This is a genomic window from Tritonibacter multivorans, assembly GCF_001458415.1.
Classification (GTDB): Bacteria; Pseudomonadota; Alphaproteobacteria; order Rhodobacterales; family Rhodobacteraceae; genus Epibacterium; species Epibacterium multivorans.
Map to the genome: position 1 here is coordinate 172,203 of NZ_CYSD01000037.1, position 114,922 is coordinate 287,124.

The following is a 114,922-nucleotide window of genomic DNA, read 5'->3' on the forward strand; positions in this document are numbered from 1 at the left end:
GTCTCGATGGGGTTCTGCCTCTTCGGCAATGCGGCGCTGGCAGCAAAACACGCGCTGGATCATCATGGGCTTTCGCGCGTGGCCGTCGTGGATTTCGATGTGCACCATGGCAATGGCACCCAGGACCTGTTGTGGGACGAAAAGCGCGCCCTGCTGATTACATCGCAACAAATGCCGCTTTGGCCGGGCACCGGGCGGCGCAGCGAAGACGGGGCGTTTGACAATGTTCTGAACCTGCCGCTTGACCCGGGCAGCACCGGTCTTGCCATGCGTCAGACCTATGTGGACGAGGTCTTTCCACGCCTGCGCGCCTTCAAACCCGAACTGCTGATTATCTCTGCCGGGTTCGACGCCCACGCCGATGACCCGCTGGCACAACTGAACTGGCAGACCGAAGATTTCCGGTGGCTGACAGGCGAGCTGTGCACTCTTGCCCAAGAGCTCTGTGATGGACGTATCGTCTCGACTTTGGAGGGCGGATATGATCTGAACGCGCTGGCACGGGCAACCCGCGCCCATGTGGAAGAACTGATAAAGGCTGCGACATGACCACCGAAACACCCGTCGAACAAATGAGCTTTGAACAGGCCATGCGCGAGCTGGAAACCGTCGTGGACCAGCTGGAGCGTGGCGATGTGGCGCTGGATGCCTCTATTGCCCTGTACGAACGCGGCGCGCTGCTGAAAAAGCGCTGCGAGGACGAGCTGAAGCGCGCCGAAGAAAAGGTTGCCGCAATCAAGCTCGACGGCAGTGGCGCCGCCATTGGGACGCAACCTCTGGACGCAGGCTGACCTAAAATGCCCGGTACAGACACGGTTACAGACACGGCGCAGTTTGCTGCCGCACTGAAATCTGCTCAAGCCAAAATCACCGCCCATGCCGAGCTGCGCCTCGGGGGCGAGGATCGTCTGCACGCCGCCATGCGTTATGCAATTGTTGGTGGCAAAATGCTGCGTGGTTTCTTGGTGCTGGAAAGCGCGCGTCTGCATGGCGTGGCCGAGGCCGCCGCCTTGGACGCTGCATTGGCGATTGAATGCGTGCATGCCTATTCCCTGGTGCATGACGATCTGCCTTGCATGGATGATGACGACCTGCGCCGTGGCCAGCCGACGATTCACCGCAAGTGGGACGAGGCCACCGCCGTGCTGGCAGGGGACAGCCTGCAAACGGTTGCGTTTGAACTGCTCGCACGTCCTGAGGTCGGCCCCCATGCCATCACGCTGGTTGCAACCCTCGCGCAGGCGGCAGGCAAGGACGGCATGGTATCCGGTCAGATGCTGGATATTGCAGCAGAAAGCGCTGACATGCCGCTGACGCTGGACCAGATCACCACGTTGCAGGAACGCAAGACCGGTTGCTTGTTCGAATGGTCTGCGATTGCTGGTGCGCTACAGGCAGGCGACAGCCCAGACGCCCTGCGCGCCTATGCCCGCGCGCTTGGTCTTGCCTTTCAGATCGCCGATGACATCTTGGATGTAGAAGGCGACGCCGTCAAAGTTGGCAAAGCCCTGCGCAAAGATGCCGACGCCGGCAAAGCCACCTTTGTTTCGCTTCTGGGCCTCGATCAGGCCAAAGCACAGGCCGAAGCCCTTTGTGATCAGGCGTGCGACGCACTTGCGCCCTACGGTGATGACGCTGAAACCTTGAAGCAGGCCGCGCGCTTCGTTATCTCGCGCGACAACTGATAAAACGCCAGCAGGAGCCCGCACACAATGTCGGATCGGCCCCATACCCCGCTTTTGGACCAGATCGCCTCTCCGGCGGATCTGAAACGTCTGTCCGATGCCCAGCTGGAACAGGTCGCGCAGGAACTGCGCCAAGAAACCATTTCCGCTGTATCCGTGACCGGTGGCCACCTTGGCGCGGGCCTTGGTGTGGTTGAGTTGACGGTGGCCTTGCATGCGATTTTTGACACCCCAAAGGACAAAGTCATCTGGGATGTGTCGCACCAGTGCTACCCGCATAAAATCCTGACTGGACGCCGCGACCGTATCCGCACCCTGCGCATGAAAGACGGGCTGTCCGGGTTCACCAAACGTTCGGAGAGCCCGTTTGACCCCTTTGGCGCGGCGCATAGCTCTACCTCAATCTCAGCTGCGCTTGGATTTTCCGTCGCGCGCGATCTGGGCGGCGTGGTGGACGAAGGTCTGGGGGACGCGATTGCTGTGATCGGCGATGGCTCCATGTCGGCTGGCATGGCGTTCGAGGCAATGAACAACGCAGGCCATCTGGGCAAGCGGATGATCGTGATCTTGAACGACAATGAAATGTCCATCGCCCCGCCGGTGGGCGCGCTGTCGTCTTATCTGTCCCGCCTTTATGCCGAAGAACCCTTCCAGGATCTGAAAGCCGCCGCAAAAGGCATGGCGTCAATGCTGCCGGAACCCTTCCGCGAAGGGGCGAAACGCGCCAAAGACATGCTGAAGGGCATGGCCGTTGGCGGCACCCTGTTTGAAAGCCTTGGCTTTTCCTACCTTGGCCCGATTGATGGCCACGACATGGACCAGCTGCTGCCGGTTCTGCGCACGGTAAAAGCACGCGCCACGGGGCCTGTGCTGATCCATGTGCTGACAAAAAAGGGCAAAGGCTACGCCCCGGCAGAAGCCGCCCGCGACAAAGGCCACGCCACGGCCAAGTTCGACATGGTCACCGGCGAACAGAAAAAGGCACCGTCCAACGCGCCCTCCTATACCTCAGTCTTTGGGAAGACGCTGGTGGATCTTGCGGCAACAGATTCAAAAATCTGCGCTGTGACGGCGGCCATGCCCGATGGCACCGGCCTGAACCTCATGGCCGAACGCTACCCCTCGCGCACCTTTGACGTCGGCATTGCCGAACAGCACGGCGTGACCTTTGCGGCCGCACTCGCCGCAGGCGGGATGAAGCCCTTCTGCGCGATGTATTCCACCTTCCTGCAGCGTGGCTACGATCAGGTTGTCCATGACGTGGCGATCCAGCGCCTGCCCGTGCGCTTTGCCATTGACCGCGCAGGTCTGGTGGGCGCCGATGGGGCGACCCATGCAGGCTCTTTCGATGTGGCCTATATGGCCAACCTGCCCGGCATGGTGGTCATGGCCGCCGCCGATGAGGCAGAGCTGGCCCATATGACCGCCACCGCCGCCGCCTATGACGACGGCCCCATTGCCTTCCGTTATCCGCGTGGCGAAGGCGAAGGTGTCGACATGCCCGAAGTGCCGGAAATTCTTGAAATCGGCAAAGGCCGCATGATCCAGACCGGCGCCCGCGTCGCGCTTTTGTCCTTTGGCACCCGTCTGGGCGAAGTGCGCAAAGCCGCCGAAGCCCTGGCCGCGAAGGGCATCACCCCGACCATTGCCGACGCCCGTTTTGCCAAACCGCTGGACCGCGATATGATCCTAGATCTGGCCGCCAATCACGAAGCGCTCATCACCATCGAGGAAGGCGCTGTAGGCGGTTTCGGATCCCACGTCGCGCAGCTCTTGGCGGATGAAGGCGTCTTTGACAGCGGCCTCAAGTACCGCTCCATGGTGCTGCCCGATACGTTTATCGATCAGGCGAGCCCCGCGGATATGTACGAAGTCGCTGCGATGAACGCACCGCAGATCGAAGCCAAAGTGCTCGAGGTGCTAGGTGTGGCGCAAATCGGCGAAAAACGCGCCTGATTAGGCCCTAATAAAGGGCATCACACCCCCGGCGGCGCGGCTGGGGGCACAAAGCTCGCCAGATCCTCGGCCTCCAGCACCGCCTGCAGGCCGCTGCGATACTCCGGATAACGCAGGTTCACACCCAGCTCGTCCTTGATGCGGTCATTGCGCACGCGTTTGTTCTCGCCATAGAAACTGCGCGCCATGGGGGTCATGCCGGCCTCATCAAAGGGCACTTCCGCAGGCACCGGCAGGCCCAGCAGTTCAGCGGCATGGCCCAGCACATCCTGTGGCGGCGCGGGGTAGTCATCGCAGACGTTATAAATCGCACCGGGATTGGGCCGCGCGACGGATGCCTCCAGCACGGTTGCGATGTCTTCCACATGAATGCGCGAAAACACCTGTCCCGGCTTCACAATCCGCCGCGCCTTGCCGGACATCAGCTTGGCAAAGGGGCCACGACCCGGGCCATAGATCCCGGCAAGGCGAAAAATCTGCAGCGGCAAATCAGGCACTGACTGCCACGATGCCTCTGCTGCGGCCCGCCAGTCTCCGCGGCGACTGGACGGTGTCACGGGCGTGGTTTCATCCACCCAGGCGCCGTCATGATCGCCGTAAACCGCCGTGGTCGACAAATAGCCGAACCACTCAAGGCCGGGCAGCGCTGCGATCTGCGCACCAAGCGCTTGGAACACCGGATCCCCGCTCTCTGTCGGTGAAATGGAATGCAGAATATGGGTCACCCCGTCCAAAGGCAGCTCCTGCCCCGGCCACTGATAGGCCTCGACGCCCTCCGCCTCGAACGGTTCTCGCGAGGTGCCGATCACCCGCCACCCCTGCGCCTGCAGGCGTGTGGCGAATTCACGAGCACTGTATCCGTACCCAAGGCAAAGAAGAGTTTTAGGGGCGTCTTTTGTCATATCCGATAGATGCGGCGCAAAAATGCCAGATGCAAGACCTGTGCCGAACCCCAAAGAGGGCCGAGGTCGAAAGACGCCAGAATTTTACGCAGCCATGCCTCAGCGGTCGATATGACCGAGATCCTGTTCAGGAGAGATCACATCGCGCAGCCGCGCCTTCAGCTCTTTGGCGTCGGGAAAGCCCCCATCGCGCTTGCGTTCCCACAGGACGGCTCCATCGACGGTCACCTCAAAGGTGCCGCCGATCTCGCCGGGCACAAGGGTCACACCGCCCAGCTGCTCCTGAAAGGTCGACAGGATCTCCTGCGCCATCCAGGACGCGCGCAACATCCAGTTGCAGCCGATGCAATAGGTGATGGTAACAACTGGCTTTGCCATGGGGGCGCTCCTTAGAAATGCTTCTCTAACAAGGAGGATTACACGCGTTTCCCATCGGCGTCGATCACCAGACCACCGTCTTCCTTAGCCCAGGGGCCTTTGGGCCAGGTTTCCAGCAGGTCCAAGACATCCTCGGACGGGCGGCACAGGCGCACACCGTTTTTGCAGGCCACGATCGGCCGGTTCACCAGAACCGGATGCACCAGCATCTGCGCAAGAATCTCCTCATCCGAGACCGACTCGTCCAGCAGGCCCAGCTCTTCTGCGGGTGATTTGGATGTGCGCAAAGCGGTACGCGGGGTCAGGTCGGCGGCGGCAAACAGCGCCAGCAGCTGCGGCCGGGTCCAGCCGGTGTCCAGATAATCGATGACGTCAGGCTCGTAACCGGCGTCGCGGATGATCTGCAGCACATTGCGCGACGTGCCGCAGGCGGGATTGTGATGAATAGCTATTTTCATGATCAGACAAATAGTCCTTCTTCATGACGCTGTTATGATGACGAACTAGAGCACTTGCACTCGCCTCGGCAATCATCAAAAGTAGGCCATGACAGACAAGACTTTCCCCAGTTGGCCCGACGTCGCCCCCCAATTAATTGAAGTCGCTGCAGGCCGCGCGCCCGCAGATACCGTCATCAAGGGCGGCAAATGGGTAAATGTTCACACCCGTGAGATCCTTGAAAACCATGACATCGCGATCAAGGCAGGCCGCATTGCTTATGTGGGCCCCGACGCCAGCTATTGCACCGGACCCGACACGCAGGTGATCGACGCCAAGAGGCGTTTCATGATCCCCGGCCTGTGTGACGGCCATATGCATATTGAGTCGGGCATGCTGACGCCTGCGGAATTTGCCCGCGCCGTCATCCCCCATGGCACCACCACCATGTTCACTGACCCGCACGAAATCGCCAATGTGCTGGGTCTGGAAGGTGTACGCCTGATGCACGACGAGGCGCTTTTGCAGCCTGTCAATGTTTACACCCAGATGCCGTCCTGCGCGCCGTCTGCTCCGGGTCTTGAGACCACCGGCTACGAGATTACCGCCGAAGACGTCGTCGAAGCCATGGACTGGCCCGGCATTATTGGCTTGGGCGAGATGATGAATTTCCCCGGCGTGGCAAATGCCGACCCCAAAATGCTGGCTGAAATCGCCGCGACTCAACGTGCGGGCAAAACCGTCGGCGGGCACTATGCCTCACCTGATTTGGGGCCCGATTTCGCAGCCTATGTGGCCGGTGGCCCTGCGGATGACCACGAAGGCACCTGCGAGGCGGATGCCATTGCCCGCGTGCGTCAGGGCATGCGGTCGATGATGCGGCTTGGTTCGGCCTGGTATGATGTGGAAACACAGATTACCGCCGTGACGGAAAAGGGGCTCGACCCGCGCAACTTTATCCTGTGCACCGATGACTGCCATTCGGGCACGCTGGTCAATGACGGCCATATGAACCGCGTGGTCCGCCATGCGATTGCCTGCGGTTGCGACCCGGTTGTGGCCTTGCAGATGGCAACGATCAACACAGCAACGCATTTTGGCCTTGAACGCGAGCTGGGCTCCATCACGCCGGGGCGTCGCGCCGATGTGATCCTGACCTCGGATCTGACCGAACTGCCGATCGAAGTTGTAATCGCGCGGGGTCAGATTGTCGCCGAAGAGGGCGCCATCAAAGTGGACTGCCCGCATTTGGACTGGCCCGACAGCGCCCGTGGCACCGTCCATCTGGGCCATGCGATGACTGGCAAAGATTTTGAGATCGAAGCCCCCGCTGGGGCCAATGCGGTTTCGGCCAATGTCATCGGCGTGGTGGAAAACCAGGCCCCGACCAAAGCGCTGAAAGCCGAGCTGCCGGTGCGGGATGGGCTGGTCGAAGCCGAAGGCGCGGTTTGCCAGATCGCCCTGGTGGAACGTCATCGCGCCACTGGCGGAGTGACCAATGCCTTTGTGTCGGGCTTTGGCTACACCGGCAAAATGGCCATGGCGTCGACCGTGGCCCATGACAGCCATCACATGATCGTCGTCGGCACCTGCCGCGAACAGATGGCGCTGGCCGCAAACCGACTGGCCGAGGTCGGCGGCGGCATCACCATCTTCCGCGACGGCGAAGAACTGGCGCTGGTCGAATTGCCGATTGCAGGCCTGATGTCCGACAGCCCCGCAACCGAGGTCGCCGCCAAGGCGCAACACATGGTCGACGCCATGGAAACCTGCGGCTGCACTCTCAACAACGCATATATGCAGCACTCGCTTCTGGCGCTGGTGGTGATCCCGGAACTGCGGATCTCGGACCTTGGCCTTGTCGACGTGCGTACTTTCCAGAAAATCCCAGTCATAGAGCCGCTTTCATGAGTGATATTCAAACCCCAGACCTGCCGCAGGCCGAAGTGTTCACCGACGCCAAAGCCGCCGTTGCGCGCCTGATCGAACTCTACAATGGTGCGACCAACTTCCTGTGCGACGCCTTTTTGTCCGCCATGGGCGAAGGCGAAGCACCGGCAATGCGCATTCGCGCTTTCTATCCGGAAATCCGGTTCTCCACGAACACCTATGCCCACGTTGATAGCCGTCTCAGCTATGGTCACGTGGCAGAGCCCGGCACCTATTCCACCACGATCAGCCGCCCCGATCTGTTCAAAAACTATCTGACCGATCAGATCGCACTGCTGATGAAAAACCACGGTCAGCCGGTGGAAATTGGCCTGTCCGACACCCCAATGCCCGTGCATTTCGCCGTCGCCTCGCGCCCCGGTCTGACCGTGCCGCAGGAAGGGGCCGCACGCTTCCCGCTGCGCGATGTCTTTGACGTGCCGGATCTGACCACCACCAATGACGACATCGTCAATGGTGTCCATGAATCGCAAAACGGCGAAGGTCCCTTGGCGCTGTTTACGGCACAGCGTATCGATTATTCGCTGGCCCGCCTGTCGCACTATACCGCGACCGACCCGGATCATTTTCAGAACCATGTGTTGTTCACCAACTACCAGTTCTACGTGACCGAATTCGAAGCCTACGCGCGCGCGATGCTGGCAGATCCAAATTCTGGCTACACAAGCTTTGTATCGACCGGCAACATCGAGATCACCGATGCCGAGGCGGAAATTCCGGCGGCAACAAAGATGCCGCAGATGCCGACCTACCACCTCAAGCGTGCCGACGGCAGTGGCATCACATTGGTGAACATTGGGGTTGGCCCGTCAAACGCCAAAACCGCCACCGACCACATCGCGGTTCTGCGTCCACATGCTTGGCTGATGGTTGGTCACTGCGCAGGTCTGCGCAACAGCCAGGCGCTGGGGGATTTTGTTCTGGCCCACGCCTACCTGCGCGAAGACCATGTGCTGGACGACGACCTGCCTGTCTGGGTCCCGATCCCGGCGCTGGCAGAAATTCAGGTCGCGCTCGAAGAAGCGGTGGCCGAGGAAACCGGCCTGTCGGGCTATGACCTCAAGCGGATCATGCGCACCGGCACCGTGGCGACGCATGACAACCGCAACTGGGAACTGCGCTCTGCCCCGGTGCAGCACCTCAGCCAGTCCCGCGCGGTTGCGCTGGATATGGAAAGCGCCACCATTGCCGCGAATGGATATCGCTTCCGGGTTCCCTATGGCACGCTTCTGTGTGTGTCGGACAAACCCCTGCATGGCGAATTGAAGCTTCCTGGCATGGCCTCGGACTTCTATCGCACCCAAGTTGCACGGCATTTGCAGATCGGGATCAAGGCCATGGAGCGCCTCCGCGAGATGCCGGTCGAGCGTCTTCACAGCCGGAAATTGCGGTCTTTCGACGAAACGGCCTTCCTATAAGGGTCCAAAAGTGGCGAAAACGCCGCAAAATAAGGGGTTTTCCACGAAAAACCGCCTATTGCGGGCTTGATCCGAACCGCAACGCGTTGTGTTGTCATACAACATAACGCTAATGTTGCGACCAGAGGCCCCAAGAAGCCGGGCAGTACTAAGGAGATTGAAATGTCCAAACCGATGACCAAAACCCAGCTTGTGGCAGCACTGGCCGAGGAAATGGACAGCGACAAGAAAACCGCAGGCGCAGCGCTGGACGCCGTTTGCAACCTGATCACCCGTGAAGTGTCCGGCGGCGGTGCCGTGACCCTTCCCGGCGTTGGCAAAATCTACTGCCGCGAGCGCCCCGAGCGCGAAGTGCGCAACCCGGCGACCGGCGAGAAGTTCATGAAAGAGGCCGACAAGGTCGTCAAAATGACCATCGCCAAAGCGCTGAAAGACAGCGTCAACGGCGAAGCCTAATCGGCACGCCTCCGGATTTCCGGAACAGGGCCGTCCCTTTGGGGGCGGCCTTTTTCTTTGCGCCTCACGCGAACGTTTGATTTTTCCGCACCCGCCCCCATGTTAGAGCCAAACGACCACAGAGGGAGATCAAGGTGACCCGCTACAAAAAGACCCCAGAGGCCCTGGCCGCCCTGTCGCCAGAAGAATTCTACGTCACCCAGGAATCCGGCACCGAACGCCCGGGCACAGGCCCGCTGCTGAACAACAAGGCCGTTGGCATCTACGTGGACATTGTGTCGGGCGAACCGCTGTTCGCCTCTGGCGACAAATACGAGTCGGGTTGCGGATGGCCCAGTTTCACCAAGCCAATCGAACCGCTGCACATCCAGGAAATCGAAGACCGCACCCACGGGATGATCCGCACAGAGGTCCGCTCCACCCATGGTGACAGCCATCTGGGGCATGTTTTCCCGGATGGCCCGCTGGATCGGGGGGGGCTACGCTACTGCATCAACTCTGCTTCCCTGCGCTTTATCGCGCTGGCCGACATGGAGGCAGAAGGCTACGGTGACTACATCAAACAAGTGGAGACAGGCCAATGACCGCATCCCGACCCGACCGCGCCGTTCTTGCTGGTGGCTGCTTCTGGGGCATGCAGGAACTGATCCGCACGCAACCCGGTGTCCTGGCCACGCGTGTTGGCTACACCGGCGGTGATGTGCCCAATGCCACCTACCGCGATCACGGCACCCATGCCGAAGGGATCGAGATCCTTTATGATCCGGAAAAAACCACCTACCGGGAGATCCTCGAATTCTTCTTCCAGATCCACGACCCGACCACCTTGAATCGGCAAGGCAATGACATCGGCGCCAGCTATCGCTCCGCTATCTATTTCGTGGATGACGCCCAAAAAGAATGTGCGCTCGACACCATTGCCGATGTCGAAGCCTCCGGCCTCTGGCCCGGCGCGGTGGTCACCGAGGTCGAACCGGTGGGCGATTTCTGGGAAGCTGAGGCGGAGCATCAGGACTATTTGCAGCGCCTGCCCAATGGCTACACCTGCCATTTCCCGCGGCCCGACTGGGTTCTCCCCAAACGCAGCTAAACGCGCCTTTGGGTTTCTTTTGGCCCCAAATACTCCCGCCGGAGGCACCGCCTGTTGTCCAATAACAGGCGGTTTTTCAATTGTGTGCGACCCGAGGGCGCCCGCTGGCTGTGACCGTCAACGTGGCTTCCACAAAGACGTCGCGCGCCTCAACCTGCGCGGTGCGAATATCGCGGGCAATATGCAGGTTGATATCAGCGGCCCCTGCCGCTTCGGCAGCGGCCCGCGCCTCAACGGTCAGGCGCTCTTCAAGACAACGAAGCGCTTCCGCACTGTCGGCAAAGTCCTGCGGACCTTCGTCCAGATGCACTCGATACTTGCCTTCAGACGGAGAGGTCACCGCGCCGCTGCGTCTTTGGGTAATCTGCCCCACCACCGCACCAATCGCATTGGCCACACCGCCGTGAGTGGGCAAAACCATATTGGCGTTCAGCCGTTCTCCGACCGCCGGGTAATAGCACGCGGCAGACGCACCCAGGCCGAGCACATCCACGTTGAGGCCTGCTTTGAATGACAGAATGCCGTCATGGCCTGCAAACCCACGTTGGGTCAGGACATGCCGCGCGAGCTCGGATGGCGGCAGTGGAAAATGCTCCGCTTCTTCGGCAAAAGCAGTCTCTAACAAAGCCAAAGCCGTTTGTTCGGTCAGCTGATCTACAATCATCTGTGCCATCTCCTCTGGCCCTGAGGCCAGCGGATTGCCAGTGCCAATGCGGCGACGCGCGAACAGCTGCAAGGCTTTTTCCGCAGCCTCCCGATCCCAGGCTGCCACCCGCCCCAGCACATGGCTCGCATCCGACGGCGTTACCCCCGCAACCTGCACCAAGCCCCGCTCGATCAGGCGTTTCAGGCTGCTTTGCTCCAGGCGAGTTTTCAGCACCTCTCCCAAAGGACGCAGGCCGGTTCCAATCCGCGCCAGCACAGCTGCATCGCGTTCGGGCAACCCCACCGACGGCATTCCAAGGACCGCGCGCACAAATCGCCCGTCGTATTCACCGGGCGTCACAGACCGCAGCTGTACATCCAGCGCAGCATGCACAATTTCAGGCGCCTCATGAGCCACCAGCGAAACCGGCAGTACCCGGCGCGGGCCCAGTGTAATGCCCCCCTCAAGGCCCGAGGCATTCAGATGCACCTGGCTATCGCCGCCAAGCCCCGTGGTGCGCATGGCGACAGCTTCGACCATGGTGCGGAAACCGCCAACTTCAGCCCCCGCCGGATCGATTTGAGGCAAGCCATCCCGGATCAGCGCAACGTCGGTGGTGGTGCCACCAATATCGCTGACCAGCGCGTTTTCCGCGCCTGTCATCCAGCGTGCGCCCACGATGGAGGCAGCAGGGCCTGACAGGATTGTCTCGATCGGGCGTTCACGGGCCTGTTCGGCCGACATCAACGCGCCATCCCCGCGCACCACCATCATTGGTGCCTCGACGCCAAGCGCAGCTAATGTGTCCGCCGCGCGGTTGATCAGACGGTCGATCATCCCAATCAGCCGCGCGTTCAGAACCGCGGTCACCGCGCGTTTCGGACCATTCAGTTTGGACGACAGCTCGTGCGAACAGGTCACGGGCGCGCCTGTGCGTTCGGTGATGATCCGCGCAACTTCCTGTTCATGGGCTGGATTGCGGGTCGCAAACAAAGACGCCACTGCAAAGCCGCTGACGCCCGCGGATTCGGTCTCTAAAAAGGCCAAAAGGGCGTCGCGATCCAAGGGGGCTGCCTCTGTTCCCGCATGGCTGTGACCGCCGGACAAGATCAGTGCCGGGTCGCCCTTGAGCGCTTCGGCAAGCCCATGACGCTCCAGATCCTCAGCCGCAAACCCGACATAGATCAGTGCGACACGCCCCCCCTGCCCTTCGACCAGCGCATTGGTGGCCAGCGTCGTCGACAGGGCTGCCATAGACACCTCAGTTGCGTTGACATCAGCTTCGGCCAGAACCGCCCGTACAGCGCCCCCCACACCAATGGCCAGATCCTGACGCGTGGTGAGCGATTTTGCAGAGGCGATCACCTGATCATCGCGGATCAGTGCTGCGTCTGTGTAGGTTCCGCCCGTATCTACGCCCAGCAATAGCGCCATATGCCTCTCTCCCCCGAAATTTCGCGTCCCACGGATTTAGCGGCTATTTTGGACAGGTCTACCCTATTTGCGTCATGCCAGCCGCTGCGCGGCCCATTGCGCTGCCTCAGCCACGGTTGGGTCCGGGTCGTCACACAGGGCTTGCGCCACGGGGCGCAAATCTGCCTGCGCCGAGTTCCCAATGGCATAAAGCACATTGCGCACAAACCGGTCGCGCCCAATCCGCTTGATCGGCGAGCCCGAGAATTTTTCGCGAAAACCTGCATCATCCAGCGCGGCAAGTTCAGCCAGAGGCGGCGCGATCAAGCCATCGCGCGCGGCGTAGCGAATATCGGACGAGGCCACGGCAAACTTGTTCCAGGGGCACGCCGCCAGACAGTCGTCACACCCATAGATCCGATTGCCAAGCTTTGCGCGCAGTTCCAGATCAATCGGGCCTTTGTGTTCAATCGTCAGATAGGAAATGCAACGCCGCGCATCGACCTGATAGGGGGCGGGGAAGGCATCTGTCGGACAGGCCGTCAAACAAGACCGACACGACCCACAGCGATCCGGCTCAGCCGTGTCCGCAGGCAGCTCCAAAGTGGTGAAAACAGAGCCTAAAAAGGCCCAGTTGCCCCAATCCCGGCTGACCAGATTGCTATGTTTCCCTTGCCAGCCCAGACCTGCCGCCTGCCCCAAGGCCTTTTCTGGAACCGGCGCAGTATCAACGAAAACTTTCACTTCGCCCTCCGCCTCGGCAATCAGCCAGCGGGCCAGACGCTTCAGGCGTTTCTTGACCAGATCGTGGTAGTCCTTGCCCCGCGCATAGACCGAAATCGCCGCGCGATCTGGCAGCCCCACAACATCCATCGGGTTCTCATCCGGAGTGTAGCTTTCGGCCAGCATCAATACGGAGCGTGCCTCGGGCCAAAGGGCGGCCGGGTTTTCGCGCCAGTTCACGCGTTCTTCCATCCAGCCCATTTGGCCGTGATATCCCGCCTCAAGGTAAGCGCGCAGCCGGTCAGGCACCTCGGGCACATCCCAAGGGCGACAGATACGAGCGGACACAAATCCCTCTGCCAGCGCCTGTTTGACAAGGCGCGCTTTCAGATCTTCAGGCTCTAACATGGGCAATGAGCCCCTTTACGCTCAGAAGTCGAGGTCGGTGTAATGCGCAGGTGGGCGGAAGCCCGGCACCTGATCGGCAAGGATGGAGCGGAACGCAGGGCGCGATTTGATCTTGGCGTACCAATCCTTCACCGCCGCCGATCGGTTCCAGTCCACATCGGAAATATAGTCCAGACAGGACAGATGTGCAGCGGCTGCGAAATCGGCAAGGGTCATCTGATCCCCAGCCAGCCAACGGCGGTGATCCAAAAGCCAGGACATATAGTCGATATGGTATTTAATCGCCTTGGCACCTGATTTCACATTGGTGCTGTCCGGGTAGCCTGCGCCAGTGATTTTCTTGTTCACCCGCTCGTAGACAAGTTTCGAGGTGACCTCATTGTGGAACTTGTCATCAAACCAGCTGACAATCCGGCGTACCTCCAGCCGTTCCTCGGGGGATTTGGGCATCAAAGGCGGATTGGGGCGGGTGTCTTCGATGTATTCGCAAATCGGCGCACTTTCGGCCATCAGCATGCCATCCAGACGCAACACCGGCAGCTTGCCCGCAGGGTTGCGGCGCAGGAAATCCGCTTCCTTTTCCCAATAGCGTTCCTCGACCAGCTCGACCTCGATCTTCTTCTCCGCCAGCGACAGGCGCACCTTGCGACAGAAAGGTGAGAGGGGGACGTGATACAGCCGGGCCGTGGACACTGGGGTTCTCCGATTTACTTGGGTCTTGTCCTCACATGCCCTGTGGGCACAAAAACATCAATGCTGGAAACAGGCCGCGCGTCCATCCCGTTCAATGGTCGCCGCGCCGTCAACAATATGAACCGCCCGCCGCCGTGTAAAACTGCCCGGTTCCGAGGCTGACCGCGCCTTGGGATTGGGCAGGATGGCCGCGACCAGCGCCGCCTCGCGGGCGGTCAGATCTGCCGGTGATTTGCCAAAATAGCGATAGGCCGCTGCCTCAATGCCAAAGACACCTTCGCCCATCTCGGCCACATTCAGATAAACTTCTACGATCCGCTTCTTGGTCCAGACTGCCTCGACCACGGGGGTCAGGAACGTTTCAAGCGCTTTGCGGAACCAGCTGCGCCCCTGCCAGAGAAAGACGTTTTTGACCACCTGTTGCGTCAGCGTGGAGGCCCCCCGCTGACCGCCGTCCTCGAGCGCGGTGCGGATGGCCTGAACGTCAAACCCCCAGTGTTCGCAGAACCGCGAATCTTCGGCGGCCACGACAGACCGGGCGACATAGGGCGACATCGCCTCGATCGGGACCCATTCGCGGTCGACCTCGCCCAAACGGCGGTATTCGGACCAGATCGTATGGGTGATCGGCGGGTTCACGACCGAAAACAGCAAAACCAGCAGCAGGAAAAACCCACAAAGCCCCAAGGCCACGCGGGCCAGCCAGCGCGTCAGCCATTTGCGCAGCCGTACCAAAGAGGGGCGCGGGTCGATCCGCTCCTTCAGGGTGGGTTTTGCCTGTTTCTTTTTTGCTGCTCGGGCCATGTCTTTCTATAGCGTCCTGCGCGCCTGCTCTCCAACCTCGAATTTTTGTCTCCGTGCAGGAGTTTGCGGAAGACCGCCAAAGAAAAAACCCCGCGCGCCCAAGGGCAACACGGGGTGAGTTCAGGAATAAGAGGTTATCTTATTCTCGGGGATTATCCCTTATTCGGCCGGAACGGCCGCCTGTTCGACAAAAACCGGGTGCGCCAGCTTGTCGAGCATCTCAATCGGGCAGACCTGCAGGAAGTTCGCCTTCTCGGTGTCCCAGTGCTGCAGGATCTCTGCGGCCTTGCGGCTGCCGGTTTCCTGCACATGGCGTTCGATCAGTTCGCGCAATTGCGTTTCCCAATGGTCGACCTGCAGACCGCCGGTCACCAGGCTTTCCATGTTCATCAGGTCCTGTGCGGTGCCTTCCGGGTCATAGATGTAGGCCATGCCACCGGTCATACCTGCGCCGAAGTTGGCACCGATAGAGCCGAGGATCACCGCAACACCGCCGGTCATGTATTCACAGCCGTTAGAGCCACAGCCTTCGACCACAACCTTCGCGCCCGAGTTCCGCACGCCAAAACGCTCGCCTGCGCGGCCTGCAGCAAACAGGTACCCGTCGGTTGCACCGTACAGGACAGTGTTGCCGATGATGGTGTTCTCCGACGCTTTGAGCGGCGAGGCCATGGACGGGCGCACCACAACGGTACCGCCAGACAGGCCTTTGCCGACATAGTCGTTCGCGTCACCAGAGACTTCGATCTTCAGACCCGGTGCAGCAAAGGCCCCCAGCGACTGACCGGCAGAACCCTGCAGTTTTACCGTCAGGTGATCGGGCTGCAGCGCATTGCGCATGCCAAAGTTCTGCACAATGTGGCTGGAGGTGCGGGTGCCCACGGTCCGGTGCGTGTTCTGCACCGCATAGGACAGCTGCATCTTTTCACCATCGCGCAGGAAGCGGGCTGCATCGCGCACGATTTCCGCATCCAGCGTATCCGGCACATCATTGCGCGGCTTGTCGCGGTTGTACACGATGTCATGTGCCCCATCGACAGTGATCAGCATCGGGTTCAGATCCAGATCATCCAGATGGGCAGAGCCACGAGAGACCTGCGTCAGCAGATCCGCCCGACCGATGACCTCGTCCAGCGACCGCGCACCGATGGACGCGAGGATCTCGCGCACTTCCTGTGCGTAGAAGGTGATGAGGTTCACAACCTTGTCGGCATTGCCGGTGAACTTGCCACGCAGCTCTTCGTCCTGGGTACAGACGCCCACCGGGCAGGTGTTCGACTGGCACTGACGCACCATGATACACCCCATTGCGATCAGCGCAGCGGTGCCGATGCCGTATTCTTCGGCACCCATCATCGCAGCCATAACAATGTCACGGCCAGTGCGCAGACCGCCATCGGTCCGCAGGGTTACGCGTTCACGCAGGTTGTTCATCGCCAGAACCTGATGCGCCTCGGTCAGACCCATCTCCCATGGCAGACCCGCGTATTTGATCGAGGTCGCAGGCGACGCACCGGTGCCACCATTGTGGCCCGAGATCAGGATCACATCCGCTTCGGCCTTGGCCACACCGGCAGCAATGGTGCCAACACCGGAGGACGCCACCAGCTTCACCGTCACTTTACAGCGCGGGTTGATCTGCTTCAGATCGTAGATCAGCTGTGCCAGATCTTCGATCGAATAGATGTCGTGGTGCGGCGGCGGAGAGATCAGGGTCACACCTTTGGTGGAGTGACGCAGGCGCGCAATCAGATCGGTGACCTTCATGCCCGGCAGCTGGCCGCCTTCACCGGGTTTTGCACCCTGGGCCACTTTGATCTCCAGCTCTTCACACTGGTTGAGGTATTCCGCAGTCACACCAAAACGGCCCGACGCCACCTGCTTGATCTTTGCCGATGGATTGTCGCCATTGGGTTCGGGCACGAAGTGTGCCGGATCTTCACCACCTTCACCGGAGTCGGATTTAGCACCGATGCGGTTCATCGCAACGTTCAGGGTCTTGTGCGCCTCGGGGCTCAGCGCGCCCAGGGACATACCCGGCGTGACAAAACGCTTGCGGATCGAGGTGATGCTTTCCACCTCTTCGATCGGCACCGGCTTGCCAAGGGGTTTGACGTCCAAAAGGTCACGCAGGTGGATCGGCGGGTTCGACTGCATCTTGGCCGAATACTGCTTCCACATCTCGAAAGAGGCGCGGTTACAGGCCATCTGCATCATGTGCATCGAGGTTGCTTCCCACGCGTGGGTCTCGCCAGACTTACGCGCCTTATAGAAGCCACCGATCGGCAGCACGCCTTCAACGGTTTCCCAACCTTTGGCGTGGATTTCTTCGGCCTTTTTCTGAATGCCCAGCACACCAATGCCGGAAATCCGCGAGGTCATGCCGGGGAAATATTCTGCAACCATGGCGCGGGACAGGCCCACCGCTTCAAAGTTCAGACCACCACGGTAAGACGAAATCACAGAGATCCCCATCTTCGCCATGATCTTCAGCAGACCCTGATCAATGGCTTCGCGGTAGCGCGCCACGTTTTCGGTCAGGGTGCCATCCAGAAGGCCACGTTCGATACGATCCGCCAGCGAATCTTCGGCCAGATAGGCGTTCACAACGGTTGCACCACAGCCGATCAGCACGGCGAAGTAATGCGGGTCGATACATTCTGCGGACCGTACGTTCAGCGAACAGAAAGTGCGCAGGCCCTGACGGGTCAGATGCGAATGCACGGCCGAGGTCGCAAGGATCATCGGCATGGCCACTTTGCCGCTGCCGGAATGCTGGTCGGTCAGCACAATGTGACCCGCGCCAGAGCGCACGGCCTCTTCGGCCTCCGCGCGAATGCGCGCCAGTGCTTGCAGCAGAGAGCCTTGGCCTGCTTCAAAGGTACAGTCGATTTCCGCCAGCGGAGAGCCAAAATTATCGACCAGCTTGTTCCACTGCGCATTGCCGACAAAGGGGCTTTCCAGAACGATGATCTCGGTCTGCGAGCCATCTTCGTCCAGCACGTTCTTAAGGTTACCAAAGCGCGTCTTCAGGCTCATCACGCGGAATTCGCGCAAGCTGTCGATCGGCGGGTTGGTCACCTGAGAGAAATTCTGGCGGAAGAAATGGCTCAGCGGGCGGTACATCTTGGACAGAACCGCGGACGGGGTGTCATCGCCCATAGAGGCCAGCGATTCCTTGGCGTCTTCGGCCATCGGCGCGAGGATCTGCTCCAGCTCTTCGATGGTATAGCCCGCAGCCACCTGACGGCGGCGCAGCTCTTCACCGGTGAACAGCGGCTCTTCGTTCAGGGAACCCAGCGTTTCATCCAGGTTGTTGATTTTCTGCACCCATTCACCGAACGGCAGTGCACGCGCCAGCTTGTCCTTGATTTCGGTGTCGTGGAACAGCTTGCCCTTTTTCATGTCAACAGCCAGCATCTGGCCCGGACCAAGCGCGCCTTTTTCCACAATGGTCGCCTCGTCAACGGGGACCATACCCGCCTCGGAACCGGCGATCACCAGACCGTCACCGGTCACGACATAGCGCATCGGGCGCAGGCCATTGCGGTCCAAACCCGCGCAGACCCAGCGGCCATCGGTCATTGCCAGTGCGGCGGGGCCATCCCAGGGCTCCATCACGGCATTGCAATAGGAATACATGTCGCGCCAGGCTTTGGGCAGCTCTTCGACCTGCTTGGACCAGCTTTCCGGCACCAGCATGGTTTTCGCCATCGGCGCCGAGCGGCCCGCGCGGACCAGCACTTCGAACACGGAATCCAGCGCCGCAGAGTCAGAGGACCCGCCCGCAATGATCGGCTTGATATCTTCTGCGTGGTCGCCAAAGGTCGCCGAGGCCATGCGGATCTCGTGGGACTTCATCCAGTTGATGTTGCCCTTCAGCGTGTTGATCTCACCGTTGTGCGCCAGCATGCGGAACGGCTGGGCCAGCCACCACTGCGGGAAGGTGTTGGTGGAATACCGCTGGTGGTAGATCGCAAAAGCGGACTCAAAACGCTCGTCCATCAAATCCGGGTAGAATACGGCGACCTGCTCGGCCAGCATCATACCTTTGTAGATGATCGAACGGCAGGACAGCGACGCGATGTACAGCTCGGGCACCTGCGCAGCCGCAGCCGCTTTTTCGATGCGGCGACGGATGACATAGAGTTCGCGTTCAAAGGTCTCTTCGTCCACGCCTTTGGAGTTCGAAATCAGGATCTGCTCGATCTCGGGGCGGGTCGCGTTGGCTTTGTCACCCAAGCAAGACACATCCACCGGCACATGGCGCCAGCCATAGATGTAATAGCCCATGCGCAGCACTTCGGATTCCACGATGGTCCGGCAGGTTTCCTGCGCACCAAAATCGGTGCGCGGCAGGAAAACCTGACCAACAGCCATCAGCTCGTCTTTGCGAGGCTTGTGGCCGGTGCGCTCTACTTGGTCGTAGAAGAAGTTGACCGGGATCTGGACGTGGATACCAGCGCCGTCACCGGTTTTGCCGTCTGCGTCCACCGCACCCCGGTGCCAGATCGCCTTCAGCGCGGTGATGCCGGCCTCGACCACTTTGCGGCTTTTCTTACCGTCGACGGAAACGACCAGACCCACACCACAGGACGAATGCTCTTCTTCCTCAGCATAGAGACCGTTTTCGGCCATCCACTTGCGCTTTGCTTCTTCGGCGCGGACCCAGTTTTCATCATAGTTGGTCATGTTTTCTCTCCTTGCCTGGCGGCGGCGCTGCGCCCTGAACACAGGGGGGCCTGCCGCTTGGGGAATGTCTGATTGCTTTACTCAGCTGCGACGGCAGCTTTGGCGTCGAATTTCTCGAGGATCGCTTCGGCGGTGTCGCGGCCGTCCTTGATGGCCCAAACCACCAGCGAAGCACCGCGCACGATGTCACCCACCGCATAGACGCCGTCCATGTCAGTCGCGCCGGTCTTGAACTCTGCCTTGATGGTGCCCCAGCGGGTCACCGGCAGGTCGGGCTGGTTCCAGAGCGTCGGCAGATCTTCGGGTTCAAAACCCAGCGCCTTGATCACCAGATCCGCGTCCTCGACGTAATCCGCACCCTCGATCACTTCGGGCGCCTGACGGCCAGAGGCATCGGGCTGACCCAGACGCATTTTCTGCACCATCACGCCAGCAACCTTGCCACCTTCCTCGGTGAAGCCTTTGGGCGCAGACAGCCATTCGAACACCACGCCTTCTTCTTCGGCGTTTTGTGTTTCGCGCTGCGAGCCCGGCATGTTTGCACGGTCACGGCGGTAGAGACATTTGACAGAGGTCGCGCCCTGACGGATTGAGGTACGAACACAGTCCATCGCGGTGTCACCACCGCCGATCACGACAACCTTTTTGCCATTGGCGTTCAGGGTGCCATTTTCGAACTCTTCGATGGTGTCGCCAAAGTTCGAGGCTTTGTTGGACACGGTCAGGAAATCGATCGCCTTCACAATGCCGGTCGCGCCAGAGCCCGGCATCGCCAGATCGCGGGATTTATACACGCCGGTTGCGATGATCACGGCGTCATGCTTCTCGCGGATGTCCTCGAAAGAGATATCCTCGCCGATGTTGCAGTTCATCACAAAGGTCACGCCACCGTCGGACAGCAGCTGATTGCGGCGCATAACCACGTCTTTTTCCAGCTTGAAGCCGGGGATGCCATAGGTCAGCAACCCGCCCGCGCGGTCGTAGCGGTCATAAACAGTGACCTGCACGCCCGCTTTGCGCAGCATGTCCGCTGCGGCCAGACCACCGGGGCCTGCGCCGATGATGCCCACAGATTCGGACCGTTCGGCCAGCGGGGTGTTTGCCTTCACCCAGCCTTTTTCCCAAGCGGTGTCGGTGATGTATTTCTCAACCGCACCAATGGTCACGGTGCCGTGGCCGGACTGTTCGATCACACAGTTGCCTTCGCACAGACGGTCCTGCGGGCAAATGCGGCCGCAGATTTCCGGGAAGGTGTTGGTGGCCTGCGAGGTCGCATAGGCCTCTTCCAGACGGCCCGTCGCGGTCAGGCGCAGCCAATCGGGGATATTGTTGTGCAGCGGGCAGTGAGACTGACAGTACGGCACACCACATTGGCTGCAGCGGGACGCCTGTTCTTCTGCCTTTGCGGCTGCGAATTCTGCATAGATTTCGTCAAAGTCCTCGCGCCGCGTGTCAGCCGTGCGTTTCTCCGGCATATCGCGATCGATTTTCACGAATTTGAGCATCGGTTGCTTGGCCACGATGAAACTCCCTCTAGGCTGGCTGCGACTGTATTAAAACGTCCGGCCCAACAATAAAAGTCATAATATATGACCTAAATAAGGGCTGGAACTTTGTCTTTAGCGAAAAAGTGGGTGTTGTACAGAGGTTTTTGGGTCCGATTCGGACCCAAAACAATTCTTCCCTAAGAAAACAAAGGATTTATACAGTGGCGTGACGGGACGGAATTTTTCCACTTTCCCGCAAACAGCCGCCGAAAGTGATAGCCATGCCTTTGTTTCAATTGATCCTTGTGGCCCTTATTCAGGGCATTACAGAGTTTTTGCCGGTCTCATCTTCGGGGCATTTGATTCTCTTGCCGAACCTCACAGGCATGGAAGATCAGGGGCAGGCGATCGATGTCGCTGTACATGTAGGCACATTGGCTGCGGTGGTGCTTTATTTTTGGAAAGACGTCCGCGAAGGATTGGGCGGTTTGCTGACGCTGGCCTGCGGCCGCATGGACACGCCGGGGGCGAAACTGGCCCTGGGTTTGATCATTGCCACCATCCCCACGGTGATCTTTGGCGCCTTCCTGCATTTCACCGGCCTGTCCGACGCGCTGCGATCCATTGCGGTCATTGGCTGGACCATGCTTGGCTTTGGCATTGTGCTTTATTTTGCCGACCAATGGGGAAAGACGGCCAAGACAGTGGGGGACTGGGGCGTGCGCGATGCGTTGATTATGGGGCTGTGGCAGATGCTGGCGCTGATCCCCGGCACCTCGCGGTCGGGCATCACCATCACCGGTGCGCGTCAGCTGGGCTACAGCCGCGAAGACGGCGCGCGTATTGCCATGCTGATGTCGATCCCAACTATTATCGCTTCGGGCCTTTTGTTGGGAATGGATGTGGTCAAAGACGGCAACTCGGGCCTCATGCGCGATATGGTGATCGCCGCTGGCCTTGCGATGATCTCTGCACTTGGCGCGCTTTATCTGATGATGCGACTACTGCGCTCGGTCAGCTTCACACCCTATGTGATCTACCGTGTGGTCCTGGGCGTGATTTTGCTGGTGGTGGCCTACAGCTAAAACGAAAAAGGCGCGTCGGGTTTCCCCGCGCGCCTGCTTTCTTGGGACGTTGCGGCGATCAGATGTCGCCGCGCAGATTGCTCGCCGAGGCGGTCAGCTCGTCGTATTGACCGTTGGGACGGAACTTCCACAGGTAGTCCGGCAGCACAGCCCCCATTGCGACCGGGCGGATGCCCAGATCTGCCAGCGTTTTAGCCCCCTCGGCGACAACATTGTCCACCTTGAGGTTTTTCAGCTGATCACGGGTCAGCAGGGTGTTTTCAAACAGACCCAGGCTCAGCGTCTGCGCCATGTCGAACCCAAAGGCCATCAGGCCAGCAGCAAAGCCCGGCAGGGACACAACCAGACGACGGCGCAGGATCACGTCCAGCATCTGGTTCATCAGTTCGGCAAAGGTTTTAACCTCAGCCCCGCCCAATTCATAGACGCCAGCTTCAGCCTCGCCCAACACGCCTTTGACAGCAGCCTGCGCAACGTCATCGACATAAACAGGCTGGAACTTGGTCGCGCCTTTGGCGATCGGCAGAACCGGACCCAGACGGGTCATCGCAGCAAAGCGGTTGAAGAACTCGTCTTCGGCCCCGAAGATCACCGAAGGACGAAGGATCACAGCGCCGGGCATATGCTCCAACACGCCTGCCTCGCCCTTGGCCTTCGTGCGGGCGTATTCGCTGTCGGCGCCAGCGTCGGCACCAATCGCCGAGAGATGCACCATGCGGTCAATCCCGGCGGCCTTTGCCAGACGGGCAATACGTTCCGCACCTTCAGCCTGCACCGCAGAGAAGGTGTTCTTGCCAACCTGGTTCAGCACACCAACGCAGTTCACAACGGCATCCGCGCCCTGCATCACGGCCGCCACAGAGGCATCATCGCGGATATTGCAGAAGACAGGCTCGACCTGACCCGGCACGCCATAGGGTTTCACATGCATCGCCTCATTGGGGCGACGCACGGCCACGCGCACGCGCCAGCCTTCTTTGGCCATACGGCGGGCAATATAGCGCCCGACAAAACCTGACCCGCCATAGATGGTGACCAATTTGGACATGACTTGGCTCCTCTGCGTTAGCTGTTGGTTTCGATCTACCCCTGCAAGCCCTTTCAAACAAGGCGCAAAACATCGGGTATTCTCATGGTTGCACGGTTACCGCAGAGTATTTCGCAAAAATGTCAAAATTCCACTTGCAGCCCCCCGCGACTCCCCTTATACGCCGCTCTCACGACATCTAAGCCCAGATGGCGGAATTGGTAGACGCGCTAGCTTCAGGTGCTAGTGTCCGTATGGACGTGGAGGTTCGAGTCCTCTTCTGGGCACCACCCCCCCTATGAAAATCGAAGAAACATCAACGGCTTCTGGCCGATCCACGTGATGATTCCACCTGCGCGAGAGCGCTAACTTTTTTCTCTGAAGGGCTGGCATTTTCCACTTGCAGCCCCCCGCGATCCCCCGTATACGCCTCTCCACGACATCTAAAGCCCAGATGGCGGAATTGGTAGACGCGCTAGCTTCAGGTGCTAGTGTCCGTATGGACGTGGAGGTTCGAGTCCTCTTCTGGGCACCATCCCCCCTTTAAATCAAATCTAAAAAGGTGTGGATGCACTGGTTTTATGTCGGTGTTTAACAACAAAAAAGACGCCCCTTGGGGCGTCTTTTGTTATTTCGGTGACCCGGCCCTTAGGCGGCGGCTTTTTCCGGTTTTTTACCCAGGATGATCATCGACAACAGGTCGTCATCGGTCACATCGTCAATGTCCACCGTGCCAACCAACTGGCCGTTCTTCATGACCGAGGCACGGTCGCACAGCTCCATCACCGCATGAACATCATGGTCGATCAGGAAGATGCCGATACCGGCCGCTTTCAGCTGCTGGATCAACTCTGCCACCATCTGGGTCTCGTGCGGGCCCAGCGCGGCGGTAGGTTCATCCATGATCAGGATCTTGGCATTGAAGTAGACCGCCCGAGCAATCGCCACCGACTGCCGCTGACCGCCCGACAGTGCCGAAACCGGCACGTTGAACTTGCGGAAGTTCGGATTGAGGCGCCCCATGATTTTGCGGCACTCTGCCTCCATCGCGGCGTCATTCACCAGCCCCATAGGCGTGACCAGCTCGCGCCCCAGAAACAGATTCGACGCCGCATCAAGGTTATCCGCCAGCGCCAGTGTCTGGTAGATCGTCTCGATATTGTGGGATCGCGCATCACGGGGGTTGGTGATCTCGACCTTGTTGCCGTTGATACGGATCTCGCCCGCGTCCATCTGATACGCGCCGGACAGCACCTTAATCAGGGTCGATTTACCGGCCCCATTGTGGCCCAAAAGGCCCACAACTTCGCCCGGATGCAGATCGACGGAGACGCCGTCGACCGCCTTGATGCCACCAAAGGAGATTGAGATGTCTTCCATCTCCACCAGCGGGGTTGCGCCTTGCGCGCGGAGTTCTTTGGGATCGGTCATTACTTTGCCCCCAGACGCTTGCGATAGACAATGTCGATAAAGACAGCTGCAACCAGCACAGAGCCGACGACAATGTTCTGGAACGGCGCATCAACGCCAACCATCGCCATGCCGGACTGAAGGCTCTGCATGATCAGCGCGCCCAGAATTGCGCCGTAGATGGTGCCAAAGCCGCCCGACAGCGCGGTGCCGCCGATCACAGCCGCCGCAATCACGCGCAGCTCGTCCAAGGTGCCGATGTCATTGGAGTGGTTGGCAAGACGAGCCGAAGCCACAACCGCAGACAACGCACAGAGGAACCCCATGAGGGCAAAGATCTTGACCGTCAGCTTGCGGGTGTTGATCCCCGACAGCTCTGCTGCGTCCGGGTTACCACCGGTGGCAAAGATATAGCGCCCCAGACGGGTGCGACGCGCCACAAGAGTCATCACCACAGCCACCGCGATCAGGATCAGCACCGAGATCGGCAGACCATAGCCCACGACAAGACCCTCGGGCATCACTTCGCCTTTGGCCTCAAACATGCGCTGCAGACGACGGGTCGGAATCGTGTAGCTGTTCAGGATCCAGACGAACCCCAGGATCGAGCCCGAGATCACCGCACCCATGACCGCTTCGGCCCAGAGGGGCTTCACCGGGAAGTCATGCGCCAACTTGGACCGACGGCTATTATAGAGTGCAAACAACGCAGCCCCCGCTGCCAAGAGCCCCAGAACCCAGCTGAATGTCGTGCCCAGCGTGCCATTGGTGCCGCCAAACATCATGAAGGTGCTGTCCAATGGGCCTTTGGTTTGGCCAGATGTCAGATACCACGCCACATTGCGCCAGACGAGAAAGCCACCGAGGGTCACAATAAAGGCCGGTATCGTCAGGTAACCGATCATCCAGCCATGAAAGGCCCCGATCAGCGTGCCAACGCCCAAACCCACAGCAACAGTGATGATCCAAGTCAGCGGATGGTTCAGACCCATCCCCAACATATCCGGCAGGATTTCGGTCTGCAGCATGGCCATCACCGCAGAACAGGTGGCCAACAATGCACCAACGCTCAGGTCAATATGGCGGGTGACAATCACAAACACCATGCCGGATGCCATGATGGCCACGGACACTGTTTGGATCGTCAGGTTGAAGATATTGCGCGGGGTGAGGAAACGCCCGTCGGTCAGGATATTGAACCCGATGCAAAGGATGATGAAGGCACCAATCATACCCAATAGACGCATATCCAGCTCAAGCTGCTGGAACAGGCCGCGTTTATTTTGGGAATCGATTGGCTGATGAGTGGTGGCGGTCATGTCCGGCTCCAGAGATCAGCAGAATAGGTGCAGCGTGCCCCGCAAGAGGGCGGGACACGCGCGGATTAGGTCTTAGTTACAGGGTGCCGGACCATTGGACACACCCTGACAGAGCGCGTCTTTGGTGATCCAACCCGCGTCAACAACCGCAGTCAGGTTGTCCTTGGTCACCGGAACCGGCGCCAAGAAACGCGCGGTCATGTTGGTGCCCGACGGAGAGGTCCAGGCGCCAGCACCCGCAACCGCTTCCATCGCGGTGCCACCGGCCAGTGCAACGGCGATTTCGCCTGCCGCGGCGCCGAGGTCACGTGCGTCTTTCCACACAGATACAGTCTGGGTGCCCTTGGCAACGCGGTTCAGCGCGGCGTGGTCACCGTCCTGACCGGAAACCGGGATACCTTCCATGCCCTGCGCGGTCAGCGCCGCCACAACACCGCCCGCGGTGCCATCGTTAGAAGCCACAACCGCATCCACCTTGTTGTCGGTGGCAGTCAGGATCTGCTCCATGTTGCGCTGTGCGTTCGCTGGCAACCAGCCATCGGTGTAAGCTTCGCCAACGATCTTGATGTCACCAGAAGACACAGCTGCATCAATGATCTCTTGCTGACCACCGCGCAGGAAGTCTGCGTTCGGATCCGTCGGAGAGCCTTTGATCATCACGTAGTTGCCTTTGGGCATTGCCTCAAAAACAGCCCGCGCCTGCATGCGGCCAACTTCAACATTGTCAAATGTCAGATAGAACGCGCGATCGTCTTCGATCAGGCGGTCATAGGCAACAACCGGGATCCCTTCATCCGCAGCAGCCTGAACCGCCGGACCAATTGCCTGCGCGTCTTGCGCCAGAATGATCAGCGCATCAACACCCTGAGCAATCAGGCTTTCAACGTCAGACAGCTGTTTGGACGACGAAGACTGCGCATCGGCCGAGATATACTTGGCACCCGCCGCATCCAGCGCACCAACAATGGCCGCTTCGTCGGTTTTCCAGCGTTCTTCCTGAAAGTTAGACCAGCTGACACCCACAGTGAGACCATCTGCAAATGCAGCGGAAGCAGCAAATGCACTGAGGGCGACAACGGAAATACCGTTCAATAGTTTCATGATTTTCCTCCCTATCGGCCCACCCCGATCCTTCCCCAATGGAGCGGTGCCGTGCCCTAGGTGTAGCAATATTTTTTTTGCATTTCAAATTAAATCGTGAGACCTTTGAAAACGGAGATGTTGTTGGACCCGCCACAAACTGGCATAAGACGCTACCCCGCCTTTAATTCTAGGGGGGACGCAGAAGGTGTCCAACTTCAGGAGGAGCACATTGTCCAGATCAGGAAAGCTCGCCTCTCAGGGTGAGCAACGTGAAAACGGACGGCAACAGATTCTCGATGTGATTCGTGCAAGCGAACACATCGCCCGGATCGATATTGCCAAGGCCACGGGCGTCAGCCCCGCAACCGTCACGGCGTTGACGTCCGAACTGCTGAACGCAGGTCTGATCTGTGAAGTCGCTCCTGAAGGCAACACCGAAGGCCGTCGCGGACGCCCGCGTGTGGGTCTTGCCATTCGCGGCGATGCCCACCGCATTGCCGGTATCAAAGTGGCCCGCCGCCTGATCTCGATTGTGATTACGGACTTTGCAGGCCACGAGATCGTCCACCATGAATTGGCTTTGGACACCGGCCGGATGCCCGCTCAGGTGCTCGCCCAAGAAATCCACCGCGCCTTGAAAGAGACCTGCAAACTGGGCGGATTCCCGATTGCGGACCTCTCGGGCGTGGGCCTTGGTCTGGCGGGCATGATCGATGCGCCGCGCAACTTTGTCTATTGGTCGTCCTCGCTGGAAGAGCGGAACATCCATTTCGCCGCGGTGCTGGAAGAAATCCTGCCCTGCCCGGTGTTTCTTGATAATGACGCGAACCTTGTGGCCAAGGCAGAGCATCTGTTCGGCGCCGGGCGCAACTGCGACAACTTCATTGTCATTACCATCGAACATGGCGTTGGCATGGGCGTGGTGATTGATGGCAAGATTTATCGCGGCACCAAAGGCTGCGGCACCGAGTTTGGCCATACCAAGGTGCAACTGGAGGGTGCGCTGTGCCAATGCGGACAACGCGGTTGCCTCGAGGCCTATGTCGGGGATTACGCCCTGCTGCGCGAGGCCAATATCTCCAGCGGCGGCGAACGCTATCAGACGCTGGCGTCGCTGTTCAGCGCCGCGCAGAAGGGCGACGCCATGGCGCAATCCGTACTGGACCGCGCGCGGCGCATGTTTGCGTTGGGTTTGGCCAATGTGGTCAATATCTTTGATCCCGGTAAAATCATCCTTGCCGGCGCGCGCCTGTCGTTTGATCACCTCTATTCGGATCGCGTGATCGACGAAATGCAACAATGGATCGTCGACGTCGACGCCCCGATGCCAGAGATTCTGGTCCACGACTGGGGCGATCTGATGTGGGCAAAGGGAGCCGCCGCCTATGCAATCGAAGAAGTCTCCGCCCTCACCGTCAAAAGACTGGCTGGGGCTGCGGGGTAGCCGCCTTTCCCTGTGCGCCGTTGCGGTCAGCTGTCTGACCGCTGCCGCGGTCGCCGAAACGCCCAGCGCATCCCCAGAATTTTTGCCCAAACCCTTTCCCCACCATGTCTATGACGGCGGGTGGGAACACTATGTCGGCGGTGGCGTCGCCAGCTTTGATTGCAATGGCGACGCCCTGCCCGAGCTTTACGCCGCAGGCGGTGCCAATGCAGCGCAACTGATGCTGAACCGCTCCGCCCCCGGTGGCGAACTGCGGTTTGAGACCGCCCCGACCGGACCCCAATCCCTGACCGATGTGACCGGCGCTTATGCGCTCGATATTGATGGCGACCAAATCCTCGACCTTGTTGTCCTGCGCGCGGGTCCCGACCAGCTGCTGCGCGGCTTGGGGAATTGCCAGTTCGCCCCCTTTGAGGGGCTGAACTTTCAGACAGGCCCCGCGTGGACCACGGCGTTTTCGGCCACTTGGGAAGGCGGTAATGCGCTTCCAACACTGGCCTTTGGCACCTATGTCGACCGCGCCAATCCCAATGGCCCCTTTGGCACATGTGATGACACGCTGCTGTATCGCCCCGAAGGGCCTCAAGGGAATACCTACGCCCCGCCACAACATCTCAGCCCCGGATACTGCGCCCTGTCTGCGCTGTTTTCCGACTGGAACCGCGATGGCCGCGCCGATCTGCGTCTGTCCAATGACCGCCATTACTATGTGCGTGGCGGCGAAGAGCAGATGTGGGCGATGGAGGGCGACCCGCGACTCTATTCAAGGGAAGACGGCTGGGAACCCTATGCGCTCTGGGGCATGGGGATTGCCGCGCGCGACATGGATGGCGACGGGCATCAGGATGTGTATCTGACCTCGATGGGGGATCAGAAGTTGCAGATGTTTGATGCAAAAACCGGCGGCCCTGTGTGGCGCGATGTGACCTATGCCTTCGGCACCACCGCGCACCGCCCCTACACCGGTGGAGATGGTCGCCCATCGACCGGCTGGCATGCTGCTTTTGGCGATGTGAACAACGACGGCCGCGACGATATCTTTGTCGCCAAGGGCAATGTGGAACAAATGCCTGACGCCGCCCAGAAGGACCCGAATAACCTGCTCCTCCAGCAGCCCAACGGCCGCTTTGTTGAGGGTGGAGACGCCGCAGGGATCGCCAGCCTGCATCGCGGACGCGGTGCCGCGCTGGTGGATCTAAATCTGGATGGGCAGCTCGATTTGGCAGTGGTCAACCGCCGCGCCAAGATGGAGCTGTGGCAGAACCAGGGCACAGGCGGCAATTGGTTGCTGGTGAACCTCGAAGGGCCTGCGCACAACAGCCGCGCAATCGGGGCCTTTGTCGAACTGGATCTGGGTGATCGCGCAGTATTTCGCGAAATCACTGTGGGCGGTGGGCATGCAGGGGGGCCTGCGGGCGACGAACACTTTGGCCTGGGGACGGTTGACCATCTGCGTCTGCGGGTGATCTGGCCTGACGGCCGTACAGGCGCGTGGCAAGAGGTTCAGAGCAACCGGCGTGTGACGGTGGCCTATTAACGGTCGACAGGCAGCCCGCTGGGCACGGCCTTTGGCACGCCAAGTCGCCCCGCAGCCGCCCCGTCATCCGTCAGCGCCCAAAGGAAGGCCACCAAAGCGGCAATCTGAGTATCATCCAAGTCTGGCCCTTTCGGCACCGCGGCCTGCACCAGACGCGCGCGCTCCTCGGCATCCTCCAGCATCCGGAAATCCTGACTGCCCTTCAGCGGCGGCAACACCGCTTGAGAGCGGTCGTAATCCGCAAGCCGCGCCGCAGGATCCAAGTGATGGCGCAGCACAGCCTCAAGCGTGGCATAGGCGCCCGAATGCCCATATGGCCCAGTCAGAGTCACATTTCGCAGCGATGGTGTCCGGAACGCATAGGCCTGATCCAATACACCGGTCACCCGAATGCGGCCCTCGTCGCGCGCATGGTTTTCAAACCGCGCAGCTTTACCCGGTCCGATCTGCGGAATGGCAAGCGCGTGGAAATCATGGTCTGTCTGAAACCACCCGGAATGGCAGCTGCTGCACTGCGCCGCGCCGTAGAACAGGTCCATCCCGCTCTGTTCCACGTGGGACAATTTCCCCATGCCCAGCATGTATCGGTCAAACGGGCTATTGTCGGCGCGCCATTCAAAACGGATGAAATCGGCAAGGATATTGCCAATCTCGGCAAAGGTCACCGGCACCTCTTCGCCCAGAACCACATCAAACCGCTGCCGGTATTCCGGAATGGCTTCGACCCGCGCGGCAATCCGGTCCCAGGCCCCGCCCGGCTGCGACAACTGCCCAAGCCGCACGGCCTGTGCCACCTCGTTTTCAGAATAATGCCCTGCCATCTCATCCGCGGACAACACCGGGAACATGGCTTGTGCGGCAAGCGCATCATCAAACCCCTGCACCATGTCTTCGCCCAAAGGCGTGCGAATACCACCGGGAAAATCCGGGTGGTCCTCGAGCCGGCCGTCATGGAACATGACCCGGAACTCTTCTGCGCCAAGATTCCACAGGGCGGGCGCATTGCGCGGCAAGCGCTGTTCGGGCAGGTTTTCAGGATCTGCGCGGCGGTCCGGGCCAAGGCCAATACCGCCCTCTCCAAGGCTCAGCGACACCCCATCCGAGGTGCCAAACCGTGGATGATGGCAGGTTGCGCATGAAATATTGCGGTTGCCTGACAGAATAGGGTCATAAAACAACAATTGGCCCAGCTCTACCGCGTCCATATCGGGAACTGGAAAGGCCGCGCGCGGGCCCAAATCCGGTCGATCGCTGGCAATTGACGCCCCTGCTGTGGCCAAGGCAAGAAAAGCCGCGATCATCCATCTCATGTCTGGTCAAACTCCAACCGAAGGATCTGGCGATAGGGGCGGTCCGGGGTCGCCAACACATCCGGAAAATTCGGGCAGTTCACCGCATTGGGAAAGCCCTGCGGTTCTATGCAGATGCCCTGAAAGGGGCCCAGCTGTTGACCGGGCAATCCCCCGGCCTGCGCGGCCATCCCCCCCGCAGTATAGACCTGCGCGCCGGGTTGATCTGAAAACACGCGCATCCGCAGCCCATCAGGTGCCGTCACTGTGGCAACACTCATTGAATTACCACGACCTATTGCGAAACACAGATTGTGATCCATTCCCAACCGAGAGGGATCGTTCTCTAAAAGGCTGCGCTCTGCGCCAAAGTCGAACCGGCCTCCTGCGACGGATTCTATATCACCAGAGGGCACATTGGTCCCATCCAGCATCAGCACGCGATCTGCGTCCATCTGCAAACGATGACCCCAGATCGTATCCGCCCCACCTGCAAGGTTGTAGTAATTGTGTTGCGCCAGGCTGATCGGTGTTTTTTGATCGACCTCGGCCTGCATGTCATAGGTGACGGCATTGTCCTCAAGGCGCACCGTTACCGTGAACTTGGCAGCGCCGGGATAGCCGTTTTCACCATCAGGCGAGGTATATGTCAGCTGGGCAGTGGCAGCATCCAGCAGATCAAGATCCCAGAACACATGGCTCAGACCCTGCCCGCCGCCGTGCAGATGGTTCTTGCCCTCATTGACGTCCAAGGCAATGATCTTGCCATCCAGCTCAAAACGAGCGCCTTTGGTTCGCCCAGCAAGACGCCCTGCAATAACACCCATATAGGCCGGGTTTTCCAAGTAATCAGCGGGGTTTTGATACCCCAAGATCAGGGGCCGATCGGCCCCCGATGCAATGTATCGCAGATCACGCGTTACGGCGCCAAAATTCAACAAAGACAGGGAAAGCCCAGCTGTTTCCAGCCGGGCCTCCTTGAGCATTTGGCCCTGAAAGAGCCCATGGTCGATGATCTGCGTGTGGGTCATTAAACGAAGCGATTGACGTAGTTTTCCAAGATTTCCTGACGGCCGGACTTCGGCTCAGGATTGATCCCTTCGTTTAGCACGCGGTCGGTGATCGAGGCCAGATCGCTTTCCAGCATGCCCTTTGCCTCTGCGCTTTCCCAACCGGCATAGCGGGCCTTCAGCGCCTCTTCCAGACCGCCATCTTCCAGCATCGCGGCCGCCGCTTTCAGACCACGGGCACAGACGTCCATACCACCGATATGGGACGCGATCAGATCCTCGGCGTCGATGGACTGACGGCGCACCTTGGCGTCAAAGTTGGTGCCGCCCGAATTCAGCCCCCCTGCTTTGAGGATGTGATAATAGGCCAGCGCCACTTCGGGCACATTGTTCGGGAACTGGTCGGTGTCCCAGCCAGACTGGTAATCATTGCGGTTCATATCGATCGACCCCAGCATGCCTTCAGAGGCGGCAACGGCGATCTCATGCTCAAAGCTGTGACCCGCAAGGATCGCGTGGCCCTGCTCCAGGTTCAGTTTGACCTCGTTCTCCAGACCATATTTGCGCAGGAAGCCGATGCAGGTCGCCGCGTCATAGTCGTACTGGTGCTTCGACGGCTCCTGCGGCTTAGGCTCGACCAGGATCGCGCCTTTGAAGCCGATCTTGTGTTTGTAGTCGACAACCATGTTCAGGAAACGGCCCATATGGTCCAGCTCGGATCCCATGTCGGTGTTCAGCAGGGTCTCGTAGCCTTCACGACCACCCCAGAGGACATAGTTCTCGCCGCCCAGTTTGTGGGTGGCATCCATGCAGGATTTCACTGTCGCCGCCGCAAAGGCAAAGACATCCGGGTCCGGGTTGGTCGACGCGCCACCCATCCAGCGACGGTGCGAGAACATGTTTGCGGTGCCCCAAAGCAGCTTGGTGCCCACGGCGTCCATCTTTTCGCCGATATAATCGGTGATCTCGTTCAGGGTGTTCAGATTGTCGGCAAAATTGCCCTGCTCGGGGCGAATGTCGGCGTCATGCCAGCAGAAGTACGGCGCGTTCAGAATGTCGAACATTTCAAACGCCACATCGGCCTTCATCTTGGCACGGCCCATGTCGTCCTGCGGGTGCCACGGGCGCACGAAGGTCTGGCCCCCAAACGGGTCGCCGCCTTCCCATGCGAAAGAGTGCCAGTAAGCCACGGCAAAACGCAAATGCTCGGCCATGGTTTTGCCCATGATAACCTCATCCGCATTGTAATGCTGGAACGCCATCGGATTGGTGCTGTCGGCACCTTCATATTTGATCTGGGCGATATCGCCAAAGAAGCCAGTGCTCATGTCATCAAAGCCTTCATGCTGGGGTAAAGCGCAGAGTAGCGGGCGTAGGCCTCATTGTAGGCCGGGACCAGCTCGCTGCGCGGGTCAATAGTGTGAGAGACAGGTGGCGCGGTCATGACGGTGGCCGCATCTGCGCCACAGGCCGTCATGGCCAGACGAGCCGCGCCCAGCGCGGCCCCGAATTCGCCCTTGTCAGGAATATCAAGCGGCACATTCAGAACGGTCGCAAGGGTTTCAACCCAGAACGGCGACTGGGTGCCACCCCCAACAGCCAGCAGGCGGTTCAGGTTGGTGCCGGTGCCTTTCAGCGCCTCAAGACAATCGCGCAGCGCAAAGGCCACACCCTCCATCGTCGCTTGGGTCATCTGCGCGGGCCCGTCGCCAATGTCGATGCCGGAGAATGTCGCGCGAATGCGGCTGTCATTGTGCGGTGTCCGCTCGCCCGACAGATAGGGCAAGAAAGTGATCGAAGACGGACCCGAAATACTGTCCGGCAAGTCGCCTGCCAATGTCGCCGGGGTCTGCCCCAATGTCCGCGACAGCCAGTTCAGACAGTCGGTTGCCGCCAGAATCACGCCCATCTGATACCAGGTTTCAGGCACCGCATGACAGAAGGTATGCACTGCAGAAGCCGGATCCGGCGCATAAGACTCCTTGGCCGCCAGCAGCACACCCGAGGTGCCAAGGCTGACAAAGCCTTCGCCTTCACGGAAACAGCCTGCACCGCAGGCCGCAACCGCGTTGTCCCCACCGCCACCAGCAATCACCACGGGGCCCTCAATGCCCCATTCCCGGCACAGCTCGCGGCGCAGCTCTCCACCCGGCGCGGCACCTTCAACCAGATCCGGCATCTGATCGCGACGCATACCTGATACGTCCAGCAGCTGATCGGACCAGTCGCGCGCGCCCGCATCCAGCCAGGATGTGCCCGCACTGTCGGACATATCTGAAATGAATTCACCGCTCAGCCAGTAGCGCAGGTAATCTTTGGGCAGCAGCACCTTGGCCACATTGTCAAAGACATCGGGTTCATTGGCTTTGACCCAGGCCAGCTTCGGCGCGGTGAAGCCGGGAAAGACAATATTGCCAGACAGCTCCCGGACATCCGGCGTCTGGTCAAGCTTTGCGGCCTCCACCGCAGAGCGGGTGTCGTTCCACAAAATGCAGGGGCGCAGGACCTCGCCTGCTTTGTCCAGCAAAGTCGCGCCGTGCATCTGGCCACTCAAACCGATCCCTTTGATCGCCGCGACCTCTGTCGGGTGTGCTTCGCGCAGCGCAGCCACGGCTTCGGAACAGGCCGCAATCCAGTCACCGGGCGTCTGTTCGCTCCAGCCTGTCGCAGGGTGCGATACGCCATAGCCTGCGTCGGCAACGCCAACAACGGCCCCGGCCTCATCGGCCAGAAGCGCCCGCAGCCCCGACGTTCCCACGTCAAGACCCAAGTACATGTTAAGTATCCTCCCAAGTGCCGTCTGCCGCGAACCACTGCTCTGCGGTAGATTTATTTTGGCACTTGAAATAAAGCAGATTCAAGGGATGCTGTCAATCTGAGCACAGTATGATTGAGGTGTTCGCCTCAGAAATGGAAAGAAACACGTCATCCCCGTTTCGGCCCCGTCCATGACCCGCCACGGTTAAGCGCGGAACTGGCAGGTGCCCGGCTGTTGAGTTCCCGCCCCAAAAACCCTATGTCCTATCCAGTCACATCACCCCTGGGACCCGCCGGAAAACGGCACGGTCAAGACCAACCGCCGCGATGGCATCGCGGCAGCCAGAAGGAAACGCCCCTTGGCCAATCATCTGTATCGCAATGATCTGCCTGACGGGCTGGACCTTGGCCAAATTGTCGCAATCGACTGCGAAACCATGGGGCTTAATCCGCATCGCGACCGGCTGTGTGTGGTGCAGCTGTCTGCTGGGGACGGCGACGCGCATATTGTGCAGATCGACCGCGGCCAGACCAGCGCCCCGAATCTCGCAGCCCTCCTGAACGACCCCAGTGTTCTCAAGCTGTTTCATTATGGCCGCTTTGACATTGCCGCGCTTTATAATGCCTTTGGCGCATTGGCCGCCCCGGTCTATTGCACCAAGATCGCCTCGCGCCTGACGCGGACCTATACCGACCGCCACGGGCTGAAAAACCTGACCCAAGAGCTCCTTGGCGTTGATATCTCTAAACAGCAGCAGATGAGCGACTGGGGCGCGGCCGAGCTGAGCAAGGCGCAACTGGACTATGCGGCATCGGATGTTCTGCACCTGCACCGCTTGCGGGACGCATTGGATGCGCGGCTTGCACGCGAAGATCGCCGCGACATGGCGCAGGCCTGTTTCGACTTTTTGCCAACCCGGGCGCGGCTTGACCTTGCGGGCTGGGCCGACACCGACATCTTCGCACATTCCTGAGCCGCCCCATGGATCTTTACTCCCGGATCATATCACTTCTCAGGGTTTTCCTTCCGCTGGCTGCATTGGTGCTGCTGTCGACCGTATTCATGATGTCGCAGCGCATCCGCCCGACAGCGCCGATTCCCTTTGCTCCCAAAGAAATCGAGGATCGCATTGCCGGCCATCAGGTCACCGCGCCTTTTTATACAGGCGTCACCAAAGCCGGCCACGAGGTCATGATTTCGGCCGCACGCGCCCTGCCCAGTCAGGGGGACCAAGTGGCGCAAGTGCACGAAGTTGGCACCGAGATCCGCATGCTCGATGGCACCCGCCTTCTGGTACTCTCGGATAGCGCTCGCCTTGCACGCAGCGGCACCAAAGCCGAACTGGACGGCAATGTACGTATTCACACGTCGGATGATCTGCAGATCGTGACCGAAAAAATAGAAGCCGCCCTGGACGAACTGGATGTCCAAGCCCCGGAACAGGTGCGTGCGCGCGGTCCTTTGGGGGATTTGACGGCCGGATCCCTGCGGATCTTCACAGAAACGCAAAATGGGCCTGCGCATATTAGGTTCCACAAAGGCGTGAAGCTGATATACGATCCGGGCAACATAGAAAGATAAACTGTGCGACACTTACTTGGTCTGATTTTCTGTGGCCTTCTGGCTTTTTCCCCTGCACTGGCGGCGGCGCAATCGGCAGCTTTGGCCTTTGGGCAGGTCAAAACAGACCCCTCTACCCCGGTCGAGGTCACCGCAGATGCGCTGGATGTAAACCAAGGCGATGGCTCTGCCGTATTCACTGGAAATGTCCTGATCATTCAAGGTGACATGCGGCTGAGCGCCGACCGCGTACAGGTGGTCAATCGCACCGAAGGCCGCGGTATCGAACGGCTGGAAGCCACCGGAAATGTGGTGCTGGTCAGCGGCACAGACGCCGCCGAAGCGCAGCGCGCGGACTACAGCGTCACATCTGGCAAAATTGTCATGACCGGGGACGTGCTGGTGTCCCAAGGGCCCAGCACATTGGCGTCAGAGCGCATGGAAATCGATCTGGCCAGCGGCGCTGCAACAATGACCGGCCGCGTGCGGACCTTTCTGAACACGGGCGATCAGAACTGATATGAGCAAACCGGAACTGACCGTGACCGAGGGCACCTCAGGCCTGCGCATTGAGAAACTGCGCAAGAGCTACCGCAAGCGTGTGGTAATCCGAGACGTGTCGATGGAGCTTGCCCGCGGCGAGGTTGTCGCACTTCTGGGTCCGAACGGATCGGGCAAGACCACCAGTTTCTATGCCATTGCCGGTCTGGTGTTTGCCGAAGGCGGCACCGTCAGCATTGACGGGCAGAATGTGACGTCCCTGCCGATGTACCGCCGCGCCCGCCTTGGGATCGGCTATCTGCCGCAAGAGATGTCAATCTTCCGCGGCCTGTCCGTCGAAGATAACATCCGCGCCGTACTCGATATTGCTGTTGATCAGGAACACAAACGTCGCGAACGGCTCGAGGAGCTGTTGTCGGACTTTTCGATCGAACACCTGCGCCGCGCCCCTGCTTTGGCGCTGTCGGGCGGTGAACGGCGCCGGGTCGAGATTGCCCGCTGCCTGGCTGCGGACCCCAAATACCTGCTGCTGGACGAACCTTTTGCTGGCGTTGACCCGATCTCGGTTGGGGACATCCGCAATCTGGTTGCGGACCTGAAAAAACGCGGATTGGGTGTATTGATCACCGACCACAATGTGCGTGAAACGCTGGAAATCGTTGATCGCGCTTATATCCTGCACGATGGTCATGTTCTGATGTCCGGCACCCCAGAACAGGTGGTCGAGAACGAAAATGTCCGCCGCGTATACCTCGGGGACAATTTTCGCATTTCCTAAGTGCGATTTACATAATTTTCCAATCAAACACACTCTTTTGCACCCCCACCTTCGCAGAGGTGGGGGACGGTTTTACATTGACTTCGGGGCAGCTTTGTCATCGAATTATCATATGGCACATGCAATCTGCGGCAGTAATTCAACGTCGGCCTTGGCTTCAAGGTCCGTTGTTCACTGTGTCAGTCGCCGTGCCACCCCAACCCGCAGCTTGGAACGACCGGCACCGCCGGGACCGCGCTTTGGCGCGTCCCGCACTCACGCGATGTCGGCGTCTGATGCTGCGGCGCAACGATGAGGAGATCACATGCGTTACACCATCAGCGGAAAACAGATCGACATCGGCGAATCCCTGCAAACCCACGTAGAGGCCGAACTTAGCGCCGTACTTGAGAAATACGCAGGCCGCCCGACTGACGCTCAGGTCGTTTTTTCCCGCAACGCGCATGAATATGTATGCGAGGCCACCGTGCACCTGTCCACTGGGCTGACCTGCCAGGCCAAAGCCCATGCTACGGAAATTTATGCCTCTTTTGACAAAACGCTTGAGAAAATGGACAAGCAGCTGCGCCGGTACAAGCGGCGCCTGAAGGATCACCACCGCGAGCGCGGAGAACCCGTTGAACTTTCCGGCGCGAGCTCGTATATCCTCGCCTCCGAAGCGGCCGACGCCAACGAGGAACCGGACACCCTCCAGCCCATTATTGTGGCCGAAATGGAGACCAAGATCCCGGCGCTCTCAGTTGGTGAAGCCGTAATGCAGATGGAGCTGGCCGGCGCCCCGGTATTGGTGTTCCGTAACGAAAACAAAGACGGTTTGAATGTGGTCTACCGGCGCGAAGATGGTAACATCGGCTGGATCGATCCGTAAAAGAAGATCCCAAGGGGGGAAATTCCCCCCTTCGATCGCGAGTGGAGCAGGCAACAATGCAGATTTCGACAATCCTGAGCCAAGAGGCTGTAAGGGTCCTTGGGGCTGTTTCCTCAAAAAAACGTCTGTTTCAGGACGTGGCCGAGGTCGCGAAAGCGGCCTATGGCCTGCCTGCTGATGCCACCCTCGAAGCGCTGCTGGATCGTGAAAGCCTTGGCCCCACTGGCGTTGGCCATGGCGTGGCCCTGCCCCACGCCCGCCTTGAGGGGCTGGATCAAGTGCGCGGTGTGTACGTGGCGCTGGAAAAACCGCTGGATTTCGGTGCCGTAGACCGCCAGCCAGTTGACGTGATCTTTGCCCTTTTTGCACCGATTGATGCCGGTGTAGAGCATTTGAAAGCGCTTGCTTTGGTGTCCCGAACCCTGCGTCAGCAGAGCGTCTGCACCAAACTGCGCGCCAATCCTGATCCGGCCACACTTTATACGATTCTGACGGAAAACCAGTCCGAACAGGCTGCTTAAGCGCGCCGTCGCAGGGTCAGCCCCTGCGCCAGTCCCCAAAACCAAAAGTGACGTAATCGCGCTGGTAAATCGACCGGCACAGCGATTCAATTTCCGCGTCATAAATGTCACCGAGGGCGAAAGGCAGGTCTTCGGACGCGCCCAGCACTGGCGGGATATCACCAGCGTCTTGACCCGCACGTCGCTGCACGCGCCGCGCCAGATGCGGCAGCTCTTCGGTCAGCTCTGCCTCGTGAAGCACATGATCGGGCGCTGCCAGCTCGGCGAAACCATTCAGGATCTCGCGTTGACTTGCCCAGGCACTGTCGACGCGCACCGTGGTCTGCCCGGCCAGATTGGCCTTCACAAAGGCAAGGAACTTCAAAAACGCCTCACGATGGGCGGCCAGATCATAGTCCTTGGGCAAAATGGTGCCACTGTCGAACTTTGGCAGCTTCAGCTTGAACTGGCCCTGCATTGCCTGCCGAATTTGACGCAAAGATTTGGGATCGGCCAGCAGAACCCGCTCGCAAAACACCGCATGGGCCCGCGCCACCGGGTGGCGAACCACGGTGAAACTGCAAAACCCTTCGTGCGCGCGCTTCCATTGGCGCAGCTCTTTCTGGTTCAACTTGGTCTGCAACCCGTCCGAGGCCGCCCCCTCCAAGCCCGCCATCCAGTCCAGAACCTGTGCGGTGGGTCCGCCATCAATGGGCTGAAACAACAGCGGCAGAACATCCGCGGCGAAATACCCCGGCACAGACGGGCCGCGGCGGGGTTCGAAATTCGGGGTCCGGGTCATATTGAACCGGTCCATGCCCGCCAATGCCGCCTCCATGACCTCGGGATTGGCGACTTTGGCGGTGATCGGCTCTGGGTTTTGCGGTTTCAGCTTCGAATCCAAGGCTTCAAGGCGCGCCGGAACGCCCAGCCACTGCGCCAGACCATTCATCACATCCAGCGACTGCAAGTCCTCGTAGGCCACATAAAAGGCCGTCTGACCACTGGCCTGAAGCCGGTTCAGAACCTCGACCTGAAACACTTGCAGCGCCGCAATATGGTTTGCGAACTCTTCCGCGTCGAAGACCGCTTTCTCGCTTTTGCGCGCCTTAATATTGGTCAGTTTCCACTGCCCCGTGGCCTGCGCAATCTTCCAGGACACATAACTGTCAAGCGGATTACGGGTCAGGATAACTTTGGCGCAGCGTTCATCTGCAAGGATCTGGTCCAGCACACGCGGGTCATGATCATGAAAATAGCGAAAGCCAGACAAGCCATCGGGGTCATCACGCAGCGCCGCCAGCAACCGGTTCGGGTTCTTGTCGCGCTGGACCTGACTGATGCCCAGAATCTCTTCGCTGTTGGGATAGCCGATAAAGGCCGGGTTAAAGGCTTCTCCGCGGCAAAAGACCCCTTCCAGCGCGTTCAGATTGGCTTCAAGAAAATTGGACCCGGTCCGCATTTCGGCAAGAACGACAAAGCTGGAAAAGATGTTTTTCATAAGAGGCTATCGGACCAAATAAGGTTTGCGTTCGGCGGGGATCTGCGGCGGCGGCGTGTGGCCGACCGGGAAATCACCCATCAAATAGGGGTGCATCCCCTGATTCTTCAGATCCTGCAGGAATTGACCAAAGCCTTCAAGTTTCACCATTTTCGGCGTCTCAGTCAGATGCCCGGGCGCCGCACCTCCGACGTCGTCCAGAATTGACTGCAGGCTTTCCATCGGGGCCTCGACAAAATCAGCCATGGTCCAGATTCGCACCCGTGCCTTTACATCATGGGCGCGCAGCGCCTTGAGAAATGCCGCCTCGATCCGCTGCAACTGCGCCGCTTTCTGGCGCGCCTCTTCAAAATCCCCGCGTGCAAGGAACAAGGGCACCGCCCAGGCCCCGGAAATCACCGCAATATGAGCATTGGCGTCGCGCACCAGAAACTCCGTGATTTTCTGGGCGTCCTCGGGACCGAACTGAAACCCCTGTCGCGCGCCGCGTGTGTTCCAGATCAGATTGGCCAGAAAGCCCCAAGGGTTGTGATCCCGCCAGACAGCACTGTTGCTGAGCCCCCCATTAAGCAGCGTCGCCCCTCCCGCAAACTCTGCGTGGGACTTGGCAAACAGATGGCCGTGCACCTGCATAGAACTGGCTTTCGCCAACCAAGGTTCGAAATCCTCGAACAGCTCCGCGAAGCCCTGAAAGACTGAATAGGGCGCGCAGGTCAGCGTGTTTTGACACCACCAGTTGGGCATACGGCTTTGCATATAAAGGCCGGGCCGACCGGCCGTGCGCCGCTCCACTGCTTTGGAAAACAGGCGGTCAATCTTGCCGGGGTTCGGTTCTGCCGCTTTCATGGCGCTTAGGGAATCAGACAAAAACGCCTGATACAGACGGTCAGCCTGCGGCCATATTTTCCGCGCCACAAAACAGTCCGAGCGGCGCAGCAGCTGCAGGTGGTCGTCGTAGAAAATATGCGGCTTACCCTGATAGTCGAACTTTGACAGCGTCAACGACCGGCTTTCGACCTTGCCTGAATGCAGGCGCGTCAGCGTCTGGTAATAGCATTCGTCCGGGATCCAAACCCGGCGGAAATAAGTGTCATATTCGGGACGCCGCGGGTCGCTCAGAATGGATGTGAGCGTCTTGCGGGTCAGGCACCACCACTGACTGCCCAAATGCGGGGTCAGCCCGTCGGGCACCCGCCGCCGCACCCCAAGCCGCCGCTGAAGGCGCACATACCCATCAAACAGACGGCGGTGGCGCTTCCACGAAAACGGAAACCGCAGGGTAAACCGTTCCGCCCCAAGCCCGCCAATGATCCACGGCACGTCTGTTGTGGTGGCGCTTTCGATGAAATCCGTCTGTGGCCGCGCTGCCAGATAGTCCTGCAGCTCCTGCACCGGACGCAGCGGCAGACAAGAGCCCGAGGCAAGATACACATGGTTCACCTCGGCAAAGCGCTCCAGCATCAGCGCGCTGGCCGATTGCGAAGCCGCGACAATGCCCCAGGTGCCCCACTCGCAGCGGTGCCGGTCGCTGAATTTTACACGGGGCTGATCCCGGAACCGGTCTCGAAAGGCCTGAAAATCCGCCTCAGAAACATTGCGGTCCACATGCAAGACCACCGGACAGCCCGCCGCCAGCCAGTGGCGCGCCACCTGTTCTGCACGGTGCAGGGCCGTATGGACCAGCATGACAATGCCAACCGAACTCATCACGCCCTCACGCCCAATTGCCCTTGGACATCAGCCCAAGGATCTCCAGCTGACGCCAGTTGATGTAACGCTCGCTCCATTTGCACCACATATCCGGGTGATCGCGCAGGGCCTCGCGGTAGGCCTTGTATTCCGCTGAAGCCGCGTGGTGCTGTTTGCGGTCCATTTCCTCTTCGGCTTTGGCCGCGAATGTATCGAGGAACTTGGCGTGGAGAAGGACCCCACTGGCCTTTTCGCCGCCGCCGGTTTCATAAACCAGATTGAGCCCCCGCGGCAGAAGCATATGGGTCGAGCTGACAAAGGCAAACCGACGGTCCCATTTGACCAATGGGATCTTATTAAGCGCCGGTGCTTTCTTCGGGTTCTTCGAGAAAAACACCCGCGCCCGTGCGCCCCCTTGGATCCACAGGTTGCCGTATTCCTTGTTCAGGCTCATGGAGTAGTTGCCGCTGTCAAACCACGGCGCGATCTCCAACGGGTCCTGCCCAGAGCGATAGACCGCCTGATCCAGCCGCCCCTTTGGGTACACATCCAGCAGCATCGACGCAAAACTGCGGATCTGCGAACTGTCGAGCCAATCCGTCAGCGCCCGCACCGGGCGGGTATCGCAGAAGGGGTAGACAAAGAATTCGTCCGGATCGACCACCAGTGCCCAATGGCCATGCGCATATTTGCGCAGCAAGTGGTTCATCCAGTCCACACCATAGGTGGCCCGTTTATAGCTGGCGGTGGTATGCCACAGCGACACATCCGCCATCCCCGACAGATATTCGGCCGCGCCATCCTCGGACCCGTTGTCGATGAACAGGAAATGCTGCACGCCAAGGTCGCGGTAGTATTTCAGGAAATAGGGCAGGCGGATTTGTTCATTGCGAAAGGTGCAGACCAGCAGAATATCCGCAGGCTTTATGCGCGCCGTATTGTCCTGAACCGGGGTGAGTTCTCGGGATTTGCGCATACCGCGCAAGATACGGCGCTTGCGCCGCAGCCGCATCCTATAGGAGTTCCAAAGCCCCAACTCTTGTCCCGTCCGCGCTCAACCAAGGGCCAACGCCCGCTGTCCCAGCAATGTCATACCTGCCTTCAATCGCAGGCAATATGTCATGTTCACAGTATGGAAACAATGAATTTAGAATTGGTTACAATCACCAAACCGCCCGGAAGCACCGGCAACGACGGGGAAATTCACCCTATCTGGCGCCAATTCGGACTTTTGCACAATCCCAAGGCCTCCAGCCTCTGTGGCCCGTCAAAGAGCTGCGTCTCCGAATGCCAAAGATCCGGCGCTGAATTGATGGCCGCGTAGTAGTCGGCAAATTTCGACGGATCGTGAAAATGCTGTCGGCGCTGTGTGTCCTCGGCGGATTTGGCCAGCACCTCGGGCAAGAATTTCGTGTGCAACAAAACCCCCGACGGCACATCCTGACCCTCTGGGCCATGATACAGGCCGTTCAAACGCCGGGGCAAAAGCGCATGGGTCGAGTTGGTATAAGCAAACCGCCGGTTCCAGCGCACCAATGGCAGTTTATTGAGCGTCGGAGACAATTTCGGGTCCTCTTGGAAAAACACCCGCTCCCGTGCGCCGCCCTGTAGCCAAAGGTTGCCCATCGGCGCCTGCCGCACTGCACGATAGGGCCCGGCATCAAAACCGCGCAGGACGTCTGTCGGATCCTGCCCCGGCGCATAGTCCTGCGTGCCCAGCTGCCCTTTGGGATAGAGGTCCAGCATCATCGCACCAAAGCCATCGCGCCCTTCGGCTGCCAGAACATAGGTCAGATCACGCAGCCCATGCTCCTGCACCCCCGGATAGGTCAAAAGCTCGTCCACATCGAGTGTCAAACACCAATGCCCATGGCCATAGCGCATCAGCAGCCAGCCAGACCAGTCCAGCCCGAACCGCGTGTCGCGATAACTGGCCTTGGTCTGCCACAGCGACACATCGCTTTGATCCGCAAGCAAAGCCACGCTGCCATCGTCACTGCCATTGTCGACCATCAGAAAATGGTCCACCCCGAGTCTTCGATAGTACTCAAGAAAATAGGGCAACCGCAGCGCTTCATTGCGCAGGACAATCACCGCCAGAATGGCCTCTGGACCGATCTGGTCAAGACGCAGGTGCACCGGGTGCAGATCCCGGCGGGCGCGCAGACACCGCCACAACAGCCGCCGCCGCTTCCAACGCAGACGGTATGCCTGCGCAACAGAGATCTTTGGCAACGGCTGCGCCGCAATCCGGCCCATGATCCGGGCTTAACTCTCGTAGTGGCCCGACTGGTGCCAGCGCCACGCGTCACCGATCATCAGATCCAGAGAGGACCGCTTCGGCTCCCAACCCAGTTCTTCCCCCGCGCGTGTAGAGCCCGACACCAGCTTGGTGCAGTCCCCCGCACGGCGTGCGCCCGTGTTGTAAGGAACGGCCTGATTGGTCACGGCGCGGGAATGGTCGATCACTTCCATCACCGAGAAACCAGAGCCCGTACCAAGGTTGAACACACGGCTGCCTTTGCCGTCTTGCAGCCACTTCAGACCCAGAACATGGGCATCGACCAGGTCGCAGACATGAACATAATCGCGAATACAGGTGCCATCCGGCGTGTCATAATCCGTGCCGAAAACGGTCAGGGCGTCACGTTCGCCTTTGATGGCCTGTAGCATCAAGGGGATCAGATGGGTCTCGGGCTGGTGGAATTCGCCCACCTCGGCGTCAGGGTCTGCGCCTGCCACGTTGAAGTAGCGGAAGATCACCGCGTTCAGACCGTCGGACGCGCCAAAGTCTTTCAGGATATCCTCGACCGCGCGCTTGGACGCCCCATAAGCGTTCAACGGGGTTTGCGGCGTGTTTTCATCCAGAACCACATTGTCATGGTCACCATAGGTGGCACAGGTGGAAGAGAACACGAAATCGAGACACCCAGCAGCGACGGCGGCTTCGATCAGGGTCAGAGAGCCGCCAACGTTATTGGCCCAATATTTGCCGGGCTGGCTCACCGCTTCGCCCACCTGACTCAGGGCGGCGAAATGCATCACAGCTGCGGGTTTGTATGTTTCAAACACCTCATCAAGGCGCGCGCGGTCTGTCAGATCGCCCTTTTCAAAAGGACCGAACTTGACCGCATCCTGCCAGCCGGTGACAAGATTGTCATAGGTTACCGGGGTATATCCAGCCGCCTTCAGCGCCTTGCACGCATGAGAACCGATGTAGCCGGCGCCGCCCGTCACGAGAATATTGGTCACTGTCCCTGCCCCCTAAAACAAATTCATTATGTACATAAAAAGCAGCCCCCTTCGCAGGGGGCAAGCTTCCGTTTCAACAAAAAGAAAAGTGGCGATTACTCGGCCGCGTGGCTGACCTGCGCAACCTGATTGATATAGCCCATCAGATCGTCGCGCAGCTCTGGGCGGTCGAGGGCAAAAGCAACAGTTGCCTGCAGGAAGCCCGCCTTTGAACCACAGTCAAAACGCTGACCCTTGAAGCGGTAGCCGTAGACCGGCACATCATTTTCGATGTCCTGCGCGATAGCGTCGGTCAGCTGAATTTCACCACCTGCACCCTGTTTCATCTGGTTCAGGTTTTTCAGCACGGTCGGCGACAGAACATAGCGACCGATAACCGCTAGGTTCGACGGTGCGTCCTCTGCCTTCGGTTTTTCAACCATGCCATTGGCAGACACAACAGCGCCCATGTCCTCTTTGACATCCAGAACGCCGTAGGAGGAGATTTTGTCAGGCGCAACTTCCATGGACGCAACCATATTGCCGCCGGTTTCCTCGTAAGCTTCAACCATCTGCTTCAGGCAGGATTTTTCACCCGCAATCACATCATCCGGCAGAATCACAGCAAAAGGTTCATTGGCGATCAAACGACGCGCACACCAGACGGCATGACCCAGCCCCAGCGCTTTGTGCTGGCGGATATAGGCAATCGCACCGGAGTCCATATTGGTGGACTTCAGAACCTCCAGCAGGTCATCTTTGCCTTTTTTGCGCAGCTCCTGCTCCAGAACCGGAGAGTGATCAAAGTAATCTTCCAGCGCGCCTTTGCCGCGCGAGGTTACAAAAATAAATTCCTTGATGCCCGCTTCGCGGGCTTCGTCGATGGCGTATTGAACCAGCGGACGGTCAACCAAAGTCATGATTTCTTTGGGAACGGATTTGGTTGCAGGCAGGAAACGCGTCCCCATTCCTGCGACGGGGAAAATAGCTTTTGTAACTTTATTACGCATTTGAACTCTCTTTATTTGCACACGCAGGCAAGCCAACCTTTAACAGGCCTCGACGCCGCGCTTTCATCCCAACCATCACTCCCCCGTGGCACGATTAGCGCATTACCAAGGGGAGAATGCCAAGGGTTTTCTACTCAATTTATTCCCATTTCGCGCATCATCGTCTCAATTTTCGGCACATCTTCGGGATTGTTCAGCTCCCAGAAACTTCGCCCCCGAGACTCGACGATTACGCAGAGAATCTTTCGACTGTTTTCAAGGAATCGCAATTGCTCCAGCCCTTCGAGCTGCTCCAGCGGGCCGACATTCCATGAGGGATACGCTGCCAACGCGTCGGGTCGATAGGCATAGACACCGACGTGGTGGAAAACAGGCGTATCCGCATCGGCCGCATACTCCGTGCCGGTATAGGGCACCACTTCCTTGGAGAAGTAGAGCGCGCTGTTGTCAGCTGCAAACAGCGCGGTTGTGCCGCCCACGCGGCCTGCTTTGCGGTCATCGCGCAAGCTGGTCAGCGTTGCGCCATCGCAACGCAGAACAGGTGTTGCAAGCCCCATGTCAGGTGCCCCGCGCAGACCTGCCACCAGATCTTCGATAAACCAATGCGGCGTCAACGGCGCGTCGCCCTGCAGGTTCACCACAATCTCATAGCCGCCGCCCAGCGCCGCATGGGCCTCTGCGCAGCGTTCGGTGCCATTGGCACAGTCGACAGAGGTCATGACGACCTCTGCCCCAAACCCTTCGGCCACAGTCCTGATCCGATCGTCATCCGTTGCCACCACCACGCGATCCACGCCGGCCACGGAACACGCCGCACGCCAGGATCGTTCGATCAAGGTGCGTTTCTCCCCATTGGCACCGGTCAATTCAGCGAGCGGTTTCCCCGGATAACGGGTCGAGGCAAAACGGGCAGGAATGACGATCAGGACGGACATTAGGCTTCCTTGAGTGTAACCGCCGGAGAATAGGCGATAAAGAACGGGTTTGCGTAGTCCGGTTTCCCGTAGGTGAGCGGCGCGTGATTGTCAAAGCGAACCACTTTGCCACCAGCGCCATGCAGCACGGCGTGACCGGCTGCGGTGTCCCATTCCATGGTGCGTCCCACGCGCGGATAGATGTCCGCTTCGCCTGTTGCGACCAGGCAGAACTTCAGCGAAGAGCCAGCGCTTTTCATGTCTTGGACGTTGTATTTATTGATATAATCATCGGTCGCCTGATCGCGGTGCGACTTGGAGGCCACCACCAGCAACGACTCGTTATTGCTGTCCGCAACACGGATCGGCGTGGTTTCGCCCATGGCGCTGGCATCGAAGGGTCCGGCCTCTTCGACGGCGCTGCCATCGGCCAGCGTGAAGAACATGCGCTCGCGTGCGGGCGCATAGACCACCCCACGTGTGGGCACACCTTCTTCGACCAGCGCGATATTGACGGTAAAGTCGCCGCGGCGATTGATGAACTCTTTGGTGCCGTCCAGCGGATCGACGATCAGGAAGGTTTCACCCTTTTCCTTATGCGACGCCGATTGCTCTTCGGTGACCAGCATCATGTCCGGAAAGGCTGCACGCAGGCCCGCCGAAATCAGCGCATCCGCCGCTTCGTCTGCTTCGGTGACAGGGCTGTCGTCGGACTTCACTTTGACGTCAAAATCGTCGGCGTTATAAATTTCCATAATCTTGTCACCAGCCTCCAGGGCGAGGCGACGCATAACTTCAATCAATTGCTGATAGTCCACAGCTCTCTCCAATCTTTTGCGATTGTTGCACCAACAGGTTGCTGACCTTATGGTCGTTAAGCAATGGATCATCAAGAATTCCATGCCACTGTGGCACGCGTAACGTGGAAATGAGGCAATGTTTCAGCACCGAAGTGACCAAACTCCGTTCTCTCGTGCACTCACCCTATCCGAGGTGGTGTACCATGCGGTTGTGCGCTCGGTCCGGTCCAAGCACAACAATGCCGTGCTGGCGCTGGTGATCAATATCTTCCAGTCCGCAATGTTCGTGCTGGCCTTCTATTTCCTGATGTCGATTATCCCCGGTGGTCGCGGCAATGCGGTGCGCGGCGATTTCCTGCTGTTTATGATGTCGGGCGTGTTCCTGTTCATGAGCCACACCAAAACCATGGGTGCTGTGGTCGGGGCGGACGGGCCCTCCAGTCCGATGATGCAGCATGCGCCGATGAACACCTCGATCGCCATTCTGTCAGCCGCCATAGGCGCGCTTTATGTACAGACGCTGTCGATGCTCGTCATTCTGTTTATTTATCACGCCGCCTTCCAGCCCATTACCATCGAAGAACCGATTGCCGCATTTGGCATGATGCTGCTGGCCTGGATCAGTGGCGCGGCGATTGGTCTGGTGCTCTATGTGATCAAACCCTGGATGCCGGGTATCGTTGGGATCATTACGATGATCTACCAGCGCTCCAACATGTTCTTTTCGGGCAAAATGATGCTGGCGGGCACCCTGCCCGGCTACATGCTGCCACTGTTTATGTGGAACCCGCTGTTTCACACCATTGATCAGGCGCGCGGCCACGTCTTTATCAATTACACGGCGACTGTGACCGACTGGCACTATACCGCCTGGATCACGCTGATCTTTGGCGTTATTGGCATGATGGGTGAATTTTACACCCGCCGCATGGCCTCGGCCAGCTGGAACGCCCGCCGCTAAGCGTCTAGACCGACCTCAGGTGACCACCCGCAGGGTCAGGTTCACGCGCCCGCCCTTGGGCAACAGCCGCGAGGATTTGAAGCGGATCCGGTCGACCCCGTGATAGGCAAGGCGCGCTTCGCCGCCCATAACCACCACGTCGCCCGAATTCAGCCAGATCGACTCGGTCTTCTCGCGCCGTGAGGTGCCGCCAATCCGCAACAGCCCGTCATCGCCGAGCGAGATCGACACCACGGGATAAGAGAAATCCGCCTCGTCCTTATCCTGATGCAGCCCCATCTTTGCGCCTTCACCATAGTAGTTGAACAAACAGCATTCCGGCGCGCGGTCACTGCCGCTCAGGGTTTCCCAAATCCCAAGCACCTCGGCCGGGATTGCGGGCCACGCCCGCCCCGAAGGGTGCGCGTCGATATACCGATAGCCGCTTTTGTCCGAAAACCAGCCATAGCCTCCGGCCGCCGTCATGCGCACCGACATCTGCCCGCCGCCGGGCACGTCGGGCGAAAACAAGGGCGCCGCCTGCAGCACCGGCCGCAGCACCTGCACCAGTGCACGCTGACGCTCTGGGCTGAGAAAGCCCTTGTGAATCTCGAATCCGCGCAGGTTGAGCCGTGTCATTAAGCGCTTATTAACTCCGTTTCTGGCAAAACCGATGCAATTTGCGCCTATGGGCAAAGGAGCCGGTTGCAGGGGTGATTTTCGCTCCCTATATACGCCGGGAAGCGGTTGTCACAGACATGCCGCTGCAGAATCGGGGCGGGAATGCCGATGCGGGTTCCAGCTTCGGGTAATCGCCTTTTAAAGACTAAGGGATCGAAAAGAGATGAGCAAAGTTATCGGTATCGACCTCGGTACAACCAACTCCTGCGTGGCCATTATGGATGGCTCCCAGCCCCGCGTTATTGAAAACGCCGAGGGCGCACGCACCACCCCCTCCATTGTCGCCTTCACCGATGAAGAGCGTCTGGTGGGTCAGCCGGCGAAACGTCAGGCTGTGACCAACCCCGACAACACCATCTTTGGTGTGAAGCGTCTGATCGGTCGTCGGTTCGACGACGAACATCTGGCCAAAGACAAAAAGAACCTGCCGTTCGCTGTTGTAAACGGCGGCAATGGTGACGCATGGGTCGAAGCCAAGGGCGAGACATACTCCCCGTCGCAGATCTCTGCCTTCACCCTGCAGAAGATGAAAGAAACCGCCGAGTCTTACCTCGGTGAGGGCGTGACCCAAGCGGTCATCACCGTGCCTGCCTACTTCAACGACGCTCAGCGTCAGGCCACCAAAGACGCAGGCAAGATCGCCGGTCTCGAAGTGCTGCGCATCATCAACGAGCCGACGGCGGCTGCGCTGGCTTACGGCCTCGACAAAGAAGACACCCAGACCATCGCGGTTTATGACCTTGGTGGTGGTACCTTCGACGTGACCATCCTGGAAATCGACGACGGCCTGTTTGAGGTGAAGTCCACCAACGGTGACACCTTCCTGGGTGGTGAAGACTTTGACATGCGCATCGTGTCTTACCTGGCCGACCAGTTCAAAAAAGAACACAACGTCGACCTGACCAAAGACAAGATGGCGCTGCAGCGTCTGAAAGAAGCGGCCGAGAAAGCCAAGATCGAGCTGTCCTCTTCTTCCCAGACCGAAATCAACCAGCCGTTCATCTCCATGGACCCGTCCTCCGGCACGCCGCTGCACATGGTCATGAAACTGACCCGTGCCAAGCTGGAGTCGCTGGTTGCCGACCTGATCAAGAACTCCCTGAAGCCCTGCGCGGCAGCTCTGAAAGACGCGGGCCTGTCCGCATCTGACGTGGACGAGGTTGTTCTGGTTGGTGGTATGACCCGTATGCCGAAGGTCATCGAAGAAGTGACCAAATTCTTCGGCAAAGAGCCCCACAAAGGTGTGAACCCGGACGAAGTGGTTGCCATGGGCGCCGCGATCCAAGCTGGTGTTCTGCAGGGCGACGTCAAAGACGTTGTTCTTCTGGACGTGACCCCGCTGTCCCTGGGTATTGAAACCCTCGGTGGCGTCTTCACCCGTCTGATCGACCGCAACACCACCATCCCGACCAAGAAGTCTCAGGTCTTCTCTACCGCAGAAGACAACCAGAACGCCGTGACCATTCGTGTGTTCCAGGGTGAGCGCGAGATGGCCGCAGACAACAAGATGCTGGGTCAGTTCAACCTCGAGGACATCCCGCCCGCACCGCGCGGCATGCCGCAGATCGAAGTGACCTTTGACATTGACGCAAACGGCATCGTCTCCGTTGGCGCCAAAGACAAAGCCACCGGCAAAGAGCAGCAGATCACCATCCAGGCTTCTGGCGGCCTGTCCGACGCCGACATCGACCAGATGGTCAAAGACGCGGAAGACAACGCTGAGGCGGATAAAGAGCGCCGCGAGCTGATCGAAGCGAAAAACCAAGCCGAAAGCCTGCTGCACTCGACCGAGAAATCGATCGAAGAGCATGGCGACAAGGTCGACCCCTCCACCATCGAGGCGATCGAACTGGCTCTGGCCGCGCTGAAAGACGACCTGGAGAACGAAAAATCCACGGCTGAAAAGATCAAAGCGGGCATCCAGAACGTCACCGAAGTGGCGATGCGTCTGGGTGAAGCGATCTACAAGGCGCAAGCCGAAGCGGAGGGCGGCGAAGAGCCGATGCCCGAAGCAGACGCCGACGCTTCTCCGGCAGATGACGACATTGTCGACGCCGAATTCGAAGACCTCGACGACGATAAACGCTAAGGTCTGACACCTTGGTCAATGGGGCCGGTCCGTTACCCGGACCGGCCCTCTTCGTTGAGGCCATAGGAGTTATCCAATGTCAAAACGTGACTATTACGAGGTGCTTGGGATCTCCAAGGGAGCCAGCGCCGACGAAATCAAAAAAGCCTTCCGCAAGAAGGCGAAAGAACTGCACCCCGACCGCAATTCGGACAATCCCAATGCCGAGGCACAGTTCAAAGAAGCAAACGAGGCCTATGACTGCCTGAAGGATGCCGAGAAAAAGGCAGCCTATGACCGCTATGGTCATGCCGCATTCGAAGGCGGCATGGGCGGCGGCGGTGGCCCCCGTGGTGGCCATCCGGGCGGCGACTTCTCTTCTGCTTTCTCTGACGTCTTTGATGACCTCTTTGGGGACTTCATGGGCGGCCAGCGCGGCGGCGGCGGCGGCGGCGGACGTCAGCGCGCAACCCGTGGCGCCGATCTACGGTATAATCTGCGCGTGTCGCTCGAAGATGCCTTCCGTGGTCTGCAGAAAACCATCAATGTGCCGACCACAGTCTCCTGTACGGCCTGTGATGGCACCGGTGCCGAAGGCGGCGCAGAGCCCACCACCTGTCCGACCTGTAACGGTATGGGCAAGGTCCGCGCGCAGCAGGGGTTCTTTACCGTCGAGCGCACCTGTCCGACCTGTAATGGCCTTGGTCAGATGATCAAGAACCCCTGTAAGGTATGCCACGGTCACGGCCGCGTGGAAAAGGATCGTTCGCTTTCGGTGAACATCCCGGCTGGTGTTGAAACCGGCACCCGCATCCGTCTGGCCGGCGAAGGCGAAGCAGGCCTGCGCGGTGGCCCTCCGGGCGATCTCTATATCTTCATTGAGGTCGCAAGCCACGAGCTGTTTGAACGCGAAAGCACAAACCTTTATTGCCGCGTGCCTGTCTCTATGGCCAAAGCGGCGCTGGGTGGTGCGATCGAGGTTCCGACCATTGATGGCGGTCGCGGTCGCGTGCAGATCCCCGAAGGCAGCCAGTCTGGCCGCCAGATGCGCCTGCGCGGCAAAGGCATGCCTGCCCTGCGCGGCGGCGGTGTTGGCGACATGTTCATCGAACTTGCCGTTGAAACCCCGGTCAATCTGACCACCCGCCAGAAAGAGATTCTGAAGGAATTCGAGGACCTCTCGGAAGAGAACAACAACCCCGAATCCCGCAGCTTCTTTTCCTCGGTAAAAGGCTTCTGGGACGGCATGAAGGGGTGAGGTGCGTCTAGGAAACCGTCCGGGGGACGGTTTCAGCGCCGAACGGGCGGAGCCCCGGAAGTTGCACCTAGCACGCAGCCTGCCAAAGAGCCCTGCCTCTGGTCCACACCTCCATCAAATTCCCAAGCGCTCCCAACCGGGGGCGCTTTTTCGTTTCCACCCTCGGCACCGTCACCCGGTGTACGGGGGGTGCACAGAGGGTGTACGGAGATCACCCCCCCCTCGGCTCCGGTTACATTAACCCTTCATCAACCAAGATGGCGTCACCATGGCCACATGGTGACCCGTGGCGTGTTCAACGATTCTCAGATCCCGCTCTTTGATCAGGGCGATGAAACCCCGGCAGATCCATTGCCCGCGGGGGCCAAAAGGCGGGAAGCTCCCTCCTATCTCAAAGACCACCGCGCCCGCCTGCGGCAACGTTTCATGGCCGGTGGCGCGGCCGCTATGCCGGATTATGAGCTGCTGGAACTGATCCTGTTCCGCTCCATCCCGCGCCGTGATGTGAAACCCATCGCGCGCCAACTTTTGGACCAGTTCGGCGATTTCAACCGCGTCATCACCGCCCCACCTGAACGGCTGGCCGAAGTGCCCGGCATTGGCGAGGCAGTGATTGTCGACCTCAAGGTGCTAGAAGCCGCCGCCGGCCGCATGGCACGCGCCAAGGTGCTGCAAAAACATGTGATTTCCAGTTGGGATGCGCTGCTCGACTACTGTCACACCACAATGGCCCATCGCGAAACGGAACAATTTCGCGTCCTTTTCCTTGACCGCAAGAACGTGCTCATCGCCGATGAGGCGCAGGCCCAAGGCACGGTCGATCACGTGCCGGTCTACCCCCGCGAGGTGGCAAAAAGGGCGCTCGAGTTGAACTCCAGCGCCCTTATTCTTGTGCACAATCACCCCTCAGGGGACCCCACCCCATCCGAGGCCGATATTCAGATGACCGCCCAGATCGACATGGCGCTCAGCGCGCTTGGCATTGCCTTGCACGACCATCTGATCATCGGCGCGGATGCTGAGATTTCCTTTCGCGCCGAGGGGCTTCTTTAGAGGTTAAAGATCAATCCGCAACACGCCCGCCGCCGGCAGAAGACCCACTTCGGTCTCTACGGGGCCTGCATTGTGGTTGAACCAGAACTCCTCGGTCGCGGTGCGGCGGGTGCGCACCCCTTCGGGCATTTTCCGCATTGCCAGACCCGCCGCTTCGCCCAGCTGGGCGACCAGACGGTCCATGCCGGCCTCATCGAGCCAGCCACCGCAATAGGTCTGTTTGCCCGCGCGCAGCGCCACGGCAGCGCCTGCTTCGGTCTGCATGACCACTTCGGCTTCGCCTTCCAGCTCTTCCAGATAGAGCATCGCATGGCCGCCACCGGCAAGCGGCACCGGCATGTCCGGGCGGATGGTTTCCAGACGCGACACGGTCACATCCAGACCCGGCAGCGCCGGCGGCAGGGGCGCAGTAGGAATTCGGAAATTTGCATCCCGCGCGGCCGAACGCGGACCATACAGAACCTCAACACCGCTTGCAGCCAATGCGGCCTTCAGGTCTTCGGCCACATGCATCATGCCCGGCACGACCACGAGGCCGTAGCCCGTGAAATCGCGCGTATTCGGTGGCAGGATGTCCACGGTCAGACCCGCACGACGCAGGCCACGATAGTGGTCGAGGATCAGGCCAAAGTAATCAAGGCCCTGCCCCTGCGGCTGTGTGCTCCAGGCCCAGTCAGCATCGTAGTCAAAGATGATCGCTACAGGCGCCTGCGCGGGCTGCACATCAGGGGCCTGCTGCAGCTCGTAGGCCACGTGGCAGGCCTCGTCCATCGCGGGCGCGTCTTTGCTGTCGGGACGCAGCATGCCTGCGTGCAGCTGTTCCTGCGCAAAAGGCGCCTGACGCCAGCGGAAGTAGCAGACAGCTTCGGCCCCATGGGCGAAGGCTTCCCAACTCCACAGACGGACCATGCCCGGCAGCGGCGAGGGGTTATAAGGCGCCCAGTTTACGGGGCCTGGCTGCTGTTCCATCACCCACCAGCGGCCCTTGCCAACAGCGCGATAGAGGTCATGGTGCAGCGCCTGAAAATCAGGATCGCCCTGTCGCGCATATTTGCGCTGGTTCTCAACGGTGGCACCGACACGGTCTTCAAGGAAGCCAAGCGGGTAGCTGTCCCAGGTCGCGATCTCCAGATCATCGCCCACTTTGAAGTGATCGAAATCGGTGATGCGCCCCATGTAGTTGTGGGACACCGGCGCGTCGGAAAACTCCTTGATGATCTCCACCTGCGCGCGATTGAACGCCACCACCTGATCCGAGCTGAACCGTTTGAACGCATGCACATGCGACGGGTTGGGTTCGGTCACGGTCAGGTTCGGCAGCTCGATCTCGGCAAAGTCGCGATATTCCATCGACCAGAAGATATTGCCCCAGGCCTCGTTCAGCGCGTTGATATCGCCACTGAACTGCGCCCGCAGCCAGTCCTGAAACGCGGCGCGAGCCGCCGGAGAATAGCTGATGATCGTGTCGTGGCAGCCGTATTCATTGTCCGTCTGCCAGGCGCTCACATGTGGGTTGCCGCCAAAACGTTCGGCCATCGCGCGGGTGATGCGCTGGCTTTCCGCGAAATAGCCCTTGTGGCTAAAGCAGTAGTGACGGCGCGAGCCGAAACCACGCGGGCGGCCTTCGGCATCCACGGCAAACATATCGGGATGCTTATCCGCCATCCAGCGCGGCGGCGTCGCGGTGGGTGTGCCCAGCACGACCTTGAGACCATAAGAGCCCAAAACCGCAATCGCGCGCTCCATCCAATCCCAGTGGAATTCGCCCGGATTAGGCTCGATCCGGGACCAGGAGAATTCGCCAATGCGAACCCAGGTCAGACCCGCTTCGGCCATGCGGCGCGCGTCTTCTTCCCAGATCGTTTCAGGCCAGTGTTCGGGGTAATAGCAGGTGCCAAGCGTGCGTTTCATGATGTCCTCACAGGATCACTTGGTGTTCGCGCTGTCCGCGCGTGTTTGTTTCAATGGCAAAGGTCTTGCCGGCATCAGCGTCCTCTACACCATCTGCAGCGGTGGTGACATAGAGGGTTGAAAGATCCGCTCCGCCAAAAGCTGGGCAGGACGCCTGCGGTGTCGGTACCGAAAAGGTTTCCAGCAGCGTGCCATCCGGCGCATAACAGGCCACACGGGACGCATCCCACTGGGCATTCCAGAAGTTGCCATTGGCATCCACAACGGCGCCATCCGCGCCAAAATCTTCCTCCGCCAGATCAAGGAAGACTTCGGGCACACCCTCGGGCCAGCCATCCGCCGCCGCCAGAGGCTGGCGCATCACCTGACCCTTGGCGGTATCAACGTAGTAAGCACAGGATCGATCCGGCGCGAAACAGATCGCATTCGTGATCGTCACATCCGGCACAAGGGTGCGCAGCGCGCCCCTGTAGTAGCGGTAAATCGCACCAGCGCCGGGTTCAGCGTTATAGCCCATGGTGCCAATCCAGAAACCGCCCCAGGGATCCGCGCGTCCATCATTCGACCGCGTGACCTCATTGTCGGCTTCCAGCGCGCACAGATACGCCTGCTCGCCGGTTTCCAGATCAAACGTCCACAGGGCCGAAGCGCTGGCCATGATCAGCCTGTCGTGATCCACCCACCCCGCAGCCGAGACGCATTCGTCAAAATCCCAGTGGTGCTCTGCCCCGTCCACCACGGTCAAAAGCTTCTTGCCCAGAATGTCGAACCAGAAAAACTGAGCGCGCTCTGGATGCCAGAACGCGCCTTCGCCCAAGATACACTTGGTTTGGCTGAACACCGCCATTAGCCGTAGACCGCGTCGTAGGCTTTGACCATATCGGTCGCAATGGGGGTGATTTCCTCGGCTGTGCGGCCGGGTTTGTAAAGGCTGGAGCCAATGCCAAACCCCGTTGCGCCAGCGGCCTGCCAGTCGGCGAAATCTTCCGGGCCAACACCGCCCACGGCAAAGGTGGGTGCGTCTTTGGGCAGCACGGCCTTCAGCGCTTTGAACCCATCCAGCCCCAGCTTGAACGCCGGGAAGAACTTCAGACCATCTGCGCCCGCGCGCAGAGCTGCGAAGCATTCGGTCGGGGTCATGACACCGGGGTAAGACAACATGCGGGCTGCCTTGGTCGCCATAATGACATCAGAGTTGGCATCCGGGGACACCACCATTTTGGCACCGATTGCGGCAAGACGCGCAACCGATTGCGTGTCCAGCACGGTGCCTGCCCCGATCAAGGCGCGGTCGCCTGCGTGCTCTACCATTGCAGCAATGCTGTCGAACGGATCCGGGGAGTTCAGCGGCACTTCGATCTTGGTGATCCCAGCAGCGATCAGCGCATCGGTGACGGGAATGGCTTCTTCGGGCGTGATGCCGCGCAGAATTGCGATAATATCTCGGGACATGGGCTAAACCTCTTGGTTCAAGTGCGCATGGGCTGCGCGCAGCCCTGCAAGTGTCGTCTCTTCAGCATTGGCAATTGTGGCATCTGCCCCCTGCTGGGACAGCGCCGCCGCATAGGCGCTCGCCATGCCGTTCTCGCCAACGATAATAACAGATCGCCCGCTCCACGACGGGCGTGCGGCCTCAATCTCTGCGCCGACCAGAAGGCCGGACAGGCGGGCGCGGCTTGCCACCGGGGACAGATCCGCCAACAGGGCCTCTGCGCGCAGGCTGAACATGGCGCTCAGCAGGGCTGCGGGATCCTTGCGCGCAATCTCACAGCCTTGAGCGAAGGCGTCGTCATCCCAGCCGTCTTCGGCCACAGTGTGGCGCAGCACGGATTCGGTTGAAATCAGATGGAAGGCCTCGCCGCTCATGAAGGTGGCGAAGCGATTGATCCGACCGCCCGAGACGCAGGCCCATTTGGTGTGTGTGCCCGGCAGGCAGATGACGCCATCAAGATCGGGGTTGGCCGCCAGAACGCCTGCAATCTGCGTTTCCTCGCCGCGCATTACATCGGCGGGCGCGATCTGCTTCACCCCCGGCAGGATATGCACGGACAAGCGCGCATCCACCGTCGCAACCTTCGTTGCCGCAGCAATGGAAGGCGGCGAACACGGCGTCGCAGCATAGGGGGCCTCGGCCCAGCCCTGACGCGAACCTGCCATGCCGCAGACCACGACAGTCAGACAGCCGCTGGTCGGCAGATAAGGCTCTAACTCGGCGATAAGTACGGATTCATAATCTTCTTGGGCAATGGCCCCCATGCCGCGATCGGAATCGATCCGGGTCAGGGGGCTCCCCTCTGCATCCATGGGCCAGAGCCGCAGATGGGAGGTGCCCCAATCTGCCGCCACCCAAGTTGCGGTCTTGGTCGTCGCAGAACTCATCCCGACACCACCACGCCGCCGTCAACCACCAGCGCCTGACCAGAGATCATGCGAGAGGTTTTGGACGACAGGAACAGGGTCGATTCCACGATGTCCTGCGGTGCCAGATGATCCTTCAGGCACTGGCGTTCCAGATGGCCTGCCAGCGCTTCGGGCGTGGCCCATTTGTCGAGCTGCTTTTCGGTCAGAACCCAGCCCGGCGCCAGCGCGTTCACGCGGATGCGGTCGGGGCCAAATTCGCGCGCAAGGCTGCGGGTCATACCGTTGATGCCCGAATTTGCAGTGGTGTAGGCCGGATAGCCAGTGTTGCCCATCATGTAGCTGATCGAGGTGAAGTTGACGATGGACCCGCCACCCAGTTCCTTCATGCCGGGAATCACTGCCTGACAGGCAAAGAAATAGGCTTTGAGGTTGATCGACTGCGACCAGTCCCAGAAGTCTTCTTCCACGTCCAGCGTCTCGTGACGCTGATCGTTGGCGGCGTTGTTGACCAGTACGCCAATGGGGCCATGGGCCTCTGCCGCCTGCGCAATCGCGGCTTTCAGCGCCGCAATGTCGGTGATGTCGCATTGGATGAACAGCGGGCGGTTGCCGGTCTCTGCTTCCATGCGATCCACAAAGGCCGTGGCATCCGAGCGGCCCACAAAGGCCACTTTTGCACCCTGACGCAGGAACCCTTCGGTCAAGGAAGCGCCAATGCCGGATCCGCCCCCCGTGATAAAGACAGAAGCGCCGCTCAGGTCGTGAAATGTCGCGTTAAAATCCATAATTAGTGGCTCTCCCGTGTCACAGGGCGGGTGTCTTTGCCCACCAGGAAATCAAGGTCAGCCCCTTGGTCCGCCTGCAGCACGTGATCGACGTACATTTTGGCGTATCCACGGGTATAATGAGGTTCGGGTTGGACCCATTCGGCGCGGCGGGCCTCCAGCTCTTCTTCCGAGACCAGCAGTTCCAGCACGCCAGTGGAGGCGGAAACCTTGATGCGGTCGCCGGTTTTGACCAATGCGATGGGGCCGCCGGCGGTGGCTTCGGGGGCCACATGCAGGATCACCGTGCCAAAGGCGGTGCCGGACATGCGCGCGTCTGACACGCGCACAATGTCGCGCACGCCTTGTTTGACCAGCTTGGCCGGTACCGGCATATCGCCCACTTCGGGCATGCCCGGATAGCCTTTGGGGCCACAGTTTTTCAGAACGAGGATAGAGTTTTCATCCACCGGCAGATCGTCGCGGTCGATATTGGCCTTCAGCTCTTCGATGGTCTCGAACACATAGGCTTCGCCTTCGTGCTCCAGCAGATGATCCGAGGCCGCCGAGGGTTTCACAATCGCACCGCGCGGGGCGAGGTTGCCGCGCAGAACGCGCAGACCAGCCGCCGGTTTGCGCGGTTCGTCATAGGCAAAGATGACGTCGCGGTTATAACACTCGGCCTCTTCGTAGTAGTGCGAGATATCCTTGCCCATCACAGTCTGTGCCGGGCGCAGTTTGTGGGCAACTTCTTTCAGCACCACCGGAACACCGCCGGCATAGCAGAAGTCTTCCATCAGGTATTTACCCGAGGGCATGCAGTTGACCAGAAGCGGGATCTCTCCACCGATCTCGAAATCTTCAAGCGTCAGGTCAATGCCCACACGACCCGCCAGCGCCAATAGGTGCACAACCGCATTGGTCGACCCCCCCAGCGCCGCATTGGCGACGATGGCGTTCTGGAAGCTTTCTTTGGTCAGCACGTCGGACAACTTCAGGTCTTCTTCGACCATCTCCACGATGCGTTTGCCGGTCATATGCGCCAGCGCCATGCGGCGGGCGTCCACCGCCGGCAGGGAGCCGTTCATCGGCAGGCACAGGCCCATGGCCTCAGACAGGGAGGACGTCGTGGACGCGGTGCCCATGGTCATGCAGACGCCCTTGGACCGGGACATGCCGGATTCGGTCGCCATGAAGTCCTTGAGCGTCATGTCGCCCGCTTTGACGTCCATCGCAAACTTGCGCACATCGGTGCCAGAGCCCAGATCGCGGCCCTTCCACTTGCCATTCAGCATCGGACCGGCAGAGACAACGATAGAAGGCAAATCGACCGAGGCCGCGCCCATCAGCTGACCCGGTGTGGTCTTGTCGCAACCGCCCAGCAGCACAACGCCATCCATGCCATAAGCGCGGATCGATTCTTCCACGTCCATTGCCAGCAGGTTGCGAAACAGCATCGCGGTCGGCTTCATCTGGGTTTCCCCCAGAGACATCACCGGGAATTCCACCGGGAAACCGCCGGCCTCCCAAACGCCACGCTTCACGCCCTCGGCCAGTTCGCGCAGGCCAGAGTTGCAGGGCGTCAGTTCCGACCAGGTGTTGCAGATGCCAATAACGGGGCGACCGTCAAAAGCATGGTCCGGGAAACCTTGGTTCTTCATCCAGGACCGGCGGATAAAGCCGTCCTTGTCCAGCATGCCATACCAGCCGCGATTGCGTCTTTCTTTGGTCATGTTCTTTGTCCTTCAAACACCCATAGGGTCTGGGGGTAGCCCCATGGCAGGGTCACGCCCTGATGCATCAAATATTGTCCAGAAAGCGCGGCTTCCCCGGTAGAAAGAAGCGGCGCGCCACGGCTCTGCCAATCGAGAACCGGGCTTTGGCTGAGGGGGGTCAACCGATATGTCGACGCCGCGTCAAGCCCTGTCAGGCGCAAGGGCCGCGGCAGGACCGAGCGGGTGGATTGCGTCAGCCCGGCAAAGACAACGAAACGGTCGCCCTCTTCCGAGATCTGCATTTCACCCGTCACCGCCAGGTCGTCGGCGTCCAGTCGCAGGATATCACCACGCGCCATCCAGCTGCGGTTTTCCTTCCACCAGCTGGTGATCCGGCGCAGGGTCGCAGTTTCCGCCTCATCCAGCTCGCGCGGGTCCATTTCGAACCCCATGTGACGCTGCGCGGCGACCCAGGCGCGGGTTTCCATGTCCAGATGGCGACCCGATGTGTGGCAATGGCGCGGGCCAACATGGCTGCCGGTCACTGCCATGGGCAGGAACAGGGCGGAGTCATGCTGAATGCGCAGCCGCTCCATCGCGTCATTGCTGTCCGACAGCCACACCCGCTGGCAATGCGCCATGGCGCCAAAGTCGATGCGGCCGCCGCCAGAAGCGCAGCTTTCAAATTCCACACCGGGATGCGCCGTACGCAGCCGGGCAATCAAATCGTAGTACCCACGCGCTTGCGCGGCGTCCGGCGTCGGCAGCACGCGATTGTGGTCCCATTTGACATAATCGATGTCATAGGCGCCGAGCACCGCATCGATCTTTTCAAACAGATAGTCACGCACCTCCGCGCGGGACAGATCCAGCACCATCTGATTGCGCCCCAGCACCTGATCGGGCGCGCCAAGCGCCCAATTGGGGTGTGCGCGATACAGATCGCTATCCGGGTTCACCATCTCCGGTTCAAACCAGATGCCGAAGGTCATATTCAGGCTCTGAATATGGGAAATCAGCGGGGTGAGCCCGTCGGGGTATTTGCGCGGATCAATGTCCCAATCCCCCAAAGACGAGGTGTCATCGTCGCGTTTGCCGAACCAGCCGTCATCCAGAACAAACCGTTCCGCGCCCAGTTCCGCAGCGCGGTTGGCAATGGATTTCAACGCGTCCAGATCATGATCGAAATAGATCGCTTCCCAGCAGTTGTAGTGCACGGGACGCGGGCGATTGGCGTCAGGCCAGGTCACCACACGATCGCGCAGGTGACGTTGGAACGCCACGGCGCAGCCATTCAGGCCAATATCAGAGCGCACGGCATAAAGCGTCGCGGTCTCAAACGCTGTCGCAGGTTCAACCTCGGTGCCAGAGGCATGGCCAAACTGCACCTGACGGCGACCATCCGAGAGCTCTTCTGCCACCATACGGTGCCCACCGGACCAACCGTAGTGGAAGGCCACTGCTTCGCCCCGAGTGTTTGTCGTGCCGCGTGCGGGCAGGATCAGGCCGGGGAAGTGTTCATGTCCCGTGCGCCCGGTGCGGTTTTCACGCAGGCGGATGCCCGGCGTCCACGGGGTGCGCTCACTGCGAAACTCGCCAATCCAGCGGCCAGAGAAGTCAATCATCTCATCGCCGGACTGCGGTGCCGGGAAGACCGGGGCCGAAAGCCAGCTCAGACGCCGCGGACGATCCGCACGCAGCCGTGATTGGGCGGAAACAACCGAGGTCTGCGGATCAAGGGCGAAATCGGCCTCATAAGTGAGGCCGAGATCCTGGTCACAGTAGCGCAGTGTCAGAGCCTGTTCATCGCCTTCAGCGGCAACAAAGACAAAGCGCGGCAGCAAGGGGGCGCCGTCAGCCTCAGCAACATGCAGTCCTGGCTGACCGGGGAAGGTGCTGGACGCTTCCGGACAAATGGACAGGTTTGGGTTCTCGTCCAACATGCCACCCGTCACGTCGGGCGCACCCGCTGCAACGATCACCGCAGGGTCTGTGCCGTCAGGCAGGCGCGGTCCCCAATAGGCGACCTCGGGCAGCGCCCCGCCATGTGATGCGAGGAGGAGCGTCTGCCCGTTGTCTTGCAGAACCCAAGTCTGGATCATTTCACCGCGCCCAGTGTCAGGCCCGCAATAAAGTGGCGCTGCATCAGGAAGAACATTGCCACCGGCGGCAGGGCTGCCACAATCGAACCGGCGCTCATCAGATGATAGGCGGCGCGGTATTGCGCGTTAAACGAGGTAATCCCCGCTGTGACCGGCTGGCTTTCTGCACCCTGGGTCAGAACAACAGCCCAGAAGTAGTCATTCCAGATGAAAGTAAAGATCAGCACAGACAGCGCCGCAATCGCGGGCTTCATCAGCGGGAGAACCACAAACCAGAAGATCCGCCATTCGGCCACGCCCTCGACCCGTGCGGCCTCGATCAGTTCAAACGGCAGCGCGCGGATGAAATTGCGCATGAACAGCGTGCAGAAGCCGGTCTGGAAGGCCACGTGGAACAGCACCAGGCCCAGCTTGGTGTTATAGAGTCCCATGTCCAGCGTCAGGTCACGCACCGGAACCATCAGGATCTGGAACGGAACGAAGTTGCCCGCCACAAACATGAAGAACAGCAGCAGATTGCCGCGGAACTTGTACACCCCCAGCGCAAAGCCGGTCATGCAGGACAACGCCACCGCACCAATCACTGTTGGCACCGTGATCATCACGGAGTTCCACAGGTAGCGCGGCATGTCGGAGGCAAAGAACACCTTGCCGTAGTTTTCAAACCCCTGGAACGAGGACGGCATGCCCCAATAGTTACCGGTGGTGAAATCAACGTCAGGTTTGACCGAAAAGACCGCCACAGCGATCAGTGGCAGAAGCCACATGATCAGCGCCAGCGGCACCAGCGCCTGATAGGTGGTTTGCCACGCAGTCGAGGCTTGTTGGATAGGACGGGGGAACATCTCAGCGTGCTCCTTTTTCTTCTTGGTACATCGACCACAGGAAGTAGGCGATGAAGCACAGCATGATGAGGAACAGAACCACGGCAATCGCAGCGCCATAGCCCATGCGGAAGCCATATTCCGACAGGGCTTTTTCGAACATATAGAACGACAGCACGCGGGACTGACCGAAGGGGCCACCGTTGGTCATGATGGAGATCAGGTCGAACGAACGCAGCGCGCCGATGATGGTCACAACGAAAGCGATAAAGGTCGCGGGACGCAGCTGCGGAACAATCACATGCCACAGCATGCGCCAGCCCTTTGCGCCATCGAGACGCGCTGCTTCGACCTGTTCGGGGTCCACAGCATTCAGACCGGTGAGATAGAGGATCATACAATACGCCGTCTGCGGCCAGAGGCCTGCGGCGATAATGCCATAGGTCACCAGTTTCGGGTCACCCAGCACGTTTACCGGGTCAAAGCCAAAGAAGCCCAGCATCTGATTGAGCAGACCAAAGGTCGGATCATAGAACCAGGTGAACACCAGGCCGACAACAACCTGAGAGATCACGAAGGGGAAGAAGAACAGCGATTTATACAGGCGGATGCCCACGACATTCTGGTTCAAGAACAGGGCAATGCCCAGACCCGCCGGGATCGCCAGCAGATAGAGCGCCAGCCATTTGAAGTTGTTCCAGAGAGACACCTCAAACGCGCGGTCGTCCAGCAGCTCGACATAGTTCTCAACGCCCACATATGTGGGTTCGCCTAGGCCGTCCCATGCGTAGAAAGAGAGGTTGAAGCTCTGCAGGATCGGAAAGATCACGTAGAAAGCAAAGAAAAGCACGCCTGGCAGAAGGAACATCGCAGGCGCAAGCGCCTGTCGGTTGCGCCGGATCCAGCCGGGTGCGCCATGCGAATGGGATATGGTCGCGTCGGTCAAGGGAAACTCCCGGAACATCAGGCCCGCCCTGCAACCAAATCGAAATCAGGTGCAAAAGCGGGCGTGGCTTGGTTGAAATACGGTCTGGTGAGGAGCGGGTCTTGGGAGGCCACTGGGGCCAGACCGCAGTGTGGCGCGGGCGAAGCAAGCTCCGCCCGGCCGGAGAGGTTTATTTGTAAACGCGGCTGCGAGTCTTCTCGAGACGGTTCAGGATGTCATCCAGATTGTCCGGGAACACCATGAACTCCTGGAAGCCTTCCATAGCAACCGATGCCATTTCCGCCGGTGCGTCGCGGTCAAAGAACTGCGCAATACCGCCCGGCGCGTTGGAGGACAGCATCTCGAAGCCCTGGTTCAGCATCTCGTCATCATCCACAGAAGACTGTGCGTTGACGGGCAGCTGACCCAGTGCAGAACCGGAGTTGATCTCAGTCTGAACGTCCGCGGAAACCACATAGCGCAGGAATTCACGCGCGGCTTCTTTGTTGGAAGCACCTGCCGGGATGTGGAAGGTGTCGGTCGGTGCGTCTTCGGCCAGCTCAACACCGTCGGTGATCGCCGGGAACTGGTAGAAGTCCAGCTTGTCGGTGTCGAGACCCGCTTCGCGCAGCGGTGCCACGGCGAAGTTGCCCATCAGATAAGCGGTTGCTTCACCGTTGACCATGAACGGCAGCGCTTCCTGCCAGCTGTAGGACTGGTGGTTGTCGATGAAGGCGCCCATGTCGACCAGCTCGCGCCAGTTTGCAAAGGTTGCTTTTACGCGGTCGTCGGTCCAGGCCACTTCGCCATTGGTCAGCGCCATGTGGAAGTCATAGCCGTTGGTGCGCATGTTCAGGTAGTCGAACCAGCCACCGGCGGTCCACAGGAACTTGGACCCAATGGTGAAACACTTGCGACCGGAGTCGAGGATCTTCTGGCAGTTGTCTTTGAAGGTCGCCCAGTCTTTCGGCTCTTCGAGACCCAGCTCTTTGTAGATGTCTTCGCGGTAGTAGACGCCCCACTGATAGTAGGTGTACGGCACGCCGTACTGCTTGCCGTCGATGGTCATCGCACCTTTGGTGGAGGCCAGATTGTCGGCAAGCGCAGGCTCGGCCCACAGGTCAGAGATGTCTTCGAACAGGTCTGCGTTCACATAGGGACGCATACGGTTCGCTGCGTACCAGTTGGCAACATCCGGCGCGTTTGCGGTCAGGAAGTTGCGGATCTGGGTTTTATACGCTTCGCGGTCGATGATGGTCAGCTCGACGGTCAGGTCGGGGTGCAGCGCATCAAAATCGGACGCCATCTTTTCCATTACCGCACGCGGTGCCGGGTTGGACATGTCCGAAAAGATCTTGAGCGTACCGCTCAGATCGGATGCCTGTGCAGAGGCACAGAGGCCTGCGGCCATAGCGAGGCCTGCGGCCGTTCCCTTCAGCAAATTCATGGTTTCCTCCCATTTAAGATGCTGGTTATCTTGGTTTCATTTAGTGGAACCAGTTTCCAACTATTGAAACCATGAACTGCAACCGCTATGAATGTCAACAGTCTCTTCGTTTTTCGACACGACAGAGGCAGGGAGGACTTGCATGACAGCGCAAAAAATGCCGCAGCGCAGCGCCGATGGAACTGTTGGCAAAGCATTGGAAATTTTGGATCAGGTGGCCGAATTTGGCCGTCCGGTTCGCTTTGGCGAACTGCTTGCTGCATCCGAACATCCCAAGGCAACACTGTATCGTTTGGTGCAAACCCTGACGAATCAGGGAATGCTGAGCTTTGACGTAGAAAAGCAGACCTACGCACCCGGATTGCGTCTGGTGCGCCTTGCCCATGCGGCCTGGCGACAAAGCTCTCTGGCCCCGGTCGCCCGCCCTTTCATCGACAAGCTGTCCTCTGCCGTGGGCGAGACAATCCACCTCGCTCAGCTGGATCGCGGGCAGGTTCTATATGTCGATAAACGAAATGCGACCCAGCCGATCGAGATGTTCAGCCAAGCCGGTAAAATCGGCCCCGGCTACTGCACAGGCGTCGGCAAGGCGATGATCGCGCATCTGGGGGATGAAGCCCGCGAAGATGCCATTCACCGTCAGGCGTTCTTTGCCCACACGCCGCACACGCTTGCCACGGAAGACGCGTTCCGCGCCGAACTGGACGAAATCCGCACCGAAGGTGTGGCCTATGACCGCGAAGAACACGAACCCGGCATTATCTGCATTTCCGCCCCGATCCTATCGGAGACGGGCCGCGTGATCGGGGCGCTCTCGATCACCTCATCCATGCAGCGCCAATCACTGGAAGGCCTGACGGCGTTCCGATCGATTCTCCTGCAAACCGCCAATGACATCGCGAAGGCTGCCGAAAATTGGCAGTTCCCAAGCTGACAAGAGTAACCAGCCTGCCCAAGACGGCGGGCCACAAGAAGGACGACCTGACATGACCGGTGTCACGCTGAACAAAGCCGTGAAAAAATACGGCGACATCCAGACCATCTTTGACGTGGATCTCGACATCAAGGACGGCGAATTCTGCGTCTTTGTGGGCCCGTCGGGCTGCGGTAAATCCACCCTGCTGCGGATGATTGCAGGCCTTGAAGAAACCACCGCAGGCGAGATCCACATTGGATCGCGCGATGTGACCAATGTTGAGGCCGCCGAGCGTGGCGTGGCAATGGTGTTCCAGTCCTATGCGCTCTATCCGCATATGACGGTCGAAGACAACATGGGCTTTGGTCTGAAAATGAACGGCCACCCCAAGGCCGAGATCAAAGAAAAAGTCGCCGAAGCCTCGCGCGTTCTGAAGCTGGACGATTACCTGAAGCGCAAGCCCAAGGCGCTGTCCGGTGGCCAGCGTCAGCGTGTCGCCATTGGCCGTGCGATTGTGCGCGGCCCCGAAGTGTTCCTGTTTGACGAACCGCTCTCCAACCTCGACGCGGAACTGCGCGTTGACATGCGGGTCGAGATCGCGCGCCTGCACAAGGAAATCGGCGCCACCATGATCTATGTCACCCACGATCAGGTCGAAGCCATGACGCTGGCGGACAAAATCGTGGTTCTGCGCGCCGGTCGCGTCGAACAGGTTGGTGCGCCGATGGAACTGTATAATGATCCCGACAACAAATTTGTCGCGGGCTTCATTGGCTCGCCCAGCATGAACTTCGTCGAAGGCGAAGTGGTGGGCGGCAAGGTCACCGTGCCAGCCTTTGGCGGTCGCGAGATCACAACATCCGTGGCCCTGCCCGGCGAAGGCAGCAAGGTCATTGTTGGCCTGCGCCCGCAGAACATTCTGGTCAAGGCAGATGAAGGCGCGGCCACCCTCGATCTGCGCGAACGTCTGGGTGCGGTGGCCTATGACCACCTGATCTGCGCCGATGGCGCAAAGATCATCGTTGAAACCCGCGGCGATGAAGAGATCGCGGAAGGTTCCAAAGTGACGCTGGAATTCAACGACGAAGACGCCTTCTTCTTCGATGCCGCAACGGAGGCCCGCCTGCGCTAAGGCATCACCTCGGACAGCAAAAAAGAGCCCGGACACATCGCTGCGTCCGGGCTTTTTGTTATTCCAGCCACACCTCGACGCGGCGATTGACCTGCCGCCCCCAGGCGCTGTCATCGCAGGCCATGGGCAGCGCTTCGCCAAAGGCTTCGACGTCAAGACGCACACGTTCAAGGTTTGCCGTCTCTGCCGCCTGCGCCACCGCGTCCCGAACGGCTTGCGCCCGTTTCAGAGCAATCTCGCGGTTCGGACCCGCCGGGCCATCACCATCCGAAAAACCCGCAAAGACCAGCCGCCGGGCATCATAAATCCCGGCCTCCAGGTCACGGGCCAAAAGCTCCACGTTCCCGCGCGACTGCGCATCAAGCCGCGAGGAGCCAACCTCGAACCGGAACGAGGTCGTCATTCGTTTTTTGCCGTCCATCACTTTGATCAGACGCTGCAGCTCTGCCAAAGAGGTCTCTTTCCCCGCGGCCATCAGCGCATTGGCGAGCCGCTCGCCTTGCAAGGCGACCGGCACATGCTCGGGCGATTGGTCCACGAACCCGGCGCGACGGATCACGATCTGCGCAGCCGGACCACGCGCATAGGTCAGAAATTCGCGCGCCACTTTTGGCAGCCTGCGCGCGGGCAGATACAGAAACATCGGCGCTGTCAGCGGGTAATCTTCGGTTTTGATCGAACGGCGATTGGCGCTGAGCGAAAACCCACAGGGTCCGGTCAGTGTCAGAACCCGCGCCGTGCCCGTTTCTGAAAAGCTCGCCAAGCCGATGGCAAACGGGTCTGTGGCAACGGTCCGCACGAGATTGCTCCCCCGGGAGTGGCGACGCGCGCCCTGAGTCACCCCCTGCCCTAGCGGGCGAAGCAGTTTGTCTTCAGCGGCTTGCGCAAGCCCCGACCCGGGGCTGAGCATATCAACCGTTATTGGCGCGTCAGGTCCGCCCAATTGCTGCCAATTGGTAATGTCGCCTGACAAAACGCGGGCCAGTTCCGGGACAGAAATCCGTGTCACCGGGTTTTGCGGCGACACAATCGGCACCATAGCGTCCAGCGCCAGCACGCGGCCGCGATTTGCCGCTGTCAGGTCGCCCATGCCGGCCTCTGCGGCGCGGGTCCGTTCGGCAGCGCGAATCTCGCGAAGCGCCATGACAATATCGGCTTCATCCGCGAGCAGATCCGCAAAGCCTTCGTCCGTGTTATTCACCAGAAAAACAAACCGCGCGACCAGCCGATCCGCGCCGTCCAAAAGTCCGTATTCAAAGCTGTTTCCGTCGAAATCGCGTCGCTGCGTTTGATAGCCATTGCGCAGCGCAAAGCCTTCGATCAAGGCGGGCACCAGAACCTCTGCCATCGAAGACGAGCCGGAAAACACCACCTCGGCGACGAAACCGGACAGGCTGGGACAACCGGGGCCTTCGCACTGCACGCCTGAGCCATCGACGGTCAATTCGCCGAACTGTGTGTCCACACGGTAAAACTCGCCGTCAAAGCCCAAAAGCGTGCCGGTGATTTCAATACTGCCATCGCGCGAAGATAAAGTGACATCCTGCGCAATGGCTCCAAAGCCGGTCGACAGGAATAAAAGTGCAGCACAAAGAGCTGCACGGAAATGTAGCATGAGAAATCCCGAAAACGCCCGTATCAGTTTCGGGAGAGTTTCAGGCTTTCCACCGGATTATTCAACACCAGAAAGTCACCAACTGCATCGCATGCGGGCATCTCAAGCGAAAGCTCGCGGGCGCGCAGCCCACCACCGCGCGCGGACAGGATTTGCACGTTAAGCGGGCGGTTGCAGGTCGTCGAACGAACCTCTGCCTCCAGAGACAGGGCAATCTCGCCTTCCGCGCGCAGTTTGGGCACCGCATGGCTGTAGATCTGCAGAAACTGCGCCGACGGCAGGGATGCGTCGCCCAGCTTCAGGAATTGCCCTGCACCGTCCTCAGCTTGCGACCAGATGTGGCCTGCGCCACCAAACTCCGCCCCATATTCAAAGGCATGCAGCCCAACACCGTGGTCTTCGGCCTGCACCGCAATCCGTTCATAATCCGCCATATCTGACACTTCGGCGCTGGCCATCAGCGTCTCGCCACTTGCCAGCTCGGCCAGAAAGACTGCGGTCTTTGTCATTGCCGGAACAGCCAATTCCAATTGGCCATGATCATCCAGACGCTGCGCAAACATCATGCCTGCATGGTGAAAGGTGACGTTTCCATTAGCATCGCACGGCGCGGACAGCGAAAGCTGGACCATGGCACCTGCTTGCGGCACCGCAGTCATGGAGGTCGCGCAAACCGGGACCTCGGCCTCTTCGAGGACCGCATGCGACAGGGAGGTGTACGTAATGTTTTCGAGCTTCAGCGGAGAGACATCCAGTATCGCAGCGCTTTCGGCGCCCGCCACAGGCGGAGTGTCAGGTCCGCTCTTCTGCATAAACAAGCCTATCCCCAGCACGGCAACGCTGGTGGCGGCAATGGTCAAAGCAGTGGATCTGGACAACATGGAACCTCTCCCAAACACGAAGTGTTAAAGAAAGGTTGCGCAAAAAAGAGGCCGCTTTGTGGCCTCCTGCGGGAGAGAATCTGGCGGCGCCCCCAACCATGCGTCAAAGAAAAACGCGCCCCGCAGAGCGGGACGCGTCTGAATTCAGCTTAGGTCAGTCGCCCGTGGCAATGTTTGAACTTCTTGCCAGAGCCGCAGGGGCATTTGTCGTTGCGCGACGGGTTGCCCCAGGTTGAGGGATCGTTTTCGTCAAAACCTTCAAGCGGCTCTTCCGGCAGTTCCTCGGGCTCTACCGAGGCAGCGGCGCCCATGGCCTGCGCCTGACGGGCGGCCATCTCCATGATCATCTGGCGCTGCTCTTCTTCCGACATCGGACGCACGCGCGACAGCTGTTTGGTCACGTCTTCACGCAGACCGTCGAGCATGGTTTCAAACAGCTGGAAGCTTTCGTTTTTGTATTCGTTCAGCGGGTCACGCTGCGCGTAGCCACGGAAGCCAACAACAGACCGCAGATGTTCAAGCGTCAGCAAATGCTCGCGCCATTTGGCGTCGATTGCCTGCAGCAGAACCTGCTTTTCGATGTTGCGCATGCCCTCGTCGCCAAAGGCTTCGACCTTTTCAGCCATCAGTTTATCGCTGGCCTCGATCAAGCGATCACGGACCTGTTCATCATCGACGCCTTCTTCCGCGGCCCATTCATCAACGGGCACATCAAGATTCAGCTGGTCCACGACGGCGTCTTTCAGACCCGCAGTGTCCCACTGCTCGGCATAGGTGTTGGGCGGCATATAGGCGTCGAGCAGGTCATCAATGACCTCGTGGCGCATGTCAGCAACGATCTCGGCACTGTCTTCAGCCGCCATGATCTCGCGGCGCTGGCCAAAGATGACCTTACGCTGGTCGTTCATCACGTCGTCAAATTTCAGAACGTTTTTACGCATGTCAAAGTTGCGACCTTCGACTTTCGCCTGCGCACGCTCCAGCGATTTGTTCACCCAGGGGTGAATGATCGCCTCGCCTTCCTGCATGCCCAACGACGACAGGATACGATCCAGACGTTCAGAGCCAAAGATGCGCATCAGGTCATCTTCGAGGCTGAGGTAGAAACGGGTCAGGCCCGGATCCCCCTGACGGCCGGAACGACCGCGCAGCTGGTTGTCGATGCGGCGGCTTTCGTGACGTTCAGACGCCAGAACGCACAGGCCACCGGCTTCCAGTACCTTGGTCTTTTCTTCGGCGTGCTTGGCCTCTTCCGAGGTGCGCAGCTCTGCCGGGTCCGCATCCGGGTTGGCTTCCAGCGCTTCCATCACTTTCATCTCGACGTTGCCGCCCAGCTGAATGTCGGTGCCCCGGCCCGCCATATTGGTCGCGATGGTCACGGCCCCCAGACGGCCCGCATCGGCAACAATCTTCGCTTCCTGCTCGTGGTGACGCGCGTTCAGAACATTATGGGGGATGCCCTCTTTTTGCAGCAGCGCGCTCAGCAGTTCGGACTTCTCGATCGAGGTGGTGCCCAGCAGAACGGGCTGCCCTTTGGCGTGCGCCTCTTTGGCCTCGAGGATCATCGCGTTGTATTTTTCTGCCGCAGTCCGGAAGACCTGGTCGTCCTCGTCCTTACGGGCGATCGGCTTGTTGGTCGGCACTTCGACCACCCCAAGGCTGTAGATCTCAGCGAATTCCTCGGCCTCGGTCATTGCGGTGCCGGTCATACCCGACAGTTTGTCGTACAGGCGGAAGTAGTTCTGGAAGGTCACGGAGGCCAGCGTGGTGTTTTCCGGCTGGATTGCGACTTCTTCCTTAGCCTCAAGCGCCTGATGCAGGCCCTCGGACAGACGACGACCGGCCATCATACGACCCGTGAATTCGTCAATCAGAACCACATTGCCATCGCGAACAATATAGTCCTTATCACGCTGGAACAGCGTATGCGCACGCAGGGCTTGGTTCACGTGGTGGACAACGGTGGTGCTTTCGGGATCGTAAAGGCTCGCGTCTTCGCCCAGCAGGCCTGCCGCCTTCAACTGCTGCTCGAGGAATTCATTGCCTTCCTCGGTGAAGGTCACGCCACGGGTTTTCTCGTCCAGTTCGTAGTGTTCTTCGGTCAGCGACGGGATCAGCTTGTCGATCGCCTCGTACAGCTGGGAACGGTCTTCGGCCGGGCCCGAGATAATCAGCGGTGTGCGCGCCTCATCGATCAGGATCGAGTCCACCTCATCGACGATGGCAAAGTTGTGCTGCTTCTGGAACACCTGATCCAGCGAGGGTTTCATATTGTCGCGCAGATAATCGAACCCCAACTCATTGTTGGTCGCATAGGTGACGTCACTGTTATAGGCCGCCATCTTTTCGTCGTCAGGCTGGCCGGACCAAATGACGCCGGTGGTCATGCCCAGTGCGTCGAACACCTTGCTCATCCATTCGCTGTCGCGTTTGGCGAGGTATTCGTTGACGGTTACAACATGCACGCCTTTGCCGGTCAGTGCGTTCAGATAAGCCGGGAAGGTTGCCACAAGGGTTTTGCCCTCACCGGTCTTCATTTCCGAGATATTGCCCTGATGCAGGAAGGTGCCGCCCATCAGCTGGGTGTCAAAGGCGCGCAGACCCAGCGCACGTTTCGCCGCTTCGCGCACATTGGCAAAAGCTTCGGGCAGCAGGTCATCGAGGCTTTCACCGCCGATGGCACGCTGGCGCAGTTCCTCGGTCTTGTCCTTCAGACCCTGATCGCTGAGCGCTTCGAACTCCGGCTCCAGTGCATTGATTTTTGCAATCAGCGGCCGCGTCGCCTTGATCTTGCGGTCATTCGGGGTCCCGAAGATCTTTTTGGCGAGAGTTCCAATACCAAGCATGTGCGCTCCAAAAGTCCTGTTCACTGCCTTTGTAATCGGCAGGCTTGCCCGCCGTGATCGCAACCCATAAACAAGGTGGGAAAGACGGACCTGCCAAAGGCCTCTAGGGATGTAAGCGGCAGGAAAATCAGTGTCAACGCCGCGCCCCGTCGTGGCCGCTATATAGGAAGCATTCCATGCTGAAAGGTCTCACTTTTTTGCCAGCCGCCGCATTTGCATTCGGGCTGGCATTCGCCACCGGCGCAAACGCTGACCACCATGCCAACACTGTCGTGGCCAAGATCAATGGCGAAGAGATCACCATCGGTCACATGATCGTGGCCCGCATGAGCCTGCCGGATCAGTACAAGGAATTGCCCGACGACGTTCTGTTCAACGCGCTTCTGGACCAGATGATCCAGCAAACGGTGCTGAAACAGCAGCTGCACGGCGAAGTTCCGACCCAAGTCAAACTGCGTCTGGACAATGAGTCCCGCGGCTTGCTGGCGGCAACCGTCATCGAAGGCATCATGGAAACCGGTCGCGAAGAATCGCTGGTGCGCGAGGCCTATGAAGCGCGCTATTCCACCGGCGATGGCGGCGATGAGTTCAACGCATCGCACATCTTGGTTGAAACTGAAGAACGCGCCAATGAAATCAAGGCAGAGGCTGAAACCGGTCTCGATTTCGCAACGCTTGCCAAAGAATACTCCACCGGCCCGTCCGGCCCCAATGGCGGACAACTGGGTTGGTTTGGCACAGGTCGCATGGTCCCTGAATTTGAGGCAGCCGTTGTGGAAATGCAGCCCGGCGACATTTCCAAACCCGTTGAAACCCAGTTCGGCTGGCACGTGATCCGCCTCAACGATCGCCGCAAGATCTCTGCCCCGGAGTTTGATGAGGTCAAAGAGCAGATCGCGCAGGAACTGGCCATTCAGGCCGTCGAAGATCGCGTGAACCAGCTGACCGCCGACGCCGACATTCAGCGCCCCGAGATCGAAGATTTTGACCCCGCCGTCCTGCGCGACGGCAGCTTGGTCCGCGACTAAGCCTTCCAAAAGCGCCCAAAAAGAGACCCTAACCATGGCTACTTTGCCCGTTTCCCCGCTTGCGCCCGCGCAATTCCCAGATCTGCCCCAGATCGGCGGCGTGCGCTTTGCCACCGCAGCCGCTGGTGTGAAATACCAAAACAGAACAGACGTCATGCTCGCGGTGATGGACCCTGGCACATCCATCGCTGGTGTATTCACGCGCTCTGCCACCCGATCTGCGCCGGTTCTGGATTGTCAGGCCAAGCTTGGCGGCGACCCCGAACCGGGAGCGGCCATTCTGGTGAACTCTGGTAACTCCAACGCCTTTACTGGCCACTATGGTCAAACCTCGGTGTCCGAAATCACCCGCACTGTCGCGTATGTGACCGGGCTGCCGCAGGAACGTGTTTTCACCGCGTCCACTGGCGTGATTGGTGAACCCCTGCCCCACGAGCGCATTACCGCAAAGATCGAGGAGCTGAACGGCACGCTGGCACCTGACGCGATCGAGGCCGCAGCCGAGGCAATCATGACCACCGACACTTTCGCGAAAGGCGCGGAAGCCACCGTGGAAATCGGCGGTAAAACAGTCTCTATTGCGGGGATTGCCAAAGGGTCGGGCATGATTGCGCCTGATATGGCCACCATGCTGGTCTATATCTTCACCGATGCGCATTACGAACAGGACGCGCTGCAGGCGCTGTTGTCCGGGTTGAACGAGCAGACCTTCAACTGCATCACCGTGGACAGCGACACCTCGACCTCGGATAGTCTGATGGTGGCGGCCACGGGTGCGGCAGGTGTTGACGCCACCGACAACGAAAGCTTCCAGCGCGCATTGTGGTATGTGATGCGCCAACTGTCACATCAGGTGGTGCGCGACGGCGAAGGTGCCACGAAATTCGTAGAAATCCAAATCACCGGCGCCGCGTCCAACGCCGACGCCAAAGTGCACGGAATGGCCATCGCCAACTCTCCATTGGTGAAAACCGCAATTGCGGGCGAAGATCCCAACTGGGGCCGCGTGGTAATGGCGATTGGCAAATCCGGCGCTGCAGCCGACCGCGATCTTCTGTCGATTTCCTTCGGCGATGTGCTGGTTGCAGAAAAAGGTTGGGTTGCCCCGACCTACAAAGAAGAAGACGGCGCCGCGGAAATGAAGAAACAGGACATCACCCTCAAGGTGGACCTTGGCCTTGGCGACGGGGCCTCTACCGTTTGGACCTGTGACCTGACCCATCAATACATCACCATCAACGCGGATTATCGCTCATGAAAATGGTTCTGGTTTCAGCCGTGGCGCTGATTGATGCTGATGGCCGCATTTTGCTGGCACAACGCCCCGAGGGCAAATCCATGGCCGGTCTGTGGGAATTCCCAGGTGGCAAAGTCGAACCCGGCGAAACCCCCGAAGTTGCACTGATCCGCGAACTGGAAGAAGAGCTTGGCATCAATACATGGGAAAGCTGTCTTGCGCCGCTGACCTTTGCCAGCCATGCCTATGATGATTTCCATTTGCTCATGCCACTTTTTGCCTGCCGGAAATGGGAAGGCATTCCCCAAGCGCGGGAAGGGCAGGTTTTGAAATGGGTCAAACCGCAGGATTTGCGCGATTACCCAATGCCGCCAGCGGATATTCCACTGATCCCGATTTTGCGCGACTGGTTGTAAAATCGAAGGCACGCCATCAATCAAAAAAATGCGCAGCCACTCGTATTTAACGCGGGTGGCTGTTTTTTGCGCGTTTTTGCCGGTTTGCATCCTGTCTGTTGACCGGTTTGAAAATTTCTAGGAACCTTTTGTTAACCCTATTGGCGAAAACTTGATCCAAGCGACAGACGAGCTGGGATCGCCAGCCAGAAATGTCGTCAGGCCACGGATTGGCCTTGGTCATTGAGGGACAGACTAAGACTGTGGAATTACCCCCGCCTGAGAATTTTTTCAATCTCAGCGCGGATATGCCCACTCACTCACGAACGGGTACTGAAGGGAGGCAATCATCTGATTGCCTCCTTTTTTGGTTTTTGCTGTTGTCGAAAATCATCTGCCCAAAAACAAAAAAACCCCGGCCAAAAGCCGGGGTTTTCTGATGTATCGTCACAGCGATTAGTCCAGCGTACGCTTGACTTCCTCGCGCTCGAAAATCTCGATCACGTCGCCTGCGCGGATATCGTCGTAGTTCTCGAACGCCATACCGCATTCCTGACCAGACTGAACCTCGGCCACTTCGTCTTTGAAGCGCTTCAGGGTCTTCAGCGTGCCTTCGTGGATCACCACGTTGTCGCGCAGCAGGCGGACACCTGCGGAACGACGCGCCACACCTTCGGTGACCAGACAGCCCGCAACCTTGCCGACGTTGGACACTTTGAAGACGTCCTTGATGTTCGCGTAACCGATGAAGTTCTCTTTGATTTCCGCAGAGAGCAGACCGGAAGCAGCCGCCTTCACGTCATCCACGAGGTCATAGATCACCGAGTAGTACCGGATCTCCACGCCCTTTTGGTTGGCGGTGTTACGCGCCGAAGTGTTGGCACGGACGTTAAAGCCCATGACCGGTGCACCGGAGGCTTCAGCCAGACCAATGTCAGTCTCGGTGATCGCACCAACGCCAGAGTGCAGAACGCGCACGCGCACTTCGTTGTTGCCGATTTTTTCCATCGCCTGAACGATCGCTTCGGCAGAACCCTGCACGTCCGCTTTGACCAGGATCGGCAGTTCGGAGACGTTTTCGTCTTCTTTTGCCTTCTGCATCAGCTGTTCCAGCGTGGTCGCGGCACCCGCTGCGGCCCGTTTGTCCTTGGCCGCGTTCTCACGGTATTCCGCAATCTCACGTGCCTGGGCTTCGGTCTCGGTCACGTTCAGAACGTCGCCTGCTTCGGGCGTGCCGTTCAGACCCAGAACCTCAACCGGAACAGAAGGACCAGCTTCTTTGACGCGTTCGCCCTTGTCATTGATCAGCGCACGGACCTTACCGTACTGCTCACCCACAACGAAGATGTCGCCTTGGCGCAGCGTGCCGTTCTGAACCAGAACGGTCGCAACCGGACCACGACCCACGTCAAGCTGAGCCTCGATCACAGCACCTTGTGCGGCGCGGGACGGGTTGGCTTTCAGTTCCAGAATTTCCGCCTGCAGCGCGATGGCTTCCAGCAGTTCATCCAGACCCTGACCGGTGTGCGCGGAAACTTCGACGTCCTGCACTTCACCAGACATGGCTTCCACGATCACTTCGTGCTGCAGCAGTTCTGCACGGACCTTGTTCGGGTCTGCGGCGGGCTTGTCGCATTTGTTGATCGCCACGATCATCGGCACTCCGGCCGCTTTTGCGTGGTTAATCGCTTCAACGGTCTGCGGCATGACCGAGTCATCCGCCGCCACAACCAGAACCACGATGTCCGTGACCTGTGCACCACGGGAGCGCATGGAGGTAAAGGCCGCGTGGCCCGGCGTATCAAGGAACGACAGCAGCGCGCCGCTTTCGGTTTTCACCTGATACGCACCGATGTGCTGGGTGATGCCGCCGGCTTCGCCTGCCACAACCCGCGCATTACGGATCGCGTCGAGGATCGAGGTCTTACCGTGGTCAACGTGGCCCATGATGGTGATCACAGGTGCGCGCGGCTTCAGGTCTTCATCCTTGTCTTCGACGTCCTGAATGACGTCTTCAACGTCGGAGTCGGAAACACGGGTGACCTTGTGGCCGAACTCTTCGATGATCAGTTCCGCGGTGTCCGCGTCGATGGTCTGGTTCTGTGTCACCATCATGCCCATTTGCATGAGAGATTTCACAACATCAGCCACACGTTCCGCCATACGGTTCGCCAGCTCAGAGACCAGGATGGCCTCGGGCAGCTGAACGTCACGGATAACCTTTTCACGCTCAACGGTGCCCATTGCCTTTTGGCGGGCGCGTTCCTGCTTGCGGCGCATGGACGCAACAGAGCGCTGACGACCACCTTCGCCACCGGTCGCCTGACCCAGTGTCAGCTTGCCAGAGCGGCGGCCTTCGTCGCGGCCTTTGCCACCACGGCCACGCTCTTCGCGGTCGCGGTCGGTTTTGCGCGGGGTTGCAGCGCCGGTTTTGCTTGGCGTGGGACGCGAAGACGGGGCAGCAGCGCTGGGTGCGCTGGCGGTCTTCTCGGACTTCGCAGCTGCAGCTTTTTCAGCCGCAGCACGTTTGGCTGCCTCTTCGGCTTCCTTGCGCTTGCGCTCTTCCTCTGCGGCCTTGGCACGGGCACGTTCTTCAGCTTCACGCTGTTCACGTTCCTTGGCTTCGGCTTCGGCACGGCGGCGCTCACGCTCGGCGGCGCGGGCTTTTTCTTCAGCTTCGCGCTGTGCAGCTTCTTCGGCCTCGCGGGCCTTTGCAGCCTGCAGCGCCTTCATGCGGCGTGCGAGTTCCGCATCCGAAATGCCTGCCGGGCGCCGGGACGCGTCCCCGCCAGCGGCAGAACCAGCACCGCCCTTGGCTGTGCTCGGTTTGGAAACGACACGCTTGCGCTTGTGCTCAACCGCGACGCTTTTGGTGCGTCCGTGGCTGAAGCTCTGTTTTACGTTCCCAGACCGGGCGCCGCCACCGCGGACACCCAGTGTCTTTTTGCCGTCACTATCGCTCATAAAGCTACTTATCCTTCCGTGCGGCCGTTGCCGCCCATTTCCCGCAAACCCTGCAATCGCTGGGCTTCCTCTACAACACGTTGGCTGAGTCCACCAGAGGAGAGCGCGGCATGTATGACAGTTTCCCGCCCAAATGCCTGCCCAAGCTCATCTGCTGTCAGCCAGCCGATGTATTTTCCTCGGTGGGGCGTGCTCAATTTCGACTTCCCGCGACCAGAGCCATCTGTGGCCTGAATCAAAACACGGGCTTCTTCCTTGATCAGCCAGTCTTTCACTTTCTCGTAGCCCGCGACCGCGTCGCCGGACTTCCGGGCCAGAGAGATCAGATCCACCACGCGCTTCAGCACCTGGCGTTCGACCTCTTCCACCAGCCCATCCGGGACCACGACCTGCGCCTTGAAGCCGCGCGCGAAGAGTTTCTTCTTCACGGCCATCTCAAGCGCCTCGCGGGTGGAGGTGACATAGACACCACGCCCCGGCAGCTTACCCATGACGTCAGGAAACACCTGCGCGTCCGGGCCCAATACAAAACGGATCAGCCCGGCTTTGGGCTGGGTCTCGCCTGTCGCAAGACACTTCCGTTCCGGGCCATCGGCCCGATCTTTAGCTGCGCCACCGCGTGCCATTCACTTAACTCCAGCAGAGGAGAGGTCTGAAACTCAGACCTCGCCTTCTTCATCGCCCTCAACTGCGTCGAGGTCTTCTTCTTCATTGGCTGTCAGCTCTTCGGGGTCGACCCAACCCAGCAGGACGCGGGCGGTCATAACCATGGTCTGAGCATCTTCCAGAGACACGTCGAAAGGCTCCAGGATACCGTCATCCTTTACGCGTTCGCCGTTTTGGGTGGTCCAGCCACCAGCCAGTTCCCAATCCGCGCAGGTCGCGAAGTCATCCAGCGTTTTCACGCCGTCCTTGGCCAGTGCTTCCACCATCTGGGGTGTCAGACCGTCAAAGTCAATGAGGCTGTCTTCGGCACCCAACGCACGGGCTGCATCCAGCGCAGCTTTGGCTTGTGCTTCAAGGTAGTCACGGGCACGGGCCTGCAGTTCCTGCGCGGTGCCTTCGTCAACACCGTCAATGACCAGCAGCTCGTCCAGTTCGACATAGGCAACCTCATCAAGGTTGGTGAACCCTTCAGAGACCAGAAGCTGGGCAAAGAATTCATCCAGATCCAGCGTGTCCATGAACAGTTTGGTGCAAGCCTCAAACTCTTTCTGGCGACGGGCGCTTTCTTCTTCCTCGGTCATGATGTCGATGTCGAGCGCGGTCAGCTGGGATGCCAGACGCACGTTCTGACCCCGGCGACCGATCGCCAGCGACAGCTGCTCGTCAGGAACCACAACTTCGATTTTGCCCGCTTCGTCGTCCAGAACAACCTTGGAGACTTCTGCAGGCTGCAGCGCGTTCACCAGGAAGGTCGGCTGATCTTCGTTCCACGGGATAATGTCGATCTTCTCGCCCTGCAACTCGTTCACAACGGCCTGCACGCGAGAGCCGCGCATACCAACACAGGCACCAACCGGGTCGATGGAATTGTCAAAGGACACAACCGCGATCTTCGCGCGCGAACCCGGGTCACGGGCCACGGCTTTGATCTCGATAATACCGTCATAGATTTCCGGCACTTCCATCTTGAACAGCTCGGCCATGAATTCCGGTGCGGTACGCGACAGGAAGATCTGCGGACCACGGGGTTCGCGGCGCACGTCTTTGATATAGCAGCGAATACGGTCGTTCGGGCGGTAGCTTTCGCGGCCGATTTTCTCGTTGCGGCGCAGGATCGCTTCGCCGGAGCCGACGTCAACGATGACGTTGCCGTATTCTTCGCGCTTCACGACACCGTTGATAATGGTGCCGTTGCGGTCTTTAAACTCGTTGTACTGGCGGTCACGCTCGGCTTCGCGCACCTTTTGCAGGATCACCTGCTTGGCGGATTGCGCGGCGATACGGCCCATATCGACAGGGGGTACTTCGTCCACAATGGTGTCACCCACGGTCGGGTTTTCCATGTACTGTTTGGCCTGCGCGACAGTCAGCTCTGCCTGATAGTTTTCCAGCTCTTCGTCCTCGACCACGGTACGCACGCGGGTAAAGGTCGCCTTGCCGGTTTTGCGGTCGATGGAGACACGGATGTCCATCTCAGCGCCGTAACGGGACTTCGCCGCACGCGCCAGAGATTCTTCCATCGCTTCGACCACCAGACCGGGGTCGATCATCTTTTCACGCGCCACGGCTTCAGCGGTTTGCAACAGCTCCAGCTGGTTTGCAGAGGTAATCGCCATTACTTCTTCTCCTCTTCGGCCCCTTCGGGGGTCTCTTCGGCGGACCCTTCGGTCTCGATTTCGTCAAAGGCGTCTTCGTTCAACGTGCCAGCCGCCTTGCGCTGGTTGAGCATTTCTTTGATCAGCTCGTCGGTCAGCACCAGCTTTGCATCGCTCAGCCAGTCGAATTTCAGACCGATGGTCACTTCTTCGCCCTGATCTTCAATATTGATCAGAACTTCGTCTTCTTCGACGCCCGCCAGTTCACCTTTGAAACGGCGGCGCCCTCCCACCAGCTCGGTTGTCTCCAGCTTGGCTTCATAGCCTTCGAACATGTCGAAGTCCTTGAGGCGCGTCAGGGGACGGTCGATGCCGGGGCTGGACACTTCCAGCGCATAGGCGTCAAGAATCGGGTCTTCCACGTCGAGAACCGCGCTCACCTCATTGGAGATTTTTGCACAGTCATCGACTTCAATACCGCCATTGGGACGGTCTGCCATGATCTGCAGCGTGGTGGTTTTGCCGGACATCAGCCGGATCCGAACCAACTCATAGCCCAGATCCTCGATCACCGGGGTGATGATCTCGGCCAGGCGCTGGTCGATTGCGGCTTTGGCGATCAGGTCATTGGTCATCAGAGTTCCAAACACAAAAAAACGGGCTCGCGGCCCGTCGAATAATTCCGGTGGTGCCCCGAACCTTAAGCCCGACGCGCCGCTGTTGAGAGGGGATATACGCCTCGCCCCCCTAATTTGCAAGCCTTTCGTGCAGCCGACATTGGCCGACCTACCTTTAGCCTTGCTGCAACTGGGCGCGAAAGGCTTCGGCATAGGCGCGCGTCAGGGCCGGGTCGTCCCCACCGATCACCAAATAGCCGACACCGTCGACGATCCAGGACGAGGCCGCCAGACCTTCGGCGATCTGATCCTTCATCGCGCGTGCCTCGGCCCCAGATCCAATCACGCAAAGCGCAAAGGGAACCCCGCCGTCATCCAGATAAGCCATCTGCATCAGCGGCTTGCCATTGTAGCTGAGGATCTGCGCCCGTTTGAAATCGAGCCCCTGAACATCGGTCGCAGCAACCAGATCAACGCCAATGCGATCCTCAAACCCGGCCAAGGTGGCATCTGTCTGTTCCGGTGCCTGGAACTTCCCAGCCAGCGTCTCTGTCGCATAGAGCGCCTGATACGAGGCCACCGCAGCAATCCAGCCAGATTTCTGCGCCACCACAGGCGCAGGCGTATCGGGTTTGAAGCTATAGCCGCCCAGCGCACCGATTCCCAAAGCCAGCACAACAGACGCAGCCATAGCCATCGGCTGAATCCAAGTTTGCGCAGGCAGGTCTGGCGCGGTCGGAGGCGCCAAACCCTCCACGGCAAAGGCTGCGCGAATATCATCTACCGGAATCACCAGCCTCTCGAGCCGCGCGACCAGTTGCGCATCAGACAGCAGGGCCGCATCAATGCGCGCAGACAGATCCCCTTCGGCTTCCCCATCCAGGAAAGCCGTCAGATCTTCGTCCGAAAATGTCTCATGCGCCTGCGTCATGTTCCGGTCTCCGTTACGGACAACTCTGTTGCGATCCGTTTTCTCGCGGCCGCCAGTCGGCTCATTACCGTACCAATGGGAATGTCCAACATGTCAGCCGCTTCGCGATAGGTGAGCCCTTCAACATAGACAAGCAGCACCACCACGCGCTGTCCTTCGGGAAGAGCCCCTATCTTAGCAAACACCTCACGATGGAAAATATTCGTTTCTGCATCCACGCCGGTGTCAGGTAATTCTGTTTCCTCGAGCGGAACAAGCCCCGTGCCCTGCCGCACCGCCTGGGCCCGCAGCTCGTTCAGCCACAGCCGGTGTGCCATGGTGAAAAGCCAGCGATCCAGATGCGTACCCGCTTGATAACTTTCGTGTTTTTCCAGTGCCCGCAGACATGTGGCCTGCGCCAGATCATCCGCGCGGTCACGTCGTCCGGTCTGCACCAAACAGAACCGCCAGAGCCGCGGATAGAGCGGGCCAATACCCGCGCGGATCTCTGCCAGAGCTGATTTTTTCAAAAAACCAAGAATAAATTTCACTCCAGCGGTGTTTCAATGGTTCAGGGTGCACGCGATTCACGCGCCAATGTAGACAGTAGGAGGAAGGAAGCAATATGCTCAACCGTTTGTTTCACGGGATGACCGCAGTCGCCACCGTATTTGCCTTATCACAGGCCGCGCAGGCCGCAGATTGGACGCTGGATGGAGAGACATCCCATCTCGCTTATGGCTCTATCAAGAAAAACAGCGTGGGCGAGGTGAACAGCTTTACCTCCCTCTCCGGCAACCTCAGCAGCGATGGCATGCTGTCGGTGTCGATCAACCTTCCCAGCCTCGAGACCTTTATCGACATCCGCAATGAACGGATGCAGGAGTTTGTCTTTCAAAACACCCCCACAGCCACGTTAAGCGGTCAGGTTGATATGGCCAAAGTCGCCGCCTTGCCGGTCGGCGGCACAATGCTTACCGATCTGGCGGCAACCCTTAGTCTGCTGGGCAAGGACATCCCGCTGGAGACCGAAGTTTTTGTTGCCCGCCTGTCCGAAACCCAAGTTCTGGCGGTGACCAATGACATGCTGTTCCTGAACGCCGAAGACGCAGGCCTGAACGCCGGTGTCGACAAGCTGAAAGAGGTCGCGAAACTCGACAGCATCACCCGCACTGTGCCGGTGACCGCGCGCATGGTCTTTACCGCCACTGGCGATCAGGCCGCTGCGCCCAGCGCCGCGACGGCAACCGCAACGACGGTTGCCTCCGCAGGCGATGCCGCCAGGGGCAAGAAAGTCTTCCGCAAATGCAGTGCTTGTCACAAGCTCGATGCGGGCAAGAACGGCGCAGGTCCCACCCTATACGGGATCATGGGGGCACAGTCCGCATCTGTCGAAGGGTTCAAATACTCCAAAGCCTTTCAGGCAGCCAATCTGACCTGGACGCCGGACACCATGGCGGCTTTCCTGAAAGATCCCAAAGGCACCGTACCGAAAAACCGCATGGCGTTTAACGGGCTGAAAAAGGACGAAGATATTCAGAACCTGATCTCCTATTTGCAGGAAGAAACGCAGTAAGTTCTGACAAAAACCGGGTCTGACCGTCTGGGTCAGACCACCCACCAACGTTCGGCAATACGCCCATCATCCAAGGGTGCGTTCTGGGCAATACGGCCGGGCATCCCAATGGTCGAAGCCGCAGCCAGCGCCATCTCTGCCTCGTCAGGATGATACAGGAACGTACCCCGCCTGCGCAGCCCATCAGCGTCCGGCAAAGCCACCACATCCACATAGCCATCACGCAGCGCCTCGGCGCGGACGGTGGCATCCGGGATGACGACAACTTCTATTGTGTCGACCCAACCAGCTGTGCCGTCCTTATAATGTTCCGCCACACGCTGTGCGCGGAAACTGCGCCCATCCTGCGCCCGCTCCACATGATAAAGGCCGGTGCCATTCAGCGCGGACAAATCCTTGGGCATGTCACCCTGCGGGGTGATCCAACAGGCCGATTGTGCCAACAGGAAAGGAAACTGCGGGTTGCCTTCGTGCAGGGTAACCGACACTCGGTTGTGTCCATCGCAGGAGACTTCCTGGAGAAAGCCGGTTTCGAAATGACCTAAAAGGGATGCAGCCACATCCTGCGCGGTCAGAGCCTGGCCACTGTGAAATACGGCATCTTCGCGCAGGTCAAATGTCCAGATACGCGCGTCCTCATCACTGTTCCACGCCAGCGCCAATTCGGGACGCAACACACCGTCCGGGCCGATCTCGGTCAGTTGATCCAGAACAGAGGCACGCGCCACCTGTTCGAGCACTCCGCCTTCGCGCGGAACCGCGATGCGCAAGGCGCCGCCACGACGCGGGGTCTGGGCAAAAGCGCCGCCGGTTGCCGCCAGCAACGCAGCCGCCGCACCAGACGCAAAGAGCGCACGACGATCAAGCCGCTTCATACCAGCTCTCCTGCGATTTCATCCATCGCACGGACCAGTTCCGCACTGATTCCGGGTTCCGACAGCGCATGACCCGCGTTGCGCACCATCTGAAGGCGCGATTTTGGCCAGGCCTGATGCAAGCGATAGGCCGACACAGGCGGGCAAATCATATCATACCGCCCCTGCACGATCACACCGGGGATATGGGCAATCCGCTCCATATTGGCGAGGATCTGACCATCCATATGCAGGAAACCCTTGTTGACGAAGTAGTGATTCTCAAGACGCGCAAACGCGCGAGCATATTCGCCGGGGCTGGACCCGGAAATCCCGTTCGAATGCACCGACGCCAGCGCGTTCTCCCAGCCTGACCAGATGCGGCCAAAGAAGACCTCTTCTTCATGGTCGCCCGAAAACAGACGACGGTTGTAAGCCGCAATCATGTCATCGCGTTCTTCCACCGGCACCGGGTCACAGAACCGCGCCCAGGCTTCGGGCCAGAAATTCCCCGCGCCCCCCGCATAGAACCAATCAAGCTCGGCCTGAGTCATCAGGAACACGCCGCGCAACACCATATGGGACACATGCGCAGGGTGGGTTTGGGCATACAGCAGCGCCAAGGTCGCCCCCCAGCTGCCGCCAAACAGGCTCCATTTGTCGATTCCCAGCGCTTCGCGGATCAACTCCATATCCGCAATCAGGTGCCAGGTGCTATTGTCCTCGCAGGAAGCATAGGGGCGCGACCGGCCGCAACCACGCTGGTCAAACAGGATGATGCGATACACCTTGGGATCAAAATACCGGCGCATGGCCGGGCTTGACCCACCGCCGGGCCCACCATGGCAGACAATGACAGGCCACCCCTCGGGGTTGCCGCATTGTTCCACATAAATCGAGTGCCCCTGCCCCACATCCATCATCCGCTGGTCGAAAGGTTCCAGCGGGGGATAAAGAAACTGCACTGCGCGCTTTTGATCCGAGTATTTGTCCATTACTGACCTAGATTATATCTCGACCTACAACAAAGCATACGGAGACAGGAATGCAAGCGCCTCAATCCACGGTGGACCCTTCGGAAATCGCAAAGTTCGAAGCCATGGCCGCCGAATGGTGGGACCCAAACGGGAAATTCAAGCCTCTGCATATGCTGAACCCCTGCCGTCTGGATTATATCACCCAGCAGATCGCTGCTGAATTTGACCGCGATCTTTCCGAGACTGCCCCTTTTTCGGGCCTGCGGATCCTCGATATTGGCTGCGGTGGTGGCCTGCTGAGCGAACCAATGGCGCGTCTCGGCGCTGAGGTCGTTGGCGCAGACGCCGCCGAAGGCAACCTGCCCGTGGCCCGAATCCATGCGGAACAATCCGGCCTGACCATCGATTACCGCCACACCACAGCCGAAGCCATGGCCGAAGCCGGCGAACAATTCGATGTGGTTCTGAACATGGAAGTCGTCGAACATGTCGCCGACCCCTTGGCCTATCTGACCGCAACCCAGCAATTGCTGAAGCCGGGCGGTTTGCAGATCTGCTCTACGATCAACCGCAACCCCAAAAGCTATGCCATGGCGATTTTTGGGGCCGAAGTGGTCATGCGCTGGCTGCCGCGCGGCACCCATGAATGGAACAAGTTCATCACACCAGATGAGCTGTTTGACCTTCTTGGCAAGGCTGGGCTGGCTCCGGTGGACCGGAAGGGGTTCGTGTTCAACCCGATTTTGTGGAGCTGGTCCATTTCGGCCAAAGACCTGAGCGTGAACTATGTGACCGCGAGCACCAAACCGGCCTAGCCCGTTTCTGCGGGGTTGAGGGACACGACCTATCCTTTGGTATAGGTCGATCCATACCTTCGCTCGATTGAGCCTGCCGGACGGGGCGCATAGCTTCGACAAAACGGCGAATAAATCGAAATACAGCCAAATGGCCTGCCCATGCGGCGAAGGGGTACGGATCTCACTCACGCCACTCACGGATCTGTAGGGAAGGAAGCGGCGCACTGCGCCGCTCTTTTCTTTTTAGGCCCAATTAGAGCCTGAAAAGCTTACTCTTCCGATCCCAGTTTGACGCGCAGTTCACGCAAAATGGGCAAAGCCGCTTTGACCCGGTCCGCGCCCAGTTCGTCCACCAGATCTGAAATGATTGGCACAATGCTTGCAAGCGCCGCATCGCGGGCCTGTTTGCCCGCCGGGCTGATCGCCACCATCTTGCGCCGCGCATCATCCCAATCGGGGCGGACATGAACATATCCTGCCACTTCCAGCTTGTTGATCGTATTGGTCATTGCACCGCGCGTCACATGAAAGGTTGATGCCAACTGCGCCGGTGAGCGTTCCAGCCCAGCGCGTGCCAAATGGTTCAGGACGGAAAAATGCGACAGCTCCATGCCCTTGGGCAAAGCCTTGCCCAGACGCGACCGCGCCAGCTGGTCGGCCATAAGAATTTCACTGAAAAGAGAAATGGCGAGAGAATGGGTTTCGTCCATCAGGGTCCGTCAAACTCCCGGTCGTGGGTTAGCGAAGGAATACGTGCCCGGGCTTTGTCTACGTCATTGAGGTTGAGGTCAACGAAGCGAATGCCCACCTCCTGCTCTGAATCCGACAAAACCTCGCCCCAAGGAGAAATTGCGAGCGCATGACCATAGGTGCTTCGGGGTTTGCCCCGGCTCAACCGATGTGATCCGGTTTGTGCTGCGGCCAGAACATAGCAGCCCGTCTCAATGGCGCGTGCCTTCAGCAGGCTGTGCCAATGCGCAGCCCCTGTCGCAGGCGAGAAAGCCGCTGGAACGGTCAAAATCTGCGCCCCCGCCTGTGCCAGACGTCGATAAAGCTGCGGAAATCGCACGTCATAACAAATGCTAAGCCCCAGAACGCCAAAAGGCGTTCGTGTCACAACGGCGCGGTCACCTGGCCTGTAGCCCGCAGATTCGCGGTAGGTCTCTGTTTCGGAAACCGCGACGTCGAACATATGGATCTTGTCATATCGCGCTGCGATCTCACCTTCCGGTGTGATCAGGAATTGCCGATTGGCAAACCGCCCATCCGCATCTCGGGTCTTGAGCGCCAAAGACCCGATCGACAGCCAAACCCCAAGGCGCGCGGCTGTGTCTCGCAAACCAGCGAGCGTCGGATCATCCTCTTCCAGACACAGCACATCCTGCTGGTGACTGCGGCTGGTCGACAGGCAATTTGTGACCTCGGGCGTCAGCACGAACCCTGCGCCACCTGCGGCGGCCTCGGCCATCATGGCTTTGACCGTCCTCAGGTTCTCTTCGGGGTGATCCGAAGAGCAGATCTGCAGCAGGGCTGTGCGCAACGCTTTAGGCCGCCAGAAGCGGGTCGAGCTGCCCTGCGCGATCCAGCGCGTAAAGGTCGTCGCAACCGCCAACATGGGTTTCGCCAATGAAAATCTGCGGCACGGTATAGCCACCGTTCGCCCGCTCGATCATCTCGGCCTTGCGGTCCGGTTCCGCCCGTATGTCGATTTCGGAAAAGCTCACGCCTTTCTGATTCAGCAGTCGTTTAGCCGCGTGGCAAAAGCCGCAGAGCGGCGATGTGTAAATCTCGACGGGTTTCATCCGTGTCTCCAAGCCGTTTAAGTTCATACTCCTGCGGGATTTGGGCCTGCGGATCAAGTATTGCTAGGCCATTCACACCCCCGTGAAGCCACCATTGACCCGTGCGAGCACCAAAACCTGCACATCACGTGCACCTTCTGCCTGACAAGCCGCTGTACAGGCCCGCAAAGTGGCGCCACTGGTCATGACATCATCGATCAGAACGACCTTGCGTCCCTGCAGACGCGAGGCCTGCCGCGGATTGGCGCGGATGACACCAGAGAGGATGTTTTGCCGATCCGCGCGCGATTTGTGATCCAGCGCGGGTGTCTTCTTGGATCGCAGCAGCGCATCCGGGCAGCAGTCCCAATTTCCGCGCAACGCCAAAGCCTGCGCCAGCAGGGCCGCCTGATTATACCCACGGCGCAAAAGTCGCGACCAATGCAAAGGAACCGGCACCAAAAGCGGGTCATCCCGCAGCAGATCCCGCCCGGCCTTCTGTAACCAACCTGCCGCCGGGCGGGCAAGGTCGGTACGATCGCCATGTTTGAAGGCAAGCACCAACCGCCTGCCCTGTCCGCCATAGGCCAGCGCGGCGCGCCCCCTGCTCCACGGTGGTGGATCTGCCAGGCACCCATCACATAGGTTTCGCTCTCCGTCCGGGGCGTAACCTGGCAATGCACATCCGCAGGAATCGCAGGCGGCCCCTGAAATAAACTCTGTCTCGGCCCAGCAATGGCCACAAAGTCCAAAGTCATCCTGCACCTGCGCACCGCAACTGACGCAGGCAGAGGGGTAAATCAGTGAAACTGCTGTTTGAAACTGTTGTCGCAACATCATAACTACGTCCCATGACACAAGAGATGCCCCGGATCTTTGATCGCGAGACCTTGATTGCCCGACGTGCCCGCAGAAAACGCGAGGCCCTGTTTCTTCACGACTTGGCCCGCGATGAGGTCGAGGATCGGCTGCAATTCGTTAAGAGGTCGTTTACCAACCCTGTAATTGTCGCGCCTTTTGCGGAGGTCTGGGAGGGGCTCTTGCCCAGCGCCAAGATCACCGGCGATCAGGACCTGCTGGATCTGGAAGAAGGCGCCCATGATCTGGTTGTCCATGCGATGGGCCTTCACTGGGCCAATGACCCGGTGGGGCAGTTGATCCAGTGCCGCCGCGCGCTGCGGGAAGACGGGCTATTGCTGGTCGTCACCCTGGGCGGTCAAACCCTCCACGAGCTGCGCGCAAGCCTGGCCGAAGCGGAAACCTATGTGTCCGGCGGGCTGTCCCCGCGCGTGGCCCCGATGGGGGAAATCCGGGATCTGGGTGCCTTGCTGCAACGGGCGGGCTTTGCGCTGCCCGTTGCGGACCTTGTGCCCATGACGGCGCAGTATCGTGACCTGAAGCACCTTATGCACGAACTGCGCGACATGGGCGAAACCAATGCGATGGCCGACCGGTTGCGCCGCCCGACCCCACGCGCCGTATTTGAACTGGCCGAACATATCTACCGACAGAACTTTGAAACCGAAAATGGCCGTCTGGCAGCCACGTTCGAGCTGGTCTGCCTGACCGGTTGGACCCCATCCGAAAGCCAACCGCAGCCCCTGCGCCCCGGATCCGCCAAAATGCGGCTGGCCGAGGCCCTGAAGGTTCCTGAAACCAAATTGCCAGAATAACGCGAAAATAAGCTGCGCTTATCGTCGCAACAACATGATCCAATTGGCCCCTTTTCGCGTAACCCTTTAGGCTTTGGCCAAATCATCTGACGCTCGACAGGACATCCCCATGCTGGACGCACGCAAAACCGCCACCTGCCCTCATCACGCGCCGAAAGACCACCCGGCCGTAAAACCTGCGAAAGTGGGCATCCTGCTGGCCAACCTCGGCACGCCTGACGACTATAGCTATTGGCCCATGCGCCGCTATCTGAGCGAATTTCTGTCCGACCAACGGGTGATCGACTATCCGCGTTGGAAATGGCAGCCTTTGCTGCAGCTGATCATTCTGTCCAAACGTCCCTTCAGCTCGGGCGCGGCCTACAAATCGATCTGGAACCACGACAAGGGCGAAAGCCCGCTGATGACGCTGACCAAGGATCAGACCGCCAAAATGACCGAAGCACTGACCGCCAAATATGGCGATCAGGTCATGGTCGATTTCTGCATGCGCTATGGCAACCCGTCGACGAAATCCAAGGTCGATGCGATGATCGAGGCAGGCTGCCAGAAGATCCTCTTTGTGCCGCTGTATCCGCACTACGCAGGCGCAACCTCGGCCACGGCCAATGACGAATTCTTCCGCGCCTTGATGGAGGCAACCTGGCAACCGGCCGCACGCACAATCGAGCCCTATTTCGACCAGCCCGAATATATCGACGCGCTCGCCAATTCGGTTGAGGAAGCCTATGCGTCGGCAGAAAAGAAGCCGGACGTTCTGGTCTGCTCCTACCACGGGATGCCAAAGCGCTATCTGATGCAGGGCGACCCCTATCACTGCCAGTGCCAGAAGACGACGCGCCTCTTGAAGGAACGTTTGGGATGGGACGACACCCAGATTCTCACCACGTTCCAGTCCGTCTTTGGCCCGGAAGAATGGCTGCGCCCCTATACGGTCGAGCACGTGGCAGAACTGGCCAAACAGGGGAAAAAGAACATTGCGGTGATTGCGCCTGCATTCTCGGCGGATTGCATTGAAACGCTCGAAGAGATCCAGGAAGAGATCCACGAAGCCTTCGAAGAGGCTGGGGGGGAAAGTTTTCTATATATTCCCTGTTTGAACGATCGCGATGACCATATCGCCGCTCTGACCCGAGTCGTGGCGCAAAACCTGAAAGGTTGGCTGGACTGATTCGTTCGCTGATTCCCGGCGCGGCGTCCAATTTGGGGGCCGCGCACTGGCTGCATCAGGTTCCAACCAAATCCTGCGGGCACCAAAAAAGGCGGCTGATTGCTCAGCCGCCTTTTCTGTATTCTTAGTATAGCAACGATTAGTTGCTTGCAGCAGCAGCAGCTACAACAACCAGCAGCAGCAGGGGCAGCAGGATACCATCGGAAGAACCAGCTGCTTCTTCGATGATAACCGGTGCTTCAACTACCGGCTCTGCCAGAGAACCTGCGGAAGCGGCGGAAGCAGCACCAACCAGAGCGGCTGCGAGAACGAGTTTTTTCATATTAACCTCCAGAATCAGCGCAAACCACACCTGTGGTCACGCACCCAAGACTTACCTCGTGGTTTTTTCTAACCAGCAAAATCCCGGAATTGCAATCAGTTGTTAAGTTACAGGCGGGGTCGTGCCCCCCCCTGTGGTTAAATAAGCAACACCTGTGTTCCTACTTTAGCCAACCCAAAAAGCTCTTCGATATGTTCATTATAAAGACCAATACAGCCGTTCGAAGAGCGCCGCCCGATCTTGCGCGTGTCGTGGGTTCCGTGAATCCGGTAGTACTGCCAGCTTAGGTAGAGCGCATGGGTGCCAAGCGGATTGTCGGGGCCGGGCGGGATATACTCCGGCCACTCCGGGTTGCGTTTGCGCATCGACGGGGTCGGTGCCCAGCCGGGGCCTTCGACCTTGCGAATGATCTCCGTCCGGCCGCGTCGGGTCAGATCCTCGGTCAGTGGCACCGACGAGGGGAACAGCTTGTAGGTTGTCTCATCCTCGGACCAGTAGTGCAGCGCCCGGCTGTCGAGATCGACAAGGATCGCACCACGTTTCAGATGATCAAAATAGGGGCGCCAGTCTTTGGAGCGAAAGGCCGAGATATTGCGTGTCACCGGCGGCTCCGGCTCCGGCGGCGGACGCAGCGGATCATAGACGGGTGCTTCAGCGTCGGCCGTTTCGTCCTGGGCCAGCGCCGGGCTGGCCAGCACGGCACCAGTGGCCGCAAGAAAGCGCCGACGTGAAAGCGATTTGAAAGTTTGGTTTGTCATGACAAGCATTGTCCTGCAGGAGGCATATTCATGCCCGCTACTTTATGGCGCGAAAGCCGCAGTCGCAATTCAATCCCTCGACCTCGTGGCATTGTGACCTGCGCTAGTTTGCCATTCCGCAACAGGGCCGCTAAAGCAAGCAAGCAGTCCATTTTAGGTGACCGATGACCCGTGTATTCCTTTCTCTGGCGGCAATGGCCTTTCTGGCCCTCGCAGCATGTACCACAACTGGCAACGACGGAACTTCGTTTGGCTCCGGGGTCTATAAGATCCGCAACCCCGACAAAGTTCAGTTTCGCATGTTGGATTCGGTCAATGCACTGCGTCAGGCTGGTGGCAAAGCGCCGCTACAGCTGAACGCCGAACTTAACGCTGCCGCAGCCACTCACTCTAAAGACATGGCGCTGCAGAACCGCCCCTGGCACTTTGGCTCGGATGGCTCTTCGCCGCTCGACCGGGTGACACGCGCGGGATACAGCGGCACCGTACTGGGCGAAACCATCTCGGAAAGCTACGAGAACGAGGTGCAAACCCTGACCGCTTGGATGGAAGACAGCAGCACCCGCGCCGTCCTGATGGATGCCAAGGCTGTGAACATGGGCTTTTCCTGGTTTCAGGAAGAAAACGGCAAGATCTGGTGGACCCTGATCACCGCCAATTAAAGCCCACCCTGAAATTCCGAACACGAAAAAGCGCCCTTTGAGGCGCTTTTTTAATGGCAGAGCGGTCGTCCGTTAGGGGCGCAGGGTAATCACCGTGCCATTGCGCACCATTGCGTAGATTTCTTCCATCTCGGCATTTTTCACTGCAATGCAGCCTGCGGTCCAATCCTCAACCCGCTCTGCACGGCGACGGTGTTTGCTGTTGTTGGGCTGACCGTGGATGAAGATATCACCGCCCGGACGTTTCCCCAGCGCCCGTGCCTGCGCGCGGTCGCGGGCATTTGGGTACGAAATCCCCAGGGACAAATGATAGTTGCTCTCGGGATTGCGGCGGTTGATCACATAAGTGCCTTCGGGCGTGCGACCATCCCCTTCGATCCGTTTGTGGCCCGCAGGCGCGAACCCCAAATCCACACGGTAACTGCGCAAGATCTCCTCATTGTTGAGGAGATACATCTTGCGTGCCCCTTTGTTTACGACAATCGCCGTGACCTCTGGGCCGTCATAGCCCGTCGCCCCATGTGAACACCCTGCCAAACCAAAAGAGGCCGAAAGCCCCAAGGCGAAACTGCGTCTCTGCATCACTGCAACCATCTTGCCTGAATTGCTTTTTTTCAGCATTAGATCAAACTTGGTTAACAAATCGTAATCACTTTTTCGTCGTCTCACGAGACCCGGCTTCCGTTGCATTATGCGCAACAAGCCGTTGTTCAATCGCCTCAAGACGCGCCAGAACCTCGTCTCGGTAGGCATCGGTGCGTTCATGTTCGTCCTCGGAATGGGCATCCTGCATGGAATTCACAATCAGGCCCACAAGCAGGTTCACCACCGCAAATGTGGTGACCATGATAAAGGGCACGAAGAACAACCAGGCGTAGGGGTAGACCTCCATGACCGGGCGCACGATCCCCATGGACCAGCTTTCCAACGTCATGATCTGGAACAGCGAATATGCGCTTTTCCCAAGGGTTCCGAACCATTCGGGGAAGCTGCTGGCAAACAATTTGGTCGATATCACCGACGCAATGTAGAAAATGATCGCCATCAGCAGAAAGACCGAGGCCATGCCCGGAAGCGCGGTGATAAAGCCTTCGACCACGCGGCGCAGGCGGGGGGCCACGGAAATGACGCGCAGAACCCGCAGAATGCGCAGCGCCCGCAGGACCGACAAGCCCTGCGCGGCAGGGATCAGGGCAATACCGACGATCACGAAATCAAAAATGTTCCAGCCGCCCCGGAAAAACTTCAGCCGGTAAACGGACAGTTTCGCCAGGATTTCAGCAACAAAAACCGCCAGGCACAGATTGTCGATCAACAAAATCACGCTGCCAAACCGTGCCATGACCTCTTTAGAAGTCTCTAACCCAAGCGTAACCGCATTGATCAGAATGATCGCAGTGATGATGCGCCCGAAACGCTCACTTTCAAGCACAGCTTTGAGTGTGTTCATCATGGGTCTGCCCGGGCCTCTCTCAGGTGTTCTTGGTGAAATTTGCAACCAGTTCGGCATGGCCGGACCAGCGGAATTGGTCGACCACCTGAACCCAGTTAAGTGCGTATCCCGCAGTGACAAGGGTTGCGGCGTCGCGAGCAAAAGTCACCGGGTTGCAGGACACATAGGCAATGACCGGGGTGCCTGCCTGGGCAAGTTCAGCCACCTGTGCCTCGGCTCCGGCGCGCGGCGGGTCAATCACGGCGGCCTCATAGGGTGCGCCAAAGGGGTTCAGATCTTCGGGAAGAAGCGGATTGCGGAACAGATCACGCGTTTGAGCCGTAACTTTTTTAAGCCCCTGCGCCTGCCGCCAGCCCTGATCCAATGCGGCGATCATCTCGGACTCGCCCTCCAGCGCCCAAACCTCGGCTTTCTCCGCCAAAGGCAGGGTGAAGGTGCCGCAGCCTGCAAACAGGTCAACAACGCGTTTGGCGTCACCGACGATTTCTTTCACGGCGGCCACCAGCGCGGCTTCGCCTTCGTGGGTGGCCTGCAGGAAGCTGCCGGCAGGCGGGCAAACGTGACCTTTGCCAAAGGCCTGGGTCGGCGGCTGTTCCATGCCGACGGGTTCGTCATCCCAAGTCAGACGCGCCAATTTATGTTTGCCCATGACTTGTGCCAATTCAACACGCAGCTGACCATCCAGTGGCTTGCCACCGCGCACCATCACCTCCAATCCGACTTCGGACTGTGTGAGTGTCACCGACAGCTCGCCTTTGCGGCTACCGCCGGTCAGCGCCAGTTCTTCGGTCATCGGAATGGCTGAACGGATCTCGGGCAGCAACAACTGGCAGTCGGGAATTTCGGTAATCACACCGGACGCACGCCCATGAAAACCGGCCATTGCGCCTTTTTTGGTGCGGCGCACCGACAGGGTGGCACGGCGGCGCGATTGCGCAGGCGACGTCTGGATGGCACGGAAGTCAGTCTCGAGCCCCTGCGCCTGCAGCGCACGGCGGACAAATTCCACCTTCCAGTCGGCAACAAAGCCATCACTTGCGTGCTGCAACTGGCAACCGCCACAGGCTTTGTAGTGGCGGCAGGGCGCGGCGACGCGGTCCTCGCTCGGGGTTTCCACCCGAATATCGGTCAGGTTCTGCCCCTGAAGCACACCGCTGACCTCTTCGCCCGGCAGGGTCCGCGGGGCAAAGATGGGTCCATCGGCGATGCCGTCACCTTGATGGCCAAGGCGGGAGATTACGTGGCGGGTACGAGCTGCGTCTGTCATGCCCGTCCCATACCCCGCCTTCACATTTCCTGAAAGGTCCCTATTCCGCTGCCTCGGCGGATTTTGTCCCTTCATCGTCTTCTGTGCGAATAAATCCACCGGATTGACGCGACCAGAACTGCGCGTAGCGCCCGTCTTGGGCCAGAAGCGCCTCGTGGGTGCCTTCTTCGACGATGCGGCCCTGGTCCATCACAATGATGCGGTCCATTTCGGCCAGCGTCGACAGACGGTGCGCAATAGCCAGCACGGTCTTACCTTCCATCACCCGGCCCAGCGCGGACTGAATCGCCGCCTCAACTTCGGAATCCAGCGCCGAGGTCGCCTCGTCCAACACAAGAATCGGAGCGTCTTTCAAAATGGCACGGGCCAAAGCAATACGTTGCCGCTGACCACCCGACAGTTTCACACCACGCTCCCCCAGATGCGCCGCATAGCCTTCGCGCCCCTGCCCGTCGCGCAGATCCTTGATGAAGCCATGTGCCTCCGCCTGCTCTGCTGCCGCCAACAGGTCGTCTTCTGAGGCATCAGGACGGCCATAAAGGATGTTTTCGCGGGCAGATCGGTTGAACATCGCTGTTTCCTGCGTGACCATACCAATCTGACGCCGCAGACTGTCCTGTGTCACACGTGAAATATCCTGATCATCGATCAGAATACGCCCCTCTTCCGTCTCATAGAGCCGCAAAAGCAGGGAAACGAGCGTGGACTTGCCAGCACCAGACGCACCAACAATCCCCAGTTTTTCACCGGGCGCAACACGCAGCGAAATGCCCTGCACACCGCCGACGTCGCGCCCATAGGCAAAGCCCAATCCATCAAAGGTTATCGCGCCTTTGGGCACCTCCAGCGTGCGCGCTTCATCTGCGTCTTCCACACGTTCAGGGCGGGTCAGGGTTTTCATCCCGTTTTCAATTTCACCGACGTTGGAATAGATCGCCATCAGGGTGAAGCTCACCCAGCCCGTCATCTGCGCCACCCGGATCGCCACAGCGCCAGCAGCGACAATGTCCCCTTCGGTTGCAGCACCCGTTTGCCAAAGGAATAGCGTTGCGCCAATAAGCAGAACCGGCAGCAGCCCCGCAAGGCTCATTAGGCAGAAGCGGAAACTGGCAGACAGATACCCAAATTCCAGCGCGCGTTCGCGGAAAGTGACCATCGCCGCCTGGGCGGCCTGCTCTTCGTGGTCGGCGTGCGCAAATAGTTTCACCGTTTTGATGTTGGTGATCGAATCCACCACCTGCCCGGTGATGTTCGCCCGCGCCCCTGCCCGCGCGGCGGACCGTTTTCGTACGCGCGGGAGAAACCAGCGGATCAGCGCAAAATAGGCGATCAGCCAGACACCGAACAACAGCGTGATCCGCAGGTCCACCGCCCCGAGCAAGATCAACGCCCCAGCCAGCGACGCCAGTGCAAAGGCCACGACATTGATGACCTCGGTCACAACGGATGCCATGGCGTTGGCGGTCTGCATCTGCTTTTGGGCGATGCGTCCCGCAAAATCATCATCGAAGAATGTCACCGACTGACCAAGGGTCCACCGGTTCAGGCGCGCATTGACCATTGGGCCTATATTAGGGCCTACAATGATCGCATTACCTGCCGCGGACAGGCCGAACAACACCGGTCGAATCAGCAAAAAGAACGCCAAAGCGCCAAAGACGACGGCCATATTGCCGGGTGCAAAGAACTGCTCTGGACCGCTGGAAATCGCGGTGTCGATGACCAATCCCAGAATATAGGCTGTTCCGGCTTCCATCCCGCCGGCAAGGGCCGAAAAAACAACGGCCACTGCCAGCATCGGCCAAGCCCCTGACAGGCACCAACGCATAAAAGCACCCAAGGTATTTGGCGGCGGTCCCTCCGCCGGGCGAAACGCGTCGATCAAATAGCCGATTTTCATTCTGCTGCCTCTACATTGAGGAACCCACCAGATTGGCGGGCCCAGAAAGAAGCATATAGGCCTTCTTTTGCCAAAAGCGCCTCATGCGTGCCCTCTTCGACGATTTTTCCCTGATCCAGCACAAGGATACGGTCCATTTGCGCAATCGTGGACAGTCTGTGAGCAATCGCAATCACGGTTTTGCCCTCCATCATCCCATAAAGGGTTTCCTGAATCGCGGCCTCCACTTCGGAATCCAGCGCCGAGGTCGCCTCGTCCAGAACAAGGATCGGTGCATCTTTCAGGATCACCCGTGCAAGTGTCACGCGTTGGCGCTGCCCGCCAGACAGTTTCACGCCACGCTCGCCCACATGGGCATCATAGCCCTCGCGCGCTTGCGGATCCGCGAGATCCAGAATGAACTCATGTGCATGGGCCTTTTCAGCCGCTGCAATCATTTCGGCTTCGCTGGCATCAGGACGGCCATACAGCAGATTGTCACGCACCGACCGGTGCAAAAGCGCGCTGTCCTGCTGCACCATGCCAATATGGCTGCGCAAGCTGTCCTGCGTCACGCCCGCAATGTCCTGACCATCAATCAGAATTTGACCCTTTTCAGCGTCGTAAAACCGCAAGAGCAGCTTCACCAGCGTCGATTTCCCGGCACCAGAGCGGCCAATCAGCCCGACCTTTTCACCCGCGTGGATGGTCAGAGTCAGATCATCAATGCCACCCGCCCCGCGCCCATAGTGGTGGGACAGCTTCTCAAACCGGATTTCGCCCTTGTTCAACTGCAAAGGCGCGGCATTGGCGGCATCCACCAGATCAACCGGCTGCGCAATCGTCTCCATCCCTTCGGCCACAACACCAAGCTGGCGGAAGAACGTGGTCAGCGCCCACATGATCCAGCCTGTCATCGCATTGAGGCGCAGCGTCAGCGCTGTCGCAGCGGCCACCACACCAACCGACGCGCTGCCCTGCATCCACAAGGCAATGCCCCAACCAACAACCCCGACAATCAGCACCCCATTCAACGCGACCAGCACCCCGTCCATAACCGTGAAAATCCGCATTTCCTTCTGGAAGGTCTGGCGCGAGGTCTCGATCGCCTCTTTGGCGTAGTCCAATTCGTGACTGTGGTGGGCAAACATCTTGACCGAGTGAATATTGGAATAGCTGTCCACCACGCGCCCGGTCACGGTCGACCGCGCATCAGACGCAGCTTGACTGGCAGGCCCGACCCGCTTCACCGTCCAGGAGGTCAACAGCCCATAAAGCACGAACCAGATGGCCAGCGGCACCAATAGGCGCGGATCCGCCGCCCACAAGAGCACCCCCGCCCCGATCAGATAGGCCAGCGCAAAGGTGATCGCGTCAAAGATCTGAAACACCACCTCGCCTGCCGCCGGTGGGGTCTGCATGATCCGGTTGGCGATGCGGCCTGCAAAATCATTTTCAAACCAGCCAACCGACTGCCGCAGAACATGTTTATGGGCGCGCCAACGGATCAGCGTCCCAAAGTTCGGCAGGATCGTATTGTTCAACAACAGCACGTCCAAGACCTGTAAAATGGGCCGTAGGATCAAGATGAACGCGGCCATCAGCATCAATTCCGTGCCATGCTCTGCCCAGACCTGATCGGGCGGTCCAACCAGAATATCGACGACACGGCCCATGTAGGAAATCAGCCCGATCTCTACCGCGGCCACAATCACCGACATGACCGCAGTGAGCCAGAACACACGGTGGAACGGCTCTGCATAGGTCAGCAGAAAGGGCCAAAGACGCGTTGGCGGGCGGTCGACCTCGGGATAGTCGCAATAGGGGTCAACAAGGTTTTCGAAGAAGCGAAACATGCGGGTGCTCCATAGACTTGAGCAAATATAGGAATGCGATGCACAAAGTGACAGCGGCGGCCGAGGCCCCCATCACCAAAACGGGTGGGTCTCAGCAGTTAATGAAACCAGATCCCGTAAAACATCAGCATTCCTCCCGCTGTTCAGATTGCCGCCAGCATAGGCTTCAAAACGCAGACCTGTCACGCCCTGTCATCGTGAAGAGTTTGTGAAACCCTCACTCAGGCGGGGTATCCGGCAGCGCCAGAAGCGCCGCACGCGAAAGCTCAAAGCCCGAAGCAATCCACGCGTTTTCCAATATTCGCAGACGCTTGCCCAGTTCAGGACCGGTGTAAGCAGGCATCAGATCTTTGGCTGCCAGAGGGAAAAAGGAGGTGGCTGCACGCGCGATATCGGCTTCAAAATTCGGGGCAAGCGGCATTTCCAAGACTGCAGCGCGCAACAGAATCACATCGCGGGCAAAATCTGCGTCGTGACGATAGGCCAACTCAGCTGCACCCGCTGCGGCGCCGATGCCTTCGCGCAATTGGGCGACGCGGGTGCTCACGGATTTGGACAGCCGCAGGGTCTTTTGCAGGTCTTCACCGCCCAGCGCCGCAAGCCGTCGCGTGGCCTCTGGCCTGCGACCGCCCTCAAGATGCACCAACGGCGCAAGCGCACGGTCATCTGCGCCCGGCAAGATATGCGCCAGGACACCAATCTGGCGCATCGTGGCGACAGCAGGCGCGGGATCTGGCGCGGACAAAAGCTTCACAAGCTCTGTGCCAACACGTTCGCGCGACAACGTGTCCAGACCCTCCAGCGTCGCAGCAATGGCGGCAAGCGCATCTGGGTCAAACCCTTCGGCATGGTTTCCATACCACGCGTGAAATCGGAAATAGCGCAGCGTACGCAGGTAATCCTCGCGAATGCGGTCTTCGGCATTGCCAATAAACCGCAGCCGTCGCGCCTGCAGGTCCGGCAGACCACCGAGCGGGTCCACCACAGTTCCATCCGGGCGCGCATAGATCGCGTTCATCGTGAAATCGCGTCGGGCAGCGTCTTCGGCAATGTCATCGGCAAAGGCCACAACCGCACGGCGCCCGTCGGTTTCCACATCTTTGCGAAACGTGGTGACCTCGTGCGGGATGCCATCCACGACCAATGTCACCGTGCCGTGATCAATGCCCGTTGGAATTGCCTTGATGCCCGCCGCCTTGGCCAAGGCAATGACGGTTTCAGGGCGTGCATCGGTGGCAATATCCATGTCTGAGACAGGTTCGCCCATCAGCGCATTGCGCACGCAGCCACCGACAAATAATGCCTGCGCCCCCGCTGCGGTCAGTGCGCGGCAGACGGTTTGCGTCGCCTCATTGCGGATCCAGTCCTGTTCGATCTTCATACGCCGCCCTTTTCAGTCCCCATGGCAGCGGCAAAGCCGCGAAGCATCCGCGCCGTTGCGCCCCAGATATAGTAGGGACCATAGGGCACAACATAAAAATACCGCCGCTGCCCCCGCCAGCGACGCGACTGCACAAGGTAGTTTTCAGGCTCTAACACATGGGAAAGCGGGGTCGAGAAGACCTCGGCCACTTCGCCCGCTTCGGGCTGAACCTTAAAAGGTTCCGGGATCAGGGCCACAACCGGTTTCGCCAGAAACCCCGTGACGGTTTCATGCGCCGGAAGCGTCCCAATCACCTGCGGCAGGTCCCGAGGTAAACCGATTTCCTCCCAGGCCTCGCGCAGGGCCGCATCGGTTTCATCCGCATCCGTCGCATCGACCTTCCCGCCCGGAAAGGCAATTTGGCCGGGATGATGCTTCAGCGCCGAAGATCGTTTGGTCAGGATCACCTGCGGCTCTGCCGTATAGGTGGTGATCCCCAATAAAACGCCCGCCGGACGCAGGCGACGTCCGGCGGGCAATACTGTTTCAGGGTTCAGCTCAAAATCCGAAGTCCCATGATGGGCCCGGCCCAGCGCGAGGCTGATTTGGTCTTTCAGCCCCTGCATCACGCTAGTCCTGCTCTGCTTCAAAACCCAGCGTTGCCGGATCCATGTCGTAATGGGCACCGCAGAACTGGCAGTCTGCTGTCACGCGACCCTCGGGCGTGGTCATCTTCTCAATGTCCTTGGCCGAATAGATCGACAGGCTTTGGCGCACGCGCTCTTCGGAACAGGTGCAGCCAAATTTCACCGACTGCGCATCATAAACGCGCGGGGCTTCTTCGTGGAACAGACGATACAGCAGATCCGTGGGCGCAATGGACGGGCCGATCAGCTCCAGATCCTCAACCGTTGCCAGCAGCGTGTTCACGCGGGTCCAGTTTTCTTCTTCATCGCCGGACACAAGATCCTTGGCAGTGACAATCTCGCCTTCACCGTCTTCCTGCGCCATCAATGGCGACGCTTTGGGCATGTGCTGCAGCATAATCCCACCCGCGCGCCAATGTTCGGCCTCGCCCGGAACGGTCGAGCGGCCAAAGCTGAGCAAGAATTTGGTCGGCAGCTGTTCAGACTGGGCGAAATAGGCTTCGGCACAGGCCGACAGAGAGCCCCCCGCCAGCGGCGTGATCCCCTGATAAGGCTGTGTGCCGGTGCCCTGATCGATCAGAATGGCAAAATACCCTTCGCCAACCTGATCAAAGATCGGCGCATCGGTCAGGCGGTCCGCATCAAAGCTTGCATAAGCCCGGATACGGGCCGGGTCGCCCTCTTTCTCCGGTGCGTAGTAATCCGTCGCGATGCGGCGCACAGCCCCTTTGGACTGCACCTGAAGCGAGAGTTTCCAGCGCAGCTTCATGGTTTGGCCGATCAGCGCGGTCAGCAGGGCCATTTCCGCCACCAAGGCTTCGACCTGCGCCGGGTAGGCGTGTTGTTTCAAAATACCGTCCAGCACACCATCGAGCCGCGCAACGCGGCCGCGCATGTCTGTGGCATCGAGTTGAAAGGGCAGGACGGTATCGTCCCACGCGATTTTCTGGGCAGCTGTCATGAGGTTTCCTTATGCGCCGACTATTGGCATACCGGAGCTATATAGGCCTTTCGGCAGCTGAGTTGAAGAGGAAGCCAAATGATCCGCCGTTTCGGGGCGCCGCCGCACAAGAACCAAACTTATCGCGCCCGTCCGGGGGCTTACGCCCTGCTGCCCCACGATGGCCAATTGCTGCTGACCTGCCAGCTGCAACCGGAACCGGATTTGCAACTGCCCGGCGGCGGTATTGATCCGGGGGAATCACCCCTGCCTGCCCTGCACCGTGAGGTCTTGGAAGAAACCGGCTGGAAGATCGCCGCGCCCAAACGCCTGGGCACCTTCCGGCGCTTTGTCTTCATGCCCGAATATGACCTCTGGGCGGAAAAGATATGCCACATCTACACCGCACGCCCCGTCATGCCGCTGTGTGACCCATTGGAGCCACATCACGAAACGGTCTGGCTGCCGCTTGCAGACGCCGCAGCTGTTCTGGGAAATGCCGGAGATAGATATTTTGCCCGCGTGCTTGCGGGCCTGGCCTGACGCTTAGGGCCCTTGGAACTCAAACAGCGTGGCAGAGATATCATCTTCCAGCCCGCTGTCCTTGCCCATCACCTGAGTCAGGTTCCAGTAGAGGTCATCCAGAAATTCCTGACCGCTCTGGCCGGGTTTGCACTTTTTGACCAGTTCAATCAGGCCTTCGGAATCCAGCATGCTGCCATCTTCCAGATGCGCCTCGGTGAACCCATCCGAATAAAGCAGCAGGCGATCGCCCAGCTCCATCTGGAACTCTTCTTGGCTATAGCCAATGTCAGGCACCAGCCCCACAGGTACACCGCCCTGGCCGATGAACTCCATCGAGCCATCCTTGCGCAACAGAAGCGGGTGCGGGTGGCCGGCCTGAACCATTTTCACCAGACCAGTGCGCAGGTCGGCAATGCAGTAGGCCATGGTGAAATATTCTTCGATGCCAGTGTCGGCGATCAGACGCGCGTTCAGAAGGCTCGCCACCTCTTCCGGCGGGCGCAGCGCATAGAAGCGGTTGAATTTCTTCTCCATTCCGACGTTCTGGTCGAAATAGGTCGACGACAGATAGCCCCCCAGACGCGCGGTCATCATCGCGGATGTGATCCCGTGACCCGAGACGTCGATGGAGTAAAAGCCCAAACGGTTCACACCCGGAGAGAACATCCCCACGAGGTCACCGCCGATATGGCCACAGGGTTTCAGCAGCAGGCTGACAGACGACGACCCAAAGCTTTTTGACAGTTCAGGCACCAGGGATTCCTGGATCTTGCGCGCCTGCATCAGGTCTTTGTCGATTGCGTCATACACGCTTTGCAGCTCGTCCAGCGTTTCCGAGACAATGCGGTTCTTCTCGAACAATTCCCGCTGCATCCGCAGGATACGTTCCCCTGCAGAAATACGCGCACGCAGTTCATCAGAGCTGACGGGTTTGGTCAAAAAGTCGTCCGCACCGGCGTCCAGACCTTCGGCCACCTCGTTCTTTTCGCTCTTGGAGGTCAGAAGAATGAAATAGCTATAGCCATCACCGGAAGACTCGCGGAACGCGCGGCAGAATTCGATCCCGGTCATCCCCGGCATCATCCAGTCACTCAGGATCAGGTCCGGCAGTTCCTGCTGGCACATTTCCATCGCCTGTTCGCCGCTTTCGGCTTCGACGACTTCAAACCCCCATTTTTTCAGGGACGCCACGAGAATGCGCCGCTGCAGACGACTGTCGTCTACCACCAGAACACGACGAATAGACCCGCTCACGGGTGATACATCCTGTTCATCTGTAGGTTCGGGCAGCACCGACAATACCTCATTGGTTCGGCAAATTCTCTCTTGTCATCTATGATTATGGCGCGGACCTTAATAGCGGATGAAATGAACATTTTTCGAGAATTTTTTTCTATTCACTGTAACTTTACCAGTCTGACTATATAGAATGATGCGATACATCAAAGAAAACGGAATTGAGGCAATGATCGATTGGGCTCGCGTACGCGAATTGAAGGACGAAGTCGGAGCGGACGCTTTTGATGAGGTCGTGGAGCTGTTTCTCGAAGAAGTAGAAGAGGTTATCGTGCGCCTACAGGGCGGCGATCGCAGCCAGCTGGAACAGGATCTGCACTTTCTCAAGGGCAGCGCGCTGAACCTAGGGTTCCAGCACTTTTCAGATCTCTGCATGGACGGCGAACGCCTCTCCTCCGAAGGTCAGGCCGCCACAGTTGACGTTGCGCAAATTTTGCAGAGTTACGCCACCTCCAAAACGGTCTTCCTTTCGGAGATGGCAGAAAAAGCCTGATCCTTAAATGACGAATTGCGCCAGCGTTTCGTCATTGGTGATGTCGGTATAGGTCAGCCCCGCCTGCTCAAGCCGGGCAAACAGCGCCGGGAAATTTTCGGGGCGTTTTGTTTCCATCCCGATCAGCACCGACCCGAAATTCCGGGCAGATTTTTTCATGTATTCAAAGCGGGTGATATTGTCCTCTGGGCCCAAGTGACCCAGAAAATCCCGCAGCGCGCCCGGACGTTGCGGCAGGCGCAGGATGAAGTATTTCTGCAACCCCGCGTACCGCTGGGCCCGCTCCTTCACTTCTGGCAGACGTTCAAAATCAAAGTTCCCCCCCGACGTCAGGCAGACAATCGTCTTACCGCGAATCCAGGACCGTACCTCGCCCAGCGCTTCCAGCGCCAAAGCACCAGCGGGTTCCAGCACAATGCCTTCCACATTGAGCATTTCAACAATCGTGGCGCAAACCCGGTCTTCATCGATGGTCAGCACATCCGGCAGGGGCACATCTTTCAGGCGCGCAAAGGTCTTTGCGCCGATCTTCCCAACCGCAGCGCCGTCGACAAACGTGTCAACATGGTCCAGCGCAACCGGGGACCCGGCCGCAAGCGCCGCGCGCAGGCAGGCGCCACCGGTCGGCTCCACGTACAACGAATGCACATCTTCGCCAAAATAGCTGGCCACACCGGCAGACATGCCGCCACCACCGACAGGCAAGATCACGTGATCCGGCAAGCGTCCCAGCTGTGCCTCAATCTCTACCGCGATAGAGGCCTGGCCTTCGATCACATCATCATCGTCAAAAGGCGACAGGAAATACCCGCCCTGCTCTGCGCACCATTTTTGCGCGGCAGCCAGCGTGTCATCGAAGTAGTCGCCAATCAGGTGCACCTCGATATTGTCACCGCCGAACATGCGGGTTTTCTGGATCTTCTGCTGCGGCGTGGTCACCGGCATGAAGATCACACCCTTCTTGCCCATCTCGCGGCACATAAAGGCCATGCCCTGTGCGTGATTGCCGGCCGAGGCACAGACAAACAGATCCCGGTCCGGCTGTTTGCGCATGGCATTCAGCGCGCCGCGGATCTTGTAAGAGCGCACCGGGCTCAGATCCTCGCGCTTGAGGTAGATGTCCGCGCCGAAGCGTTCGGACAAAAGCACATTTTTCTGGAGCGGCGTGGGCGGAAACACATCGCGCATCGCCGCCTCGGCTCCTTGAGCCTGGGTTCGGAAGTCACTCATGTGTTGTACGTGCCCTAAGGCTGCCCCAGAGGCAAGGGGCAGCCGGATTTCATGCCAAGATCAGCCAGTGACCGGGCGGCCTTCGACGTAATGCCCGTAGAGGGTGGTGAGGGTGGAGACATTCAAAAGACCCAATAGAACCTGCGAACCGAAAGCGAAAATAGCTGCCAACCCGGGGGAAACTGGACCCAATGCAAATGTAGCAACTAACTGTACAAAGCCCCCGATCAGCCCAAGCAAGATTACAAGCACAACGACTATCCCCATTGCGCCTTGTGTCTTGCTCCACGCTTCTTTGAGAGTAAGCGGCTGACCAATTGCTGCAGCCGGCAGAATGAGGGACAAGCGTGTCGCCACTGGAATAAGGACAAGCCAACCGACCACTATGATTGCAAAAGCAGCAATCTGCGAAACAGCCACCCCGATCACGCCGGCTACAAAGCCGAAAATTAACATGAAGACAAATCCAACAAGGAAGAGGACTAGCATCTGGCCGACATATGCGAAAATGCGATCAGATTTTGGCAGGTTCAGCCACCCGGTCGGGTATTCCTCCAACAACACATATCGGTGCCAATTCACGACTGCCCAAACCAAGAACAGCATCGAAACCAAGAAACCAGCCCCCCCGAGGATGAAGTGCTCAGCATAGTCTTGTTCGATCATCGCCTTGGTAAGCAGGTTGAGCGAATAGCTCGCCAAAACCGCATAAATCACCAGGGGAATGACCGTCAGTTTTGCTATGTCCTGCAAATTTCGCAAAATCATCTGAACAGAATGATTGAGAATATGAAGCCCCGTCACCGCAGCTCTCCTGTATAGTCCTTAAATATTCGGCGACCATAGCAGTGCGCGGGCAGGAGAAAACCCATATTTCCTTGCGCCCCGCCGCAAAACCCGCTACGGCGCTGTTCGTTCTGATCAAGAGGAAAACCCATGTCCGCGCCCAAGAAAGTTGTGCTGGCCTACTCCGGCGGCCTTGATACATCGATCATCCTGAAATGGCTGCAGACCGAATACGGCTGCGAGGTTGTCACCTTTACTGCTGACCTCGGTCAGGGCGAAGAGCTGGAACCGGCCCGCAAAAAGGCTGAGATGCTCGGTATCAAACCGGAAAACATCTTCATCGAAGACATCCGCGAAGAGTTCGTTCGCGATTTCGTCTTCCCGATGTTCCGCGCCAATGCGGTCTATGAAGGCCTGTACCTGCTGGGCACTTCCATTGCCCGCCCGCTGATCTCCAAACGTCTTGTTGAGATCGCAGAAGCCACCGGTGCAGACGCTGTGTCTCACGGTGCAACCGGCAAAGGCAACGATCAGGTGCGGTTCGAGCTGTCCGCTTACGCCTTGAACCCCGACATCAAAGTGATCGCGCCCTGGCGCGAGTGGGACCTGTCTTCGCGCACCAAGCTGCTGGAATTTGCCGAAGCAAACCAGATCCCGATCGCCAAGGACAAACGTGGCGAGGCGCCGTTCTCTGTGGACGCGAACCTGCTGCACACCTCCTCCGAGGGTAAGGTTCTGGAAGACCCGGCCGAAATGGCACCGGATTACGTCTACCAGCGCACCGTCAACCCCGAGGACGCACCGGATACGCCCGAGTTCATCGAGATCACCTTTGAAAAAGGCGATGCAGTTGCCATCAATGGCGAAGCGATGAGCCCGGCGACCATCCTGACCCAGCTGAACGAATATGGCCGCAAGCACGGCATCGGTCGTCTGGATTTTGTTGAGAACCGTTTCGTTGGCATGAAGTCCCGTGGCATCTACGAGACCCCAGGCGGCGACATCCTGCTGGAAGCACACCGCGGTATCGAACAGATCACCCTGGATTCCGGCGCAGGCCACCTGAAAGACTCGATCATGCCGCGCTATGCAGAGCTGATCTACAACGGCTTCTGGTTCTCTCCCGAACGCGAGATGCTGCAGGCCCTGATCGACGAAAGCCAAAAGCACGTCACCGGCACCGTCCGTCTGAAGCTTTACAAAGGCTCTGCCAAGACCGTGGGCCGCTGGTCTGATCACTCGCTTTATTCCGAGGCGCATGTGACCTTTGAAGAAGACGCCGGTGCTTACGATCAGAAAGACGCTCAAGGCTTCATCCAGCTGAACGCGCTGCGTCTGAAACTGCTGGCCGCGCGCGACAAACGCGTCAAAGGCTAAGAGCCGGTTTAGAGACAAACAAAGGCCGCCCTTCGGGGTGGCCTTTTTCTTTGCCCGGACGTCACAAGCACCCTTCCCCTGCGTCAGCCTTGTCGCGGCTCAAAGGCCCTTCCTATGCAGGTCTGAAGACATTGGGAGGACACCATGGCACTTGCTGAAACCTTGCACGCGATCCGCAGCGGCCTTGAGGGGCGCAGCTTTGACGGATCATTGAAATTCGACTGCGGCGACGACGGTGTAATCGTCATTGCTGATGGCGCGGCCAGCGACGAGGACCGCGACACAGATTGCACGCTCAAGCTGTCTTCGGACAATTTGACGAAGCTGCTGGCCGGCAAGCTGAACCCGATGACCGCTGTGATGATGGGAAAGATCAAAATCAGCGGTGATATGGGTGTGGCAATGAAGCTTAGTAAACTGATCGGCTGAGGCATGATCTGAGGCCTTGCGTAAGGGCCCCAACAAAGATTTCAGCACGGTCACTTGCGCTCACTCATGCGTGACATTCGGTTTCGCCCCCTAGGCAAGCCCCCTTTGGACTGGCAAAGCTCCGGTTAGACCCCGCACAGCTTTGCCAGAAGGAGGCACACATGGGACCGCTCGACACGCTCAAGAACTTGGCACTGACCGCCCTGATCGGCGCAGCTGTCTGCGTCACCAAACCCTCTGCCGCGTATGCTACAGAATATGACACCCTGACCGTCGCCGGCGGGTGTTTTTGGTGTGTGGAGAGCGACTTTGAATCCTTGCCCGGGGTGATCAAGGCCGAATCCGGCTATACCGGCGGCACAGTTGCAAACCCGACTTACAAACAGGTCGGCAAAGGCGATACGGGCCACTATGAGGCCGTGAAAATCACCTTCGATCCGGTCAAAGTCAGCCGCAAAACGCTTCTGGAGAAATTCTTCCGCTCGATCGACCCGACAGATGTGGGCGGGCAATTCTGCGATCGCGGCGCGCCGTACCGATCCGCTGTTTTTGTCTCTACCAAACGCGATCAGGACATTGCAGAGGCGGTCAAGGCCGCCGCGCAAAAAGCCCTTGGGCAAACCATTGTCACACCAGTGCTAAAAGCGACAAAGTTCTACGCGGCCGAGGACTACCATCAGGACTACTACAAGGGTGACAATCTGGTCATCACCCGCTTTGGTCCGCTGCGTCAATCAAAGGCCTACAAGCGCTATCGCGAGGCCTGTGGGCGTGACGCGCGCGTGCAACAGCTTTGGGGCAGCGCTGCCGCCTTTACCCATTGATCTGAATGCAAAAAAGGGGCCTTTCGGCCCCTTCAAAATGTTTCACGGGAAACAATTTCAGAAACGCGCGTCCTGGACTTCCTTGAGGTCTGGAATCGCATCCGCCGCGCCATTTCGGGTGACCATCAAAGCCCCTGCCCGCGCTGCTTGTGCCATCGCCTGCGCCATCGGTAAACCACGGTCCAAACCCGACAAAACGTAGCCAGTGAATGTGTCGCCCGCGCCTGTTGTATCCACCGGTTTAACTGGCAGCGCGGGCACGTCTGACACCGTGCCATCCGCGGCAAAATGACGGGCACCTTTCGCACCAAGCGTCACAATCACATCCGCAATACCCAGCGCTTCGGGCGCTTTGCCCGTGGCTTCGGTCAATTGCTGCGCTTCAACCTCATTGAGGAACAGCAGATCCAGGTAAGGCAAAACAGCCTGCACAGCCTCGGCATCAAAAGGAGCCGCCGCATAAGCCACACGCAGCCCCAGATCACGGCCCATTTTCGCGGCTTCGGCCTGCATATTGGTTTCGTTCTGCATCACCAAAATATCACCGGAATTTGCCGCGCTTAGCGCTTGGCCCAACTGGTCTTCGGAGATGGTGCGGTTCGCGCCCGGAAACAGGATGATCGAATTTTCGCCCGCTTTGTCCACCGCAATGATCGCATGGCCCGTCGGCACATCCCCGGTTACCACATGACGGGTGTCGACCCCGTATTCGGTCAGACGATCCACCGCCCATTTGCCTTCGGGTCCAACTGCGCCGATATGGCAGCAATGGGAGCCGGCCCGCGCTGCAGCCACGGACATATTTGCCCCCTTGCCACCAAGGCCCTGGTCGAGACTGTCCGCTGCAAGGGTTTCGCCGGGCGCAGGCATATGCGGCAGGGCATAAACCATATCCGCGTTGATTGATCCAAGGTTCCAAATGGCCATTCGCGCTCTCCTAATTCTTTGCCCTCTTGTTTCCGTTAGCGCCCCCAATCGGTCAACCGGAAAATCCCAAAAGCAGCTTCAACAAAAAAGGCCCCGCGTCACCGCGAGGCCCTGGATCTGGGGTTTTATTTGGCTCAGCCGATATTTGCAGCCGCCAGAATCGCCATGTTCACCACATCATTGGCCGTGGCAGAGGTCGAGCAGATCTGGATCGGCTTGTCGACACCGGACAGGATCGGGCCAATCACGGTGGCGCCGCCCATTTCCTGCATCAGTTTAACCGAAATCGACGCAGAGTGGCGCGCGGGCACGATCAGAATGTTTGCCGGGCCAGTGAGGCGCTGGAAAGAATAGGCTTCCTGCGCCTTCGGGTTCAGAGCCACATCCACGGTCATTTCGCCTTCGTACTCAAAGTCGACACCGCGCTTGTCCAGAACGGCCGGCGCGATGTGCATCTTCTCGGCGCGCTCTGACACCGGGTAGCCAAATGTCGAAAAGCTGACAAAGGCCACGCGCGGATCCAGACCCATATGGCGGGCCACGCCTGCTGCGCGCTCGGCGATATTGGCCAGATCGTTTTCATCCGGCCATTCATGCACCAGCGTATCCCCGATCAGGACGATACGACCTTTGTGCAGAAGCGCCGTAACACCCGCCGCACCGTGGGTGGCATCGGCATCAAAGACGTGGTTGATCCGGTCCAGCACATAGGCAGACTTGCGGGTCGCCCCCGTGACCAGACCATCGCCATGGCCATGCGCCAGCATCAGTGCCGAAAACACATGGCGGTCGCGGCCAACAAGACGGTGAATGTCTTTTTGGTCGAAGCCTTTGCGCTGCAAACGCTGGTACAGGAAGTTTTTGTAGGCCTCAAAATGCTGGGTGTTGGCGGCGTTCACCACCTCTAGCTCGCGGGCGGCATCGCCCATGCCTGCTTCGTCCAAACGGCTTTTGACGTCTTCGGCGCGGCCAACGACCAGCGCTTTGCCCAGACCCGACCGCTGATAAGTGACGGCGGCGCGCAGCACGCGCGGATCATCGCCTTCGGCAAAGATCATCCGGCTTTGTGCAGACCGCGCACGGGCGTTCAGGCCGCGCAAGATCGAAGCCGTCGGATCCATGCGCCCACGTAGACCCTGTTCATAGGTTTCCATGTCGATAATCGGACGACGCGCAACGCCTGTGTCCATACCCGCCTTGGCAACCGCCGGCGGGATGCGGTGGATCAGGCGCGGGTCAAAGGGGGTCGGAATGATATAGTCACGACCAAACGACAGCGTCTTGCCATAGGCCAGCGCAACCTCATCCGGGACATCTTCTCGTGCCAGACGGGCCAGCGCATGGGCACAGGCGATTTTCATCTCGTCGTTGATCGCGCGGGCATGAATGTCCAGCGCACCACGGAACAAGTAGGGGAAGCCCAGCACGTTGTTGACCTGGTTCGGATAGTCCGAACGCCCGGTTGCAACAATCGCGTCCACGCGGACCTCATGTGCCTCTTCCGGGGTGATCTCCGGATCAGGGTTTGCCATGGCAAAAATGACCGGGTTGTCGGCCATGGATTTCACCATGTCCTGAGTCACAGCCCCTTTGACAGAGACGCCAAGGAAAACATCGGCGCCAACCATGGCGTCTTCAAGCGTCCGCAGTTCGGTTGTGACGGCATGGGCGGACTTCCACTGGTTCATGCCTTCTGTGCGGCCCTGATAAATCACGCCTTTGGTGTCGCAGACAATACAGTTCTGGTGCTGCGCGCCCATCGCCTTGAGCAGCTCAATACAGGCAATGCCCGCCGCGCCTGCGCCGTTCAGAACAATCTTAACGTCCTCGATCTTTTTGCCCGAAAGATGCAGCGCGTTCAGCAGGCCCGCGGCACAGATCACAGCCGTGCCGTGCTGGTCATCGTGGAAGACCGGGATGTCCATCTCTTCCTTGAGCTTCTGCTCGATGATGAAACATTCCGGCGCTTTGATGTCTTCGAGGTTGATGCCACCAAAGGTCGGGCCCATCAGCTTGACGGCTTTGATGAATTCATCCGGGTCTTCGGTATCCAGTTCAATATCGATGGAGTTCACATCGGCAAAACGTTTGAACAGAACAGACTTGCCTTCCATCACAGGCTTAGAGCCCAGCGCGCCGAGGTTCCCCAGACCCAGAACGGCCGTACCGTTGGAAATCACCGCCACAAGGTTACCCTTGTTTGTGTAGTCATACGCCGTTTCCGGGTTGGCAGCGATCGCCTCGCAAGGCACCGCAACACCGGGGGAATAGGCCAGCGACAGATCGCGCTGTGTGGTCATCGGGACCGTGGCCTGCACCTCCCATTTGCCGGGGTTCGGCTCTAGGTGAAAGGCCAGCGCCTCTTCATTGGTGATCTTCGCTTTGGGCATTTTGAATGCGTCCTCTCCTAATCCAGAACGTCTTTAGCCCAGAGCAACAGGCAGCTTCAATGACATGCGTCGCTGTTAACGCTAAAGGCGTCGCAACAGCCCCTGATCCGCGATTAACGTAAAATCCACCTTATTTGCCCCGCTTTAACCGCAATTGCATCGTGGCGGGCGCAAAGGAATCTTTTACCTTTGTTAATGAGCGCAGGGTCACCTGCCGCGATCCCCTTGTGACGGTATGTGGCAAGGGCGCGCCAGAAGGGCGTGTGGCCGCTCAGAACGAGACCGGCTCAAGACTTCGAATTCCAGACGAAACCTCATGTCACGATGAATGGGAAGTACCAATGTCCAGCATCAACAATAATCCCGGCGCAGCCATTGCGCTGCAAATGCTCAGTAAGAACCGCGAAGAGAAAGAAGACGTCCAAGACGATGTCTCTACCGGCAAAGAAGTAAACACCGCCAAAGACAATGCTGCTCTTTGGGCAATTTCCGAGGTGATGGAAGCCGACATCGGCGGATTTGAAGCCGCCTCGCGCACCCTGTCGATTGGCGAAGCCACCGTGGCTGTGGCCTCGGCGGGCGCAGAACAGATCACCAATGTGCTCGAGGACATGAAAGTCCTCGCAATCCAGGCCCAGTCTGGCACCGCGGACTTTGGCATGATCGAAGAACAGATGGCCGCCAAAGCAGAGCAGATCAACTCCATCGTGGGGTCGGCCCAGTTCAATGGTGTGAACCTTCTGGCGACCGATACAGATGGCAACGGCGGCACAGGTCTGACCGTCCCAACTGCACTGAACCGACAGGGCAGCGATCCTGCGACGCTCTCGACAATGACCGTTGATAGTGTCGATTTTGAGGGAGATGCCGCCTTTGATATCGGTGGTCGCACAGCGATCACAGATGCCGCCTCAGCCCGCACCGCACTGGATGAAATCAACGGTTTCCTTGATTTCGCGATCAACGGGGCTGCCAAACTCGGCTCTGATGCGGCCCAGATGCGCGAACAGAATGAATTCCTGCACAAGCTGAACGACACCACCAAGCAGGGTCTTGGTGAAATTCGTGATGCCAAGTTGGACGAGGCCGCCACCCGTCTGGCCGCGCTGGATGCCCAGCAGCAGCTCAGCATGTCCGGCCTGAACATTGCCAACGCAAACCCCGGCGCATTGGGCAAGCTGTTCGGCTAAGCCGTTTGACCGGGGCCGCCCCCTTGGCCCCGGTTTACCGCCTTTCCCTTCGTGTCCCCCCATTGTAGATATCGACCAATAAACCAAGGGGGCTCGGGCATGACTGTAACGCCAATGATGGCGCAATATCTCGACATCAAAGCACAATATCCGGATGCATTGCTGTTCTACCGGA

At 59.2% G+C, this 114,922-nt stretch carries 105 protein-coding genes, 2 tRNA genes and 1 pseudogene (2 of these 108 only partly in view); 41 read left to right on the forward strand and 67 right to left on the reverse strand.

Annotated elements, in window-relative coordinates; translation table 11 throughout:
* The 4 genes in view from TRM7557_RS11885 to dxs are tightly spaced (at most 27 nt apart) and all read left to right on the forward strand, a layout consistent with a single transcriptional unit that may run on beyond the window.
* Nucleotides 1-549, forward strand: the 3' portion of a protein-coding gene (locus tag TRM7557_RS11885) for a histone deacetylase family protein (protein WP_058290426.1). Its footprint begins 378 nt before the window's first position; the window shows 549 of its 927 coding nt (coding positions 379-927); the start codon falls outside the window, past its left edge; the stop codon is at nt 547-549.
* Nucleotides 546-791, forward strand: a complete 246-nt coding sequence (locus TRM7557_RS11890) for an exodeoxyribonuclease VII small subunit (protein WP_058290427.1) — start codon at nt 546-548, stop codon at nt 789-791. The genes TRM7557_RS11885 and TRM7557_RS11890 overlap by 4 nt, the downstream gene beginning before the upstream one ends.
* 6 nt (nt 792-797) lie before the next feature.
* Nucleotides 798-1,685, forward strand: coding sequence for a polyprenyl synthetase family protein (locus tag TRM7557_RS11895; protein ID WP_058290428.1), 888 nt, complete (start codon nt 798-800; stop codon nt 1,683-1,685).
* Nucleotides 1,686-1,712: 27 nt separating this feature from the next.
* Nucleotides 1,713-3,641, forward strand: a complete 1,929-nt coding sequence (gene dxs / locus TRM7557_RS11900) for a 1-deoxy-D-xylulose-5-phosphate synthase (protein WP_058290429.1) — start codon at nt 1,713-1,715, stop codon at nt 3,639-3,641.
* A gap of 20 nt (nt 3,642-3,661) precedes the next feature.
* On the opposite strand, the gene TRM7557_RS11905 is transcribed toward dxs, so the two are convergent.
* The 3 genes from TRM7557_RS11905 to arsC all read right to left on the reverse strand — a co-directional run bounded on the left by TRM7557_RS11905 (nt 3,662) and on the right by arsC (nt 5,379).
* Nucleotides 3,662-4,543, reverse strand: coding sequence for an SDR family oxidoreductase (locus tag TRM7557_RS11905; protein WP_058290721.1), 882 nt, complete (start codon nt 4,541-4,543; stop codon nt 3,662-3,664).
* A 99-nt stretch (nt 4,544-4,642) separates the two neighbouring features.
* On the reverse strand, nt 4,643-4,921 hold the full coding sequence (locus TRM7557_RS11910; RefSeq protein ID WP_058290430.1) for an Rdx family protein: 279 nt from the start codon (nt 4,919-4,921) through the stop codon (nt 4,643-4,645).
* A gap of 38 nt (nt 4,922-4,959) precedes the next feature.
* Complete coding sequence (gene arsC, locus TRM7557_RS11915) at nt 4,960-5,379, reverse strand: arsenate reductase (glutaredoxin) (protein ID WP_058290431.1); 420 nt, start codon at nt 5,377-5,379, stop codon at nt 4,960-4,962.
* Between the two features lie 88 nt (nt 5,380-5,467).
* On the opposite strand from arsC, the gene ade reads away from it, so the two are divergent.
* The 5 genes from ade to msrA (TRM7557_RS11940) all read left to right on the forward strand — a co-directional run bounded on the left by ade (nt 5,468) and on the right by msrA (TRM7557_RS11940) (nt 10,273).
* The gene (ade, locus tag TRM7557_RS11920) at nt 5,468-7,270 is read left to right on the forward strand and encodes an adenine deaminase (RefSeq protein WP_058290432.1); all 1,803 of its coding nucleotides are present in this window, start codon (nt 5,468-5,470) and stop codon (nt 7,268-7,270) included.
* Complete coding sequence (locus tag TRM7557_RS11925) at nt 7,267-8,727, forward strand: AMP nucleosidase (protein ID WP_058290433.1); 1,461 nt, start codon at nt 7,267-7,269, stop codon at nt 8,725-8,727. Before ade ends, TRM7557_RS11925 begins: the two co-directional genes overlap by 4 nt.
* A 162-nt stretch (nt 8,728-8,889) precedes the next feature.
* On the forward strand, nt 8,890-9,183 hold the full coding sequence (locus tag TRM7557_RS11930; protein WP_058290434.1) for an HU family DNA-binding protein: 294 nt from the start codon (nt 8,890-8,892) through the stop codon (nt 9,181-9,183).
* A 134-nt stretch (nt 9,184-9,317) separates the two neighbouring features.
* Nucleotides 9,318-9,767, forward strand: a complete 450-nt coding sequence (gene msrB / locus TRM7557_RS11935; RefSeq protein WP_058290435.1) for a peptide-methionine (R)-S-oxide reductase MsrB — start codon at nt 9,318-9,320, stop codon at nt 9,765-9,767.
* Nucleotides 9,764-10,273: a peptide-methionine (S)-S-oxide reductase MsrA gene (gene msrA, locus TRM7557_RS11940; RefSeq protein WP_058290436.1), complete on the forward strand. Its 510-nt coding sequence runs from the start codon at nt 9,764-9,766 to the stop codon at nt 10,271-10,273. The genes msrB and msrA (TRM7557_RS11940) overlap by 4 nt, the downstream gene beginning before the upstream one ends.
* 76 nt (nt 10,274-10,349) lie before the next feature.
* Here msrA (TRM7557_RS11940) and TRM7557_RS11945 read toward each other — a convergent pair whose 3' ends face one another.
* From TRM7557_RS11945 to TRM7557_RS11970, 6 genes are all read right to left on the reverse strand, one after another.
* Nucleotides 10,350-12,353, reverse strand: coding sequence for a hydantoinase/oxoprolinase family protein (locus TRM7557_RS11945; protein WP_058290437.1), 2,004 nt, complete (start codon nt 12,351-12,353; stop codon nt 10,350-10,352).
* A 72-nt stretch (nt 12,354-12,425) separates the two neighbouring features.
* Nucleotides 12,426-13,463, reverse strand: coding sequence for a tRNA epoxyqueuosine(34) reductase QueG (gene queG, locus TRM7557_RS11950; protein WP_058290438.1), 1,038 nt, complete (start codon nt 13,461-13,463; stop codon nt 12,426-12,428).
* 21 nt (nt 13,464-13,484) lie between these two features.
* The gene (fzlA, locus tag TRM7557_RS11955; protein WP_058290439.1) at nt 13,485-14,156 is read right to left on the reverse strand and encodes an FtsZ-binding protein FzlA; all 672 of its coding nucleotides are present in this window, start codon (nt 14,154-14,156) and stop codon (nt 13,485-13,487) included.
* A 57-nt stretch (nt 14,157-14,213) separates the two neighbouring features.
* Nucleotides 14,214-14,960, reverse strand: a complete 747-nt coding sequence (mtgA, locus tag TRM7557_RS11960) for a monofunctional biosynthetic peptidoglycan transglycosylase (RefSeq protein WP_058290440.1) — start codon at nt 14,958-14,960, stop codon at nt 14,214-14,216.
* Nucleotides 14,961-15,119: 159 nt separating this feature from the next.
* Nucleotides 15,120-19,652 carry a glutamate synthase large subunit gene (gene gltB, locus TRM7557_RS11965; RefSeq protein WP_058290441.1) on the reverse strand — a complete coding sequence of 1,511 codons (4,533 nt, stop codon included), beginning with the start codon at nt 19,650-19,652 and terminating at the stop codon, nt 15,120-15,122.
* Nucleotides 19,653-19,729: 77 nt separating this feature from the next.
* The gene (locus tag TRM7557_RS11970; RefSeq protein ID WP_058290442.1) at nt 19,730-21,172 is read right to left on the reverse strand and encodes an NAD(P)-dependent oxidoreductase; all 1,443 of its coding nucleotides are present in this window, start codon (nt 21,170-21,172) and stop codon (nt 19,730-19,732) included.
* A 248-nt stretch (nt 21,173-21,420) separates the two neighbouring features.
* On the opposite strand from TRM7557_RS11970, the gene TRM7557_RS11975 reads away from it, so the two are divergent.
* A complete protein-coding gene (locus tag TRM7557_RS11975) occupies nt 21,421-22,224 on the forward strand; it encodes an undecaprenyl-diphosphate phosphatase (RefSeq protein ID WP_058290443.1) in 804 nt (267 codons plus the stop codon).
* 58 nt (nt 22,225-22,282) lie between these two features.
* Here the strand turns inward: TRM7557_RS11975 and TRM7557_RS11980 are convergent, their stop codons facing one another.
* Nucleotides 22,283-23,272: a complex I NDUFA9 subunit family protein gene (locus tag TRM7557_RS11980; protein WP_058290444.1), complete on the reverse strand. Its 990-nt coding sequence runs from the start codon at nt 23,270-23,272 to the stop codon at nt 22,283-22,285.
* Between the two features lie 182 nt (nt 23,273-23,454).
* Between TRM7557_RS11980 and TRM7557_RS11985 the strand changes: the two genes are divergently transcribed.
* Nucleotides 23,455-23,541: transfer RNA gene (locus tag TRM7557_RS11985), tRNA-Leu, on the forward strand.
* A 158-nt stretch (nt 23,542-23,699) separates the two neighbouring features.
* Nucleotides 23,700-23,786 (forward strand) — tRNA-Leu (locus TRM7557_RS11990).
* Nucleotides 23,787-23,899: 113 nt separating this feature from the next.
* On the opposite strand, the gene TRM7557_RS11995 is transcribed toward TRM7557_RS11990, so the two are convergent.
* From TRM7557_RS11995 to xylF, 3 genes are all read right to left on the reverse strand, one after another.
* Nucleotides 23,900-24,682 (reverse strand): ATP-binding cassette domain-containing protein, encoded by a 783-nt coding sequence (locus tag TRM7557_RS11995; protein ID WP_058290445.1) that lies wholly within the window; start codon nt 24,680-24,682, stop codon nt 23,900-23,902.
* Nucleotides 24,682-25,980, reverse strand: a complete 1,299-nt coding sequence (locus TRM7557_RS12000; protein WP_058290446.1) for a sugar ABC transporter permease — start codon at nt 25,978-25,980, stop codon at nt 24,682-24,684. Before TRM7557_RS12000 ends, TRM7557_RS11995 begins: the two co-directional genes overlap by 1 nt.
* A gap of 72 nt (nt 25,981-26,052) precedes the next feature.
* On the reverse strand, nt 26,053-27,081 hold the full coding sequence (xylF, locus tag TRM7557_RS12005; protein WP_058290447.1) for a D-xylose ABC transporter substrate-binding protein: 1,029 nt from the start codon (nt 27,079-27,081) through the stop codon (nt 26,053-26,055).
* A 211-nt stretch (nt 27,082-27,292) separates the two neighbouring features.
* Here xylF and TRM7557_RS12010 point away from each other — a divergent pair, with 211 nt between their 5' ends.
* Nucleotides 27,293-28,507 carry an ROK family transcriptional regulator gene (locus TRM7557_RS12010; RefSeq protein WP_058290448.1) on the forward strand — a complete coding sequence of 405 codons (1,215 nt, stop codon included), beginning with the start codon at nt 27,293-27,295 and terminating at the stop codon, nt 28,505-28,507.
* Entirely contained in the window at nt 28,449-30,044 is a 1,596-nt protein-coding gene (locus tag TRM7557_RS12015; RefSeq protein WP_082626602.1) for a CRTAC1 family protein, read from the forward strand. Before TRM7557_RS12010 ends, TRM7557_RS12015 begins: the two co-directional genes overlap by 59 nt.
* On the opposite strand, the gene TRM7557_RS12020 is transcribed toward TRM7557_RS12015, so the two are convergent.
* The 4 genes from TRM7557_RS12020 to xylB are packed head-to-tail and all read right to left on the reverse strand — an operon-like array spanning nt 30,041 to nt 35,119.
* Complete coding sequence (locus tag TRM7557_RS12020; RefSeq protein ID WP_058290449.1) at nt 30,041-31,354, reverse strand: cytochrome c peroxidase; 1,314 nt, start codon at nt 31,352-31,354, stop codon at nt 30,041-30,043. The two genes, TRM7557_RS12015 and TRM7557_RS12020, sit on opposite strands and share 4 nt — an antisense overlap.
* Entirely contained in the window at nt 31,351-32,364 is a 1,014-nt protein-coding gene (locus tag TRM7557_RS12025; protein WP_058290450.1) for an aldose epimerase family protein, read from the reverse strand. The genes TRM7557_RS12020 and TRM7557_RS12025 overlap by 4 nt, the downstream gene beginning before the upstream one ends.
* Entirely contained in the window at nt 32,364-33,671 is a 1,308-nt protein-coding gene (gene xylA, locus TRM7557_RS12030; protein WP_058290451.1) for a xylose isomerase, read from the reverse strand. Before xylA ends, TRM7557_RS12025 begins: the two co-directional genes overlap by 1 nt.
* Complete coding sequence (gene xylB, locus TRM7557_RS12035) at nt 33,668-35,119, reverse strand: xylulokinase (protein WP_058290452.1); 1,452 nt, start codon at nt 35,117-35,119, stop codon at nt 33,668-33,670. Before xylB ends, xylA begins: the two co-directional genes overlap by 4 nt.
* Nucleotides 35,120-35,459: 340 nt before the next feature.
* Between xylB and TRM7557_RS12040 the strand changes: the two genes are divergently transcribed.
* The 6 genes from TRM7557_RS12040 (at nt 35,460) to TRM7557_RS12065 (ending at nt 39,329) form a co-directional block, all read left to right on the forward strand.
* On the forward strand, nt 35,460-36,074 hold the full coding sequence (locus TRM7557_RS12040; protein ID WP_058290453.1) for a ribonuclease D: 615 nt from the start codon (nt 35,460-35,462) through the stop codon (nt 36,072-36,074).
* 8 nt (nt 36,075-36,082) lie between these two features.
* Complete coding sequence (gene lptC, locus TRM7557_RS12045) at nt 36,083-36,682, forward strand: LPS export ABC transporter periplasmic protein LptC (RefSeq protein ID WP_074941781.1); 600 nt, start codon at nt 36,083-36,085, stop codon at nt 36,680-36,682.
* A 3-nt stretch (nt 36,683-36,685) separates the two neighbouring features.
* On the forward strand, nt 36,686-37,180 hold the full coding sequence (gene lptA, locus TRM7557_RS12050) for a lipopolysaccharide transport periplasmic protein LptA (RefSeq protein WP_058290455.1): 495 nt from the start codon (nt 36,686-36,688) through the stop codon (nt 37,178-37,180).
* Between the two features lies 1 nt (nt 37,181).
* Complete coding sequence (gene lptB / locus TRM7557_RS12055) at nt 37,182-37,940, forward strand: LPS export ABC transporter ATP-binding protein (protein WP_058290456.1); 759 nt, start codon at nt 37,182-37,184, stop codon at nt 37,938-37,940.
* A 304-nt stretch (nt 37,941-38,244) separates the two neighbouring features.
* Nucleotides 38,245-38,808, forward strand: coding sequence for a ribosome hibernation-promoting factor, HPF/YfiA family (gene hpf / locus TRM7557_RS12060; RefSeq protein WP_058290457.1), 564 nt, complete (start codon nt 38,245-38,247; stop codon nt 38,806-38,808).
* Between the two features lie 56 nt (nt 38,809-38,864).
* Entirely contained in the window at nt 38,865-39,329 is a 465-nt protein-coding gene (locus TRM7557_RS12065; protein WP_058290458.1) for a PTS sugar transporter subunit IIA, read from the forward strand.
* A 16-nt stretch (nt 39,330-39,345) separates the two neighbouring features.
* Here the strand turns inward: TRM7557_RS12065 and TRM7557_RS12070 are convergent, their stop codons facing one another.
* The 8 genes from TRM7557_RS12070 to cysQ form a co-directional block, all read right to left on the reverse strand.
* Nucleotides 39,346-40,809 (reverse strand): hypothetical protein, encoded by a 1,464-nt coding sequence (locus TRM7557_RS12070; RefSeq protein WP_058290459.1) that lies wholly within the window; start codon nt 40,807-40,809, stop codon nt 39,346-39,348.
* Between the two features lie 6 nt (nt 40,810-40,815).
* Nucleotides 40,816-42,516 carry a DUF5927 domain-containing protein gene (locus tag TRM7557_RS12075; protein WP_058290460.1) on the reverse strand — a complete coding sequence of 567 codons (1,701 nt, stop codon included), beginning with the start codon at nt 42,514-42,516 and terminating at the stop codon, nt 40,816-40,818.
* Nucleotides 42,517-42,523: 7 nt separating this feature from the next.
* Complete coding sequence (locus TRM7557_RS12080; protein WP_058290461.1) at nt 42,524-43,510, reverse strand: glycosyltransferase family 2 protein; 987 nt, start codon at nt 43,508-43,510, stop codon at nt 42,524-42,526.
* A gap of 191 nt (nt 43,511-43,701) precedes the next feature.
* Nucleotides 43,702-44,757: a glycosyltransferase family 2 protein gene (locus tag TRM7557_RS12085; protein ID WP_058290462.1), complete on the reverse strand. Its 1,056-nt coding sequence runs from the start codon at nt 44,755-44,757 to the stop codon at nt 43,702-43,704.
* A 9-nt stretch (nt 44,758-44,766) separates the two neighbouring features.
* Entirely contained in the window at nt 44,767-45,750 is a 984-nt protein-coding gene (gene galE, locus TRM7557_RS12090; protein ID WP_058290463.1) for a UDP-glucose 4-epimerase GalE, read from the reverse strand.
* Nucleotides 45,751-45,845: 95 nt separating this feature from the next.
* Nucleotides 45,846-46,739 carry a UTP--glucose-1-phosphate uridylyltransferase GalU gene (galU, locus tag TRM7557_RS12095; RefSeq protein WP_058290464.1) on the reverse strand — a complete coding sequence of 298 codons (894 nt, stop codon included), beginning with the start codon at nt 46,737-46,739 and terminating at the stop codon, nt 45,846-45,848.
* Between the two features lie 134 nt (nt 46,740-46,873).
* On the reverse strand, nt 46,874-47,674 hold the full coding sequence (locus TRM7557_RS12100) for a 3-deoxy-manno-octulosonate cytidylyltransferase (protein WP_058290465.1): 801 nt from the start codon (nt 47,672-47,674) through the stop codon (nt 46,874-46,876).
* The gene (gene cysQ / locus TRM7557_RS12105) at nt 47,674-48,471 is read right to left on the reverse strand and encodes a 3'(2'),5'-bisphosphate nucleotidase CysQ (protein ID WP_058290466.1); all 798 of its coding nucleotides are present in this window, start codon (nt 48,469-48,471) and stop codon (nt 47,674-47,676) included. Before cysQ ends, TRM7557_RS12100 begins: the two co-directional genes overlap by 1 nt.
* A gap of 118 nt (nt 48,472-48,589) precedes the next feature.
* On the opposite strand from cysQ, the gene TRM7557_RS12110 reads away from it, so the two are divergent.
* The gene (locus TRM7557_RS12110) at nt 48,590-49,414 is read left to right on the forward strand and encodes an ABC transporter permease (RefSeq protein ID WP_058290467.1); all 825 of its coding nucleotides are present in this window, start codon (nt 48,590-48,592) and stop codon (nt 49,412-49,414) included.
* A 15-nt stretch (nt 49,415-49,429) separates the two neighbouring features.
* On the opposite strand, the gene TRM7557_RS12115 is transcribed toward TRM7557_RS12110, so the two are convergent.
* Nucleotides 49,430-50,032, reverse strand: coding sequence for an alpha-ketoglutarate-dependent dioxygenase AlkB family protein (locus tag TRM7557_RS12115; protein WP_058290468.1), 603 nt, complete (start codon nt 50,030-50,032; stop codon nt 49,430-49,432).
* Between the two features lie 205 nt (nt 50,033-50,237).
* Between TRM7557_RS12115 and dnaK the strand changes: the two genes are divergently transcribed.
* The 3 genes from dnaK (at nt 50,238) to radC (ending at nt 54,453) form a co-directional block, all read left to right on the forward strand.
* Nucleotides 50,238-52,163 carry a molecular chaperone DnaK gene (dnaK, locus tag TRM7557_RS12120; protein WP_058290469.1) on the forward strand — a complete coding sequence of 642 codons (1,926 nt, stop codon included), beginning with the start codon at nt 50,238-50,240 and terminating at the stop codon, nt 52,161-52,163.
* Between the two features lie 76 nt (nt 52,164-52,239).
* A complete protein-coding gene (gene dnaJ / locus TRM7557_RS12125) occupies nt 52,240-53,400 on the forward strand; it encodes a molecular chaperone DnaJ (protein WP_058290470.1) in 1,161 nt (386 codons plus the stop codon).
* 276 nt (nt 53,401-53,676) lie between these two features.
* The gene (gene radC / locus TRM7557_RS12130) at nt 53,677-54,453 is read left to right on the forward strand and encodes a RadC family protein (protein WP_058290471.1); all 777 of its coding nucleotides are present in this window, start codon (nt 53,677-53,679) and stop codon (nt 54,451-54,453) included.
* Between the two features lie 3 nt (nt 54,454-54,456).
* Here radC and TRM7557_RS12135 read toward each other — a convergent pair whose 3' ends face one another.
* From TRM7557_RS12135 to TRM7557_RS12180, 10 genes are all read right to left on the reverse strand, one after another.
* Nucleotides 54,457-56,364: a beta-galactosidase gene (locus TRM7557_RS12135; RefSeq protein WP_058290472.1), complete on the reverse strand. Its 1,908-nt coding sequence runs from the start codon at nt 56,362-56,364 to the stop codon at nt 54,457-54,459.
* A 7-nt stretch (nt 56,365-56,371) separates the two neighbouring features.
* Nucleotides 56,372-57,211: an SMP-30/gluconolactonase/LRE family protein gene (locus tag TRM7557_RS12140; RefSeq protein ID WP_058290473.1), complete on the reverse strand. Its 840-nt coding sequence runs from the start codon at nt 57,209-57,211 to the stop codon at nt 56,372-56,374.
* Entirely contained in the window at nt 57,211-57,816 is a 606-nt protein-coding gene (locus tag TRM7557_RS12145) for a 2-dehydro-3-deoxy-6-phosphogalactonate aldolase (protein ID WP_058290474.1), read from the reverse strand. Before TRM7557_RS12145 ends, TRM7557_RS12140 begins: the two co-directional genes overlap by 1 nt.
* Nucleotides 57,817-57,819: 3 nt before the next feature.
* A complete protein-coding gene (locus TRM7557_RS12150) occupies nt 57,820-58,743 on the reverse strand; it encodes a 2-dehydro-3-deoxygalactonokinase (protein ID WP_058290475.1) in 924 nt (307 codons plus the stop codon).
* Nucleotides 58,740-59,510, reverse strand: a complete 771-nt coding sequence (locus TRM7557_RS12155; RefSeq protein ID WP_058290476.1) for an SDR family NAD(P)-dependent oxidoreductase — start codon at nt 59,508-59,510, stop codon at nt 58,740-58,742. Before TRM7557_RS12155 ends, TRM7557_RS12150 begins: the two co-directional genes overlap by 4 nt.
* Before the next feature lie 2 nt (nt 59,511-59,512).
* A complete protein-coding gene (locus TRM7557_RS12160) occupies nt 59,513-61,222 on the reverse strand; it encodes an IlvD/Edd family dehydratase (RefSeq protein WP_058290477.1) in 1,710 nt (569 codons plus the stop codon).
* On the reverse strand, nt 61,219-63,306 hold the full coding sequence (locus tag TRM7557_RS12165; RefSeq protein WP_058290478.1) for an alpha-galactosidase: 2,088 nt from the start codon (nt 63,304-63,306) through the stop codon (nt 61,219-61,221). The genes TRM7557_RS12160 and TRM7557_RS12165 overlap by 4 nt, the downstream gene beginning before the upstream one ends.
* Nucleotides 63,303-64,151: a carbohydrate ABC transporter permease gene (locus tag TRM7557_RS12170; protein WP_058290479.1), complete on the reverse strand. Its 849-nt coding sequence runs from the start codon at nt 64,149-64,151 to the stop codon at nt 63,303-63,305. Before TRM7557_RS12170 ends, TRM7557_RS12165 begins: the two co-directional genes overlap by 4 nt.
* A 1-nt stretch (nt 64,152) precedes the next feature.
* Complete coding sequence (locus tag TRM7557_RS12175) at nt 64,153-65,076, reverse strand: carbohydrate ABC transporter permease (protein ID WP_235811468.1); 924 nt, start codon at nt 65,074-65,076, stop codon at nt 64,153-64,155.
* Nucleotides 65,077-65,245: 169 nt separating this feature from the next.
* Complete coding sequence (locus tag TRM7557_RS12180; protein WP_058290481.1) at nt 65,246-66,502, reverse strand: ABC transporter substrate-binding protein; 1,257 nt, start codon at nt 66,500-66,502, stop codon at nt 65,246-65,248.
* 142 nt (nt 66,503-66,644) lie between these two features.
* On the opposite strand from TRM7557_RS12180, the gene TRM7557_RS12185 reads away from it, so the two are divergent.
* Nucleotides 66,645-67,436, forward strand: a complete 792-nt coding sequence (locus TRM7557_RS12185; RefSeq protein WP_058290482.1) for an IclR family transcriptional regulator — start codon at nt 66,645-66,647, stop codon at nt 67,434-67,436.
* A gap of 52 nt (nt 67,437-67,488) precedes the next feature.
* Nucleotides 67,489-68,550 (forward strand): ABC transporter ATP-binding protein, encoded by a 1,062-nt coding sequence (locus TRM7557_RS12190; protein ID WP_058290483.1) that lies wholly within the window; start codon nt 67,489-67,491, stop codon nt 68,548-68,550.
* A 58-nt stretch (nt 68,551-68,608) separates the two neighbouring features.
* On the opposite strand, the gene TRM7557_RS12195 is transcribed toward TRM7557_RS12190, so the two are convergent.
* From TRM7557_RS12195 to secA, 3 genes are all read right to left on the reverse strand, one after another.
* A complete protein-coding gene (locus tag TRM7557_RS12195) occupies nt 68,609-70,165 on the reverse strand; it encodes a phosphate ABC transporter substrate-binding/OmpA family protein (protein WP_058290484.1) in 1,557 nt (518 codons plus the stop codon).
* 23 nt (nt 70,166-70,188) lie between these two features.
* The gene (locus TRM7557_RS12200) at nt 70,189-71,046 is read right to left on the reverse strand and encodes a hypothetical protein (protein WP_074941780.1); all 858 of its coding nucleotides are present in this window, start codon (nt 71,044-71,046) and stop codon (nt 70,189-70,191) included.
* A 149-nt stretch (nt 71,047-71,195) separates the two neighbouring features.
* Complete coding sequence (gene secA / locus TRM7557_RS12205; RefSeq protein ID WP_058290486.1) at nt 71,196-73,892, reverse strand: preprotein translocase subunit SecA; 2,697 nt, start codon at nt 73,890-73,892, stop codon at nt 71,196-71,198.
* A gap of 176 nt (nt 73,893-74,068) precedes the next feature.
* Between secA and TRM7557_RS12210 the strand changes: the two genes are divergently transcribed.
* From TRM7557_RS12210 to mutT, 3 genes are read left to right on the forward strand one after another with little or no spacing between them, the layout of a single operon-like run.
* The gene (locus TRM7557_RS12210; protein WP_058290487.1) at nt 74,069-74,920 is read left to right on the forward strand and encodes a peptidylprolyl isomerase; all 852 of its coding nucleotides are present in this window, start codon (nt 74,069-74,071) and stop codon (nt 74,918-74,920) included.
* Between the two features lie 34 nt (nt 74,921-74,954).
* The gene (gene argJ / locus TRM7557_RS12215; RefSeq protein WP_058290488.1) at nt 74,955-76,178 is read left to right on the forward strand and encodes a bifunctional glutamate N-acetyltransferase/amino-acid acetyltransferase ArgJ; all 1,224 of its coding nucleotides are present in this window, start codon (nt 74,955-74,957) and stop codon (nt 76,176-76,178) included.
* Nucleotides 76,175-76,573: an 8-oxo-dGTP diphosphatase MutT gene (gene mutT / locus TRM7557_RS12220; protein ID WP_058290489.1), complete on the forward strand. Its 399-nt coding sequence runs from the start codon at nt 76,175-76,177 to the stop codon at nt 76,571-76,573. Before argJ ends, mutT begins: the two co-directional genes overlap by 4 nt.
* A 435-nt stretch (nt 76,574-77,008) precedes the next feature.
* Here the strand turns inward: mutT and infB are convergent, their stop codons facing one another.
* The 6 genes from infB to TRM7557_RS12250 form a co-directional block, all read right to left on the reverse strand.
* The gene (gene infB, locus TRM7557_RS12225; protein ID WP_058290490.1) at nt 77,009-79,516 is read right to left on the reverse strand and encodes a translation initiation factor IF-2; all 2,508 of its coding nucleotides are present in this window, start codon (nt 79,514-79,516) and stop codon (nt 77,009-77,011) included.
* A gap of 8 nt (nt 79,517-79,524) precedes the next feature.
* A complete protein-coding gene (locus TRM7557_RS12230) occupies nt 79,525-80,142 on the reverse strand; it encodes an RNA-binding protein (RefSeq protein WP_058290491.1) in 618 nt (205 codons plus the stop codon).
* Between the two features lie 33 nt (nt 80,143-80,175).
* Entirely contained in the window at nt 80,176-81,798 is a 1,623-nt protein-coding gene (gene nusA / locus TRM7557_RS12235; protein WP_058290492.1) for a transcription termination factor NusA, read from the reverse strand.
* Entirely contained in the window at nt 81,798-82,412 is a 615-nt protein-coding gene (rimP, locus tag TRM7557_RS12240) for a ribosome maturation factor RimP (protein WP_058290493.1), read from the reverse strand. Before rimP ends, nusA begins: the two co-directional genes overlap by 1 nt.
* 157 nt (nt 82,413-82,569) lie before the next feature.
* Nucleotides 82,570-83,325, reverse strand: coding sequence for an anti-sigma factor family protein (locus tag TRM7557_RS12245; protein WP_058290494.1), 756 nt, complete (start codon nt 83,323-83,325; stop codon nt 82,570-82,572).
* Nucleotides 83,322-83,855 carry an RNA polymerase sigma factor gene (locus tag TRM7557_RS12250; RefSeq protein ID WP_235811469.1) on the reverse strand — a complete coding sequence of 178 codons (534 nt, stop codon included), beginning with the start codon at nt 83,853-83,855 and terminating at the stop codon, nt 83,322-83,324. Before TRM7557_RS12250 ends, TRM7557_RS12245 begins: the two co-directional genes overlap by 4 nt.
* A 74-nt stretch (nt 83,856-83,929) precedes the next feature.
* On the opposite strand from TRM7557_RS12250, the gene TRM7557_RS12255 reads away from it, so the two are divergent.
* A complete protein-coding gene (locus TRM7557_RS12255; RefSeq protein ID WP_082626603.1) occupies nt 83,930-84,880 on the forward strand; it encodes a c-type cytochrome in 951 nt (316 codons plus the stop codon).
* Between the two features lie 32 nt (nt 84,881-84,912).
* Here the strand turns inward: TRM7557_RS12255 and TRM7557_RS12260 are convergent, their stop codons facing one another.
* Nucleotides 84,913-85,755, reverse strand: a complete 843-nt coding sequence (locus TRM7557_RS12260) for an ABC transporter substrate-binding protein (protein WP_058290495.1) — start codon at nt 85,753-85,755, stop codon at nt 84,913-84,915.
* The gene (gene pip, locus TRM7557_RS12265; protein ID WP_058290496.1) at nt 85,752-86,729 is read right to left on the reverse strand and encodes a prolyl aminopeptidase; all 978 of its coding nucleotides are present in this window, start codon (nt 86,727-86,729) and stop codon (nt 85,752-85,754) included. Before pip ends, TRM7557_RS12260 begins: the two co-directional genes overlap by 4 nt.
* Nucleotides 86,730-86,779: 50 nt before the next feature.
* Here pip and ubiG point away from each other — a divergent pair, with 50 nt between their 5' ends.
* Nucleotides 86,780-87,526: a bifunctional 2-polyprenyl-6-hydroxyphenol methylase/3-demethylubiquinol 3-O-methyltransferase UbiG gene (ubiG, locus tag TRM7557_RS12270; RefSeq protein ID WP_058290497.1), complete on the forward strand. Its 747-nt coding sequence runs from the start codon at nt 86,780-86,782 to the stop codon at nt 87,524-87,526.
* A 251-nt stretch (nt 87,527-87,777) separates the two neighbouring features.
* Here ubiG and TRM7557_RS12275 read toward each other — a convergent pair whose 3' ends face one another.
* The 5 genes and pseudogenes from TRM7557_RS12275 to TRM7557_RS20425 form a co-directional block, all read right to left on the reverse strand.
* Nucleotides 87,778-88,218 carry a MarR family winged helix-turn-helix transcriptional regulator gene (locus TRM7557_RS12275; protein WP_058290498.1) on the reverse strand — a complete coding sequence of 147 codons (441 nt, stop codon included), beginning with the start codon at nt 88,216-88,218 and terminating at the stop codon, nt 87,778-87,780.
* Nucleotides 88,218-89,048: a carbon-nitrogen hydrolase family protein gene (locus TRM7557_RS12280; protein ID WP_058290499.1), complete on the reverse strand. Its 831-nt coding sequence runs from the start codon at nt 89,046-89,048 to the stop codon at nt 88,218-88,220. The genes TRM7557_RS12275 and TRM7557_RS12280 overlap by 1 nt, the downstream gene beginning before the upstream one ends.
* A 4-nt stretch (nt 89,049-89,052) precedes the next feature.
* Nucleotides 89,053-89,310 carry a glutaredoxin 3 gene (gene grxC, locus TRM7557_RS12285; protein ID WP_058290500.1) on the reverse strand — a complete coding sequence of 86 codons (258 nt, stop codon included), beginning with the start codon at nt 89,308-89,310 and terminating at the stop codon, nt 89,053-89,055.
* A gap of 72 nt (nt 89,311-89,382) precedes the next feature.
* Complete coding sequence (locus tag TRM7557_RS20420; protein ID WP_328586550.1) at nt 89,383-89,850, reverse strand: ComF family protein; 468 nt, start codon at nt 89,848-89,850, stop codon at nt 89,383-89,385.
* Nucleotides 89,851-89,928: 78 nt separating this feature from the next.
* A pseudogene (locus TRM7557_RS20425) lies at nt 89,929-90,129 on the reverse strand (double zinc ribbon domain-containing protein); the annotation flags it as partial.
* Nucleotides 90,130-90,140: 11 nt separating this feature from the next.
* Between TRM7557_RS20425 and TRM7557_RS12295 the strand changes: the two are divergent.
* Both TRM7557_RS12295 and hemH read left to right on the forward strand, forming a co-directional pair.
* Nucleotides 90,141-90,962 carry a methyltransferase domain-containing protein gene (locus tag TRM7557_RS12295; protein WP_058290501.1) on the forward strand — a complete coding sequence of 274 codons (822 nt, stop codon included), beginning with the start codon at nt 90,141-90,143 and terminating at the stop codon, nt 90,960-90,962.
* A gap of 109 nt (nt 90,963-91,071) precedes the next feature.
* Nucleotides 91,072-92,133, forward strand: a complete 1,062-nt coding sequence (gene hemH / locus TRM7557_RS12300) for a ferrochelatase (RefSeq protein ID WP_058290502.1) — start codon at nt 91,072-91,074, stop codon at nt 92,131-92,133.
* 139 nt (nt 92,134-92,272) lie between these two features.
* Here the strand turns inward: hemH and TRM7557_RS12305 are convergent, their stop codons facing one another.
* Nucleotides 92,273-92,455, reverse strand: coding sequence for a hypothetical protein (locus TRM7557_RS12305; protein ID WP_058290726.1), 183 nt, complete (start codon nt 92,453-92,455; stop codon nt 92,273-92,275).
* Between the two features lie 137 nt (nt 92,456-92,592).
* On the reverse strand, nt 92,593-93,213 hold the full coding sequence (locus TRM7557_RS12310) for a L,D-transpeptidase (RefSeq protein ID WP_058290727.1): 621 nt from the start codon (nt 93,211-93,213) through the stop codon (nt 92,593-92,595).
* 164 nt (nt 93,214-93,377) lie between these two features.
* Here TRM7557_RS12310 and dalA point away from each other — a divergent pair, with 164 nt between their 5' ends.
* The gene (gene dalA / locus TRM7557_RS12315; protein ID WP_058290503.1) at nt 93,378-93,875 is read left to right on the forward strand and encodes a divisome-associated lipoprotein DalA; all 498 of its coding nucleotides are present in this window, start codon (nt 93,378-93,380) and stop codon (nt 93,873-93,875) included.
* 72 nt (nt 93,876-93,947) lie between these two features.
* Here dalA and TRM7557_RS12320 read toward each other — a convergent pair whose 3' ends face one another.
* From TRM7557_RS12320 to hslO, 8 genes are all read right to left on the reverse strand, one after another.
* The gene (locus tag TRM7557_RS12320; protein WP_058290728.1) at nt 93,948-94,457 is read right to left on the reverse strand and encodes a L,D-transpeptidase family protein; all 510 of its coding nucleotides are present in this window, start codon (nt 94,455-94,457) and stop codon (nt 93,948-93,950) included.
* A 67-nt stretch (nt 94,458-94,524) separates the two neighbouring features.
* Complete coding sequence (locus TRM7557_RS12325) at nt 94,525-95,328, reverse strand: ion transporter (RefSeq protein ID WP_058290504.1); 804 nt, start codon at nt 95,326-95,328, stop codon at nt 94,525-94,527.
* 19 nt (nt 95,329-95,347) lie between these two features.
* Entirely contained in the window at nt 95,348-96,595 is a 1,248-nt protein-coding gene (locus tag TRM7557_RS12330; RefSeq protein ID WP_058290505.1) for a class I SAM-dependent RNA methyltransferase, read from the reverse strand.
* A gap of 40 nt (nt 96,596-96,635) precedes the next feature.
* Complete coding sequence (locus TRM7557_RS12335) at nt 96,636-98,495, reverse strand: ABC transporter ATP-binding protein (protein WP_058290506.1); 1,860 nt, start codon at nt 98,493-98,495, stop codon at nt 96,636-96,638.
* Nucleotides 98,492-100,330, reverse strand: a complete 1,839-nt coding sequence (locus TRM7557_RS12340) for an ABC transporter ATP-binding protein (RefSeq protein WP_058290507.1) — start codon at nt 100,328-100,330, stop codon at nt 98,492-98,494. The genes TRM7557_RS12335 and TRM7557_RS12340 overlap by 4 nt, the downstream gene beginning before the upstream one ends.
* 217 nt (nt 100,331-100,547) lie before the next feature.
* The gene (locus TRM7557_RS12345) at nt 100,548-101,711 is read right to left on the reverse strand and encodes a CCA tRNA nucleotidyltransferase (protein ID WP_058290508.1); all 1,164 of its coding nucleotides are present in this window, start codon (nt 101,709-101,711) and stop codon (nt 100,548-100,550) included.
* Nucleotides 101,708-102,319, reverse strand: a complete 612-nt coding sequence (locus tag TRM7557_RS12350; protein ID WP_058290509.1) for a CoA pyrophosphatase — start codon at nt 102,317-102,319, stop codon at nt 101,708-101,710. Before TRM7557_RS12350 ends, TRM7557_RS12345 begins: the two co-directional genes overlap by 4 nt.
* A gap of 4 nt (nt 102,320-102,323) precedes the next feature.
* On the reverse strand, nt 102,324-103,301 hold the full coding sequence (hslO, locus tag TRM7557_RS12355) for an Hsp33 family molecular chaperone HslO (RefSeq protein ID WP_058290510.1): 978 nt from the start codon (nt 103,299-103,301) through the stop codon (nt 102,324-102,326).
* Nucleotides 103,302-103,379: 78 nt separating this feature from the next.
* Between hslO and TRM7557_RS12360 the strand changes: the two genes are divergently transcribed.
* On the forward strand, nt 103,380-103,823 hold the full coding sequence (locus tag TRM7557_RS12360) for an NUDIX hydrolase (protein WP_058290511.1): 444 nt from the start codon (nt 103,380-103,382) through the stop codon (nt 103,821-103,823).
* Between the two features lie 3 nt (nt 103,824-103,826).
* On the opposite strand, the gene TRM7557_RS12365 is transcribed toward TRM7557_RS12360, so the two are convergent.
* On the reverse strand, nt 103,827-105,059 hold the full coding sequence (locus tag TRM7557_RS12365; RefSeq protein WP_413081160.1) for a PP2C family protein-serine/threonine phosphatase: 1,233 nt from the start codon (nt 105,057-105,059) through the stop codon (nt 103,827-103,829).
* A gap of 211 nt (nt 105,060-105,270) precedes the next feature.
* Here TRM7557_RS12365 and TRM7557_RS12370 point away from each other — a divergent pair, with 211 nt between their 5' ends.
* On the forward strand, nt 105,271-105,594 hold the full coding sequence (locus TRM7557_RS12370) for an Hpt domain-containing protein (RefSeq protein ID WP_058290512.1): 324 nt from the start codon (nt 105,271-105,273) through the stop codon (nt 105,592-105,594).
* A 3-nt stretch (nt 105,595-105,597) separates the two neighbouring features.
* Here TRM7557_RS12370 and ilvA read toward each other — a convergent pair whose 3' ends face one another.
* Together ilvA and TRM7557_RS12380 are read right to left on the reverse strand one after the other, a co-directional pair.
* Entirely contained in the window at nt 105,598-106,824 is a 1,227-nt protein-coding gene (gene ilvA / locus TRM7557_RS12375) for a threonine ammonia-lyase IlvA (RefSeq protein ID WP_058290513.1), read from the reverse strand.
* A gap of 60 nt (nt 106,825-106,884) precedes the next feature.
* Complete coding sequence (locus TRM7557_RS12380; protein WP_058290514.1) at nt 106,885-107,628, reverse strand: hypothetical protein; 744 nt, start codon at nt 107,626-107,628, stop codon at nt 106,885-106,887.
* A gap of 132 nt (nt 107,629-107,760) precedes the next feature.
* On the opposite strand from TRM7557_RS12380, the gene TRM7557_RS12385 reads away from it, so the two are divergent.
* The 3 genes from TRM7557_RS12385 (at nt 107,761) to msrA (TRM7557_RS12395) (ending at nt 110,240) form a co-directional block, all read left to right on the forward strand.
* Nucleotides 107,761-108,987, forward strand: coding sequence for an argininosuccinate synthase (locus TRM7557_RS12385; RefSeq protein WP_058290515.1), 1,227 nt, complete (start codon nt 107,761-107,763; stop codon nt 108,985-108,987).
* A gap of 144 nt (nt 108,988-109,131) precedes the next feature.
* Entirely contained in the window at nt 109,132-109,416 is a 285-nt protein-coding gene (locus tag TRM7557_RS12390; RefSeq protein ID WP_058290516.1) for an SCP2 sterol-binding domain-containing protein, read from the forward strand.
* A gap of 161 nt (nt 109,417-109,577) precedes the next feature.
* Nucleotides 109,578-110,240 carry a peptide-methionine (S)-S-oxide reductase MsrA gene (msrA, locus tag TRM7557_RS12395; protein WP_058290517.1) on the forward strand — a complete coding sequence of 221 codons (663 nt, stop codon included), beginning with the start codon at nt 109,578-109,580 and terminating at the stop codon, nt 110,238-110,240.
* Between the two features lie 57 nt (nt 110,241-110,297).
* Here the strand turns inward: msrA (TRM7557_RS12395) and TRM7557_RS12400 are convergent, their stop codons facing one another.
* Entirely contained in the window at nt 110,298-111,167 is an 870-nt protein-coding gene (locus TRM7557_RS12400) for a ribokinase (protein ID WP_058290518.1), read from the reverse strand.
* A gap of 134 nt (nt 111,168-111,301) precedes the next feature.
* Nucleotides 111,302-113,557, reverse strand: a complete 2,256-nt coding sequence (locus tag TRM7557_RS12405; protein ID WP_058290519.1) for an NADP-dependent malic enzyme — start codon at nt 113,555-113,557, stop codon at nt 111,302-111,304.
* Nucleotides 113,558-113,898: 341 nt separating this feature from the next.
* Between TRM7557_RS12405 and TRM7557_RS12410 the strand changes: the two genes are divergently transcribed.
* A complete protein-coding gene (locus TRM7557_RS12410) occupies nt 113,899-114,747 on the forward strand; it encodes a flagellin (RefSeq protein ID WP_058290520.1) in 849 nt (282 codons plus the stop codon).
* Nucleotides 114,748-114,846: 99 nt separating this feature from the next.
* Nucleotides 114,847-114,922, forward strand: the 5' portion of a protein-coding gene (gene mutS, locus TRM7557_RS12415; protein ID WP_058290521.1) for a DNA mismatch repair protein MutS. The gene runs 2,564 nt beyond the window's last position; 76 of the gene's 2,640 nt are visible here — the first part of the coding sequence; the start codon lies at nt 114,847-114,849; the stop codon falls past the right edge of the window.

Excerpts from the sequence above, each read along its gene's own strand:
- TRM7557_RS11890 (WP_058290427.1), top strand. The coding sequence starts at position 546 with ATGACCACCGAAACACCCGTCGAACAAATGAGCTTTGAACAGGCCATG.
- TRM7557_RS11895 (WP_058290428.1), top strand. The coding sequence starts at position 798 with ATGCCCGGTACAGACACGGTTACAGACACGGCGCAGTTTGCTGCCGCA.
- dxs (WP_058290429.1), top strand. The coding sequence starts at position 1,713 with ATGTCGGATCGGCCCCATACCCCGCTTTTGGACCAGATCGCCTCTCCG.
- TRM7557_RS11905 (WP_058290721.1), bottom strand. The coding sequence starts at position 4,543 with ATGACAAAAGACGCCCCTAAAACTCTTCTTTGCCTTGGGTACGGATAC.
- TRM7557_RS11910 (WP_058290430.1), bottom strand. The coding sequence starts at position 4,921 with ATGGCAAAGCCAGTTGTTACCATCACCTATTGCATCGGCTGCAACTGG.
- arsC (WP_058290431.1), bottom strand. The coding sequence starts at position 5,379 with ATGAAAATAGCTATTCATCACAATCCCGCCTGCGGCACGTCGCGCAAT.
- ade (WP_058290432.1), top strand. The coding sequence starts at position 5,468 with ATGACAGACAAGACTTTCCCCAGTTGGCCCGACGTCGCCCCCCAATTA.
- TRM7557_RS11925 (WP_058290433.1), top strand. The coding sequence starts at position 7,267 with ATGAGTGATATTCAAACCCCAGACCTGCCGCAGGCCGAAGTGTTCACC.
- TRM7557_RS11930 (WP_058290434.1), top strand. The coding sequence starts at position 8,890 with ATGTCCAAACCGATGACCAAAACCCAGCTTGTGGCAGCACTGGCCGAG.
- msrA (WP_058290436.1), top strand. The coding sequence starts at position 9,764 with ATGACCGCATCCCGACCCGACCGCGCCGTTCTTGCTGGTGGCTGCTTC.
- TRM7557_RS11945 (WP_058290437.1), bottom strand. The coding sequence starts at position 12,353 with ATGGCGCTATTGCTGGGCGTAGATACGGGCGGAACCTACACAGACGCA.
- queG (WP_058290438.1), bottom strand. The coding sequence starts at position 13,463 with ATGTTAGAGCCTGAAGATCTGAAAGCGCGCCTTGTCAAACAGGCGCTG.
- mtgA (WP_058290440.1), bottom strand. The coding sequence starts at position 14,960 with ATGGCCCGAGCAGCAAAAAAGAAACAGGCAAAACCCACCCTGAAGGAG.
- gltB (WP_058290441.1), bottom strand. The coding sequence starts at position 19,652 with ATGACCAACTATGATGAAAACTGGGTCCGCGCCGAAGAAGCAAAGCGC.
- TRM7557_RS11975 (WP_058290443.1), top strand. The coding sequence starts at position 21,421 with ATGCCTTTGTTTCAATTGATCCTTGTGGCCCTTATTCAGGGCATTACA.
- TRM7557_RS11980 (WP_058290444.1), bottom strand. The coding sequence starts at position 23,272 with ATGTCCAAATTGGTCACCATCTATGGCGGGTCAGGTTTTGTCGGGCGC.
- TRM7557_RS11995 (WP_058290445.1), bottom strand. The coding sequence starts at position 24,682 with ATGACCGATCCCAAAGAACTCCGCGCGCAAGGCGCAACCCCGCTGGTG.
- TRM7557_RS12000 (WP_058290446.1), bottom strand. The coding sequence starts at position 25,980 with ATGACCGCCACCACTCATCAGCCAATCGATTCCCAAAATAAACGCGGC.
- xylF (WP_058290447.1), bottom strand. The coding sequence starts at position 27,081 with ATGAAACTATTGAACGGTATTTCCGTTGTCGCCCTCAGTGCATTTGCT.
- TRM7557_RS12015 (WP_082626602.1), top strand. The coding sequence starts at position 28,449 with ATGCAATCGAAGAAGTCTCCGCCCTCACCGTCAAAAGACTGGCTGGGG.
- TRM7557_RS12020 (WP_058290449.1), bottom strand. The coding sequence starts at position 31,354 with ATGAGATGGATGATCGCGGCTTTTCTTGCCTTGGCCACAGCAGGGGCG.
- TRM7557_RS12025 (WP_058290450.1), bottom strand. The coding sequence starts at position 32,364 with ATGACCCACACGCAGATCATCGACCATGGGCTCTTTCAGGGCCAAATG.
- xylA (WP_058290451.1), bottom strand. The coding sequence starts at position 33,671 with ATGAGCACTGGCTTCTTTGGCGATATCGCCCAGATCAAATATGAAGGT.
- xylB (WP_058290452.1), bottom strand. The coding sequence starts at position 35,119 with ATGTACTTGGGTCTTGACGTGGGAACGTCGGGGCTGCGGGCGCTTCTG.
- lptC (WP_074941781.1), top strand. The coding sequence starts at position 36,083 with ATGGATCTTTACTCCCGGATCATATCACTTCTCAGGGTTTTCCTTCCG.
- lptB (WP_058290456.1), top strand. The coding sequence starts at position 37,182 with ATGAGCAAACCGGAACTGACCGTGACCGAGGGCACCTCAGGCCTGCGC.
- hpf (WP_058290457.1), top strand. The coding sequence starts at position 38,245 with ATGCGTTACACCATCAGCGGAAAACAGATCGACATCGGCGAATCCCTG.
- TRM7557_RS12065 (WP_058290458.1), top strand. The coding sequence starts at position 38,865 with ATGCAGATTTCGACAATCCTGAGCCAAGAGGCTGTAAGGGTCCTTGGG.
- TRM7557_RS12070 (WP_058290459.1), bottom strand. The coding sequence starts at position 40,809 with ATGAAAAACATCTTTTCCAGCTTTGTCGTTCTTGCCGAAATGCGGACC.
- TRM7557_RS12075 (WP_058290460.1), bottom strand. The coding sequence starts at position 42,516 with ATGAGTTCGGTTGGCATTGTCATGCTGGTCCATACGGCCCTGCACCGT.
- TRM7557_RS12080 (WP_058290461.1), bottom strand. The coding sequence starts at position 43,510 with ATGCGGCTGCGGCGCAAGCGCCGTATCTTGCGCGGTATGCGCAAATCC.
- TRM7557_RS12085 (WP_058290462.1), bottom strand. The coding sequence starts at position 44,757 with ATGGGCCGGATTGCGGCGCAGCCGTTGCCAAAGATCTCTGTTGCGCAG.
- galU (WP_058290464.1), bottom strand. The coding sequence starts at position 46,739 with ATGCGTAATAAAGTTACAAAAGCTATTTTCCCCGTCGCAGGAATGGGG.
- TRM7557_RS12100 (WP_058290465.1), bottom strand. The coding sequence starts at position 47,674 with ATGTCCGTCCTGATCGTCATTCCTGCCCGTTTTGCCTCGACCCGTTAT.
- TRM7557_RS12110 (WP_058290467.1), top strand. The coding sequence starts at position 48,590 with ATGTTTCAGCACCGAAGTGACCAAACTCCGTTCTCTCGTGCACTCACC.
- TRM7557_RS12115 (WP_058290468.1), bottom strand. The coding sequence starts at position 50,032 with ATGACACGGCTCAACCTGCGCGGATTCGAGATTCACAAGGGCTTTCTC.
- dnaK (WP_058290469.1), top strand. The coding sequence starts at position 50,238 with ATGAGCAAAGTTATCGGTATCGACCTCGGTACAACCAACTCCTGCGTG.
- dnaJ (WP_058290470.1), top strand. The coding sequence starts at position 52,240 with ATGTCAAAACGTGACTATTACGAGGTGCTTGGGATCTCCAAGGGAGCC.
- radC (WP_058290471.1), top strand. The coding sequence starts at position 53,677 with ATGGTGACCCGTGGCGTGTTCAACGATTCTCAGATCCCGCTCTTTGAT.
- TRM7557_RS12135 (WP_058290472.1), bottom strand. The coding sequence starts at position 56,364 with ATGAAACGCACGCTTGGCACCTGCTATTACCCCGAACACTGGCCTGAA.
- TRM7557_RS12140 (WP_058290473.1), bottom strand. The coding sequence starts at position 57,211 with ATGGCGGTGTTCAGCCAAACCAAGTGTATCTTGGGCGAAGGCGCGTTC.
- TRM7557_RS12145 (WP_058290474.1), bottom strand. The coding sequence starts at position 57,816 with ATGTCCCGAGATATTATCGCAATTCTGCGCGGCATCACGCCCGAAGAA.
- TRM7557_RS12150 (WP_058290475.1), bottom strand. The coding sequence starts at position 58,743 with ATGAGTTCTGCGACGACCAAGACCGCAACTTGGGTGGCGGCAGATTGG.
- TRM7557_RS12155 (WP_058290476.1), bottom strand. The coding sequence starts at position 59,510 with ATGGATTTTAACGCGACATTTCACGACCTGAGCGGCGCTTCTGTCTTT.
- TRM7557_RS12160 (WP_058290477.1), bottom strand. The coding sequence starts at position 61,222 with ATGACCAAAGAAAGACGCAATCGCGGCTGGTATGGCATGCTGGACAAG.
- TRM7557_RS12165 (WP_058290478.1), bottom strand. The coding sequence starts at position 63,306 with ATGATCCAGACTTGGGTTCTGCAAGACAACGGGCAGACGCTCCTCCTC.
- TRM7557_RS12170 (WP_058290479.1), bottom strand. The coding sequence starts at position 64,151 with ATGTTCCCCCGTCCTATCCAACAAGCCTCGACTGCGTGGCAAACCACC.
- TRM7557_RS12180 (WP_058290481.1), bottom strand. The coding sequence starts at position 66,502 with ATGAATTTGCTGAAGGGAACGGCCGCAGGCCTCGCTATGGCCGCAGGC.
- TRM7557_RS12185 (WP_058290482.1), top strand. The coding sequence starts at position 66,645 with ATGACAGCGCAAAAAATGCCGCAGCGCAGCGCCGATGGAACTGTTGGC.
- TRM7557_RS12190 (WP_058290483.1), top strand. The coding sequence starts at position 67,489 with ATGACCGGTGTCACGCTGAACAAAGCCGTGAAAAAATACGGCGACATC.
- TRM7557_RS12195 (WP_058290484.1), bottom strand. The coding sequence starts at position 70,165 with ATGCTACATTTCCGTGCAGCTCTTTGTGCTGCACTTTTATTCCTGTCG.
- TRM7557_RS12200 (WP_074941780.1), bottom strand. The coding sequence starts at position 71,046 with ATGTTGTCCAGATCCACTGCTTTGACCATTGCCGCCACCAGCGTTGCC.
- secA (WP_058290486.1), bottom strand. The coding sequence starts at position 73,892 with ATGCTTGGTATTGGAACTCTCGCCAAAAAGATCTTCGGGACCCCGAAT.
- TRM7557_RS12210 (WP_058290487.1), top strand. The coding sequence starts at position 74,069 with ATGCTGAAAGGTCTCACTTTTTTGCCAGCCGCCGCATTTGCATTCGGG.
- argJ (WP_058290488.1), top strand. The coding sequence starts at position 74,955 with ATGGCTACTTTGCCCGTTTCCCCGCTTGCGCCCGCGCAATTCCCAGAT.
- mutT (WP_058290489.1), top strand. The coding sequence starts at position 76,175 with ATGAAAATGGTTCTGGTTTCAGCCGTGGCGCTGATTGATGCTGATGGC.
- infB (WP_058290490.1), bottom strand. The coding sequence starts at position 79,516 with ATGAGCGATAGTGACGGCAAAAAGACACTGGGTGTCCGCGGTGGCGGC.
- TRM7557_RS12230 (WP_058290491.1), bottom strand. The coding sequence starts at position 80,142 with ATGGCACGCGGTGGCGCAGCTAAAGATCGGGCCGATGGCCCGGAACGG.
- nusA (WP_058290492.1), bottom strand. The coding sequence starts at position 81,798 with ATGGCGATTACCTCTGCAAACCAGCTGGAGCTGTTGCAAACCGCTGAA.
- rimP (WP_058290493.1), bottom strand. The coding sequence starts at position 82,412 with ATGACCAATGACCTGATCGCCAAAGCCGCAATCGACCAGCGCCTGGCC.
- TRM7557_RS12245 (WP_058290494.1), bottom strand. The coding sequence starts at position 83,325 with ATGACGCAGGCGCATGAGACATTTTCGGACGAAGATCTGACGGCTTTC.
- TRM7557_RS12255 (WP_082626603.1), top strand. The coding sequence starts at position 83,930 with ATGCTCAACCGTTTGTTTCACGGGATGACCGCAGTCGCCACCGTATTT.
- TRM7557_RS12260 (WP_058290495.1), bottom strand. The coding sequence starts at position 85,755 with ATGAAGCGGCTTGATCGTCGTGCGCTCTTTGCGTCTGGTGCGGCGGCT.
- pip (WP_058290496.1), bottom strand. The coding sequence starts at position 86,729 with ATGGACAAATACTCGGATCAAAAGCGCGCAGTGCAGTTTCTTTATCCC.
- ubiG (WP_058290497.1), top strand. The coding sequence starts at position 86,780 with ATGCAAGCGCCTCAATCCACGGTGGACCCTTCGGAAATCGCAAAGTTC.
- TRM7557_RS12275 (WP_058290498.1), bottom strand. The coding sequence starts at position 88,218 with ATGGACGAAACCCATTCTCTCGCCATTTCTCTTTTCAGTGAAATTCTT.
- grxC (WP_058290500.1), bottom strand. The coding sequence starts at position 89,310 with ATGAAACCCGTCGAGATTTACACATCGCCGCTCTGCGGCTTTTGCCAC.
- TRM7557_RS12295 (WP_058290501.1), top strand. The coding sequence starts at position 90,141 with ATGACACAAGAGATGCCCCGGATCTTTGATCGCGAGACCTTGATTGCC.
- hemH (WP_058290502.1), top strand. The coding sequence starts at position 91,072 with ATGCTGGACGCACGCAAAACCGCCACCTGCCCTCATCACGCGCCGAAA.
- TRM7557_RS12305 (WP_058290726.1), bottom strand. The coding sequence starts at position 92,455 with ATGAAAAAACTCGTTCTCGCAGCCGCTCTGGTTGGTGCTGCTTCCGCC.
- TRM7557_RS12310 (WP_058290727.1), bottom strand. The coding sequence starts at position 93,213 with ATGACAAACCAAACTTTCAAATCGCTTTCACGTCGGCGCTTTCTTGCG.
- dalA (WP_058290503.1), top strand. The coding sequence starts at position 93,378 with ATGACCCGTGTATTCCTTTCTCTGGCGGCAATGGCCTTTCTGGCCCTC.
- TRM7557_RS12320 (WP_058290728.1), bottom strand. The coding sequence starts at position 94,457 with ATGCAGAGACGCAGTTTCGCCTTGGGGCTTTCGGCCTCTTTTGGTTTG.
- TRM7557_RS12325 (WP_058290504.1), bottom strand. The coding sequence starts at position 95,328 with ATGATGAACACACTCAAAGCTGTGCTTGAAAGTGAGCGTTTCGGGCGC.
- TRM7557_RS12330 (WP_058290505.1), bottom strand. The coding sequence starts at position 96,595 with ATGACAGACGCAGCTCGTACCCGCCACGTAATCTCCCGCCTTGGCCAT.
- TRM7557_RS12335 (WP_058290506.1), bottom strand. The coding sequence starts at position 98,495 with ATGAAAATCGGCTATTTGATCGACGCGTTTCGCCCGGCGGAGGGACCG.
- TRM7557_RS12340 (WP_058290507.1), bottom strand. The coding sequence starts at position 100,330 with ATGTTTCGCTTCTTCGAAAACCTTGTTGACCCCTATTGCGACTATCCC.
- TRM7557_RS12345 (WP_058290508.1), bottom strand. The coding sequence starts at position 101,711 with ATGAAGATCGAACAGGACTGGATCCGCAATGAGGCGACGCAAACCGTC.
- TRM7557_RS12350 (WP_058290509.1), bottom strand. The coding sequence starts at position 102,319 with ATGCAGGGGCTGAAAGACCAAATCAGCCTCGCGCTGGGCCGGGCCCAT.
- hslO (WP_058290510.1), bottom strand. The coding sequence starts at position 103,301 with ATGACAGCTGCCCAGAAAATCGCGTGGGACGATACCGTCCTGCCCTTT.
- TRM7557_RS12360 (WP_058290511.1), top strand. The coding sequence starts at position 103,380 with ATGATCCGCCGTTTCGGGGCGCCGCCGCACAAGAACCAAACTTATCGC.
- TRM7557_RS12370 (WP_058290512.1), top strand. The coding sequence starts at position 105,271 with ATGATCGATTGGGCTCGCGTACGCGAATTGAAGGACGAAGTCGGAGCG.
- ilvA (WP_058290513.1), bottom strand. The coding sequence starts at position 106,824 with ATGAGTGACTTCCGAACCCAGGCTCAAGGAGCCGAGGCGGCGATGCGC.
- TRM7557_RS12385 (WP_058290515.1), top strand. The coding sequence starts at position 107,761 with ATGTCCGCGCCCAAGAAAGTTGTGCTGGCCTACTCCGGCGGCCTTGAT.
- TRM7557_RS12390 (WP_058290516.1), top strand. The coding sequence starts at position 109,132 with ATGGCACTTGCTGAAACCTTGCACGCGATCCGCAGCGGCCTTGAGGGG.
- msrA (WP_058290517.1), top strand. The coding sequence starts at position 109,578 with ATGGGACCGCTCGACACGCTCAAGAACTTGGCACTGACCGCCCTGATC.
- TRM7557_RS12400 (WP_058290518.1), bottom strand. The coding sequence starts at position 111,167 with ATGGCCATTTGGAACCTTGGATCAATCAACGCGGATATGGTTTATGCC.
- TRM7557_RS12405 (WP_058290519.1), bottom strand. The coding sequence starts at position 113,557 with ATGCCCAAAGCGAAGATCACCAATGAAGAGGCGCTGGCCTTTCACCTA.
- TRM7557_RS12410 (WP_058290520.1), top strand. The coding sequence starts at position 113,899 with ATGTCCAGCATCAACAATAATCCCGGCGCAGCCATTGCGCTGCAAATG.